The sequence below is a fragment of the Salinicoccus roseus genome (assembly GCF_003814515.1).
Taxonomy (GTDB): domain Bacteria; phylum Bacillota; class Bacilli; order Staphylococcales; family Salinicoccaceae; genus Salinicoccus; species Salinicoccus roseus.
Map to the genome: position 1 here is coordinate 346,030 of NZ_RKQJ01000001.1, position 113,273 is coordinate 459,302.

Annotated in this window: 129 protein-coding genes and 2 riboswitches (2 of these 131 only partly in view); of the genes, 30 read left to right on the forward strand and 99 right to left on the reverse strand. The window is 49.7% G+C overall.

Features of this window, described 5'->3' with window-relative positions:
* On the reverse strand, positions 1-505 hold the 5' portion of the coding sequence (locus EDC33_RS01875; RefSeq protein ID WP_229716658.1) for an NUDIX hydrolase. The gene continues 47 nt to the left of window position 1, outside the view; only the first 505 of its 552 coding nucleotides appear in the window; it begins with the start codon at positions 503-505; the stop codon falls past the left edge of the window.
* A 161-nt stretch (positions 506-666) separates the two neighbouring features.
* Between EDC33_RS01875 and EDC33_RS01880 the strand changes: the two genes are divergently transcribed.
* Together EDC33_RS01880 and EDC33_RS01885 are read left to right on the forward strand one after the other, a co-directional pair.
* Positions 667-1,581, forward strand: a complete 915-nt coding sequence (locus EDC33_RS01880) for an aldo/keto reductase (protein WP_124010005.1) — start codon at positions 667-669, stop codon at positions 1,579-1,581.
* Complete coding sequence (locus tag EDC33_RS01885; RefSeq protein WP_124010006.1) at positions 1,578-2,498, forward strand: alpha/beta hydrolase; 921 nt, start codon at positions 1,578-1,580, stop codon at positions 2,496-2,498. The genes EDC33_RS01880 and EDC33_RS01885 overlap by 4 nt, the downstream gene beginning before the upstream one ends.
* Here the strand turns inward: EDC33_RS01885 and EDC33_RS01890 are convergent.
* A complete protein-coding gene (locus EDC33_RS01890; RefSeq protein ID WP_124010007.1) occupies positions 2,473-3,399 on the reverse strand; it encodes an MBL fold metallo-hydrolase in 927 nt (308 codons plus the stop codon). The genes EDC33_RS01885 and EDC33_RS01890 overlap by 26 nt on opposite strands.
* A 114-nt stretch (positions 3,400-3,513) precedes the next feature.
* Between EDC33_RS01890 and zwf the strand changes: the two genes are divergently transcribed.
* Positions 3,514-4,998, forward strand: coding sequence for a glucose-6-phosphate dehydrogenase (zwf, locus tag EDC33_RS01895; RefSeq protein WP_124010008.1), 1,485 nt, complete (start codon positions 3,514-3,516; stop codon positions 4,996-4,998).
* A 19-nt stretch (positions 4,999-5,017) separates the two neighbouring features.
* Positions 5,018-5,869, forward strand: coding sequence for a helix-turn-helix domain-containing protein (locus tag EDC33_RS01900; protein WP_094905571.1), 852 nt, complete (start codon positions 5,018-5,020; stop codon positions 5,867-5,869).
* A gap of 45 nt (positions 5,870-5,914) precedes the next feature.
* On the opposite strand, the gene gnd is transcribed toward EDC33_RS01900, so the two are convergent.
* The gene (gnd, locus tag EDC33_RS01905) at positions 5,915-7,318 is read right to left on the reverse strand and encodes a decarboxylating NADP(+)-dependent phosphogluconate dehydrogenase (protein WP_124010009.1); all 1,404 of its coding nucleotides are present in this window, start codon (positions 7,316-7,318) and stop codon (positions 5,915-5,917) included.
* Between the two features lie 5 nt (positions 7,319-7,323).
* A complete protein-coding gene (locus tag EDC33_RS01910; protein WP_094905573.1) occupies positions 7,324-8,445 on the reverse strand; it encodes a M20/M25/M40 family metallo-hydrolase in 1,122 nt (373 codons plus the stop codon).
* Positions 8,446-8,527: 82 nt separating this feature from the next.
* Here EDC33_RS01910 and prli42 point away from each other — a divergent pair, with 82 nt between their 5' ends.
* On the forward strand, positions 8,528-8,629 hold the full coding sequence (gene prli42, locus EDC33_RS12600; protein ID WP_156964933.1) for a stressosome-associated protein Prli42: 102 nt from the start codon (positions 8,528-8,530) through the stop codon (positions 8,627-8,629).
* Between the two features lie 40 nt (positions 8,630-8,669).
* Here prli42 and EDC33_RS01915 read toward each other — a convergent pair whose 3' ends face one another.
* The 8 genes from EDC33_RS01915 to EDC33_RS01950 all read right to left on the reverse strand — a co-directional run bounded on the left by EDC33_RS01915 (position 8,670) and on the right by EDC33_RS01950 (position 17,002).
* On the reverse strand, positions 8,670-9,107 hold the full coding sequence (locus EDC33_RS01915; RefSeq protein WP_124010010.1) for a BrxA/BrxB family bacilliredoxin: 438 nt from the start codon (positions 9,105-9,107) through the stop codon (positions 8,670-8,672).
* Positions 9,108-9,199: 92 nt separating this feature from the next.
* Positions 9,200-10,486, reverse strand: coding sequence for a dihydrolipoamide acetyltransferase family protein (locus EDC33_RS01920; protein WP_124010011.1), 1,287 nt, complete (start codon positions 10,484-10,486; stop codon positions 9,200-9,202).
* Between the two features lie 14 nt (positions 10,487-10,500).
* Positions 10,501-11,484 carry an alpha-ketoacid dehydrogenase subunit beta gene (locus EDC33_RS01925; protein WP_040104687.1) on the reverse strand — a complete coding sequence of 328 codons (984 nt, stop codon included), beginning with the start codon at positions 11,482-11,484 and terminating at the stop codon, positions 10,501-10,503.
* Positions 11,477-12,472 carry a thiamine pyrophosphate-dependent dehydrogenase E1 component subunit alpha gene (locus EDC33_RS01930; RefSeq protein WP_124010629.1) on the reverse strand — a complete coding sequence of 332 codons (996 nt, stop codon included), beginning with the start codon at positions 12,470-12,472 and terminating at the stop codon, positions 11,477-11,479. The genes EDC33_RS01925 and EDC33_RS01930 overlap by 8 nt, the downstream gene beginning before the upstream one ends.
* A 13-nt stretch (positions 12,473-12,485) precedes the next feature.
* Positions 12,486-13,904, reverse strand: coding sequence for a dihydrolipoyl dehydrogenase (lpdA, locus tag EDC33_RS01935; protein WP_124010012.1), 1,419 nt, complete (start codon positions 13,902-13,904; stop codon positions 12,486-12,488).
* Between the two features lie 11 nt (positions 13,905-13,915).
* Complete coding sequence (gene buk / locus EDC33_RS01940; RefSeq protein WP_124010013.1) at positions 13,916-14,980, reverse strand: butyrate kinase; 1,065 nt, start codon at positions 14,978-14,980, stop codon at positions 13,916-13,918.
* An 8-nt stretch (positions 14,981-14,988) separates the two neighbouring features.
* On the reverse strand, positions 14,989-16,083 hold the full coding sequence (locus EDC33_RS01945; protein WP_094905578.1) for a Leu/Phe/Val dehydrogenase: 1,095 nt from the start codon (positions 16,081-16,083) through the stop codon (positions 14,989-14,991).
* A 19-nt stretch (positions 16,084-16,102) separates the two neighbouring features.
* The gene (locus tag EDC33_RS01950) at positions 16,103-17,002 is read right to left on the reverse strand and encodes a phosphate acyltransferase (protein WP_124010014.1); all 900 of its coding nucleotides are present in this window, start codon (positions 17,000-17,002) and stop codon (positions 16,103-16,105) included.
* A 161-nt stretch (positions 17,003-17,163) separates the two neighbouring features.
* On the opposite strand from EDC33_RS01950, the gene EDC33_RS01955 reads away from it, so the two are divergent.
* Positions 17,164-17,445, forward strand: coding sequence for a DUF2627 domain-containing protein (locus tag EDC33_RS01955; RefSeq protein ID WP_094905580.1), 282 nt, complete (start codon positions 17,164-17,166; stop codon positions 17,443-17,445).
* A gap of 1 nt (position 17,446) precedes the next feature.
* Here the strand turns inward: EDC33_RS01955 and recN are convergent, their stop codons facing one another.
* From recN to EDC33_RS02020, 13 genes are all read right to left on the reverse strand, one after another.
* The gene (gene recN, locus EDC33_RS01960; protein ID WP_094905581.1) at positions 17,447-19,120 is read right to left on the reverse strand and encodes a DNA repair protein RecN; all 1,674 of its coding nucleotides are present in this window, start codon (positions 19,118-19,120) and stop codon (positions 17,447-17,449) included.
* Positions 19,121-19,135: 15 nt separating this feature from the next.
* Positions 19,136-19,588: a transcriptional regulator AhrC/ArgR gene (gene ahrC, locus EDC33_RS01965; RefSeq protein WP_040104681.1), complete on the reverse strand. Its 453-nt coding sequence runs from the start codon at positions 19,586-19,588 to the stop codon at positions 19,136-19,138.
* A gap of 81 nt (positions 19,589-19,669) precedes the next feature.
* Positions 19,670-20,461 (reverse strand): TlyA family RNA methyltransferase, encoded by a 792-nt coding sequence (locus tag EDC33_RS01970; RefSeq protein ID WP_094905582.1) that lies wholly within the window; start codon positions 20,459-20,461, stop codon positions 19,670-19,672.
* Entirely contained in the window at positions 20,439-22,331 is a 1,893-nt protein-coding gene (gene dxs / locus EDC33_RS01975) for a 1-deoxy-D-xylulose-5-phosphate synthase (protein WP_124010015.1), read from the reverse strand. Before dxs ends, EDC33_RS01970 begins: the two co-directional genes overlap by 23 nt.
* 91 nt (positions 22,332-22,422) lie before the next feature.
* Positions 22,423-23,301 (reverse strand): polyprenyl synthetase family protein, encoded by an 879-nt coding sequence (locus EDC33_RS01980; protein ID WP_124010016.1) that lies wholly within the window; start codon positions 23,299-23,301, stop codon positions 22,423-22,425.
* Entirely contained in the window at positions 23,294-23,503 is a 210-nt protein-coding gene (gene xseB, locus EDC33_RS01985; RefSeq protein ID WP_040104677.1) for an exodeoxyribonuclease VII small subunit, read from the reverse strand. The genes EDC33_RS01980 and xseB overlap by 8 nt, the downstream gene beginning before the upstream one ends.
* Positions 23,484-24,836 (reverse strand): exodeoxyribonuclease VII large subunit, encoded by a 1,353-nt coding sequence (xseA, locus tag EDC33_RS01990; RefSeq protein WP_124010017.1) that lies wholly within the window; start codon positions 24,834-24,836, stop codon positions 23,484-23,486. Before xseA ends, xseB begins: the two co-directional genes overlap by 20 nt.
* Positions 24,823-25,224, reverse strand: coding sequence for a transcription antitermination factor NusB (nusB, locus tag EDC33_RS01995; protein ID WP_124010018.1), 402 nt, complete (start codon positions 25,222-25,224; stop codon positions 24,823-24,825). Before nusB ends, xseA begins: the two co-directional genes overlap by 14 nt.
* 24 nt (positions 25,225-25,248) lie before the next feature.
* Entirely contained in the window at positions 25,249-25,596 is a 348-nt protein-coding gene (locus EDC33_RS02000; protein ID WP_052443599.1) for an Asp23/Gls24 family envelope stress response protein, read from the reverse strand.
* A 13-nt stretch (positions 25,597-25,609) separates the two neighbouring features.
* Positions 25,610-26,956 (reverse strand): acetyl-CoA carboxylase biotin carboxylase subunit, encoded by a 1,347-nt coding sequence (accC, locus tag EDC33_RS02005; RefSeq protein WP_124010630.1) that lies wholly within the window; start codon positions 26,954-26,956, stop codon positions 25,610-25,612.
* Positions 26,956-27,390 (reverse strand): acetyl-CoA carboxylase biotin carboxyl carrier protein, encoded by a 435-nt coding sequence (gene accB, locus EDC33_RS02010; RefSeq protein ID WP_124010019.1) that lies wholly within the window; start codon positions 27,388-27,390, stop codon positions 26,956-26,958. The genes accC and accB overlap by 1 nt, the downstream gene beginning before the upstream one ends.
* Positions 27,391-27,493: 103 nt before the next feature.
* On the reverse strand, positions 27,494-28,051 hold the full coding sequence (efp, locus tag EDC33_RS02015) for an elongation factor P (RefSeq protein WP_040104673.1): 558 nt from the start codon (positions 28,049-28,051) through the stop codon (positions 27,494-27,496).
* Between the two features lie 28 nt (positions 28,052-28,079).
* Complete coding sequence (locus tag EDC33_RS02020; RefSeq protein ID WP_124010020.1) at positions 28,080-29,135, reverse strand: M24 family metallopeptidase; 1,056 nt, start codon at positions 29,133-29,135, stop codon at positions 28,080-28,082.
* Between the two features lie 184 nt (positions 29,136-29,319).
* Here EDC33_RS02020 and EDC33_RS02025 point away from each other — a divergent pair, with 184 nt between their 5' ends.
* The 3 genes from EDC33_RS02025 to EDC33_RS02035 are packed head-to-tail and all read left to right on the forward strand — an operon-like array spanning position 29,320 to position 31,034.
* On the forward strand, positions 29,320-29,883 hold the full coding sequence (locus EDC33_RS02025; RefSeq protein ID WP_094905590.1) for a hypothetical protein: 564 nt from the start codon (positions 29,320-29,322) through the stop codon (positions 29,881-29,883).
* A gap of 21 nt (positions 29,884-29,904) precedes the next feature.
* Positions 29,905-30,807 carry a DUF1385 domain-containing protein gene (locus EDC33_RS02030; RefSeq protein ID WP_124010021.1) on the forward strand — a complete coding sequence of 301 codons (903 nt, stop codon included), beginning with the start codon at positions 29,905-29,907 and terminating at the stop codon, positions 30,805-30,807.
* Between the two features lie 2 nt (positions 30,808-30,809).
* A complete protein-coding gene (locus tag EDC33_RS02035; RefSeq protein WP_094906037.1) occupies positions 30,810-31,034 on the forward strand; it encodes an SA1362 family protein in 225 nt (74 codons plus the stop codon).
* A gap of 31 nt (positions 31,035-31,065) precedes the next feature.
* Here EDC33_RS02035 and EDC33_RS02040 read toward each other — a convergent pair whose 3' ends face one another.
* Complete coding sequence (locus EDC33_RS02040; protein WP_094906038.1) at positions 31,066-31,899, reverse strand: lipoate--protein ligase family protein; 834 nt, start codon at positions 31,897-31,899, stop codon at positions 31,066-31,068.
* An 87-nt stretch (positions 31,900-31,986) separates the two neighbouring features.
* On the opposite strand from EDC33_RS02040, the gene EDC33_RS02045 reads away from it, so the two are divergent.
* A complete protein-coding gene (locus tag EDC33_RS02045; RefSeq protein WP_124010022.1) occupies positions 31,987-32,373 on the forward strand; it encodes a rhodanese-like domain-containing protein in 387 nt (128 codons plus the stop codon).
* 54 nt (positions 32,374-32,427) lie between these two features.
* Here EDC33_RS02045 and gcvPB read toward each other — a convergent pair whose 3' ends face one another.
* The 11 genes from gcvPB to EDC33_RS02095 form a co-directional block, all read right to left on the reverse strand.
* A complete protein-coding gene (gene gcvPB, locus EDC33_RS02050) occupies positions 32,428-33,909 on the reverse strand; it encodes an aminomethyl-transferring glycine dehydrogenase subunit GcvPB (protein WP_040104668.1) in 1,482 nt (493 codons plus the stop codon).
* Positions 33,902-35,245, reverse strand: coding sequence for an aminomethyl-transferring glycine dehydrogenase subunit GcvPA (gene gcvPA / locus EDC33_RS02055; protein WP_040104822.1), 1,344 nt, complete (start codon positions 35,243-35,245; stop codon positions 33,902-33,904). Before gcvPA ends, gcvPB begins: the two co-directional genes overlap by 8 nt.
* A gap of 21 nt (positions 35,246-35,266) precedes the next feature.
* A complete protein-coding gene (gene gcvT / locus EDC33_RS02060) occupies positions 35,267-36,352 on the reverse strand; it encodes a glycine cleavage system aminomethyltransferase GcvT (protein WP_124010023.1) in 1,086 nt (361 codons plus the stop codon).
* Between the two features lie 66 nt (positions 36,353-36,418).
* A riboswitch (glycine riboswitch) is annotated at positions 36,419-36,507 on the reverse strand.
* An 86-nt stretch (positions 36,508-36,593) separates the two neighbouring features.
* Complete coding sequence (locus EDC33_RS02065) at positions 36,594-37,079, reverse strand: shikimate kinase (protein WP_124010024.1); 486 nt, start codon at positions 37,077-37,079, stop codon at positions 36,594-36,596.
* A gap of 10 nt (positions 37,080-37,089) precedes the next feature.
* Positions 37,090-37,263 (reverse strand): hypothetical protein, encoded by a 174-nt coding sequence (locus tag EDC33_RS12605; RefSeq protein ID WP_170156336.1) that lies wholly within the window; start codon positions 37,261-37,263, stop codon positions 37,090-37,092.
* On the reverse strand, positions 37,238-37,657 hold the full coding sequence (locus EDC33_RS02070; RefSeq protein ID WP_170156337.1) for a competence type IV pilus minor pilin ComGF: 420 nt from the start codon (positions 37,655-37,657) through the stop codon (positions 37,238-37,240). Before EDC33_RS02070 ends, EDC33_RS12605 begins: the two co-directional genes overlap by 26 nt.
* Positions 37,641-37,910 carry a type II secretion system protein gene (locus EDC33_RS02075; RefSeq protein WP_040104665.1) on the reverse strand — a complete coding sequence of 90 codons (270 nt, stop codon included), beginning with the start codon at positions 37,908-37,910 and terminating at the stop codon, positions 37,641-37,643. Before EDC33_RS02075 ends, EDC33_RS02070 begins: the two co-directional genes overlap by 17 nt.
* Positions 37,900-38,334, reverse strand: coding sequence for a type II secretion system protein (locus tag EDC33_RS02080; RefSeq protein WP_170156338.1), 435 nt, complete (start codon positions 38,332-38,334; stop codon positions 37,900-37,902). The genes EDC33_RS02075 and EDC33_RS02080 overlap by 11 nt, the downstream gene beginning before the upstream one ends.
* Positions 38,309-38,638: a competence type IV pilus major pilin ComGC gene (gene comGC, locus EDC33_RS02085; RefSeq protein WP_040104663.1), complete on the reverse strand. Its 330-nt coding sequence runs from the start codon at positions 38,636-38,638 to the stop codon at positions 38,309-38,311. Before comGC ends, EDC33_RS02080 begins: the two co-directional genes overlap by 26 nt.
* A gap of 10 nt (positions 38,639-38,648) precedes the next feature.
* Entirely contained in the window at positions 38,649-39,686 is a 1,038-nt protein-coding gene (gene comGB, locus EDC33_RS02090) for a competence type IV pilus assembly protein ComGB (RefSeq protein ID WP_249036067.1), read from the reverse strand.
* Entirely contained in the window at positions 39,667-40,659 is a 993-nt protein-coding gene (locus EDC33_RS02095) for an ATPase, T2SS/T4P/T4SS family (RefSeq protein ID WP_124010028.1), read from the reverse strand. Before EDC33_RS02095 ends, comGB begins: the two co-directional genes overlap by 20 nt.
* Before the next feature lie 215 nt (positions 40,660-40,874).
* On the opposite strand from EDC33_RS02095, the gene EDC33_RS02100 reads away from it, so the two are divergent.
* Positions 40,875-41,123 (forward strand): DUF2626 family protein, encoded by a 249-nt coding sequence (locus tag EDC33_RS02100; RefSeq protein ID WP_031545000.1) that lies wholly within the window; start codon positions 40,875-40,877, stop codon positions 41,121-41,123.
* Between the two features lie 43 nt (positions 41,124-41,166).
* Here the strand turns inward: EDC33_RS02100 and EDC33_RS02105 are convergent, their stop codons facing one another.
* The gene (locus EDC33_RS02105; RefSeq protein WP_124010029.1) at positions 41,167-41,790 is read right to left on the reverse strand and encodes an MBL fold metallo-hydrolase; all 624 of its coding nucleotides are present in this window, start codon (positions 41,788-41,790) and stop codon (positions 41,167-41,169) included.
* A 90-nt stretch (positions 41,791-41,880) separates the two neighbouring features.
* Here EDC33_RS02105 and EDC33_RS02110 point away from each other — a divergent pair, with 90 nt between their 5' ends.
* Complete coding sequence (locus tag EDC33_RS02110; protein WP_094905600.1) at positions 41,881-42,120, forward strand: DUF2759 domain-containing protein; 240 nt, start codon at positions 41,881-41,883, stop codon at positions 42,118-42,120.
* Between the two features lie 57 nt (positions 42,121-42,177).
* Here EDC33_RS02110 and argH read toward each other — a convergent pair whose 3' ends face one another.
* Together argH and EDC33_RS02120 are read right to left on the reverse strand one after the other, a co-directional pair.
* Positions 42,178-43,557 carry an argininosuccinate lyase gene (argH, locus tag EDC33_RS02115; protein WP_124010030.1) on the reverse strand — a complete coding sequence of 460 codons (1,380 nt, stop codon included), beginning with the start codon at positions 43,555-43,557 and terminating at the stop codon, positions 42,178-42,180.
* The gene (locus EDC33_RS02120; protein WP_094905602.1) at positions 43,550-44,755 is read right to left on the reverse strand and encodes an argininosuccinate synthase; all 1,206 of its coding nucleotides are present in this window, start codon (positions 44,753-44,755) and stop codon (positions 43,550-43,552) included. The genes argH and EDC33_RS02120 overlap by 8 nt, the downstream gene beginning before the upstream one ends.
* Before the next feature lie 167 nt (positions 44,756-44,922).
* Here EDC33_RS02120 and EDC33_RS02125 point away from each other — a divergent pair, with 167 nt between their 5' ends.
* Entirely contained in the window at positions 44,923-45,651 is a 729-nt protein-coding gene (locus EDC33_RS02125; RefSeq protein ID WP_124010031.1) for an SDR family NAD(P)-dependent oxidoreductase, read from the forward strand.
* A gap of 33 nt (positions 45,652-45,684) precedes the next feature.
* Here the strand turns inward: EDC33_RS02125 and EDC33_RS02130 are convergent, their stop codons facing one another.
* The 11 genes from EDC33_RS02130 to EDC33_RS02180 form a co-directional block, all read right to left on the reverse strand.
* Complete coding sequence (locus EDC33_RS02130; RefSeq protein WP_124010032.1) at positions 45,685-46,632, reverse strand: ROK family glucokinase; 948 nt, start codon at positions 46,630-46,632, stop codon at positions 45,685-45,687.
* A gap of 2 nt (positions 46,633-46,634) precedes the next feature.
* The gene (locus tag EDC33_RS02135; protein ID WP_094905605.1) at positions 46,635-46,823 is read right to left on the reverse strand and encodes a YqgQ family protein; all 189 of its coding nucleotides are present in this window, start codon (positions 46,821-46,823) and stop codon (positions 46,635-46,637) included.
* Positions 46,816-48,228 carry a rhomboid family intramembrane serine protease gene (locus tag EDC33_RS02140; RefSeq protein ID WP_124010033.1) on the reverse strand — a complete coding sequence of 471 codons (1,413 nt, stop codon included), beginning with the start codon at positions 48,226-48,228 and terminating at the stop codon, positions 46,816-46,818. The genes EDC33_RS02135 and EDC33_RS02140 overlap by 8 nt, the downstream gene beginning before the upstream one ends.
* Entirely contained in the window at positions 48,221-48,793 is a 573-nt protein-coding gene (locus EDC33_RS02145) for a 5-formyltetrahydrofolate cyclo-ligase (protein ID WP_124010034.1), read from the reverse strand. Before EDC33_RS02145 ends, EDC33_RS02140 begins: the two co-directional genes overlap by 8 nt.
* Positions 48,794-48,917: 124 nt before the next feature.
* Entirely contained in the window at positions 48,918-49,571 is a 654-nt protein-coding gene (phoU, locus tag EDC33_RS02150) for a phosphate signaling complex protein PhoU (RefSeq protein WP_124010035.1), read from the reverse strand.
* Positions 49,572-49,573: 2 nt separating this feature from the next.
* The gene (gene pstB, locus EDC33_RS02155; RefSeq protein WP_229716655.1) at positions 49,574-50,392 is read right to left on the reverse strand and encodes a phosphate ABC transporter ATP-binding protein PstB; all 819 of its coding nucleotides are present in this window, start codon (positions 50,390-50,392) and stop codon (positions 49,574-49,576) included.
* Positions 50,393-50,440: 48 nt separating this feature from the next.
* Entirely contained in the window at positions 50,441-51,319 is an 879-nt protein-coding gene (pstA, locus tag EDC33_RS02160; protein WP_040104649.1) for a phosphate ABC transporter permease PstA, read from the reverse strand.
* Between the two features lies 1 nt (position 51,320).
* Positions 51,321-52,247: a phosphate ABC transporter permease subunit PstC gene (gene pstC, locus EDC33_RS02165; protein WP_255620617.1), complete on the reverse strand. Its 927-nt coding sequence runs from the start codon at positions 52,245-52,247 to the stop codon at positions 51,321-51,323.
* Between the two features lie 72 nt (positions 52,248-52,319).
* Positions 52,320-53,312 (reverse strand): phosphate ABC transporter substrate-binding protein PstS family protein, encoded by a 993-nt coding sequence (locus EDC33_RS02170; RefSeq protein WP_040104647.1) that lies wholly within the window; start codon positions 53,310-53,312, stop codon positions 52,320-52,322.
* Between the two features lie 151 nt (positions 53,313-53,463).
* Positions 53,464-55,602 carry a peptidoglycan D,D-transpeptidase FtsI family protein gene (locus tag EDC33_RS02175; protein ID WP_170156339.1) on the reverse strand — a complete coding sequence of 713 codons (2,139 nt, stop codon included), beginning with the start codon at positions 55,600-55,602 and terminating at the stop codon, positions 53,464-53,466.
* A gap of 166 nt (positions 55,603-55,768) precedes the next feature.
* The gene (locus EDC33_RS02180) at positions 55,769-56,371 is read right to left on the reverse strand and encodes a superoxide dismutase (RefSeq protein ID WP_040104645.1); all 603 of its coding nucleotides are present in this window, start codon (positions 56,369-56,371) and stop codon (positions 55,769-55,771) included.
* A gap of 157 nt (positions 56,372-56,528) precedes the next feature.
* On the opposite strand from EDC33_RS02180, the gene EDC33_RS02185 reads away from it, so the two are divergent.
* Both EDC33_RS02185 and ispG read left to right on the forward strand, forming a co-directional pair.
* The gene (locus EDC33_RS02185; protein WP_124010038.1) at positions 56,529-57,263 is read left to right on the forward strand and encodes a DUF1189 family protein; all 735 of its coding nucleotides are present in this window, start codon (positions 56,529-56,531) and stop codon (positions 57,261-57,263) included.
* Positions 57,264-57,350: 87 nt separating this feature from the next.
* Positions 57,351-58,466 (forward strand): flavodoxin-dependent (E)-4-hydroxy-3-methylbut-2-enyl-diphosphate synthase, encoded by a 1,116-nt coding sequence (gene ispG / locus EDC33_RS02190; RefSeq protein WP_040104643.1) that lies wholly within the window; start codon positions 57,351-57,353, stop codon positions 58,464-58,466.
* 56 nt (positions 58,467-58,522) lie between these two features.
* On the opposite strand, the gene EDC33_RS02195 is transcribed toward ispG, so the two are convergent.
* The 10 genes from EDC33_RS02195 to EDC33_RS02240 form a co-directional block, all read right to left on the reverse strand.
* A complete protein-coding gene (locus tag EDC33_RS02195) occupies positions 58,523-59,389 on the reverse strand; it encodes a LysR family transcriptional regulator (RefSeq protein WP_094905612.1) in 867 nt (288 codons plus the stop codon).
* A 117-nt stretch (positions 59,390-59,506) separates the two neighbouring features.
* Positions 59,507-60,670: an N-methyl-L-tryptophan oxidase gene (gene solA / locus EDC33_RS02200; RefSeq protein WP_094905613.1), complete on the reverse strand. Its 1,164-nt coding sequence runs from the start codon at positions 60,668-60,670 to the stop codon at positions 59,507-59,509.
* A gap of 167 nt (positions 60,671-60,837) precedes the next feature.
* Positions 60,838-61,491 carry a hypothetical protein gene (locus tag EDC33_RS02205; RefSeq protein ID WP_124010039.1) on the reverse strand — a complete coding sequence of 218 codons (654 nt, stop codon included), beginning with the start codon at positions 61,489-61,491 and terminating at the stop codon, positions 60,838-60,840.
* On the reverse strand, positions 61,484-62,353 hold the full coding sequence (locus EDC33_RS02210; RefSeq protein ID WP_170156340.1) for an ABC transporter ATP-binding protein: 870 nt from the start codon (positions 62,351-62,353) through the stop codon (positions 61,484-61,486). Before EDC33_RS02210 ends, EDC33_RS02205 begins: the two co-directional genes overlap by 8 nt.
* A complete protein-coding gene (locus tag EDC33_RS02215; protein WP_094905616.1) occupies positions 62,353-62,727 on the reverse strand; it encodes a GntR family transcriptional regulator in 375 nt (124 codons plus the stop codon). Before EDC33_RS02215 ends, EDC33_RS02210 begins: the two co-directional genes overlap by 1 nt.
* A 78-nt stretch (positions 62,728-62,805) precedes the next feature.
* Complete coding sequence (locus EDC33_RS02220) at positions 62,806-63,222, reverse strand: Fur family transcriptional regulator (RefSeq protein ID WP_040104637.1); 417 nt, start codon at positions 63,220-63,222, stop codon at positions 62,806-62,808.
* Positions 63,209-64,060: a metal ABC transporter permease gene (locus EDC33_RS02225; RefSeq protein ID WP_040104636.1), complete on the reverse strand. Its 852-nt coding sequence runs from the start codon at positions 64,058-64,060 to the stop codon at positions 63,209-63,211. The genes EDC33_RS02220 and EDC33_RS02225 overlap by 14 nt, the downstream gene beginning before the upstream one ends.
* On the reverse strand, positions 64,057-64,839 hold the full coding sequence (locus EDC33_RS02230; protein ID WP_040104635.1) for a metal ABC transporter ATP-binding protein: 783 nt from the start codon (positions 64,837-64,839) through the stop codon (positions 64,057-64,059). Before EDC33_RS02230 ends, EDC33_RS02225 begins: the two co-directional genes overlap by 4 nt.
* A gap of 118 nt (positions 64,840-64,957) precedes the next feature.
* Positions 64,958-65,866 carry a deoxyribonuclease IV gene (locus EDC33_RS02235; RefSeq protein ID WP_040104634.1) on the reverse strand — a complete coding sequence of 303 codons (909 nt, stop codon included), beginning with the start codon at positions 65,864-65,866 and terminating at the stop codon, positions 64,958-64,960.
* A gap of 21 nt (positions 65,867-65,887) precedes the next feature.
* Positions 65,888-67,201: a DEAD/DEAH box helicase gene (locus EDC33_RS02240; RefSeq protein WP_124010042.1), complete on the reverse strand. Its 1,314-nt coding sequence runs from the start codon at positions 67,199-67,201 to the stop codon at positions 65,888-65,890.
* Between the two features lie 142 nt (positions 67,202-67,343).
* Here EDC33_RS02240 and EDC33_RS02245 point away from each other — a divergent pair, with 142 nt between their 5' ends.
* Positions 67,344-68,306, forward strand: a complete 963-nt coding sequence (locus EDC33_RS02245; RefSeq protein WP_124010043.1) for a 4-hydroxy-3-methylbut-2-enyl diphosphate reductase — start codon at positions 67,344-67,346, stop codon at positions 68,304-68,306.
* Between the two features lie 36 nt (positions 68,307-68,342).
* On the opposite strand, the gene EDC33_RS02250 is transcribed toward EDC33_RS02245, so the two are convergent.
* From EDC33_RS02250 to ccpN, 7 genes are all read right to left on the reverse strand, one after another.
* Positions 68,343-69,416, reverse strand: coding sequence for a Nif3-like dinuclear metal center hexameric protein (locus tag EDC33_RS02250; protein ID WP_124010044.1), 1,074 nt, complete (start codon positions 69,414-69,416; stop codon positions 68,343-68,345).
* Positions 69,413-70,087, reverse strand: coding sequence for a tRNA (adenine(22)-N(1))-methyltransferase (locus tag EDC33_RS02255; RefSeq protein ID WP_124010045.1), 675 nt, complete (start codon positions 70,085-70,087; stop codon positions 69,413-69,415). The genes EDC33_RS02250 and EDC33_RS02255 overlap by 4 nt, the downstream gene beginning before the upstream one ends.
* Positions 70,088-70,152: 65 nt before the next feature.
* On the reverse strand, positions 70,153-70,533 hold the full coding sequence (locus tag EDC33_RS02260) for a c-type cytochrome (RefSeq protein WP_124010046.1): 381 nt from the start codon (positions 70,531-70,533) through the stop codon (positions 70,153-70,155).
* Positions 70,534-70,649: 116 nt separating this feature from the next.
* Positions 70,650-71,759, reverse strand: a complete 1,110-nt coding sequence (gene rpoD, locus EDC33_RS02265; RefSeq protein WP_031545069.1) for an RNA polymerase sigma factor RpoD — start codon at positions 71,757-71,759, stop codon at positions 70,650-70,652.
* Positions 71,760-71,787: 28 nt separating this feature from the next.
* Positions 71,788-73,533, reverse strand: a complete 1,746-nt coding sequence (gene dnaG, locus EDC33_RS02270; RefSeq protein ID WP_094905622.1) for a DNA primase — start codon at positions 73,531-73,533, stop codon at positions 71,788-71,790.
* A gap of 5 nt (positions 73,534-73,538) precedes the next feature.
* Positions 73,539-74,363, reverse strand: a complete 825-nt coding sequence (locus EDC33_RS02275) for a pyruvate, water dikinase regulatory protein (protein WP_124010047.1) — start codon at positions 74,361-74,363, stop codon at positions 73,539-73,541.
* Positions 74,364-74,375: 12 nt separating this feature from the next.
* On the reverse strand, positions 74,376-74,993 hold the full coding sequence (gene ccpN / locus EDC33_RS02280; RefSeq protein ID WP_124010048.1) for a transcriptional regulator CcpN: 618 nt from the start codon (positions 74,991-74,993) through the stop codon (positions 74,376-74,378).
* 306 nt (positions 74,994-75,299) lie between these two features.
* Between ccpN and EDC33_RS02285 the strand changes: the two genes are divergently transcribed.
* Positions 75,300-76,676 (forward strand): glycine--tRNA ligase, encoded by a 1,377-nt coding sequence (locus tag EDC33_RS02285; RefSeq protein WP_094905625.1) that lies wholly within the window; start codon positions 75,300-75,302, stop codon positions 76,674-76,676.
* A 36-nt stretch (positions 76,677-76,712) separates the two neighbouring features.
* On the opposite strand, the gene recO is transcribed toward EDC33_RS02285, so the two are convergent.
* The 7 genes from recO to EDC33_RS02320 form a co-directional block, all read right to left on the reverse strand.
* Entirely contained in the window at positions 76,713-77,456 is a 744-nt protein-coding gene (recO, locus tag EDC33_RS02290) for a DNA repair protein RecO (protein WP_094905626.1), read from the reverse strand.
* An 8-nt stretch (positions 77,457-77,464) separates the two neighbouring features.
* The gene (era, locus tag EDC33_RS02295) at positions 77,465-78,370 is read right to left on the reverse strand and encodes a GTPase Era (protein WP_040104623.1); all 906 of its coding nucleotides are present in this window, start codon (positions 78,368-78,370) and stop codon (positions 77,465-77,467) included.
* Positions 78,367-78,777: a cytidine deaminase gene (gene cdd, locus EDC33_RS02300; protein ID WP_040104622.1), complete on the reverse strand. Its 411-nt coding sequence runs from the start codon at positions 78,775-78,777 to the stop codon at positions 78,367-78,369. The genes era and cdd overlap by 4 nt, the downstream gene beginning before the upstream one ends.
* A 15-nt stretch (positions 78,778-78,792) precedes the next feature.
* Positions 78,793-79,137, reverse strand: coding sequence for a diacylglycerol kinase (locus EDC33_RS02305; protein ID WP_040104621.1), 345 nt, complete (start codon positions 79,135-79,137; stop codon positions 78,793-78,795).
* A gap of 1 nt (position 79,138) precedes the next feature.
* On the reverse strand, positions 79,139-79,603 hold the full coding sequence (gene ybeY / locus EDC33_RS02310; RefSeq protein ID WP_371868305.1) for an rRNA maturation RNase YbeY: 465 nt from the start codon (positions 79,601-79,603) through the stop codon (positions 79,139-79,141).
* Between the two features lie 5 nt (positions 79,604-79,608).
* Positions 79,609-80,553: a PhoH family protein gene (locus EDC33_RS02315; RefSeq protein WP_094905629.1), complete on the reverse strand. Its 945-nt coding sequence runs from the start codon at positions 80,551-80,553 to the stop codon at positions 79,609-79,611.
* Between the two features lie 109 nt (positions 80,554-80,662).
* A complete protein-coding gene (locus EDC33_RS02320) occupies positions 80,663-81,007 on the reverse strand; it encodes a hypothetical protein (protein WP_094905630.1) in 345 nt (114 codons plus the stop codon).
* A gap of 153 nt (positions 81,008-81,160) precedes the next feature.
* On the opposite strand from EDC33_RS02320, the gene EDC33_RS02325 reads away from it, so the two are divergent.
* Both EDC33_RS02325 and EDC33_RS02330 read left to right on the forward strand, forming a co-directional pair.
* Complete coding sequence (locus tag EDC33_RS02325) at positions 81,161-82,303, forward strand: TIGR04053 family radical SAM/SPASM domain-containing protein (protein WP_371868304.1); 1,143 nt, start codon at positions 81,161-81,163, stop codon at positions 82,301-82,303.
* 116 nt (positions 82,304-82,419) lie between these two features.
* Positions 82,420-83,328 (forward strand): VOC family protein, encoded by a 909-nt coding sequence (locus EDC33_RS02330; protein WP_124010050.1) that lies wholly within the window; start codon positions 82,420-82,422, stop codon positions 83,326-83,328.
* Between the two features lie 59 nt (positions 83,329-83,387).
* On the opposite strand, the gene EDC33_RS02335 is transcribed toward EDC33_RS02330, so the two are convergent.
* The 6 genes from EDC33_RS02335 to EDC33_RS02360 all read right to left on the reverse strand — a co-directional run bounded on the left by EDC33_RS02335 (position 83,388) and on the right by EDC33_RS02360 (position 88,174).
* Positions 83,388-83,732: a carboxymuconolactone decarboxylase family protein gene (locus EDC33_RS02335; protein WP_094905632.1), complete on the reverse strand. Its 345-nt coding sequence runs from the start codon at positions 83,730-83,732 to the stop codon at positions 83,388-83,390.
* Positions 83,733-83,798: 66 nt separating this feature from the next.
* Positions 83,799-84,191 carry a cytidine deaminase family protein gene (locus EDC33_RS02340; protein ID WP_229716652.1) on the reverse strand — a complete coding sequence of 131 codons (393 nt, stop codon included), beginning with the start codon at positions 84,189-84,191 and terminating at the stop codon, positions 83,799-83,801.
* Positions 84,192-84,273: 82 nt separating this feature from the next.
* Positions 84,274-85,002 carry a YwiC-like family protein gene (locus EDC33_RS02345; protein WP_170156341.1) on the reverse strand — a complete coding sequence of 243 codons (729 nt, stop codon included), beginning with the start codon at positions 85,000-85,002 and terminating at the stop codon, positions 84,274-84,276.
* Positions 85,003-85,141: 139 nt separating this feature from the next.
* Positions 85,142-85,456: a TIGR04104 family putative zinc finger protein gene (locus EDC33_RS02350; RefSeq protein ID WP_124010052.1), complete on the reverse strand. Its 315-nt coding sequence runs from the start codon at positions 85,454-85,456 to the stop codon at positions 85,142-85,144.
* Between the two features lie 175 nt (positions 85,457-85,631).
* On the reverse strand, positions 85,632-87,815 hold the full coding sequence (locus EDC33_RS02355) for a DNA topoisomerase III (protein ID WP_124010053.1): 2,184 nt from the start codon (positions 87,813-87,815) through the stop codon (positions 85,632-85,634).
* Between the two features lie 83 nt (positions 87,816-87,898).
* Positions 87,899-88,174 (reverse strand): N-acetyltransferase, encoded by a 276-nt coding sequence (locus EDC33_RS02360; RefSeq protein ID WP_052443595.1) that lies wholly within the window; start codon positions 88,172-88,174, stop codon positions 87,899-87,901.
* 152 nt (positions 88,175-88,326) lie between these two features.
* Between EDC33_RS02360 and EDC33_RS02365 the strand changes: the two genes are divergently transcribed.
* On the forward strand, positions 88,327-88,818 hold the full coding sequence (locus EDC33_RS02365) for a small multi-drug export protein (RefSeq protein ID WP_124010054.1): 492 nt from the start codon (positions 88,327-88,329) through the stop codon (positions 88,816-88,818).
* A 91-nt stretch (positions 88,819-88,909) separates the two neighbouring features.
* Here the strand turns inward: EDC33_RS02365 and fdhA are convergent, their stop codons facing one another.
* Entirely contained in the window at positions 88,910-90,124 is a 1,215-nt protein-coding gene (gene fdhA / locus EDC33_RS02370; RefSeq protein WP_124010055.1) for a formaldehyde dehydrogenase, glutathione-independent, read from the reverse strand.
* A gap of 221 nt (positions 90,125-90,345) precedes the next feature.
* A complete protein-coding gene (locus tag EDC33_RS02375; RefSeq protein WP_124010056.1) occupies positions 90,346-91,077 on the reverse strand; it encodes a DUF429 domain-containing protein in 732 nt (243 codons plus the stop codon).
* A 114-nt stretch (positions 91,078-91,191) separates the two neighbouring features.
* Here EDC33_RS02375 and EDC33_RS02380 point away from each other — a divergent pair, with 114 nt between their 5' ends.
* The 6 genes from EDC33_RS02380 to EDC33_RS02405 all read left to right on the forward strand — a co-directional run bounded on the left by EDC33_RS02380 (position 91,192) and on the right by EDC33_RS02405 (position 96,357).
* Entirely contained in the window at positions 91,192-92,445 is a 1,254-nt protein-coding gene (locus EDC33_RS02380; RefSeq protein ID WP_188358180.1) for an amidohydrolase family protein, read from the forward strand.
* Between the two features lie 280 nt (positions 92,446-92,725).
* Positions 92,726-93,730, forward strand: a complete 1,005-nt coding sequence (locus EDC33_RS02385) for a TRAP transporter substrate-binding protein (protein WP_124010058.1) — start codon at positions 92,726-92,728, stop codon at positions 93,728-93,730.
* 35 nt (positions 93,731-93,765) lie between these two features.
* The gene (locus tag EDC33_RS02390; protein WP_124010059.1) at positions 93,766-94,254 is read left to right on the forward strand and encodes a TRAP transporter small permease; all 489 of its coding nucleotides are present in this window, start codon (positions 93,766-93,768) and stop codon (positions 94,252-94,254) included.
* Complete coding sequence (locus tag EDC33_RS02395) at positions 94,251-95,537, forward strand: TRAP transporter large permease (RefSeq protein ID WP_040104602.1); 1,287 nt, start codon at positions 94,251-94,253, stop codon at positions 95,535-95,537. The genes EDC33_RS02390 and EDC33_RS02395 overlap by 4 nt, the downstream gene beginning before the upstream one ends.
* A 207-nt stretch (positions 95,538-95,744) precedes the next feature.
* A complete protein-coding gene (locus tag EDC33_RS02400) occupies positions 95,745-95,951 on the forward strand; it encodes a helix-turn-helix transcriptional regulator (protein WP_124010060.1) in 207 nt (68 codons plus the stop codon).
* 28 nt (positions 95,952-95,979) lie between these two features.
* A complete protein-coding gene (locus EDC33_RS02405) occupies positions 95,980-96,357 on the forward strand; it encodes a permease (protein ID WP_124010061.1) in 378 nt (125 codons plus the stop codon).
* 46 nt (positions 96,358-96,403) lie between these two features.
* Here the strand turns inward: EDC33_RS02405 and EDC33_RS02410 are convergent, their stop codons facing one another.
* The 11 genes from EDC33_RS02410 to EDC33_RS02455 all read right to left on the reverse strand — a co-directional run bounded on the left by EDC33_RS02410 (position 96,404) and on the right by EDC33_RS02455 (position 105,650).
* Positions 96,404-97,366, reverse strand: a complete 963-nt coding sequence (locus tag EDC33_RS02410; RefSeq protein ID WP_124010062.1) for an ABC transporter permease — start codon at positions 97,364-97,366, stop codon at positions 96,404-96,406.
* Positions 97,359-98,276, reverse strand: a complete 918-nt coding sequence (locus EDC33_RS02415; protein WP_124010063.1) for an ABC transporter ATP-binding protein — start codon at positions 98,274-98,276, stop codon at positions 97,359-97,361. The genes EDC33_RS02410 and EDC33_RS02415 overlap by 8 nt, the downstream gene beginning before the upstream one ends.
* Before the next feature lie 270 nt (positions 98,277-98,546).
* A complete protein-coding gene (locus EDC33_RS02420) occupies positions 98,547-99,227 on the reverse strand; it encodes an ABC transporter ATP-binding protein (RefSeq protein ID WP_124010064.1) in 681 nt (226 codons plus the stop codon).
* A gap of 1 nt (position 99,228) precedes the next feature.
* Positions 99,229-100,257 carry an ABC transporter permease gene (locus EDC33_RS02425; protein WP_124010065.1) on the reverse strand — a complete coding sequence of 343 codons (1,029 nt, stop codon included), beginning with the start codon at positions 100,255-100,257 and terminating at the stop codon, positions 99,229-99,231.
* A 154-nt stretch (positions 100,258-100,411) separates the two neighbouring features.
* Positions 100,412-101,791, reverse strand: a complete 1,380-nt coding sequence (locus tag EDC33_RS02430; protein ID WP_124010066.1) for a sensor histidine kinase — start codon at positions 101,789-101,791, stop codon at positions 100,412-100,414.
* Positions 101,791-102,468: a response regulator transcription factor gene (locus EDC33_RS02435; RefSeq protein ID WP_124010067.1), complete on the reverse strand. Its 678-nt coding sequence runs from the start codon at positions 102,466-102,468 to the stop codon at positions 101,791-101,793. Before EDC33_RS02435 ends, EDC33_RS02430 begins: the two co-directional genes overlap by 1 nt.
* A gap of 119 nt (positions 102,469-102,587) precedes the next feature.
* Positions 102,588-102,731: a hypothetical protein gene (locus tag EDC33_RS12610; RefSeq protein ID WP_170156342.1), complete on the reverse strand. Its 144-nt coding sequence runs from the start codon at positions 102,729-102,731 to the stop codon at positions 102,588-102,590.
* Positions 102,724-103,617: a DMT family transporter gene (locus EDC33_RS02440; RefSeq protein ID WP_124010068.1), complete on the reverse strand. Its 894-nt coding sequence runs from the start codon at positions 103,615-103,617 to the stop codon at positions 102,724-102,726. The genes EDC33_RS12610 and EDC33_RS02440 overlap by 8 nt, the downstream gene beginning before the upstream one ends.
* A 131-nt stretch (positions 103,618-103,748) precedes the next feature.
* Positions 103,749-104,030, reverse strand: a complete 282-nt coding sequence (locus EDC33_RS02445) for a hypothetical protein (RefSeq protein ID WP_124010069.1) — start codon at positions 104,028-104,030, stop codon at positions 103,749-103,751.
* Between the two features lie 64 nt (positions 104,031-104,094).
* Positions 104,095-104,538: a GNAT family N-acetyltransferase gene (locus tag EDC33_RS02450; protein WP_094905650.1), complete on the reverse strand. Its 444-nt coding sequence runs from the start codon at positions 104,536-104,538 to the stop codon at positions 104,095-104,097.
* 98 nt (positions 104,539-104,636) lie between these two features.
* A complete protein-coding gene (locus tag EDC33_RS02455; protein WP_124010070.1) occupies positions 104,637-105,650 on the reverse strand; it encodes a S66 family peptidase in 1,014 nt (337 codons plus the stop codon).
* Positions 105,651-105,778: 128 nt separating this feature from the next.
* On the opposite strand from EDC33_RS02455, the gene EDC33_RS02460 reads away from it, so the two are divergent.
* The 3 genes from EDC33_RS02460 (at position 105,779) to EDC33_RS02470 (ending at position 108,722) form a co-directional block, all read left to right on the forward strand.
* Positions 105,779-106,123: an ASCH domain-containing protein gene (locus EDC33_RS02460; RefSeq protein WP_124010071.1), complete on the forward strand. Its 345-nt coding sequence runs from the start codon at positions 105,779-105,781 to the stop codon at positions 106,121-106,123.
* A gap of 29 nt (positions 106,124-106,152) precedes the next feature.
* Positions 106,153-107,418: a S41 family peptidase gene (locus EDC33_RS02465; protein WP_170156343.1), complete on the forward strand. Its 1,266-nt coding sequence runs from the start codon at positions 106,153-106,155 to the stop codon at positions 107,416-107,418.
* A gap of 113 nt (positions 107,419-107,531) precedes the next feature.
* Positions 107,532-108,722, forward strand: coding sequence for a cation:proton antiporter (locus EDC33_RS02470; protein ID WP_124010073.1), 1,191 nt, complete (start codon positions 107,532-107,534; stop codon positions 108,720-108,722).
* A gap of 57 nt (positions 108,723-108,779) precedes the next feature.
* On the opposite strand, the gene EDC33_RS02475 is transcribed toward EDC33_RS02470, so the two are convergent.
* The 5 genes from EDC33_RS02475 to tenA form a co-directional block, all read right to left on the reverse strand.
* Positions 108,780-109,091 carry a CHY zinc finger protein gene (locus EDC33_RS02475; protein WP_124010074.1) on the reverse strand — a complete coding sequence of 104 codons (312 nt, stop codon included), beginning with the start codon at positions 109,089-109,091 and terminating at the stop codon, positions 108,780-108,782.
* A gap of 75 nt (positions 109,092-109,166) precedes the next feature.
* Positions 109,167-109,790: a thiamine phosphate synthase gene (gene thiE, locus EDC33_RS02480; protein ID WP_124010075.1), complete on the reverse strand. Its 624-nt coding sequence runs from the start codon at positions 109,788-109,790 to the stop codon at positions 109,167-109,169.
* Positions 109,790-110,575 (reverse strand): hydroxyethylthiazole kinase, encoded by a 786-nt coding sequence (thiM, locus tag EDC33_RS02485; RefSeq protein ID WP_040104588.1) that lies wholly within the window; start codon positions 110,573-110,575, stop codon positions 109,790-109,792. The genes thiE and thiM overlap by 1 nt, the downstream gene beginning before the upstream one ends.
* Positions 110,568-111,374: a bifunctional hydroxymethylpyrimidine kinase/phosphomethylpyrimidine kinase gene (gene thiD / locus EDC33_RS02490; RefSeq protein WP_124010076.1), complete on the reverse strand. Its 807-nt coding sequence runs from the start codon at positions 111,372-111,374 to the stop codon at positions 110,568-110,570. Before thiD ends, thiM begins: the two co-directional genes overlap by 8 nt.
* The gene (tenA, locus tag EDC33_RS02495) at positions 111,367-112,050 is read right to left on the reverse strand and encodes a thiaminase II (protein WP_124010077.1); all 684 of its coding nucleotides are present in this window, start codon (positions 112,048-112,050) and stop codon (positions 111,367-111,369) included. The genes thiD and tenA overlap by 8 nt, the downstream gene beginning before the upstream one ends.
* 71 nt (positions 112,051-112,121) lie before the next feature.
* Positions 112,122-112,221: riboswitch (TPP riboswitch) on the reverse strand.
* A 221-nt stretch (positions 112,222-112,442) separates the two neighbouring features.
* Here tenA and chrA point away from each other — a divergent pair.
* Positions 112,443-113,273, forward strand: partial view of a chromate efflux transporter gene (gene chrA, locus EDC33_RS02500; RefSeq protein WP_124010635.1) — the 5' portion only. It continues 324 nt past the right edge of the window; only the first 831 of its 1,155 coding nucleotides appear in the window; it begins with the start codon at positions 112,443-112,445; its stop codon lies beyond the right edge, outside the window.

Here is a 113,273-nt window from a genome sequence, read left to right on the forward strand (position 1 = left end):
TGGAATCCCTGAAGGCACCTTCCTGAAGCATTTTCTTCAGGTCCTCGAGCCTTACCTTTACGATATCGAGGAATTCATCGTCATCAAGCGCCTGGGTTTCCATCGTCATATCCTTGGCTTCATACAGGTAGACGTACTCATTGGAGAATCCGGGGGAAACATAGAATTCCTGGACCTCTTCGAGTGTCTTGGCGATTCCTCCTATCTCTTCACGCAGCTCCTTCACCGCCGTTTCATGCGGGGCTTCCCCCACTTCGATCTTGCCGGCGGGAATCTCGAGCAGAAAATCATCCGGAGCGACCCTGTACTGGCGGACGAAATACATCTCCCCCTCATGGACTGCGATGAGGGAGACGGCTCCTTTGTGATAGACGATCTCACGGTCTGCAGTCTGACCGTCAGGAAGCTTCACCCTGCTGTGGTCGACCTTGATGACATGCCCGTCAAAAATTCTGTTATTGGAAATGATCTCTTCTTTAAGATGGGAGTAATCATTATTCTCCATATTCATAAGCCTCTCCTTTTTATTGGTGCAGTTGCCTCTATAGTTAGTATATTACCATAGCGGGAAATAATCATATAGTATGGGCAAAAAGGTAAAATAATGCAAGAACCCGGCCAGAATTGGTATAATTCTAGATGACTAATTAATGGAGGCATGAACTTATGAGAAACATTCAGTTAAAAGATGGCATCAATATATCCGAACTTTCCCTTGGATGCATGAATCTGCCCTTGGATGACAGGACAGAGACCGAAAAGATCATCCGTTTCGCCCTGGAATCTGGAATCACCCACTTTGATACTGCAGATCTTTATCAGTTTGGGCAGAATGAAGAGGTCCTCGGCGAAGTGATGAAACAGTTCCGTTCCGACTACACATTCACAATCGGCACGAAAGGCGGCAATGAGTTCGATGCGGAAAAACAGGAGAAGATTGCATGGAACCCTTCCGCCAGCCATATCAAGAATGCGGTCAAGGATTCCCTCAGCCGCCTCGGTGTCGAGTCGATCGACCACTATCAGCTGCACGGCGGTACGATTGAAGATAATAAGGACGAGACCATATCCGCATTTGAGGACCTCAAGAAAGAGGGGCTGATCAAAAGCTACGGCATCTCCTCCATCCGCCTCAACGTCATCGACTATTATCTGAAGCACAGTAACATCTCAACGCTGATGATGCAGTTCAATCCGATAGACAACAGGCCGCTGGAAGTTGTCCGTAACCTCGATGAGGATGTGAAGCTGCTTGCACGGGGGCCGGTGATGAAGGGGCTGCTGAGCAGGAATTCACGCAAGGTGCTCGACGACAAGTTTGCAGAAGGTGTGCTGGACTATTCATATGAAGAACTGGAATCGGCCATCAGCAGACTCGGTCAGATCAATGGCGACCTCACCGCCCTTTCCTACGCTTTCCTCCGCCATAACAATGCAGCGATCGTAAATGGCGTGAGCAGTCTCGAGCAGCTTGAGGATAACGTGGAAAGCTATATGAATATGCCTGATTTCACGCAGGAGGAGTATGAAAGCATCCTCGATGCTGTCAAGCTGATCAGATATGAGGAGCACAGGGCATGAAATCGTTCATAAAGTGGCTGATTGCACTGGCCAGCTCCTTCATCATCCTTTTCACTTCGCTCGGCTACTACGCCTCGAGCCAGATTCTGTTCTTCAAGCTCAGGGATGTGGAGGTCATAAAAAGGCGCGAGACGCGGGCCAAGCGGTTGAACATGAAGGCCTTCCAGAATCTCCCCCAGGACGACATCCTCATCCCGTCCAAATTCGACTACAGCATCAATGCAGTCTTCGTCCATCCGAACGACACGAACAAATGGATGGTGCTGTGCCATGGTGTGACGGAGAACAAGATCAGTTCCATCAAATACCTCAATATGTTTACGGATATGGGGTACAACTGCGTCATCTATGACGCCAGACGCCATGGGAACACGGGCGGCGTCCATTCGACATATGGCTTCTACGAAAAATATGATCTTGAAACCGTTGTGGACTACGTCTTCGACCATTATGGGCCGGATGTCGAAGTGGGCATCCACGGGGAGTCCATGGGTGCAGCAACGATGCTCCTCTATGCGGGAGAATTGTCCAACCGGGCAAGGTTCTATATTTCCGACGCATCATTCTCCACTTTCGGGGATGAACTGACGAACATATTCAGCCAGTATACGAAGATCGGTTCTCCGCTCATCCTGATCTTCACGAATATATTCTTTCGACTCAGGAGCAGGTTCTCACTATTCAAGGTCTCCCCGATCAGGGTCGTGGAAAAAATTGACCAGCCGGTGCTGTTCGTCCACTCGAAGCCGGACAAGTTCATCCCCTACACACATACTGAAGAACTGTACAAAAAGAAAAAGCCGCCAAAGGCGGCCTGGTATCCGGAACGTGGCGGGCATGTCGAGAGCTACAACAAGAATCCCGAAAAGTACCGGAGGGTGGTTGAGAGCTTCATCGCGAATCACGTGGGATGGTGATTTCGAGGTAGTCATGGGCAATGACTGCAAGGTCCCCCATCCTTTCCTCTACACTTTCCAGCATCTCGGCGTCATAGCGGTTGCTGATATGGACAAGGAGGAGCCGTCCATATGAAATGCGTGACAGATTATTGAGCACATCATCTATTTCCGAGTGGAAATACTGGTGTGCTTTTTCCTTTTCCCCTTCAAGGTAGGTGGCCTCATGTACGATGAGGTCGGCACCATCAAGAAGCTCCAGGTAGTCCCCCCTGTTAATTATCCGGGTATCCCCGTGGACAGCGACCTTCCTCCCTTCGACCGGAGGGCTGAGGAAGTCTGCTGTAGCGTATGTCTTCCCTTCATGCTGAAAAGTCTGGGACTTCTTGATTTCCTTGTAGATCGGGCCCGGCATGATGCCGATGTCCTTCAGCTTGGCGCTGTCCAGTGCCCCGAGCTTCTCAGGTTCGATGAAGACGTACATGAAGCTGTCGACTGCATGGTCCAGCAGGTGGCTCTTCACAGTAAAGCCTTCCACTTCATATTCGCCGTCGTGCACGACTTCCACGAAATGGATGGGATAGTTGAGGTGGGAGCTGCTGATCCTGAATGTCACCTCGACCCATTCCTTGAGTCCTGGCGGTCCGTAGATGACTAGCGGGATGCCCTCCCCGCCCTGATGGGCACGAGACGAAAGAAAGCCTGGCAGCCCGAATATATGGTCTCCATGCAGGTGCGTGATGAACACATGCTTTATCTTTGATGGCCTGATCGTCGTATTCAGTATCCTGTGCTGCAGGGCTTCCGAGGCGTCGATGAGGAAATACTGGTTGATCTCCTCTACCACATCCAGTACGAAACTTTGGGTATTTCTCGTTCTGGATGGAATGCCTGCGCCAGAACCTAGTACTTTGAATTTCATTCTATCACCTGTTTTTGAAATGTTGGTTCATTATATCATATTAAAGAGTTGTGTTTTTAGGAATACAGTGGAATAATGATAAAAGAAAAATTTTGACTAAAGGACTTGTTGGATATGACGACTCAACCATTTAAAGTAGCAATCGCATTGTTTGGAGCGACGGGCGACCTTTCACGGAGGAAGCTGCTCCCTTCCATCTTCCACCTCTTCCAGGAAGGTTCTTTGAAGGACGATTTTGCCCTGATTGCCGTCGGCAGGCGGGATATGGAGGATGCGGATTTCAGGGAGGTTGCCAGAAACTCCATCAGCGATAATGACAAGCTTGAATCATTGGAGGGGCTCGAGGCATTTCTGCAACATATCCACTATGTTAAGGTCTCCGTCACGGATAGCGCCAGTTATGCTGCGTTGAAGGAAAAATTCGATTCAGTCGAAAAAATGTACGATACTGCAGGAAACAGGCTTTTCTACTTGGCGATGCCGCCCCAATTCTTCACTGCTATTACAGACAGCCTGAGGATTTCAGGTATGACGGAAACCGAAGGCTACAAGAAGCTGATCATCGAAAAGCCCTTCGGCAAGGATTACGAAAGTGCACACAGGCTGAATGAAGATATCTCCAAGTCGTTCAGGGAGCATGAAATCTTCCGTATCGACCACTATCTCGGCAAGGAGATGGTGCAGAATATAGAAGTCATCCGATTCAGCAACAGCCTGTTCGAACCGTTGTGGAACAACCATTATGTATCCAATGTCCAGATCACCTCTTCCGAATCGCTCGGCGTGCTGGACCGCGGTGAATATTATGAGCGGAGCGGTGCAGTGCGTGATATGTTCCAGAACCACATGCTCCAGATCGTCTCCCTGCTTGGCATGGAGCCGCCGATCAGCCTGAATAGTGATGATATACGCGAAGAGAAGATCAAGGTGTTGAAAAGCCTGCGCAAAGTCGAAAAGAAGGACATCAACAAGTATTTTGTGCGGGGTCAGTATGATGAGGGTACTGCAGAAGGTGAAGATGTCCCGGGATACCGGGAGGAAACTGATGTCAACAGGACCTCCAACACGCCGACCTTCATAGCTGCGAGGCTGTTCATCGATAATTTCAGATGGGCAGGCGTCCCATTCTATGTCCGTACCGGTAAAAGGATGAGGAATAAGGAAACGAAGATTGTTGTGGAATTCAAGGAAGTCCCCAAAAATCTCTATTATCAGGATAATGCAGATGATGTACTTGCCAAAAACCTTCTGGTCATCCGGATCCAGCCGAATGAAAGCATCACACTGCACCTGAACGTCAAGGACCATGCAGGAGAGCAGGATACAAAAGAAATCAAACTTTCCTACTCCGTCGATAATCAGGATCTTTCAAGGACAGTGGATGCCTATGAGAACCTGATCTACGATTGTCTGGACGGAGATGCGACCAATTTCACCCATTATGAAGAACTGATGAACGCCTGGTCCTTCGTCGATCCGATCAATGAAGTATGGGAAAAGGATATTGCACCTTTCCCGAACTACCGTTCAGGATCGGACGGCCCGGTCAAAAGCAACCTCCTTCTTTCCAAGGATGGATTCAAATGGTGGAACGTATAAGTGGAGAAGTGAGGATATAATGGAAACAGTTAATTTTGTCGAAAAGTTCATCATCTATATAGAAGATCATCTGCGTGAACGCATAGACTACGACCGGGTGCTTGAAGGCATGGGAGTGGAACCGAAATCGTTCATCACCATATTCACTTCACTCGCCGGTATGACGCCCTATGAATATCAGACACGCCGCAGGATGTCGGAGATCGCCCACGAGTTGCATGCAGGCCACCTCCGGCTCATAGATATCGTAAAATATTATGGATACCGGGATATCGATTCATTCAAACGTGCATATTTCAATGCCTTCGGCATTTCTCCATATGAGACGGAACGGCAATTCGATACACTCGATCTGCAGGAGCGCATATCCTTTGAGGTGGTGCCTGTCGATCGTCCGAAGTATCCATCGAGAAGCGCCTATATGGACAGCTTCCGACTGATTGGGTTCGTCAGGAGGTTTTCCGTGGATGATTACAGAAGCGGGATGAAATATGACTTTCTTGCCTATCTCGAGGAGAATGACATGCTGAATGAACTGCTGAAATACAATGACGGTGCGGTAAAAGGCATCATTCTACATGAACGTTATGTCGATGGGGGGATGGAACTGACCGTTGGCGTCTCCTCCACCCTGGCGGCCCCTTTTGAAGAGACCTATACCGAGAGCAGTGAGTTCGTCATCTTCGAGTCCATGGGGAGCCCCCCAGAAGTGTCGGAAGACATATACAGGTACATCTTCCGCAGATGGCGATTCAAAGAGGAGAAGGACCTCAACTGCAACTTCTCCATGGAAGTATTGAAAAGCAGGAATGACTTCGTTTCGGGTGATGCCAAAGTGCAGGTGTGGCAGGCCCTATATCAGGATCTATAATAAAACCGTCGGTCCCCAATCAATGGGGACCGACGGTTTTTTGTACTACTGCCACTCCGTATGGAAAACGCCCGGCTTGTCGAGCCGTTCATATGTGTGGGCGCCGAAATAGTCGCGCTGGGCCTGGATCATGTTGCTTGAGACCCGCGCCTGCTTCATGCTGTCGAAGTAGGACAGTGCGCTCAGGAAGGCAGGCATCGGTATTTCATTTTCTATCGCATGTATGCCGATGCGCCTCAGGCTAGGATGACTGGCGCTGACCACATCCCTGAAATAGTCATCCAGCAGCAGGTTGGTCAGTGCGGGGTCATTTTCGTATGCCCGGTTGATCTCCTCGAGGAACTGGGCACGTATGATGCACCCCTTTCGCCAGATCATGGATATTTCGCCAAGCTGTAGATTCCAACCATAGATTCCGCTCGCTTCACGAAGCAGCCTGAACCCCTGTGAATAGCTCATCAGTTTGCTGATGTACAGCGCCTGCTTCAGATCTTCCAGCACCGACTGCTTCTGGTCTTCGGACAGGCTTTTCATTTCACTCTGATAAGCTTCGCTGATGAGGGCACGTTCTTCTATGAGGCTCGAGAGGCATCTGACGAATACACTGTCGGTGATCAGCGAGAGCGGTATGCCGAGTTTCAGGCCTTCGATGCCCGTCCATTTTCCGGTCCCCTTCTGACCCGCCTTATCCAGAATCAGATCGATGATATAATTGCCGGATTCATCCTTGAACTCCAGTATGCGTGCAGTGATCTCGATCAGGTAGCTGTTGAGGTCTCCCCTGTTCCATTCGTCGAAGACTGCACTCATTTCATCATTCGACATATTGAGGCCGTGCTTCATGAAATAATAGCTTTCAGCAATCAGTTCCATATCTGCATACTCGATGCCGTTATGGATCATTTTGACGTAATGGCCGCTGCCATCCTCACCGATGTAGGTGACGCATGGTTTCCCGTCATCGGCTTTGGCAGCAATTTTCTCCAGTATGGCGCTGACATTGTCATACGCCTGACGCTGGCCGCCCGGCATCAGGGAGGGACCATTCAAGGCGCCCTCTTCGCCACCGCTTACTCCCATGCCGATGAAGTTGATGCCCTTTTCAGTGAGCTGCATATTACGCCGCCGGGTGTTCTCATACTGTTCATTTCCCCCGTCGATCAGCGTGTCCCCCTCCTCAAGGTACGGGGCGATCTGTTCGATGGTTTTATCCGTCACTTCCCCCGCCTTCACGAGAAGCAGGATGTTCCTTGGCTTCTTCAGGCTTTCAATGAATTTTTCCAATGAGGAGGCGATGTCCACATCCTCTTCCTTGAGTTCAATCATGCGGTTCTCCCTGACATCTTCGAAAAAGTCGAAAGTGACGACCTTGAAGCCGTTTCTCGACATGTTCTTTGCGATATTCGTCCCCATGACGCCAAGACCGACTACTCCAATATCATAGATCATGCGCTCTACTCCTTATCATTCTGGACTTTGATGATTTCAATGACCAGCTCAGTGATTTTATGCAGTTCTTCTATCGGCATTTTTTCTTCCGTCGTATGGATATTTTCGTATCCAAGGCCCAGTATCGCCGTATCCAGACCTGCTCCTGCAAATATATTGCCGTCGCTCCCGCCGCCGAGGCTGATGAGGTCCGGTCTGCGGCCGATGTTTTCTATAGCCTGAACTGCTGTCTTGACGACATCCGAGTCTTTGGAGGCCTTCAATGCAGCATACATCACTTCTGTCCTGACTTCTGCACGGCCGCCCATATCTTCGGCGACCTTCTCGAAAGTTTCTTTCATATGCGCTGTCTGTGCCTTCATCTTCTCATCATCGAGGCTTCTCGCTTCCCCAAGCAAGTAGACGTAGTCCGTGACTACATTCGTCGCGCCGCCGCCTTCAAAACGACCGATGTTCGCTGTTGTCTCTTCGTCGATGCGTCCGAGCTTCATCTGGCTGATGGCACGGGCTGCGATATTGATTGCACTTACGCCGGTTTCAGGTGCGACCCCAGCATGTGCTGTTTTCCCGTGTATATGCGCTTCAATCTTACTCTGGGTCGGTGCGGACGTAACCACAGTGCCGACTTTACCCGTGGAGTCGATCGCATAGCCGAATCTGCTTTTCAGCTGAGAAGCATCAAAGGCCTTCGCCCCCACGAGTCCGGACTCTTCTCCGACAGTGATGACGATTTCAATGTCCCCATGGCTCATGCCGGATTCTTTGATGGAATGGATGGCTTCGATGAGTGACGCAATCCCTGCCTTGTCATCGGATCCGAGGATTGTTGAACCATCGCTGACGATATAGTCCCCATCGATGGATGGTTTGACACCCACACCGGGTGCAACAGTATCCATATGGACTGTAAAGTAGATTGGTTCAGCCTTGGTGTTGTCCCCTTTGAGACTGACGAGTATATTTCCCGCACCATAGCCGGTTTTCTCCTGAGTATCATCTTCTTGGGCTTCGATACCCATATCTTTGAATTTTTTGAGAAGATAGTCGGCCATCTCCCTTTCGTGGCCGGTTTCGGAATCGATCTGTACCATTTCCATAAATTGATCGATGAGTCTGTCCTTGTTCATAAATGGCTTCCTCCAATAGTTGAGTTGATTGTATAGTAGACGTATATTATAATTAAAAGAGCAAATTTATAAGGATGGTTTTATGAACAACAAAAAAGTTCAAAAAGCAGTAATCTGGTTCATGATAATTCTCATTGTCATTTCAGGCGTGCTTTTCGGCGTCAGCATGCTGACAACAGTGTAACCAAATTAAAGAGGTCCCTCAGGACCTCTTTTTTTGTTCATCAGATTTCTTTGCCGTGCTCTTCGAACCAAGCCTGCAGGTTCGTGATGACACTCATCGTTTCATGGCCTTCAATTTCGTGCCTCTCGATCATGTCTACGACCTTACCGTCCTTGAAGAGGGCAAATGAAGGGGATGACGGAAGATATTCGGGTGCTTTTTCCCTGACATGTTCAGTCGCCTCCTTGTCCTGACCGGCAAATACGGTGAGCAGCTGGTCGGGCAGCTTATCATAATTAAGGGCGTGTTTGGCAGCCGGACGTGCGATGCCACCGGCACAGCCGCATACAGAGTTGACCATTACGAGTGCCGTGCCTTCTTTTGAAAGGTGCTGGTCCACCTCTTCAGGTGTAGTCAGTTCCGTATAGCCCGATTCCTTCATTTCGCTTCTTGCCTGGCTCACGACATCATTCATATACATATTGAAATCCATATTCATTATAAAAACTCCTTTTGAAACAGCCCCATGGAGAGGATGCGATTTCAGTTCCTTGTATTCAATTCTATAGCGGATTAAAGGTTTTGTAAAGTCTAGTAGATCGAAGTCGTTTCGACAGAATACGCTTCAATCCTCTCTTTGACGGCTTTCAGGAACTGGCCTGCCACCAGACCGTCCAGAACGCGGTGGTCGATGGACAGGCAGAGGTTGACCATATGCCTGACGGCAATCATATCATCAATGATCACCGGCTTCTTGACGATGGATTCAACCTGCAGTATGGCAGCCTGGGGATGGTTGATGATCCCCATGGACTGTACGGAACCGAAGGCGCCGGTATTGTTTACCGTGAAGGTCCCCCCTGCCATGTGCTCCTGTGTGAGCTTATGGCTGCGTCCGAGCGCTGCAAGTTCCCCCACCTGCTTGGCGATCCCCTTGATGGAGAGGTCGTCGGCATTCCGGATGACCGGCACATAGAGTTTATCATCGCCGGCTACGGCGATGGAGATGTTGATGTCCTTGTTGAGGACGATCTTATCCCCCTGCCATGAACTGTTCAGCATCGGATATTCCTTCAATGTCTCGGCGACTGCTTTGACGAAGAAGCTGAAGAATGTGAGATTGAATCCTTCACGCTCCTTGAAGGCGGATTTATGGCTGTTGCGGACATTCACCAGATTAGTGGCATCCACCTCCATCATCATCCATGCATGGGGAATCTCCTGGCTGGACTGGACCATTTTATTGGCGACTGCTTTTCTGACTCCGGTTACCGGTATTTCATCCCCCGCCACGATGTTCCCGGAAGCTGACGCAGGGTCTGCCTGCTGATCAGTGGAAGGCGCTGCCTCCGTCTGTGTTCCGGCGGTCACGGGGCCTGCTTCAATCGTCTTCAGAACATCCTTCTTCGTAATACGTCCTTCAAACCCTGTACCTTCAATCGTATTGAGATCGAGGTCATGCTCCTCGGCCAATCGCATCACTACAGGGGAAATTCTTGTTTTGCCCTTCTTCTGGGCACCCTGTTCCACTTTGCCTGTGGAGGATGGTGCGTCCTCCTGATTTTCATCGGCTGACGGGGCCGCCTCTTCAGACGCCTTGGCGCTTCCTTCATCCTCGTCAGCTTTTCCGGCCTCTCCAGCACCATCCGTATCCATCAGACATACCGGGGTACCGACTTCAACGGTATCCCCTTCCGCCACAAGGAGTTCCTTGATCGTGCCCTCGAATACGGAAGGCACTTCCGCGGTCACCTTGTCGGTGATGACTTCACACAGGGGATCATATTCCTCGACCGTATCCCCGGGCTGGACCAGCCATTTTTCAATGGTCCCTTCTGTAACACTTTCGCCGAGCTTCGGCATCAGCACTTCTTCCATAGGTTTCGTCCTCCTTAATGCTCCGCGAGCTCTTTCATTTTGGCTTCTATCTTGTCGGGGTTTATCATGAAGAAATCTTCCATCGGTGGCGCATACGGCATGGAGGGGACATCCGGCCCTGCGAGCCTCATGACGGGCGCATCGAGATCATACAGGCAGTTTTCTGCGATGATCGCAGAAACTTCGCTGATGACGCTGCCCTCGAGGTTATCCTCTGTGACAAGCAGTACTTTTCCTGTTTTAGAAGCTGCTTGGATGATGCTTTCCTTATCAAGCGGGTAGATGGTCCGGAGATCGAGGACTTCCGCTTCATACCCATCCTTCGACAGCCGTTCAGCTGCCTGCAGGGCATAATTGACGCATAGGCCATATGTAATGACCGTAATGTCATCTCCTTCACGTTTGACGTCCGCCTTGCCGATCGGTACGGTATGATCGCCTTCAGGCACCTCTTCCTTGAGAAGGCGGTAGGCCTTCTTGTGTTCGAAGAACAGCACCGGATCGTTGTCACGGATTGCCGAAATCAGGAGTCCCTTCGCATCGGATGGCGTGGATGGGATCACGACCTTCAGTCCAGGAGTTGAAGCAAAAATCGCCTCAACGGACTGGGAATGGTAGAGTGCACCGTGGATGCCGCCCCCAAAAGGCGCACGGATGACCATTGGACAGTTCCAGTCGTTATTGGAACGGTATCTGATCTTCGCCGCCTCACTCAGTATCTGATTCGTTGCGGGCAGTATATAGTCTGCAAACTGAATTTCCGCCACAGGTCTTTTCCCCATCATTGCAGCACCGATGCTGGTGCCGACGATATTCGATTCAGCGAGTGGTGTATCCAGGCAGCGCATTGCACCGTATTTTTCCTGGAGACCGGCAGTAACCTTGAAGACGCCGCCTTTCTTGCCGACGTCCTCACCGAGGACGAACACACTTTCATCCTGGCCCATTTCGTAGTCGAGCGCCTGGTGTATTGCCTGCAAATAAGAAATTTTAGCCATGGTGAACCTCCTCATATACATGCCTAAGGGCTTCTTCAGGTTTCGGATAAGGTGCTTTTTCAGCAGCTTTTGTCGCATCGGTGACGATTGCCTTCGCTTCTTTTTCCAGTGTTTCGAACCATGCCTCATCTGCAACGCCGTGTTCAAGTATATATGATTTGAATTTAACCAGGCAATCCGACTCCTTCATGGTCTCGCGCTCTTGCTTCTCCCGGTAGCTGTCGTCATCGTCTGAGGAATGGGCAGTCAATCGTGTGGACATCGCTTCGATGAGTGTGGCGCCTTCTCCATTGACAGCACGCTCCCTGGCTTCCTTGACAGCCTTGTATACAGCAATCGGATCGTTGCCGTCTATATGCTCTCCATGCATCCCGTAACCGAGTGCGCGATCCGACAGTTTTTCAGCACCATACTGGAGCTCACGGGGCACGCTGATTGCATAATCATTGTTTTCGATGATGCATATGAAGGGCAGGTCATGCACACCGGCAAAATTCAGCCCTTCATGGAAGTCCCCCTGGTTCGAAGAACCTTCCCCGAGTGTCGTCAGAGCCACCCGCTTCTCATTGTCCATCTTGAATTTGAAGCTTGCACCGACTGCATGGAGGAGTTGTGTTGTTACACTGGAACCCTGTGTCATGATGTTGCAGGATTTTTTGCTGAAGTGCGAAGGCATCTGCTTTCCACCGCTGGAAATATCGCCCTTCTTAGCGAAAGCGGAAAGCATCGTTTCCTCTGCAGTCATGCCAAAATGTGTAACGAGCGCAAGGTCCCTGTAGTATGGGCTGATGATATCCACTTCCCGGTCAAGTGCATATCCTGCACCCACCTGTGTCGCCTCCTGACCCTGGCATGAAATGACGAACGGAAGTTTACCGGCACGGTTGAGCAGCCACATCCTCTCGTCGATTTTTCTTGCAAGGTGCATCGTACGATACATTTCTTTCAGGTCCTCAGGTGTGAGGCCCGCTTCTTTATAATCCAACAATGTAGTGTCCTCCTTATACATGGATACCAATTCCTTCTGCATCAAGTCCGAGCTCCATCATCACTTCCCCTATGGAAGGATGGGCATGGATGGCACTCCCGATTTCAAGTGCCGATGCATCGAGAAATTTGGCCAGAGCCGCTTCGTTGATCAGTTCGGTGGCTCCGGGGCCTATAAGGGATAGGCCGAGCATATCCTTTGTTTCCGGTTCTACAAGCATTTTACCAAATCCTTTGCCGCCATGGGCGATTACCGCTTTCCCCACCGCTGCAAACGGCACCTTATGTACGGAGTATTCCATACCTGCCTCTTTGAGCTCCTTCTCTGTCCTTCCGATCGAAGCGACTTCAGGATGAGTGTAGATGCATCTTGGGACAGTAGTGTAGTCAAGCGTATATGGGCGTTTCTCGGCCATATGTTCGACTGCAATGACGGCCTCCTTGGTGGCCACATGGGCAAGCTGCAGATTGCCGATCACATCCCCTACGGCATAGATGTTCTCATCCTTCGTCTGATAGTATCTGTTGGTGGAGATATACCCGCCATCAAGCTGTATCTTCGTATTGCCGAGGCCGAGGTCTTCGGTGTTCGGTGCCCGGCCGATGGCGACCAGTGCCTTGTCGAAGGTCTCTTCCCCTTCATCGAACTGGAGTGTGATGGCATCTTCCCCTTTGCTGATGCGGTCCTCATCCAGTGCGGTGCCCACCCTGAAGGTGACACCTTCAGCTTCGAGCGCTTTTTTCAATGCGCCTGCAAGATCCTTATCCTCATGCGGAATGATCTGGTTCCCCGCTTCGACTACAGTGACATGCGTTCCGAGGTCCGTGAGTATGCTCGCAAATTCAAGACCGATGACACCACCGCCGATGATCACCATCCTGGAAGGGATATGATCGAGTGTCATCATGTCGTCGCTTGAAAGTACAAGGAAACCGTCGAATGGTAGGAACGGCAATGGCCGCGGGTGCGAACCCGTCGCAACCAGCACATGCTGGTTGATGAGTATTTCACTCTCCGCTTCCTCGTCTTCGGGGTGTTCGACCGCCACCGTACCTGCCATCGGGGAGAATATTGAGGGCCCGAGTATGCGTCCATGGCCATTGAAGACATCCACCTTATGCTTCTTCATGAGATGTCTGACGCCGCTGTACATCTGATCGACCACTTCCTGTTTCCGCTCCTGCACCTTTCCCATATCGATTTCAGGCTCGACAGAACCTATGCCGAAGATGCCGGCATGCTTCATAGTATTGGCAACCTCCGCAGATTTGAGCATGCTTTTTGTGGGTATGCATCCCTTATGGAGACATGTGCCCCCAAGCTTCTCCTTTTCGACGACTGCGGTCTTCATGCCGAGCTGGCTTGCCTTGATGGCTGCAACATAGCCGGCAGTACCGCCGCCCAGTATGACCAGGTCATATTCGTATGCCATTATATCCACTCCTACATATAGGTTTTCATTTCTTCCCTGCCTGTCAGAACACGGTATGCCCCTTCCGCCAGCGCCTGCATCTCCTCTTCCCCCGGATAGACTGAGACCGGTGCAATGAATGAAATATAGGGCCTGACGAGGTCGATGAGATACGTGCTGTGGGCCATGCCTCCTGTAAAGATGATCTGGTCTACCTGGCCCTTCAATATGGCAGAACGGGAGCCGATTTCCTTTGCAAGCTGTGCGGCAAGTGCCCTGAATATCTTTTCGGTGGCTGCGTCCCCGGAAACTGCACGCTTTTCAAGCTCAAGAGCGTCCTGGGTGCCTGCGAGGGAGATGAAGCCGCCCTCCTTCGTCAAGATCTCATAGATGCTGTCGTAATCGAGGCTGTTCTCAGTGATGTATCTGGCCAGACTGCCGTTCGGCAATGAGCCTGTACGGGTCGGGCTCATCGGCCCTTCGCCTGAAAGCCCGTCATTCACATCGATCACCCTGCCCTTTTCATGTGCCCCGACAGTGATGCCGCCCCCCATGTGGGAGACGATGACATTGACATCGGCATACTGCTTTCCGATGGATGCAGCATACTTGCGGGCGACCGCCTTCTGGTTGAGCGCATGGAAGACGGATTTCCTTTCAATGCCGCTGAGACCTGTAAGGCGCACCGCATCGGTCAGTTCATCCACGACCACCGGATCGGTGATGACTGCCCTGCAGCCATACTTTTCACGGAAACGGGCGGCGATGATGCCGCTCAGATTGGAGGCATGCCTGCCATACCTGTATGAGCCGAGATCATCGGTCATCTTGTCATTTATATCATATGTGCCGCCCTCTATCGGCTTCAGCAGTCCGCCGCGTGCGCTGACGATATCGATGGATTCCGGATTGATATCATTCCTCCCAAGGAAGCCTGTGATTGCATCGAGCCTGAAATCTATCTGATCATGGAGCGGCCTGATGATTTCGTCGGTCGGATGACTCATCGTTTCAGATATCAAGCTTTGGTCGTTCTCATATACCGCCACTTTGGTGGAGGTTCCTCCGAGGTTGACTACAAGGATGGTATATTGCATGCGGTCGCCTACCTCCTGTTCAGGGTCGTCACTTCATTGAGTGAGAAAGTGCTTCTGACGCGCATCATGCTGTCGATGCGTTCTTCTGCAAGACGGTCTGCCGCGACAGTCGGTGTTACACCGTCACGCTTGGCGATGGAGAATATCTTATCCATCTGGTTGTATATCTCCTTAACCTTGCTTTTCGCGCGCTCTGCATTATATCCCTGCAGTTCGTCTGCGACGTTGATGACCCCGCCACAGTTCACTACATAGTCGGGCGCGTAGACGATGCCGAGTTCCTCAAGCTGGCTGCCATGCTTGTCGCTGTCCAGAAGCTGGTTGTTGGCGCTGCCGCATACAGCCTTCACTTTAAGTTCTGGAATCGTGTCGTCGTTCAGGATGCCGCCGAGTGCGCATGGTGCAAAGATGTCCGCCTCGACAGAATAGATGTCTTCAATGCCTACCGCTTCAGCACCGAAGTCATTTACCGCCCGTTCCACGGAATCATCATTGATGTCCGTGACGATCAGTTTGGCCCCTTCTTCATGCAGATGTCTGCAGAGGTTGTAAGACACGTTGCCGACGCCTTGGACGGCAATCGTCCTGCCTTCGAGTGAATCATCACCAAACGCTTCCTTAGCCGTCCGCTTCATTGCCATGTATACACCATATGCGGTCATCGGACTTGGATTCCCGCCGGATCCGTATGACTCGCTGATGCCGCATACATATGGCGTTTCCTGATAGATCGTGTCCATGTCATTGACCGTAGTGCCCACATCTTCAGCGGTGATGTACCGGCCACCGAGACTGTTCACATATCTGCCCAGCGCCCTGAAGAAGGCCTCGGATTTGTCCTTCTCGGCATCTCCGATGACGACCGTCTTGCCGCCCCCAAGGTTGAGTCCGGCAGCCGCGTTCTTGTAGGTCATGCCCTTGGCAAGGCGAAGTACATCCTCTATCGCCTCTTCCTCCGTGTCATATTTCCACATTCTGCATCCGCCGAGTGCCGGACCGAGGGTAGTGTCATGTATGCATATGATCGCTTTCAGTCCACTTGTTTCATCGTGGCAGAAAATCAGCTGTTCGTAGTCGTATTGCTCCATCTTTTCAAATATCATTCATTATCACTCCAGTAATTTATTTGGAAATCATCATTGCCAGGTTTATGGAATTATATCTGTCTTCGGCACTGTCCGCCCTTGAAGTCAGCACGATGGGCATCTTGGCACCGGTGATGACGGAAGCGACTCTCGCCCCCGCAGAGTAGACCAGGGATTTATATAGGATATTGCCCGACTCTATATTCGGCGCAATCAGTATATCCACGTCCCCTGCCACCTCCGAGGCCGACCCTTTATGGCGGGCCGCATCTTCAGAAATCGCTACGTCAAATTGCAGTGGTCCCTCTATTGTACTATCAAACCCAAAGTTTTTGGCACCTGAATGTGCAAGCAATTCTGCATCGGTGGTCGATGGCATCTTATCGGTAACTTTGTCCACTGCCGACAGAAGGGCCACTTTGGGCCTTTTGACACCAAGCCGATGCGCGCATTCAAGTGCATTATCGATGATCTTTCCCTTCTGGTCGAGCGTCGGGGCAATGTTCATGCCTGCGTCACTCAGGAGGACGGCCTTGTGATAGTTGGGCATGTCGAACAGTGCGACGTGGCTAAGGAGACGTGTATGTATCAGTCCATATTCCTTTTTTAACACTTCCTTCATTAAAATGGAAGTTGGAACCAGGCCTTTCATGAGTATGTTGGCCTCCCCCGATACAACAAGCTCCAGGGCGCGCACTGCTGCTTCCTGGTCGCCCGCCGCATGATGTATTGTAATCGCATGGCCGAGCATATGGCCGGCACCCAATGAGTGAAGCATGGATTCAAGTGAACTCTGGTCATCCACCAGATGGCAGACCGCCCCTTTTTCTTCAATTATGCGTATAAGGGGCTTCAGCACTTCAGGGTCTGCCGCCCTGCATACTGAAAGCGCTGTCATTTTATTTTTATCCCCTATGAAAATTTCATCGAACTTCATGTTCCTACCTCCCCTGCAATTTTTATTATACATATCCGCATGTGAATTTGCAGGATTTTAGATAAACATGGAATGTTCTGAAGATTCATATAAAATCATTTGTTTTATTACTCATCTCCCATGGGTTATAATGATCCTATACAAATAATCAGGGTGATTCTATGCAGAAGGTGATTGCGCTCGTCATACTTGTCGTACCGGTATTTCTGGCAGGTCTGGGCATCAAATATATGAGGGACAGTGTTTTCGGCATCGTCAATGATCCATTCACGCTTACAGTCGTACAGTTCATCGTCGGACTTGTTCTGACGGTGGCCGGGGTATGGTTCATCGGCGGCTATATACTGCACCGCGAACAGCGTCAGAAAAGGGTTCAGGAACGTTTCCTGGAGAGGTCGAGACAATTGAAGGATGAAGAAAAAAGAGAAAGAGACGAATTGTAGATCAATTCGTCTCTTTCTCTTTGGCTGCTATCAACGTTTTTGCATTCTCCAGTGCTGCATCGGTGATGTCCGAGCCGCTCAGCATCCTGGCAATCTCGTAGACATGGTCGTCCGCATCAAGATATTTGGCGCTTGATGCCGTCCGCTGATCCATGGTCTCCTTTGATACATACAGGTGGTGGTCCGCGAGTGCGGCCGCCTGCGGCAGATGCGAGATTGAAATGACCTGGCGCGTCCTTGAGAGGATCTGCATCTTCTCGGCCATGCGGGTGGCGACGAATCCACTGACGCCGGTATCTATTTCATCAAGGATCAGCATGCTCTGTGCATCGAACTCTGTAAAGATTGTCCGAAGCGCAAGCATCACCCTTGCGATTTCACCGCCTGAGGCGATGCGGTTCATCGCTTTGAGCGGCTCTCCTGCATTGGTGGAGATGAGGAACTCGACACCAGAGAACCCGCGTGAATCGAAGGTCGCCTCCCTGACGCTGATTTCAAAGTCCGCTTCAGGCATATCCAGGTCCTGCAGCTCCTTCTTGATCCTGTTTTCAAGGAAGTGCTTCTGTTCGATCCTGTAGTCATGCAGTTCCTTGGCATGCTTTTCCATCTGCTTCAACATCTTATCCTTTTTCTTTTCAAGGGCATCGAATGACTGTGCGATGTTCTCAAGCTGTTCGATGTCGTCTGCCAGTGCGCGCCTGTAGTCGATCAGTTCGTCCAACGTCTTGTTGTACTTGCGCTTCAGCGAGTTGAGGCTGGAGAGGCGCGCCTGTTTCGCATTGAGGCTCTCCTCGTCGTAGTCCAGGGTGGAAAGGTCACTCCCCACCCTGCTGTCGAGTTCATTCAGCAGATGATAGGCTTCAAGCACCGTATCACTGAATTCCCTATAGCTTTCATCATAGTTGGCCAGTGTTTCAATATGGCCGTGGATGTCATACAGAAGGGCCTGTGGTGCATATTCGGAACTGAGCTGGGAATGTATGAGGGAAAGTGTATTATTGATCTTTTCGAAATTATCGAGGTAGCTTATCTCCTCTTCGAGCCGTTCCTCTTCCCCCTCTTCGAGCTCCATCGCGGTGAGTTCCTCGTACTGGTGCTGATACATCTGGAGCTGCTGTACCCTGTTCTTATCCTTATATTCAAGTTCACTGATCCTGGCTTCAAGGGCTTTGAAGCGCTCGAAGCTGTCCCTGTACCTGCCGAAGGCCTCCCTGTCGGCCACATCGATATAGCGGTCGAGATACCGTATGTGCATGCTGTGCTCGAGTGCTTCGGACTGGGAGGACTGGGAATGGATGCTGACGACTTCATTCATGATGTCCTTGAGGGCCCCGAGGGTGATCATGTGGGAATTTATCTTGATGATGCTTTTGCGGTTCTGCATGACTTCCCTTCTGACGATATAGAGTTCGTCCTCTTCTATGTCATTCTTCGCCAGCAGGTCCTGCATCTTCTCAGATTCAGGAAAATCGAAGACACCCTCAATGACTGCACCTTCGGTTTCGTGACGGATGTCCTCTACCGATGCACGTTTGCCATAGAGGTATCTGATCGCTTCGATGATCATCGATTTCCCGGCACCGGATTCCCCGGAGATGACGGTGAGCCCGCTGTCGAAATCAAGTTCAATATCCTTGAGCACTGCCAGGTTCTTAATCTTTAGACGTATGAGCAAATTAAACACTCCAATTTAGATCAAATTGAATATCCGATCCCTGATTTCCTTCTGTGCTTCCTCGTTCCTGCATATCATGAGACATGTGTCGTCACCACATATCGTGCCGACGACCTCCTCCCATTCGAGCTGATCGATGATGGCCCCGATCGACTGGGCATTTCCGGGCAGCGTCTTCAACACCAGCAGGTTTTCTGTATAATCCAGTTTTACGAAGCTGTCCATGAGATACCTGCCCAGCTTTTCGAGAGGATGGAACTTGCGGTCTTTAGGCATGCTGTAGATGTAGGCGCCGCTCGGAGTCGGCACCTTGATGAGCTGGAGTTCCTTGATATCCCGGGAGACTGTGGCCTGGGTGACATTGAAGTTGTATTCATTCAGCCGTTCCACCAGATCCTCCTGCGTCTCCACCTTGCTGTTGGTGATGATTTCCCTGATCTTTATCTGTCGAATTGATTTATTAGACATGGTTGTCCTCCTCGCGTACCCCTTTTGTATATTTATACATATAATATCACAAAATGGATTTGGATGACATAAAAAAGGACATCAGCCATAAACACTATGCTGAATGTCCTCTTCTTCTATGGTTGATGCTTCCCCCTCGCCATGCCTCAAGTAGAACAGATACTCGATGTTCCCTTTGGTTCCGGTGATCGGGGATCGGGCGAGCCCTTCCGCTGAAAGCCCGAGGGACCCGCATTCTGCGAGTACACGCCGTATTACATTCTCATGCGTTTCCTTTGATGTGATGATGCCGCTGTCCTCCCTTTCTTCAAGGTAGGATTCAAACTGGGGCTTGATGAGCGCAACGATCACATACTCATGTCTGAACAAATGAATGATATGGCGCAATATCGGAATGATGGATGTGAACGACACATCTATTGTGAATACATCCGGCTTCAGGTTGAATTGGGGAGCCTCAGTATCCTTGAAGTTCGTCTGTTCCATGACGGTTACACGATCGTCGGTACGAAGCCTGTAGTCGAGCTGGTTGGTGCCGACATCGACTGCATAAACATGTACAGCACCTTTTTGCAGGGCACAGTCCGTAAAACCGCCAGTGGAACTGCCGATATCGGTGACAACCTTCCCGGACAGCTCCATACCGAAGGATTTTACGGCATGGTCAAGCTTGATGCCGCCCCTCGACACGTATGGTTTGATGTTCTTGAATCGTATATCCGCCTTATTGACGTCGATGATTTCGGATGGCTTGTAGACTGGCTGATTGTTGTTGAGCACCTTTCCCGCCATGATGATCCGCCTGACTTCCTCCAGGGTGCCCAGATTGAAGTGCTCATGGAGATGGTCATCAATTCTTGATTTCTTTTTCATTTTCCAGCTCCAGGAGGGTTTTGGACTGAAGGATGATATTATCTGTAGTGATGCCGATATCCTCCAGAAGCTTATTGACATCCCCATGCTCTACATATTCATTATCGATGCCGATCCGCCTGATTCCATTCTTGAATCCATGGTCGGCCATGAAGGCAGCGATCATACTGCCGAGCCCCCCATTCAGCATGGTCTCCTCGACTGTGAGGACCGGTTTCCCTGCATACCCGATGGATTGGAGCATCTCCTCATCCATCGGCTTGATGAACCGGGCATTGATGACGCCGGCATTGATGCCCGCCTCCTTGAGTGCCACTGCTGCATCTATCGCAAGGTCCAATGTCGGACCGAAGGAGATGATGGAAAGGTCGTCCCCTTCCATGACCGTCTCCCAGCTGCCATATTCGAGAGGTTCACGTGGTGCAGGCGCTTCGATGCCTTTGATGTTGCCGCGGGGATACCTGAGTGCGACAGGTCCTTCGTGCTCGAAGGCGAGGTCGATCATCTGTTCCGCTTCAATCTCATCCTTCGGCATCATCAGTGTCATGTTCGGCAGTGGGGAGATGAAACTGATGTCGAAGACACCCTGGTGGGTCTCACCATCAGCGCCGACAAGTCCACTGCGGTCGATGCCGAGGAAGACGTTCAGGTTCTGACGGTCGACATCATGCAGCAGCTGGTCGTATCCGCGCTGCAGGAATGTGGAATAGATCGCAAGGTACGGGCGCATGCCGCTTGCAGCGAGGCCGCCCGACATGGTGACTGCATGCTGTTCGGCAATGCCGACATCAAAGAAGCGTTCAGGCAGTTCATTCTGGAACTTGATCAGCTTGCTGCCGACAGGCATCGCGGGTGTCAATGCAACGATCCGCTCATCCTTTTTGGCACGCTCAAGGACGGTGTTGGACATGAATTCACTCCATGAAGGTGTGGACTTGCTGCCCAGCACCTCACCCGTGTCTATCTTGTATGGCCCGAGGCCGTGCCACTTGCCGAGTTTGTCGTCTTCGGCAGGATGATATCCCTTGCCCTTCTTGGTGATGACATGGATGACCACGGGACCCTTATAGTCCTTGGAAATGTTTATCGCATTGGACAGCTCCGCAAAGTCATGGCCGTCCACCGGCCCGATATACTTGATGCCGAGCTCTTCGAAGAACACGCCGTCGACGACGAGGTACTTCATGCTGTCCTTTATCCTGTCCGCCATGTCCCTGAGCCTCGACCCCACCTGGGGCAGACGGTTCAGGAAATCTTCTATATCATGCTTGACCCTGTTGTACTGCGTGTTCGTGCGCATCCTGCCGAGCATGTTGTGCATCGCCCCGACGTTCGGCGCTATGCTCATCTCATTGTCATTCAGGATGATGGTCATGTTCGTCCTGTCAGATCCGATGTGGTTGAGTGCTTCAAGGGCCATGCCCCCTGTCAGTGCACCGTCACCGATTACGGGAATGACATGGTGGTCCTCCCCTTTTATATCACGCGCTTTTGCGATGCCCATGGCTGCCGATAGGCTGGTGGATGAATGACCCGCTTCCCAGACGTCATGGTCGGATTCGCGCATCTTCGGAAAGCCGCACAATCCCTTGTATTGTCTGAGCGTTTCAAACTCACTGATCCGGCCGGTGAGAATCTTATGAATATAAGCCTGATGACCCACATCGAAAATCAGCCGGTCATCTGGCGAATCGAAATGCTTATGCAGGGCAATCGTCAGTTCCACCACACCGAGGTTGGCCCCTATATGGCCGCCTGTCCTCGAGCATGACTGGATCAGAAATTCCCTTACATCCTGTGCCAGTATTTTTAGTTCCTCATCATTCTTCTGTTTCAGGAATGATGGGTCTTTTATACTATATAGATTCATATAGCAACCACCTTTAAATTTGCTAATGCCAATTATACCACTTTTATCAACAGGTAAAAAATAAAAATGATAATTCATGGAATATGAATTATCATTGGTCTCTCACTGCAAACATCTGCAGCACATTATGAAGTTCTTCTGTATTGATGTTTTCAGACAGGCGGTCGAGCAGTCCGGCGGCTTCATCCGTAAGGGCGGCAAGCTCCCTGTGGGCGCCTTCCAGCCCATAGGTGCTGACGTATGTCATCTTGTTTTTGCGTTCATCACTGCCTGCCTCCTTGCCCGTAACTGCCATGTCCCCCTCGACATCAAGTATGTCATCCCTGATCTGGAAGAGGATACCCAGTTTTTCGGCAAACGCGATGAGCCGCCCGCTGGTTTCCGGCGGCGCGTCTGCAATGATGCAGGCACACTCCACCGGAAGGACGATCAGCTGGCCGGTCTTGTACTGATGGATGTGTTCAAGCTCGGAGAAGCTGATTTCCTTCCCTTCAGCTTCCATATCGAGCATCTGTCCACCGATCATGCCATTGAAGCCGGCTTTTGATGCAATGCGGCTGATGATGGAAATGCGCTTGTCCGCTGAAAGCGATTCATCTGATGATACGATGCTGAAGCTCTCTGTCAGCAGGGTATCCCCCGCCAGGATGGCTGCCGCCTCACCGAACACCTTATGGTTCGTCGGCTTCCCCCGCCTATAGTCGTCATCGTCCATGGCAGGAAGATCATCATGGATGAGCGAATAGGTATGGATCATCTCGATGGCTGCCGCAGCATCGGCACCTTTCATCGGATCCTCCCCAAGCGCCTCAAGTGTGGCAAATAGGAGGTACGGACGGAATCTTTTCCCGCCAGCCTTTATCGAATAGCTGCTCGCGACACGGATCGTGTCCGATACATGATTCTCTCCGAGGTGTGCCAGAATGCGGGATTCGGTTGCTTCAAGGTATGCCTGCATATCTCTATTCATCCTCTGCTCCCTTACGGTTCAAGGTTTCGACTTTCAGCTCGGCATCTTTCAATATCTTCTCGCACTCCGCAGTCAGTTCGACGCCTTTCTGATAAAGCTTGAGGGATTCTTCGAGTGAAACCTCATCTTCATCGAGCTGCTTGACGATCTGCTCCAGGTGCTTCATCTTCTCTTCAAACGTTTCACTTTTGGTTTCTGTCATCTTCGTTCACCTCTGTCACTTTCGATACAATGCTTCCCCGTGCAAAAGTCGTCTGCACTTCGTCGCCCGGCTGCAGGTCTGCGGCATCCTTGATGATGCCGCCTCCGCCTGTAGTGTAGGAATAGCCCCGCAGAAGTACATTGGTGGGGCTCAGGGAGTTCAGGCTTTCGACCATGCGGGTGAGGTTGTGCTTCGATTCGTTCGTTCTGATTGTCATGGACCGGTCGAGCCGGGACTTCCTGTCATCCAATATTTCAAGGCTCCTCCGTATGGCAGGTTCAGGGGTGTTGTACTTCACACCTTCCTTCAGGGCTGAGAGGCGGTAGTGCCTTTCACGGATGGACTGCTGCATTTTGTCGTCCAGCCCATCCTTCAGGGTGACGAGCTTCTCGGCCTGCTGGTCATAGAGGAGGTCCGGGTTCTTCAGTTTATAGTAGCTGCTCAGGGCATCTAGCTGGTTCCTGCCCACATCCAGTTTCCTGAAGATGCGGTCGGAGATGAAATTCTGGGCCTGGATCAGCCGTTCCATGATGTCCCTCTGATCCGGTACCGCCATTTCAGCAGCAGCTGTAGGCGTCGGCGCCCTCATATCGGATATGTAGTCCACGAGTGTGGTATCCGTTTCATGTCCGATGCCGGTTATGACGGGTGTCTTCATATCGAAGACCTTGAGGGCCACTTCCTTTTCATTGAAAGTCCAGAGGTCTTCTATCGATCCGCCGCCGCGCGCCAGGATGACGACGTCATTCTCGAGCGCATCTGCATGCTCAAGGTTGTCGATCACCGCCTGTCTGCTCTTCGTACCCTGCATCAATGTATTGATGACGGTCACTTCGACAAGCGGGTAGCGCCTTGATAGTGTGGTGAGCATATCCTTTATGGCTGCGCCCGTCTCGGAACTGACGATGGTGACGGTTTTCGGATACTTCGGCAGGAGCTTTTTGTGCTCCTTTGAAAAGTAGCCCTGTTCGGCAAGCTGCTTCTTGTCCTTCTCCAGCTGTTCAAACAGGAGTCCGATGCCGTCCATCTCCATTTTTTCGGCATATATCTGATATTGGCCGCTGGATTCGAATATGCTGACCCTGCCTTCGATGAGGACACTCTGGCCTTCTTCAGGCTTGAACTTCATCCCATTGGCATATCGGGAGAACATGATGGCTCGGATGACCGAACTGCCATCCTTCAGTGCAAAGAATATATGGCCGCTCGTGTGGTGCTTCACATTTGAAAGTTCACCTTTGAGAAAGACCCGTGTCAGATACGGGTCCTGGTCGAATTTATATTTGAGATATTTGGTCAGTGCACCGACGGTGAGATACTTAGTGTTCTCCATTGGATTGTTCATCCGTTTCGGTGATGAAATTCTTCAGGACGCCGTTCACAAAACGGTATCCATCCTTCTCCCCATACAGTTTGGTGAGCAGGATCGCTTCATTGATGACGACCCTCTGCGGAGAATCACCATGGAGCAGTTCGGAGATTGCCGTCCTCAGGATATTGCGTTCGACCTTCGGGATCCTTTCAAGTGTGTAGCTGGTCAGATGATCACTTATGTCGCGATCGACAGCCTCACTGTTTTCGAGGAAATAGTCCACGATCTGCCTGATGTAATCGTAGTCCCTGTAGAGATGATGGAATGCGGTCTCCTCCACCCCAACCAGGCCGTGGTCGACCTGGAAGATGATCTGGAAGATTTTTTTACGTTGCTCGTGTCTGTTCATTATTAACACCTATCTAATGTTCATTTATTTAATATTTACGATGTGTACATTGACTTCTTTGACATCATGCTCCGTCATGTTCCGTATCGTCTGGCTGACATTCTTCTGTATGCGCTCAGCCGTTTCATGTACGTTGCGATCTGCGGAAAGAGAAACATAGATGGAGAGCCTGACTTCATTGTCCCTGGTTTCCACCTTTACGCCGCGGCCCCTGTACTTCTTGCCTATCTTTTCGAAGTTTCCACTGGCAAAGTTGTTCTGCAACGCATGCACACCATCAGTTTCGGTAACCGCAATGCTGGCAATCACTTCGAGCACCTCTGGTGATATCTCTATATTCCCAAGATTTGTCTTGTCTTCCTGAATTCTCATGTTAATCACCTCGTCAATTCATTATATCATGATTTGAGAGGAAATCAGTATTATAATCATTCGATCTGAATGATTGATGGAGCAGCAGGTTCGTATGGAACGGAATGGTCGTATCCACCCCGCCGATCTTGAACTCACCAAGTGCTCGAAGCGCGGTCTGAATGGCTTCTTCCCTTGAATCGGCATGTGTAATGAGCTTGGCGATCATCGAATCGTAGTACGGCGGGATGACGTATCCGGAGTAGCATGCTGAATCGAGCCGGACGCCGTAGCCGCCTGGTGTGATGAATTCACGGATCTTTCCTGCCGACGGCATGAAGTTCTTGTACGGGTTCTCGGCATTGATGCGCAGTTCGATGGCATGGCCCCTGAACTCGATCTCCTCCTGCTTGAAAGGTATCGGCTCCCTTCTGGCGACCTTTATCTGCATCTTGACCAGATCTATGCCCGTGATCATCTCTGTGACGGGATGTTCGACCTGGATGCGTGTATTCATCTCCATGAAGTAGAAACGGTCCTCATTCAGGTCATAGATGAACTCGATCGTGCCGGCACCGATATAGTCGATGCTTTTGGCGGCAGTCACTGCGGTTTCACCCATCTCCATACGCTTCTGTTCCGAAAGTACCGGACTCGGCGCCTCTTCGACAAGCTTCTGCATGCGACGCTGGATTGTACAATCGCGCTCGCCCAGGTGGACGACGTTCCCGTGATAATCCCCGAGCACCTGTATTTCGATGTGACGGAAGTTCTCGATGTACTTTTCGATATAGAGGCTCTTGTTGCCGAAGGCACTCTCCGCCTCCTGTTCGGTCATTTTGTAGTTCTGGATGAGGGAGGCTTCATCACGTGCAACACGGATTCCCTTGCCGCCGCCGCCATAGCTTGCCTTGATGATGACCGGATAACCGATCTCCTCGGCAATCTGCTTCGCTTCTTCAACGGAGGCGACCACACCTTCGCTGCCTGGAACAGTCGGTACGCCTGCCTTCTTCATCGTATCCTTGGCGACATCCTTGACACCCATGAGCGCGATGGTCTCATGCATGGGTCCGATGAATATGATGTTGGAGGCTTCGCACATTTCGGCAAAATCGCTGTTTTCGGCAAGGAAGCCGTATCCTGGATGGATGGCGTCACATCCGGTCTTTTTGGCGATGGTGATGATGCTGATCATGTCGAGGTAGCTGTCCTTGGAGAGCTTGGGTCCGACGCAGTAGGATTCAGTGGCGATCTTCCGGTGAAGGCTGTCCTTGTCTGCTTCAGAATATATACTGACCGAGTCGATGCCCAGTTCCGTACATGCCCTGATGATGCGGACGGCAATCTCCCCGCGGTTGGCTACTAGTATCTTATTGATCATTGTACTCTGAACAATGGCTGGTCGTATTCAACCATTTCTCCATCTTCCACGAGGATTTCGACGATTTCACCGGAAATTTCCGCCTGGATCTCATTGAACAGCTTCATTGCTTCGAGAATGCATACGACCGTTGAATTCTCGACCTTGTCGCCGACTTTCACATAGGCATCGGCCTCCGGGGAGGAAGCTTTGTAGAATGTACCGACCATCGGTGCCTTGATGACTTTGCCCTCCTCTTTTGGAGCAGGTTCCGTACTCTGCGCCGGCTTGGGCTGCTGCGGTGCAGCGGATACGGGTGCAGGTGTATTCTGCTGTTCATTCATGCTGTCACGCTTCAACTTGATGTCGACTTCTCCATCCTTGTACGAAAGCTCGGTCAGGGAGGCTTTTTCCATTTTACTAATCAGTTCATCAATATATTCGAGTTTCATGTCTACTGCTCCTTAACATTCAAAATTTCTGTCTTATATTTTACGCAAGTGGTCGTACCAATTCAAGGAAAAAATAAAAGCAGATCGAAATCTGCTTTTATTTTTATGCACGGGAAACGTAGCTGCCGTCATCCGTGCTGATGACCAGCATATCCCCTTCATTGACGAAAAGTGGAACCTGGAGCACAAGGCCGGTCTCGAGCGTTGCGGATTTTGTCGCACCGCTTGCCGTATCACCCTTGATGCCCGGCTCAGTTTCGGAGACCTGCAGTTCCACTGATTTTGGAAGTTCCACACCCAGTGTCTCCCCTTCGTACATGATCAGGGAGACGTTCATGTTCTCCTTGAGATACTTCAATTCTTCCTGGAGTGCTGAAGCCTGGAGTTCGACCTGGTCGTATGTGTTGTTGTCCATGAATACATGGGCATCCCCATCTGCGTAGAGATACTGCATCTTCCTGTTGTCGATCTGTGCGCGGCCGACCTTTTCACCTGCGCGGAATGTCTTCTCCTGAATTGCACCTGTTCTGAGGTTTCTGAGCTTGCTTCTTACGAATGCAGCCCCTTTACCCGGTTTGACATGCTGGAATTCGACTACCCTCCAGATGCCGCCGTCCACTTCCACTGTTAGTCCTGTTTTGAAATCATTGACTGAAATCATGATATTCCTCCTAGGTTTCTGTTTCGAATCATATGATGAACAGCTCTTTACTGCTGTGGGAAAGTTTTTCAAGTCCCCCGTCAGTAAGGATGCAGTCATCTTCTATGCGGACGCCGCCGACGCCATCGATGTAGATGCCCGGCTCCACTGTCACGCACATGTCCTTTTCAAGCACCATATCACTGGATTTGGCGAGTCCCGGCATTTCATGGACCTCGAGTCCGAAGCCATGGCCGAGCGAGTGACCGAAGTTTTCACCGTAGCCCTGCTCCGTGATGATATCACGGGCGATCGCATCAGCTTCCCTTCCCGTCATGCCGGTTCTGATTCCATCCAATGCGGCCAATTGTGATGTTAACACAATATCATGCACTTTTTCCATTTCTTCCGTCACAGATCCGACACCGAATGATCTTGTGATATCGGAAGCATAGCCTTCATAGTATGCACCGAAGTCGAGCGTCACCATCTCGCCGGCCTCGATCTTCTTATCGGAGGCGACCCCATGGGGCAGTGCGCCACGCTCGCCGCTGGCCACTATGATATCGAAGCTTGAACCTTCCGCACCAAGCTTGCGCATATGGTGCTCGAGTTCATTCCGCACCTCAAGTTCGCTCTGGCCGGGCTTGATGAACTTCAGGATGTGTTCATACGTCTCATCGGCAATTTCACATGCTTTCCTTATCAGTGAAACCTCGTCCGATGTCTTATACATCCGGATTCTTTCGATTTCATTGTTAAGCGGCACGAGTTCGAATTTCGCGTCCAGCTGTGCATAAGTATTATAGTTCACATGCTGGCCTTCAAAGCCGATCGTCCGAAGCCCTTTTGTCTCCAGGAATTCCATGATGAAATCAAGGAGCCCCTTATCCTGAAGGACGAATTCGAAGTGCTCGGCCTGATTGGCTGCCTGTGCCTTGTACCTGAAGTCCGATATGAGGAAACGGCCTTCCTTCGTAATGATTGCAGCGCCGCTGGAACCGGTGAATCCCGTGAGGTAGCGCCGGTTGTAGCCACTCATGACGAGTATGGCATCCAGGTTGTTCTTGTCGATCAGGGTTCTGACCTTATCAAATTTAATCATTTGCATCTACTCCACCTTTCAAACTATATTTTACATTAAATTCATGATGATTTCAGTAAACCATTGCCTCCAATTTGAATAAGGCCGTATATTTCCCAAAATGGAAAAGCGACCTTTGCATATGAATATCATCTTTCATAATAACATGATAATATAATACAATGAGATACAGGAGAATGAGTCTATGAAACGTTTAATATATATACCTCTGACGGCACTGCTTCTGGGTGCCTGCGGGAACCCGACAATCGAACAGGAGCTGGAGCAGGCCAACGAGCGCAACGAGGAGCTGAAGGGTATCCTCCAGACCGAGGAGGTCAACTTTCAGAAGAATACCCAGCGTCTCGAAGCGTTGAAGGAAGACATTTCCAAAATGAAGTCCGTCATCGGCAATCCTGACATCAACAGCTATGTCGATATCGTCACCGATTATGCCGGAGGGATGGAACGCAGCCTCACCGACATGGACGGACTGCTGTCGAATTATGATGGGGAAGAACTTTCCGGTTTGGAATCGGATTTCGAAGAAATTTCATCAGAGCTGTTTGAAACGATGGAGGCATATGATGAAAGTTCCGACGGCATCGAGCTTGATGAGTACCTCGAGAGGCAGCACAATGCCATCCAGCTGGCCAACGGTGATATCAGGGCGGCACTCGATACGATTGCAAACGGCATTGAGGCATCCGACTCCGCCCTCTATGAACAGGGCATCGAGCAGCTGCGCAGCGCACACGAATACTATTGATAGAAGGAAGCGTCGAGATAAATGGATAAACCGAAATTCGGCGGCCAGGCAGTGGTCGAAGGCGTCATGTTCCAGTCGCAGAACAGTATGGTGACGGCAATCCGCCGGAACAATGATGAAATAGAGTATTTTGAAATGGAACGCCCCGAGAAGGAATGGGTGAAGAAGCTCAAGAAGATTCCGATACTGAGGGGCAACGTGGCAATCATAGAGTCCAGCATCTATGGCATGAAGCATATGGAATTTGCGGCTGACCGCTTTGAGAGGGCACCGGAGGATGACGGGGAGATTGCACAGGAGAAGCAGGAGGCCAACACGGCCAAAATCGTCCTTTCCACAGTGATTGTAGGAATACTCTCATTCCTCGTAGGGAAGTTCCTCTTCACCCTGATCCCCGTCTTCATCGCCGAAGTGTTTTCCGGAATCGTCACATCACATGCCGGACAGGTATTTTTGGAGTCCTTCTTCAAACTGATCCTGCTGCTTGTCTATATCTATGTGATTTCGATGACGCCGATGATCAGGCGGCTCTTCCAGTACCATGGTGCAGAGCATAAGGTGATCAACACCTTTGAAGGTGAAAAGGAGCTGACGATCGATAATGTACAGGCACATTCCCGCCTGCATTACCGATGCGGGAGTTCTTTCATCCTCTTCACTGTACTCGTCGGCTTTGTAGTGTACATGTTCGTTCCGGTCGATCCCCTGTATGTCAGGGTCCTCAACCGGATTGCACTCATCCCGGTCGTGATCGGCCTGTCGTTCGAATTCCTCCAGTTCACGAACCGTGTCAGGCACATTCCCGTGCTCAAATGGCTTGGTATCCCGGGGCTGATGCTTCAGCTTCTGACCACAAAGCAGCCCGACGACCATCAGGTCGAAGTAGCGATCAAATCTTTCAACAAATTATTAAGGAGCGTATGATGATGAAAAAGTTCCTGCTGTATCTGGTGCTTGCGATAGCGGCACTGGGTCTTATAACCAACCTCGATTACTTCATGGGCATGATCGTCAACTCCCTGATATTCCTCCTTGTACTTGGTCTGATCATGTATGGCATCTATTATTTCTTCGTACTTACACCAAGCCAGAGGAAATACAGGAAAGCACTGAGGAAGTCCAAGAGGAAATACAGGAAAATGAACAGATAGAAAAGAGCCGCTCGACCGAGCGGCTCTTTTTTCATCTCCTATAGTTCCATTCATCTGAAGCATACTTCTCTTTGATTTCCTCCAGCCGCTTTTCATCCTCCACTGTAAGCGCGTAGGGTTCCGTAGAGATGCCGAGACCCTTTTCGAACCCATCCTTGAAGGCGGGATAGAGGTCCTCCACTGTGAAATGCCTGCTGCTTATTTCATTGATGGCGACGGCCTTTTCCTTGAACGCCTCCTTCATTTTGCTTTTGAACCGCTCATTCGTATATGTAAACATGTCGAAAAGGTGGTCGATGTCCACATCAAGCAATATCGAACCGTGCTGCATGATGATGCCATTCTGGCGGGTCTGGGCACTGCCGGCAATTTTACGTCCTTCAACGACGAGTTCATACCAGCTTGGCGTATCAAAGCATACACTGCTGCGGATGTTCGTCAGCTCCTTCTTTTCCTCATTCGTCCGTGGGATGCTGAAATTGGCATCAAGACCCAGGTTCCTGAAGCCTTCAAGAAGCCCATGGGACAGTATGCGGTAGCTTTCAGTGACTGATTCAGGCATGTCCGGATAGTCTTCAGGAAGCACTACGCTGTATGTCAGCTCCTTGTCATGGAGGACACCGCGTCCACCCGTGGCCCGGCGAACGAGCTCATAACCATACGCCTTTACACGGTCGATATCGATCTCCTTGCGCATCTTCTGGAAATAACCGATCGACAGCGTCGGCGTCTCCCATTCATACAGCCGGATGGCAGCAGGAATTTCCTTTGCACGGACCTTTTCCATGAGCAGTTCATCCAGAGCCATGTTATGTACGGCATCGTTCTTTCCACTTGCGATATAGTACCATATGTTGTTTGCCATATTGATCTCTCCCATCATTTTCTCTTTTAAATTATATCAAACATCTCTATAATAAACTTATGTGAAGTTTTTAAGGAGAGATGTAAATTGGATACTTGGTTGATCATCCTGTTGGCTGCAGTCGTCGTCCTACTGATTCTGGTGCTGAACGGCTACAGGAACATGAAGAGCGTCAAGGCGCTGCCTCAGGAAGAATTCAAGAAGGACTTGAGGCGCGTCCAGCTGATAGACTTGAGGGAAAAGGAAAAGTACGAATATGGTCATATCATGGGGGCCAGGAACATACCGATGATGAATTTTTCAATGAAGATGAATTCACTCCGCAAGGACAAGCCGATCTACCTCTATGACCAGAATGGCCGTCTGTCCATCAGAGCCGGCAGGATGCTGAGGAAGGCAGGCTATACGGAAGTCTATATGCTGAAGAACGGCATCAGCAAATGGACCGGAAAAATAAAATCGAAAAACAGATGATGCAACATGAAAGTCCCCATGCTCCTCAGGAGTATGGGGACTTTACTATTGGCTCTATTTTTCGTCTACAATGTCTTCACGCTGGAATCTCAATACAGGCTTTCTTGCTGCCTGTGTTTCGTCCAGACGGCCGATGACTGTCGTATGAGGTGCTTCCAGGACGATATCCGGATTCTCTTCCGCCTCTTTCGAGATGCCGATCAGTGTATCGACGAAGCCATCCAATGTTTCCTTGGATTCGGTCTCTGTCGGTTCGATCATCATGCACTCTTCGACGTTGAGCGGGAAGTAGATGGTTGGCGGGTGGTAGCCGAAGTCGAGCAGGCGTTTCGCCATATCGAGCGTACGCACACCCATCTTCTTCTGCCTTGATCCGCTGATGACGAACTCATGCTTACAGTGCTGCTTGTAAGGCAGGTCGAATGTACCTTCGAGCCTTCTCATCATGTAGTTGGCATTGAGTACCGCAATCTCTGAAACTTCCTTGAGGCCGTCTGGTCCCATCGTACGGATGTACGTATAGGCACGGAGATAGATGCCGAAGTTGCCGAAGAACGGCTTGACGCGTCCGATGCTCTTCGGTACATCATGCTCGACCTTGTAGGAGCCGTCATCATTTTTGACGATGACTGGTTTCGGAAGGTACTTGGCAAGTTCAGATTTGACGCCGATTGGTCCGGAACCTGGTCCACCGCCGCCGTGAGGGCCGGTGAATGTCTTGTGCAGGTTGAGGTGTACGGCATCGAAGCCCATGTCCCCAGGTCTTACTTTTGCCATGATCGCATTCAGGTTGGCGCCATCATAGTAGAGTTTGCCGCCTGCTTCGTGTACGATGTCGCGGATTTCAAGGATGTCCTCCTCGAAGAGTCCGAGTGTGTTCGGGTTGGTCAGCATGATGGCTGCCGTGTCATCCCCGACCAGGCTTCTGAGGTGGTCGATGTCCACAAGCCCCCTGTCATTGGATTTCACAGTAACAGCTTCGAATCCGGCAACCACTGCACTTGCAGGGTTTGTACCGTGTGCTGAATCCGGAACGATGACCTTCGTACGCTTGAAGTCGCCATTATCCTCGTGGAATGCCTTGATCATCATCAGTGCAGTCCATTCACCCTGTGCACCTGCAGCAGGCTGCAGAGTGATTTCGTCCATGCCAGTGATCTCTTTAAGGTGTTCCTGCATATCATAGGTGATTTCAAGTGACCCCTGGATCGTCTTGTCGCTCTGGAGTGGATGGCTGTATGCAAATCCTGGCATCCTGGCAACTTTTTCGTTGATTTTCGGATTGTATTTCATCGTACATGAACCGAGTGGGTAGAAACCGGAGTCCACACCATGGTTCTTGTTCGAGAGCTCAGTATAGTGGCGCATCAGGTCAAGTTCACTGATTTCAGGAAGTTCCGCTTTAGTCTGGCGGATGAACTTGCTGTCCACGATGTCGCTGAGATCCTTTTTCTCCACTTCCAGATCAGGAAGTGAATAGGCAAAACGGTCTTCTGTGCTTCTTTCAAAAATCAAAGGACTGGATCCTTTAAGCATTGTATTCACCCAACCTTTCGACAAATCCATCTATTTCTTCTTTCGTACGCAATTCTGTCACTGCAATCAGCATGTGGTTGGCAAGTCCGGAATCCACTTTGCCGAGGTTGTATCCACCAATATAGCCGTGCTCGAGCAGTTCGTCATTGATTTCGTCGATATCCTTGGACAGTTTGACTGCAAACTCATTGAAGGACTGGCCTTCCAATACAGTGAATCCTGCAGACTGAAGCTGATTCTTCATATAATATGTCTTCTGGATATTCTGCTCTGCCATCTCAACAGCACCATTCTTGCCGAGGGCACTCATCGCAACTGAAGATCCAAGGGCGTTCAACGCCTGGTTGGAACAGATGTTGCTTGTCGCCTTGTCCCTTCTGATGTGCTGTTCACGCGCCTGGAGGGTAAGGACGAAGCCGCGGTTTCCATCGTCGTCCTGAGTCTGGCCTACAAGTCTGCCCGGCATTTTCCTCATGAGCTTCTTGGTTGCTGCAAAGTAGCCACAGTGCGGACCGCCGAATTGTGTAGGGATACCGAAAACCTGTGTATCTCCAGTGACGATGTCCGCCCCGAATTCACCCGGAGGCGTCAAGAGGCTCAGTGCCAGCGGGTTGCTGTTTACGACGAAGAGACCTTTATGCTTGTGGGCGATCTTCTCCATCTCCTCGAGATCTTCGATGGATCCGAAGAAGTTCGGGTATTGGACCATCACTGCTGCAGTATCTTCGTCAGATGCAGCATCCAGCTTTTCAAGGTCCGTATAAGTGCCGTCAAGCTCAACTTCGACTACTTCGATGCCCTGCGCCTTGCAGTAGGATTTGAGCACTTCAATCGCCTGGTAATGTACACCTTTTGAAACGACGACCTTCTTCTTGCGGGTCTGGCCGGCTGCCATCGTTGCAGCTTCTGCGAAGGCTGTCGGACCATCATACATGGATGAGTTTGCAACATCCATGGCAGTCAGTTCGGAAATGAGCGTCTGGAATTCGAAGATTGCCTGCAGCTCCCCTTGGGAAATTTCCGGCTGATATGGTGTGTAGGCCGTATAGAATTCTGAACGGGAAATGACGTGGTCCACTACTGTAGGGATATAGTGGTCATAGACACCGGCACCCAGGAAGGAAACATGGGTTTCGGATGTGATGTTCTTGTTGGAAATGTTCGCGAGTTCGCGCAGCAGTGCTGTTTCACTCTTTCTTTCCTTAAGATTGAGTTCTCCTTTGAATCTTACGTTCTCAGGAATATCCTCGAACAGTTCGGAAATGCTGTCGATACCGATCGTATCGAGCATATCCTTCTTATCTTTTTCAGTTAATGGTAAATAACGATGACTCAATTCATACACTCCCTTATACTCTTAATTTTTGTGGAATGGTGTTTTGACGAACTTGGCTTCCACATCCCTGTTCCTGACTTTGATGTTGAACGTTTTGTCGATTTCGTGGAAGTCGCGGTCTACAAGGGCAAGACCGATTGAACGTTTGGTCAGTGGGGACTGTGTACCGCTGGTTACATAGCCGACCTTGTTGCCCTCGCTGTCAGTCACTTCATAATCCGTCCTTGCTATGCCTTTGCCCACCAGTTCGAAGCCGGCAAGCTTTCTTGGTGCACCGTTCTCCTTCTGTTCCTTCAGGACGTCCCTGCCGATGAAATCACCCTTGTCCACTTTTACGGCAAAGCCCATGTTCGCTTCAATAGGTGTGATTTCTTCTGTGAGGTCCTGGCCATGGAGAGGCAGACCTGCTTCAAGCCTCAATGTATCACGGGAACCAAGGCCGCATGGTGCAGCGCCTTCGTCGATGAACAGCTTCCAGAGCTTTTCAGTATCTTCGGCAGCACAGTAGATTTCAAATCCATCCTCACCAGTGTACCCACTCTGGGACAGGATGACGTTGCATCCGTTGATGTCTACGTCTTTCCTGAACTGGAACATCTTCATTTCGCTGATGTCTTCATCCACATGCTTTTGGACTGCTGCCCTGGCATCCGGCCCCTGTATTGCAATCTGGCCGTACTCCTTCGATACATTCGTCACTGTTGCGTCATAGCCGGAGATGGACTTGAGCCATTCGTAGTCCTTGTCCGTATTGCCGGCATTCACTACAAGGAGATATTTCTGCTCTTCGAGCTTGTAGATGACGAGGTCATCGATGACTCCGCCCTGCTCGTTGCAGAGCATCGTGTATTGTGCTTTTACATCCGTAAGCTTCTCAGCATTGTTGCTCAGCGCATAGTTTACAAACGCTTCAGCTTCATTGCCTTCCACGAGTATCTCACCCATATGGCTGACCTCGAACATTCCCATGGCTTCACGCACAGCAGTATGTTCTTCCTTGATGCTGCTGAATTGTACAGGCAGTGCCCAACCCGAAAAGTCGATGACCTTGACCCCGGATTCCTGGTAATAATCATACAATGGTGTTTTCTTAAGTTCAGACATGATTTTCCTCCTTTAATAAAAAACAGGACAGCTGAATATCAGCTGCCCTGTTGATTTCCTTCAGGAATGCGTCCCAGTGCTGTTCTTTTGCCTGAGAGATTCACCTGCTAGGTTTGCTCCTTCGGCGACGATCACTCGTTCTCTCGAGCACTGTTCAATCGCAAAATTTTCAATTATTAATCCGAGCTCATTATAACCCCTATATCGATAAAATAGCAAGGCTTTTAAAAACAAAATGTAAGCCCTAACACGACTTTATTTCGAGAATGTCCGAAACCACTTCATTCACCTGAAGTGAAGCATCCATCTCATGGTCTGCAACTGCCCGGTATTTTTCTATGCGTCCTTCATAGAGTGCCTTGACCTGATCCCTGCTTTTTACCAGCGGCCGGTTCTCATCCCCTTCGATCCGTCGGTAGAGCGTCTCGAAGTCCGCATGGAGATAGATCACCGGCTGTTCCGTATTCTTGAGGAAATCGTAGGACCGGCCATATGTAACGACACCTCCGCCTGTGGCGATGATGCCGCTGGTCCTGCTGGTCCGTGACAGTGCCTCAAATTCCTTCTGTCTGAACCCTGCTTCCCCCTCCTCTTCAAATATACGGGGAATCTCCCTGCCGGCGAGCTTTACCACTTCTTCATCCAGGTCGATGACCGGAAGGTCCATCCTTTCACCCAGAGCGTCAGCAATTGTCGTTTTTCCGCTTCCCATGAAGCCTATAAGTATCATATCTTTCCTCCTAGTCCATCAGTCCCTGAATCCGCATCTGATATATCTCTATGAAGCTCGATTGTATTTCCAGTATCATGAACATCCTATTATGGTAATGGTAATACAGCCCCACCAGATATAGCAATATGAAGTATACGGAAAAGCTGAAGAAAGCATCATTTCGTGAAAAGAAGTGCTTCACTGTTCTCCCCCTCCCCCGAAGCTACTGTAAGGACAACATGGGTATCGGTTTCCCGCAGGTTGAACTGCTCCACTTCGAACATGACGGTCACAAATCCGCTGCCTTCGACACTCTTGACTATGCGGCTGCCATATTTGCGGTAGCTGATGTCGCCCTTTGCAGTCTTGAAGGTGATCACTTCATTTTCGCCATCGGCAGCCACAGCTGTACTTCCTTCATGCACCTCTGTAATTTCAAAGATGAAGAAATCCATTTCAAAGCCTTTTTTCGGTGACTGTACCGCATCAAACTGCATGAGGATCGATGGCATGAGCGCCATGACAAAAGCGGCGATGGACAGGCTGACCAGTGCTTCAATGTAGGTGAATCCCCCCGGCTCATTCAAAATAGGCACACCGCTTTTCATTTTTTATGCTGCAGATCCGATTGTCATGGATCATATAGGAAGAAGTGCTCCTCCTGAAGGCTTCGAAATCTTCATGTGAAAGTATTTCGAGATACAGCCGCCTGTTGAATTCAAGTGCCTCTTCCGACTCCGTCATCGTCTGTTCGAGCATCATCACTGCAGGCATCAGTACGCTTATGATGATGCCGAAGATCAGCATCGCCAGCAGACTGTCGACGAGCATGAACCCTTTATCCTTCAATTCTGAACCGCCCCCTCTGTATCTGAAAAATGAAGCTTACGGACCGGTTAAGACAGTCGAATGATATGGTGCCGAATTTGTCCGTGTCCCCATTGGATTTGAATATGATCCGCTCCAGGCCCCCAGAATTCAATTTACAGATGTCGAGGGGATAGGTTCTGATGATCCGGCCATTTCTGCCGCGGATCAGGAGGCGCTGTTCCAGGCGGTCCATTTCAACGATCTGCTGAATGCCGCTGCCCATCGCCCCCGTCTGGGCACTCTGGAGAAAATAGCCGATGGTTTCAATCTCATAATCGATGTTCCTCCCTTTATCCGAGGGCATGTTCACCACGCTGAGCAGCATGAGGACGCTGATGATGCAGAGCGTCAGCATCATCTCAAGCATGGTGAACCCATCACTCGCTGCGTATCGCCTGCCCATTTGTAACCACAATCGCATCCCCATTTGCACATGTGACCTGATCAGTCGTCAAATATTCAGGGACCAGACTGTCTATGGTTGCCGGCGGTCCCCCTTCGTTCAGGGTGTAGGCTTCTACTTGGCTCTGGACCATGCGGACCTGCGCTTCACAACCGGTATCCTGTACATTCGCACTCTGGGCCGCTATGTTCGGTATGATCAGGATGATCAACACGGATATGACGAGAAGGACAAGCAGCATTTCAATCAGTGTAAAGCCGGCATCGTTATTCTTCTTTAATTTTTTTGCACATGATTTTTTCATTTGTTTCCTCCTAGTTGATGGATGACATCATTTGGAATATCGGTAATACGATGATCAGGTAGAGGCAGATGATCAGGACACCCAGGATGACGAAGATGACAGGCTGCACCTTCCTGGTCACATTCTCGATGCGCATGATCAGGCGCTCCAGGGTGTATTCGCTGAACATGATGAGTTCATTCCCTACGCTGCTGTTCTGCTCTCCGTGATTGACGAATATGGACAGTTTCGGGTCCAGCAGTTCGATGTGTGCAAGGGCCTGCGAAAGCGAGTCCCCGGCCAGAAGTTTTGTCTCGATGCGCCTGGAGATGTGGCGGAGATAAGGGTTGATCTCCTGGTGTATGAATAGGTCCAGGATCTCCTTCACTTCCAGGCCGTTATTCAGGAAATAGCCGAACTCGCGGGAAAACCGGTATGTCTGGTAGCCGATGAAGAAGAACCCGATGGAAGGGAGGCGTGCCAGAACCTTCGATTTCCGTTCGATGTCCTTCATATTCAGCAGATACAGTATGATGCTTCCGGCAAGCATGACTGCGAACACAAAGATGAGTATCGCAAGCGGGAGGGCCTCAAGAGCCATGATGAGCATCTTTACGATTCCTTCAGAACTTGTCCCCATCGCTGAATAGAGGCTTTTGAACTGGGGGATCACAGTGAAGTTGAGTGTAATGAGTATAGTGAGGAATATTGCGACGAGGAGCATCGGATACTGCAGTGACTTGACCAGCTTGGCAGTCGTCTGCCTGACATTCTTCAAGTAGGCGGATGAATCCCTCAAATTTGCAAGCACCTCTCCATGGATCTCGGCGAAGGAGACCTGGATGACGATGGCGTCCCTGTACCCCATCGCCTTCAATATGCTGCTCAGGCTGCTGCCTGAATTGACCATATCCAGATACTCGTCCTGCTGCTGCGGCTTCAGTACATCATACTGTTCAATCAGGAACACAAGGGCCTGTTTGAGTGTGAAGCCGACTTCGAGGAGGTCTGCAACTTTCATGAGAAAATGGGCATCATATTTTCCGAGTCTATTTGAATTTCTCCACATATGAAAGATGTTCATCTTCTGTGAGCCTCCCCGCAAGATGGAGGGCATCGATCTTGTCCACTATCGTCTGATGCCGTATGGTGCCGCCCTTCAACAAAGTTTCGATCTGGCTGTTGTCGAGTGATTCATAGATGATGAAGCTTCCACCCCCTGTATAGATGATGCGCTGATTAACGATCAGTGAGATGCTTTGCAGAATCTCTTCGTCATAGAGGCCATAATCCTTCAGGCGGCTCAATGTACTGACTGCCGACCTGCTGTGGAAGGTGCTGAGCACCAGGTGCCCTGAAAGACTTGCCTTAAGAAGCTGGGAGGCGATGGTGGCATCCCTGATTTCGCCGAACATGATGATATCCGGATCGCATCGGAGCACGCCTTTCAGGAGCGGTGCATAGTCGATGTTCGCTTTTTCGTTGATTTCCACCTGGATCAGACCATCAAGCTCATATTCGATCGGATCTTCGATGCTGATGATCTGCCGCCTGCCGGATGCGGCCACTTCCTGTATAAGCCTGTACATGAGTGTGGATTTCCCCGATCCTGTAGGTCCGGTAAAAAGGATCAGCCCCTGCTGACGCCCCAGATACGGCAGGAAGAAATCATAATCTCCGGGCGAGTCGAACAACGCGGATGAAGGACGGCCCTCCATCGCATTGAGCACACGGATGACGACGATTTCGTTCATCAGGGAGATCGGGAGTGTACTGACCCTGACATTCAGCACTGTGTCTTCAATATTGATTGCCGTCCGACCGCTCTGGGGAGCCTTGTGTTCATTGATGTCAAGCTCTGCTATGAACTTCAGATAATTCACGGATTTCCGATATGTCTCAACCGTCATTTCTTTTAGGGGGTGCATCTCCCCCGCCTTCCTTATCCTGACCAGACCCATTGCGCTCTCAAGCGTCAGGTGGATGTCCGTGGCATTCTGATGCATTGCATCTTTCAATATCTCTTCAACCAGCTGTTTCATCATTCACCTCCTACCCTATATATGGAGCAAAAGGGGCGTTTTGATTTTTTCTGAAATAAATGATGGATTTTTGCATTATGGTGTTTGATTTGCTGTATAATAGGGATTAATGGAAATGGGTTACATTACATTTATACCGATAAGTATTTACTTTGATATGCAATTTATTTATAATTGACTATGATATGTTAAGTAACGATGAAAGGACTGTTCCTATGGATAAGTTATTCAAGACATTGGGGTTCTGGACTGCAATGTTTGCAATCCTGTTCTATGTCGGTGACATGATGATGATGACGTTGTTCTTCATCGCTCAAACTGGATTCTTCATTCTACTCGGCTACATGAAGCTCACTGAAAGAATGTATATGTATGTATTTGCTGCATACCTGGTCTTTTTCTTTGTAGGCTTTACATACTTCACAACCTTCCTGCTCGAGCCGAGTTTCGGTAACCAGCACTAATAAAGAACCAGGCAGATATCATCTGCCTGGTTCTTTATTTTACCTATGCCCTGACAAAAGGGTTGCCGGTCTTCTCTTCACCGATCGTCGTTTCCGGACCATGTCCCGGATACACGGTCAGGTCATCATCAAGGGTGTAGAGCTTCTCCCTGATGCTGTTCAGCAGGGTGAGGTGATTCGCCTGATACAGGTCGGTCCGGCCGATGCCGCCATTGAACAGGACATCGCCGGAGACGATGAAATCTTCAAACAGGAAGCTCATGCTGCCGGGTGAATGCCCTGGTGTATGCAGCACCTGGAACTTGAAGCTGCCAATCCGGCGTTCCCCCTCTCCAATGATTTCTGGAGTTATGGAGGATTCGATGAGCTCGAGCCCCATATCCCTGTACTTTCCTGATCCATTCTTCGAGGCATCACCGAGCCAGTCCTGCTCTTCCCTGCCTATCCATACATCGACCCCGAAATGGGACGCGACCTCATCAAGTGCGCCGATATGATCGAAGTGTGCATGGGTCAGCAGTACTGCCTTCACCGTCTGCCCCTCTTCGACTGCACTGATGATTTCATCTGCGTCCCCTGACGGGTCGATGATCAGCACTTCATCTTCATGCTCTAGAATATAGCAGTTCGTCTCCAATGGTCCCAATGGTAATACTTTAATCTTCATGCTGGTCCCTCCTTAAAATCCACTCGACAAAGCTACGTTTTAATTATACAATATATATGAGAATAAAGAGAACATTGGAGGTTGAGCAAAATGCCATTCATCGATACTGGTGAACTGTTTGAAATTGGCGGTATTACCATCCATATAGGAGTCAACGCTTTTTCGGTACTCATGCTGATGATTGCGATCGTCGGCGTATGGGGACTTGTGGCTGCAGTCAAGAACAGGAACCTGCTGGCTGTTCTATTCAGCTTTGCTACAGTCATTACATTTGGATTTTTCGCAATTGCTACCATCTTTACATACGGTTATCCGGATCTGGCACACTAGATCCATCCGCATGTATCAAAAAAGGCAAACCCAGTGTGGGTTTGCCTTTTTATTTTACTATATGGACAGTGTGGCCTCGGCTGCAGAAAGCTGCTTTTCAACCGCTTCCGTACCAGTTCCGCCAAGGCTCTTCCTTCTGTCGACTACAACTTTTGGTGTCAGTACAGTATATATGTCCTCATCGATGGACGGATGGTGCGCCTGAAATTCTGCGAGGGATAGATCCTTCAGATATTTGCTGTCGTTGATGCATTTCAAGACCAGTTCGCCGACCACTTCATGGGCCTTCCTGAACGGCACGCCCTTCTCCACGAGATAGTCGGCCAGTTCCGTAGCATTGGAGAAGTCCTTTTCGACGGTCTGTTCGAGCACATCCTCGTTTATCGTCATCGTTTCGAGCATCCCCGTCATGATGCGTAGGGATCCCGTAACCGTCGTCACTGCATCAAATACCCCTTCCTTATCTTCCTGAAGGTCCTTGTTGTAGGTGAGCGGCAGGCCCTTGACGAGCATAAGCATGCTTGTAAGCGCCCCTGTCGTACGCGCACTTTTGCCGCGGATCAGTTCAGCCATATCAGGGTTCTTCTTCTGCGGCATCATGGAACTGCCCGTCGTGAACTGATCGGACAGCTGGACGAAGTTGGCCTCTTCACTCATCCAGAAGATGATCTCCTCCGATAATCTCGAAAGGTGGACCATGACGAGACTGATGTTGGACAGCGTTTCGATGATATAGTCCCGGTCACTTACAGCATCCATGCTGTTCTGATAGATGTCCGAGAAACCAAGGAGCTCCTGGGTCTGTTCGCGGTCTATATCGAACGTCGTCCCGCTGATCGCACCGGCGCCAAGCGGTGAAAGGTCGATGCGCGCCAGTGAATCGTTGAAACGGTCCTTGTCCCTTTTGAGCATCCAGAAGTAGGCCATTATGTGATGCGAGAACAACACGGGCTGCGCACGCTGCAGATGTGTATAGCCCGGCATGACGACATGGATATTCTCCTTGGCAAGGTTGAGTATCGTATATTGGAGCGTCTCGATGCCCTCGATGATTTCATATGCCTTCTCTTTGATGTAGAGGTGCATGTCTGTGGCGATCTGATCATTTCTGCTGCGTGCAGTATGCAGCTTGCCACCCACTTCGCCTATTTTGGAGATCAGGGCATGTTCGACATTCATATGGATGTCTTCATGCTGGACGGAAAATTCAAGACGTCCTGCATCATAATCATCCAGCACCGATTTCAGACCTTCTATGATCTTGTCCCTTTCCTCTGCTGTAATGATGCCCTGCGCTGCGAGCATCGTAGCATGTGCAATGCTTCCGGTGATATCCTTTTCAATCAGCACCTTATCAAAATGGATGGATGCATTGAATGCATCCACCCACTCCAGGGCCTCGCCTTGAAATCTGCCGCCCCAGGCCTTCTTAGTCATAAAGCTTCACTCCGCTTTCGAGCATGGATTTCACTTTTGTCGGAAGTCCGAAGATCTCTATGAATCCAACGGAAGCATCCTGGTTGAAGGCATCTTCATTCGTGTAGGTCGCCAGTTTTTCGTTGTAGAGGCTGTTGTCTGAACGTCTGCCGGTAACAGTGACGTTTCCTTTGTACAATTCGACGCGGACTTCGCCATTGACAGGCTGCTGCATATCCTTGAGCATCTTCCTCAATGAATCGGACAGCGGGGAGAACCATAGGCCGTTGTATACCTGTTCAGCAAACTTCTGTTCGATGACCGGTTTGAAGTGTGCGATATCCTTCGTGAGGGTGATCGTCTCGAGATCATGTTTCGCTGTGAGAATCACTTTGGCACCCGGTGTTTCATAGACTTCACGGGATTTGATGCCGACGAGCCTGTTCTCGACGTGGTCGATTCTTCCAACCCCATGTGCACCTGCAATTTCGTTGAGCTTGATGATGAGGTCATCCAGGTCATAGGAGGCACCATTGATTGCAGTCGGGAGCCCTTCTTTGAAAGTGAGTACGAGCTCTTCTGCTTCGTCCGGTGCGTCAGCGATGTTGCTTGTGAGGTCATAGGCATCTTCCGGCGGCTTGTTCCAAGGATCTTCCAGCACGCCGCATTCGTTGCTTCTGCCCCAGAGATTCTGGTCGATGGAATAAGGGGAATCCAGATTGATTGGAATTGGAATGTTCTTCTCTTTTGCATAATCGATTTCTTCTTCCCTGCTCCATGTCCATTCGCGTACAGGTGCAAGCACCTTGAGTGTCGGATCCAGTCCCTGTATCGCCACTTCGAAGCGCACCTGGTCGTTCCCTTTACCTGTACATCCGTGCGCCACGTAGTCTGCATTCGCTTCATGCGCTATCTCGACAAGCTTCTTCGAGATGAGCGGACGGCTCAGCGCAGAGACCAGCGGATATTTCCCTTCATACATCGAGTTGCCGTAGATTGCATATGCAACAAACTCATCAGCGAATTCCTTCGTCGTATCGATGACATGGGATTCGATTGCGCCCATATCCAAAGCCTTCTGATGAACGATATCAAGGTCTTTTCCTTCTCCAACGTCCAGGCAGACTGCCACGACATCGTATCCTTTATCAATGAACCATTGGATGGTTACACTTGTATCCAAACCACCTGAATATGCCAATACCACTTTTTCCTTCATTTCGGTCACCTCTATAATTTTTTAATATTGATTAATGTAATGATTAGAATGATAGCATTATAAAGATTCTAAATCAAGCATATTTATTCATTTTTATGCATGTTTTATATTTTACAAAGGTTTTTCCTTTATTTATACTTGATTCAACACAGAAGGAGAGATGATCAATGAGATATGTATTCATTACAGGCACAACCCGCGGGCTCGGGCACGCACTGCTCGATATATTCAGGGAGGACCGCATCATCAGCATTTCCCGTTCGAAAGTTGAAACGGATATTGAACTGTATAGGGAATTCCATGTGGACTTCCTGGATGAGCAGGCATTGGAAGAGAAGGTTCCTGAAATATTCAATTCGATCGAGCCGGAAAAAGGAGATGAAATCTACCTGATCAATAATGCCGGCACTGTAAACCCGGTCAAATCGATCGCCAACATGGACGCACAGGGCTTTATGGACAACTACAAGATAAATGTCCTCGCCCCCGCCCTTCTCATGAAGGGGTATGTAAATGCCTTCAGTGACCTGCAGGCGGCGAAGCGCATACTTACGGTTTCCAGCGGTGCCGCACTGAACCCGATGGAAGGATGGGCTGCCTACTGCAGTTCGAAGGCCGCTGTGAATATGGTGAGCGATGTGCTGCGCCAGGAGATGGACCGCCTCGACTATCCGATCTTTACAGCAACCTACCGTCCAGGGGTCATAGACACGGACATGCAGGGTGAGATCCGTTCTGCTGATCCGGATGATTTCCCCGACCTTGAAACATTCAAAAAATATAAGGAATCCAATCGTCTCTATCCGCCGAAAGTGGTGGCCTATGTTGCCCAGCGCATCATCACCTCCGACAACTTCGGCTTTTCCGAAAGCTACAGCATCAGCGATTTCCTATAAAAAGAAGGGAGCACAATTGTGCTCCCTTTTTAATTATGTCAGATATTGCTTCACCAGACGCGCCGCACCATAAATACCGGCATCGTTACCGAGTTCCGCCATGACAATTTCGGTGTTCTCATATGCAGGCGGGAATGTGATCGGCCTGTAGTGCGCTTCTATCCGTTCCGTCAATATCCGGCCGGCGCGGCTGACCCCTCCGCCGATGATGAAGTATTTGGGGTTTGTTACAGCAGAGATGTGGCTGAGGGCGATTGCGATATACTGCGCAACTTCATCAATCACCCGGAGACCGAGCGCGTCGCCCTCCTGTGCCGCCTCCACGATCATTTTGGCCGACACGGTGCCATTTTCGATCGCCATATCGAGACGGGTGCCCTTATGTTCATGATGATAGAACATCGCAAGATTCTTCATTCCAGTTGCGGAAGCCACCGTCTCCAGGCAGCCTTTTTTTCCGCAGTTGCACTGGAAACGCTGGTCGTAGTCGACCAGCAGGTGGCCGATCTCACCGGCAGCGCCTCCATGTCCATGGATGAGCAGGCTGTTCGAGACGACGCCTCCACCAACACCGGTACCGAGTGTCACCATGACGACATCCTTGTGCCCCATCCCGGCACCTTTGAACTGCTCTCCGAGGGCAGCCACATTTGCATCATTGTCGACGATCGTACTCATGCCGCTCAAAGCCTCGAACTCTGCGGCAATCGGCTTGCGATGCATCCAGTTCAGGTTTATGGCTCCGTTCAGTATCCCATTATTGAAGTCCACAGGTCCCGGAACACCAAGTCCAACCCCAATGGTATCTTCAGGGCTGTAGCCTTCCGATTGGAAGGATTGATGGATATTCCCGAGTATCCTGCCACCTTCATCCGAAGTATCCGTTTGAATCTCCCATTTATGCAACAGTTCCAGTTCAGGTGTGAATACACCCATCTTGCATGTCGTACCTCCAATATCAGTTGCCAATATATGCTTCATGTTCATCCCTCTTTCCGTCGTTTCAAAATCAGTACTGCTTCTATATATTCTTCCTTCGATATGAGTCCATGGCTATACAATTCCTTTATTTCCATCTCCATGAGAGTGAGCATGTTCCCCATATCCTTGTCGTATACATAAATGCCGTAACGGAGCAGCAGCTTGTTGATGTATGTCAGATCCTTAGCCATTGTCGAACTCCTCGGCAATCTGCTTCAACTGTGGATCGTCTATCGTTTCCGTATTGAAATTGCCCAAAATACGTGCCATCTCCTCATAATTCCTCTCTTTCCGAAGCTGCATGAGCCTGTGGCGGGCAACCTGCTCTGCATCTGGATCGAGCTCCCAGCTGATGTCATGGAAATGACGTGCCTGCTCCATATCTCCATGATACTCGGCAATCAGCCCGAGGGCATGATAGGTGGCCGCCGTCTCGTTGTTCGTCCGTATGGATTGATTGAGGATATCGAGTGCAGCGTCGTATTCCCCCTCATCGATGTACTCCATCGCCTGGGTTGTCAATGGATGAGAGGATTCCTTCTGATGCATGACCATGAAGGAAAGCACCGATAGGCCGGTGAGCAGCGCAAGTGCTATGATGCGCCATTTGCTGCTGAACCTTTTAGGATGATAGAGCACACCCAGCAATGCACCGAACAGCAGGCCGCCGACATGTGCATAATGATTCACGTTCGATATGAGCTGGGAAAACAGTGAGACCACGATGAAGACGGCGGCAATCTGAATCAGCAGCCTTGTGCTCAGACGCCCGTTCACAAGGAGATGGACGACGATTATCGCCAGCAGCCCATAGACTGCACCACTCGCACCGAGTGAAATGCCTTCCGTCACGAACATCAGCGAGAACAGGCTGGAGGTGACTCCGGTGATGACATATGCAATCAGCAGCCGCCATCCGCCAAAGATGCTTTCAACGAATTTGCCCAGTATATAGAGTGCGAATATATTGAAGAGGAAATGGTCGACAGTGATGTGCAGGAAACTGCTGCTCAGCAGCCGGTAGAAGTCCCCCGCAATCACATTGTAATGGCTCAGCGCCATCATATATGTCAGGTTATAGGAGTCCCAAAGATGGATTGCTGCCAGATTGAAGAGGAACACCAGCAGGTTGATGCATACAAGCAGGTAGGTCATGGGTGTAAACTTGATCATGAACTTCTCGAATGGATGCCGGCTCATCAGCCTGCGCTGGTAATATCCTGCATCTTTCGGCTTCTTATACTGGAGGTCCATCCTGAAGAAGGGATTGTTTACGATGGACTTTGCATCCGTAATCCCCTTCTGTATGATCTTCGTACCGCCCTGCCTGTACTTCTTCACATGCTTTTCTTCAGCCATGTGGTAGCTTTCAATCAATGAAATATCCATGTCCTTTGAGAAAAGATGGTTCATATTCTCGAGGTAGTACATTTCCTCATCCAGCTCCTCTTCAGCGATATAGACGCTGGAGAGGCACATGAGTGCCCTTTTCTTGGAATCCTTCAGCCATATGGCATCGCGGGAATTGTCATACCTGAAGAAAGAATAACCTGTATAGCGTGAAACTTCGTAGGCGATATGCCATATATTATGCATCATTCTCCCTCTTCGCTTCTGCGTCGATGATCCGCTCCGGTGTGATCAGGAGGTCCACAGGTATGTCGTGGTGCTCCACAACTACTTCACCGAGCTGCTCCTCGAACAGCAGGGAAACTTTCAGTCCATCATAGTGGCTCAGGAACCTGTCATAGAAGCCGCCGCCATATCCGATGCGGTAGCCCTCTTCAGAATAGATCAACCCTGGTACGACGATGAGATCGGGACTGTTGTTTACATCTTCCGTATTTTCGGGAACACGCAGGTTCTTCTCATCCTTCGTGACTTTATCGAATGAGGTGAACCTGCAGAAGTTCAACTGCTTGCTGCTGTATTCGCATACGGGCGTATATACCAGCTTCCCTTGTCTTACGAGGTGGCTGATGATGTCATCCGTATCCATTTCGTGCGGCATGGCCAGGACGATGCCGACCGACCCGATATCATGCTTCTCTATATAATCGAGCAGCCTTGATTTGAGTGTCTCTTCATTTTCCTTCTTATATTGCTCATCCATGGAAGAGAGCGTGGATATCATTTCCTTGCGCAGAGTTTTTTTGCTCATTTTAATGCCCCATTTCTTATGTAGTAGTTGACATATCATATCCATTATAATCTTCATCACAGCAAAGAAAAAGCCATAGCCTGAAATTAGCGTACAGAAAAAAGATCCTGGAGTATTCCAGGATCTAGTTCATCTGTTTTCTGCTTTCGTGTTTGTCCCCCGTAAGTACATAGAAGACATGTTCCGCCATATTCTTTATATGATCCCCGATCCGTTCAAGGTATTTCGCACACAATTGGCTCTGCCCTGTCAAAAAGGCATCGGTCTCTTCAAAAATATCCGATGTGGTGATCTGGACGAAGAGTGCATCGATGTCCTCATCCCGAGTGATGATTTCTGTACACAGGTCGACATCGCTGGTGTCATATGCAGTCTTTACATCGGCCAGCATCAGCAGTGCAAGGCGCTCCATCGTGGACAAGCGCAGCAAAAGCCTTTCATTGGTGATGCGCACCCGCTTCCGCACCTCTCCCAGATTGCTGATGTTATCGCTGATGCGTTCGAGGTCATCGGCCACTTTGATGCTCGAAATGATGAGTCTGAGGTCTGTGGCTACAGGCTGCTGGGTCGTTATCAGGTTGATTGCCTGTGTATTGATCTCTTCTTCCAGCCTGTTGATCCTGAGATCGTCAGCAACCAACCGCCGCGCATCATCAGTGTTATCGCCTGAAAGTATGGAGGTGCTCCCTTTCAGACGGTCATAGCACTCATATCCCAGCGAGTTGACATTGTCATACAGCCTCCGCATTTCATCGGAGAATTTTCCGCGGTATGTCATACTTACCCGAACCTGCCTGAAACATAGTCTTCCGTGCGCTGGTCCTTCGGTTTCTCGAAGATGACATTTGTTCTGTCGTATTCGATGACGTGGCCCTGATAGAAGAATGCAGTGCGATCTGAAATCCTCGCGGCCTGCTGCATATTGTGCGTGACGATGATGATGCTGTAGTCCTTCTTCAGCTCCTGCATCAGATCTTCGATTTTGGTTGTGGAAATCGGGTCGAGGGCGCTTGTCGGTTCATCCATCAGTATGACATCCGGTTCAATCGCCAGTGCGCGGGCAATGCAGATCCTCTGCTGCTGACCGCCGGAAAGTCCATAGGCGTTATCACCCAGCCTGTCCTTCACTTCATCCCAGATGGCTGCGCCCTTCAGGCTTTTCTCCACCACCTGATCCAGCACCTTTTTATTGCGTATGCCGTGCACCCGTGCACCGTAGGCGACATTGTCGTAGATGGATTTCGGGAATGGATTCGGCTTCTGGAAGACCATGCCCACTTTTGTGCGCAGTTCCTCCACAGTCAGCGACTTGTCGAAGATGCTCTGATCCCTGTAGAGGATGTCCCCTTCCGTCCGGACGATGGGTACGAGTTCCGCCATGCGGTTCAGGGCTTTTATGAAAGTGGATTTCCCACAGCCGGAAGGCCCGATGATTGCGGAGATTTCGTTCCTGTTGAAGTCAAGGTCGATATTCTGCAGGGCATGGTTGTCCCCATACCACAGGTTGAAGTCCTTCGCCTGGAATACAGGCTGGGACTGCTGCACCGTCTCGATGTCCGCCGGATGTTCCCGGGTTGCCGTGTCATTTATTATTTTCATGTCTTTTTCCTCTTTTACTTTTGTCAAAGTCATATTAAAGCCTCCAGATTAAAAACGCTTAGAGTATTTATTCCTTATATATATTGCTACGGAGTTCATCAGGAAAAGGATGAACAGAAGCACGAGTATCGCTGCCGCTGTAATGGACTGGAATTCCGGATTCGGCATTTTGACCCATGAGAATATCTGCATCGGCAGGGCTGAGAATGTATCGAATACGCCTGTCGGTGTGAACAGCAGGATCGTCGGTATGCCGATGACGACGAGCGGCGCCGTCTCTCCTATGGCACGGGAGAGTGCCAAAATGATTCCAGTGATGATCCCCGGCAATGAGGCGGGGAGGATGATCCGGGTGATCGTCTGCCATTTTGTTGCCCCCATGCCGATGGATGCTTCACGGATGGAGGAGGGTACCGACCGGATGGCCTCCTGGGAAGCCACAACGATTACAGGCAGGATCATGAGCGACATCGTCAGTGCCGCAGCAAGGACGGAATTTCCGAGTCCGGCCATTCTGACGAACAGCGTAAGGCCGAGCAGACCGAACACGACTGAAGGAACGCCCGCAAGATTGGAGATGTTTATCTTTATGAAGTCTGTAAGCTTATTTTTTGGAGCATATTCCTCCAGATATAGGGCTGTACCTACAGACAGGATGATTGCGATGGGTGCTGTAGTTGCCATCAGCCACAAAGTACCGATCAGGGCACCTCTGATGCCTGCGTTTTCAGGGCGGCTCGAGCTGAAATTCGTGAAGAAGTCGGTCGTCAAGTAGCTCCAGCCATCGATGATCGTGTCGATCAGCAGGGTTGCCAGGACGACCAGTCCAACGAGGGTGCACAGAAGAAAGATGTACTTCAGCACCTTGTTGAGCAGAAGCCGTCCATTCAGTTTCTTTCCTATCGTCTTTTTATCAATCAGTTCCATCTTAATATTCCTCCCTGAACTTCCGTGAGAACCATTGTGCAATCACGTTCATCAGCAGTGTGAAGACGAACAGCGTCATGCCGACGGCATAGAGGCTGAAGTAGACGTCACTGCCATAGGTCGCGTCGCCAGACGCCACTTGGACGATGAAGCCCGTCATCGTCTGGAGGGACTCCATGATGTTCAGGCTTGCATTTGGTGTACTCCCTGCAGCAATGGAAACGATCATCGTCTCGCCGATTGCCCGGGATACTGCAAGAACGATCGAGGCCATGATGCCAGAAACCGCAGCAGGCAGGACGACCTTGAATACCATCTCAAGCCTTGTCGAGCCGAGGCCAAGCGCCCCTTCACGCATGGTATTCGGAACGGAACTCATCGCATCCTCACTCAGGCTTGCGATCATCGGGATGATCATCACGCCGACGACAAGCCCTGGACTGATCGCGTTGAAAAGGTTGACTTCAGGCCAGATGCCCCTGATCAGAGGCGTGACGAAAGTCAATGCGAAGAACCCATAGACGACAGTCGGTATGCCGGCAAGGATTTCGAGTATCGGTTTGATTGTACGGCGCACCCGGTCGCTTGCATATTCACTCAGGTAGATTGCGGCTCCGAGTCCGATCGGCACTGCAAATGCGACTGCAATCACAGTGATCTTCATTGTTCCCATGATCAGGGCAAAAATACCCCACTCAGGGTCAGAGCTGAAAGCAGACCACTCGGTGGAAGTCAGGAATTCCACTGGGGAGACCCGGGTGAAGAACATTACCGTCTCGGACAGCAAGGTGACAAGGATGCCTATGGTCGTCAGTACGGACACCGATGTAATGAGGAGCAGGATGACCGGCACTGCCTTCTCTATGAAGACCGTACTCCGTCTGCCCTTTTTGTTGTCTATCATTTCACGAATATTATAATCACTCATAATGAACCTCGTTTCAAAATACTTTAAACTGGACGGGAAGGCCCCGTCCAGTTCCTTTTATTGGTCAAGTGCCTACTTGAACGCTTCGAGCTTGTCCTTCTGTTCCTGCATCTCGTCTTCAGTCAGCGGAACATATCCAGCCTCTTCTGCTGCAGATGAAGCATTGTTGAGGGTGAATTCCATGAACTGCATGAATGACTCGTTATTTTCAAGGGATTCATTCTTGGCGTATACGAACAGTGGACGTGCTAACGGATACTCATAGCTCATGACAGTCTCTTCAGTGACTTCAACAGGCTCTTCACTTTCAGGACCTTGAAGTGGAACACCTTTCAGATTTTCCTGGTTCACCATGTAGTAGTTATATCCGAAGAATCCAATCGCACCTTCGCTGCTTGCCACGGATTGGGAGATGACGTTCGTGTCCTGGTTCAATTCAGCTGTGATATCGCCATCTTCCATGACCGCTTCCTTGAAGAAGTCGTGTGTGCCGTGTGACTGATCCGGCGCGTAAGCTGTGATTTCCTCATCAGGGAATTCATCACGGACATCGCTCCAAGTTTCAGCTTCGCCGCTGTAGATCGTCTTCAGCTCTTCGAAAGTCAGGTAGTCGACGAAATCATTCTCCGTATTGACTGCAACCGTCAGGCCGTCGTTCGCAACTTTGAATTCAGTGAAGTCGATGCCTGCTTCTTCCAGTGCAGAAACTTCTTCTTCCTTGATTTCACGGGAGGCGTTCTGGAAATCCGTCTCGCCAGCTACGAATTTCTCGAAGCCTCCGCCTGTACCGGATACGCCGATGGAAACCTGAACTTCCGGATACTCGGCATTGAAATCTTCATTTATCAGTTCGAGGATTGGTGCAACTGTGGATGATCCGTCACCAGTAACGCTGCCTGACAGGGAGCCACCCTCTTCCGCATTCGCTTCAGATCCTTCCGTCGCTTCTCCGTTGCTGCCCTCTGTACTTTCTTCAGATGGATCACTTGCATTGCCGCCTCCGCATGCTGCCAGAATGAATACCAGGCTCATCAGCAATGCAGCCATAAAGATACTCTTTTTCATTACCCGAACTCCTCCAATAAATTAAGTGTTGTATTTCCTACAAGCACTACTCTACCGAATGAATGTAAATTTGGAATGAATGGTTTGTAAAGATTGTGTAAATATAAAAAAACACCACCGGTGACGGGGTTCCGTCACCGGTGGTGTCATTCTAATAGCTGCCGTATACAAGTTTAGAATAGAAGTCGTTCGTATTATATTCGTAAGGGGCGACTGCCGCTTCTTCATGGTACAATTCGTAGTATTTGTTGATGACGTCCCTGCCCAGATACTGAGCCGGGAAGAACGGCACTGTGTATGGCATGTTTGGGAAGATGACCGAGAATGCCATGTCCGGGTCATCGTGAGGCGCATATCCTGTGTATGTCTGGTTCAATATGGGATCCCCATTGAAATGTGCTTCTGCAGTCCCCGTCTTGCCGGCTGCCTTGGGCTCTAGTTCATGGTAGGCATCCCACCCGGTACCGTAGCGGTCGGTAGCAGTGTCATGGGTGTTGAATACGTCAAAGAAGCCATCTTGGATCTGGGCGAGTTCTGCAGGTGAAAACTCAACCGTGTTCAGCACTTTTCCATTGAAGGACTGGAGGATGGCGCCCTCCTCGTTCGTATCCCCTTCACGAACTTCCTTGGCCATATGAAGCCCCACCCTGTTGCCTCCATTGGCAATCGTCGAAACGTACTGTGACAGCTGGAGTGCTGAATACGTATCATACTGTCCGATGGACAGGTCGAGATAGCTGCTGGGATTGTTGTTGAATTCAGGTGTCAGACTCCTGGCTTCATTCGGGAGGTCGATGCCGGTTGAAACGCCAAGGCCGAATTGGCTGAGGCCATTCCGCAATGTCTGGCCAGCCTCTGTGACATCATTCGGGAGGGACATGCCCGGCTGATACTCCATGCCGGCAATCCCCATCGCTATCTTCATCATGTAGACGTTGGAGGAGACCATCAATGCTTCCTGATCGTCGATGGCAACCTTGCCGTCCCTGTTGAAGAAGGAACTTTTTGTGGTCCCGTCAGCAAATTCAAGCGGCTCATCGACAAGCGTCTCGCCGGCTTCGATGACGTCGTTCTGATAGCCAGTCGCCACTGTGGCACCCTTTACGGAGGATCCCACGGCATAAGTCGAAGTCAGTGCACCGTAATGATAGTCGACGACTTCCCCTTTGTCATCAAGGCGTTTTCCGACCATGGCCAGCACATCCCCATTATTCGGATCCTGTACCACCAGGACGACCGTGTTGAGGTATTCCGGGATGATCGTATAGTCGATTTCCCCGCTCCGGCTGTTCCGTTGCTGGATCTCTTCAGCCATACTTCTCAATGATGTAAGATGATGCTCTGCAAGTTCCTCAAGTTCAAGCTGCAGATCGATATCCACCGTAAGGTAGAGGTCATCGCCCGGCTCGCCTTCCTTGACCACTTCCTGGCTGATGATCTCCCCGGACTTGTCGGTCGAGTATTTGACCTGCTCCTTCTCGCCCCTGAGCACATTCTCGTACTGGTATTCGAGATAGGTCTTCCCTACCCTGTCGTTCCGGGAATATCCACGGGCCATATAATGGTCGAGCAGCTCTTTTGGAAGGCCTTCCTCTGAGGAAGACACTTCTCCAAGGACGGCCCGCAGGGTTTCCCCGTATGGGTAGTCCCTTTCCCAATCCATTCCTGTAGATATACCGTCGAGCAGTTCGAGCGATTCATTTATTTCGGCAAATTCCTCTTCGGTCACCCCTTCGCTCTTGATGACCGTGGGATTGAGCTCCCGTGCATTGACCATTTCGACATATATTGCGATTGTATTCAAATCCTCCTCCGTAAGGACTGAGGAAACCTGTTCTTCGTCAATGCGCTGGTAGAGTTCCTGATTGAACTGCTCCTGTGAGATATTACCGTTATCAAGAAGCGTCTTCTCTTCGGCCATCAGGTTCTCCACCTCATCCGGATAGCGGTTGATGAGGTAGTCCTGCTTGTCGCGCAGGGAAAGGTTCTCCGTCTCCATATCGAGATAACCGCTGAGTTCAACTGCCACATCCATGATTTCTCCGGATGACATGTTCCTGTGCCGTGTAAAGTAAACGGCTTTCTTTGAGGCGTTGCCTACCAACAGATTGCCGTTCCTGTCATATATCTCGCCCCGCGGAACACTCTGGTTGATCTCGACGAACTGGGCATTTTCAACTTCTTCCTGGTATGTATCCCCTTGAACGATCTGAAGATAGCCCAATCGGAATATGAGCAGCAGGCAAAGGAGAAATACAAGCAGCATGATGATATTGATCCTTGATTTCATAATTTGCCTGTTTATAGTTTCAAGGCTTTTAGTTTTCGCTCGTTTCAATCCAACTCATTCCTTATCCAATTAAAAATATGTACAGTCATTCTACCACATAATGGAGGGGGAACATTTAAAAATCAAATAAAAAAAGAGTGGGAGTCCCCACTCTTAGATCGACAGCTTATTTTGCTTTGCTGTAGAGTTCGTTTACTTTATCCCAATTGACTACGTTCCAAAATGCTTTCAGGTATTCCGGACGTTTGTTCTGATACTTCAGATAGTACGCATGCTCCCATACGTCCACACCAAGGATTGGTGTCTTGCCATCTGTGACAGGGTTGTCCTGGTTTGGAGTGGACACGATTTCGAGTTCACCATTGTTTACAACCAGCCAAGCCCAGCCTGAACCGAATCGGCCTGCGCCTGCTGCTTCAAATTCTTCCTTGAACTTGTCGACAGATCCGAATTTGGATTCGATTGCATCTTTAACTTCACCGGAAACCTCTTTGGATTCAGGAGAGAGAAGTTCCCAGAATAGTGAGTGGTTCAAATGACCGCCGCCATTGTTTCTCACTGCTGTCTTCTTGTCTTCTGGTACAGAATCGAGATTCTTGATTACGTCCTCGATGGATTTGTTCTCGAATTCCGTTCCTTTGACAGCATCATTGAGTTTGGTCACATAAGTGTTATGATGCTTTGTGTGGTGAATTTCCATAGTTTCTTTGTCGATGTGTGGTTCCAATGCATCATAAGCATAAGGTAGTTCTGGTAGTTCAAAAGCCATAGTTAATTCCCCTCCATAGTTAATTGTTTACATACCAAATATATCAATTCGGTGTTAAAATAACAAATGTATTGCCTGATATAGAGTGATTTTTCAGACCTTTGGCTGAAAATCCGACTTGAATACATGCATTTCATCAAAAAGGAAGCGTTACACAATGAAGTATTTCACTTTTTTCAAACGGCTGCTGACCTTCAAGAAGTATCCCCTGTTCAGGACAGCCAACTTCAAGCACATGCTCATCAATATAATGATCATATCCATATTGATCGCCCTGCCGAACATCATCTCACTTTTCCAGAGTGTCAATGCGACATCGGGCCTAGGAAACCTGGAGTCCGAAATACCCGATTTCCGCATCGTGGATGGTGAATATGTCGGAGAGACGGAGACAGTTTCAATCCGGGGGAACGATATCCTCTTCAGTGAAGATATGACCACGGATGAGATGAAGGACGAAAGTTCCAGCATCCTCATCGGATTCCTGAAAGATGGCATCTACATCAGGGATGTCCAGAATTCGGGCTTCGACTATTCATATATCAGCCAGGTCGAAACGGATGAGGACCTCGAAACCTTCATAGAGCAGCAGACATCCAGCCTGTACTTCTATGTCCTCGTCTACATCGTCTTCTTTGTGGCCGTCATCATGTTCTTTGCAGTCATCTTCCTTTCTGCCGGCATCTACGTGCTGCACCTGATATCACAGCTCATGAAGAAGAAGTCGCGGTTCATGAACTGGTTCAAATTCTCTACTTTCGCCACTGTCGCCGTCCTGGTTCCGATGATCGCCATCCAGCTTACAGCCGGACCGCTGCTCTGGTGGCTCTACTTGCTCACCCTGCCCTTCTATTACCACTACTACGCCAAACTTCCCAAAGTGAAAGCGTAATCACAAGGCGCAACGTTTACATTTTCGTCTGAAATCTAGTATAATGACAGTTGATTTAGAGAATCATATAATATGAGGAGCTTGGTTATGTCTCAAATTACACACCGTACCAAAACAAGACCGGTAAAGGTCGGCGATGTGACGATCGGCGGCGCTGATCAGATCATCATCCAGAGCATGACAACGACAAAAACTCATGATGTCGAAGCGACAGTAAAGGAAATTCACCGCCTGGAAGAAGCTGGATGCCAGGTCGTTCGTGTCGCATGTCCAAAAGAAGAAGATGCACTGGCCATCCCAGAAATAAAGAAACAGATCAATATCCCACTCGTCGTGGACATTCATTTTGACTATAAACTTGCCCTGCTCGCCGTAGAAGGCGGCGCAGACAAAATCCGCATCAACCCCGGCAACATCGGCAAACGTGAGAAGGTCGAAGCGGTGGTTGAAGCTTGCAAGGCAAAAGGCATTCCGATCCGCATCGGTGTCAATGCAGGCAGCCTGGAGAGACATATCATCAAGAAGTACGGCTATCCTACTGCCGACGGCATGGTGGAGAGCGCATTGCACCACATCAAGATCCTTGAGGACCTTGACTTCCATGACATCATCGTGTCCATGAAGGCTTCCGACGTCAACCTTGCCATCGAAGCCTATGAGAAGGCTGCAAAAGCATTCGATTATCCGCTGCACCTTGGAATCACCGAAAGCGGCACGCTCTTCGCCGGCACCGTCAAGAGTGCTGCAGGCCTCGGCGCAATCATTTCAAAAGGCATCGGCAATACGCTGAGAATCTCACTCTCTGCCGATCCGGTCGAAGAAGTGAAGGTCGCAAAGGAACTGCTGAAAAGTTACGGGCTCGCAAGCAATGCGGCGACACTCATCGCATGTCCGACTTGTGGACGTATTGAAATCGACCTGATTGCGATAGCGAATGAAGTCGAGGAATATATTTCCACAATCAAGGCACCGCTAAAAGTTGCAGTGCTCGGCTGTGCCGTGAATGGTCCGGGTGAAGCACGCGAAGCGGATATCGGCATCGCCGGTGCCCGTGGAGAAGGCCTCCTGTTCATGCATGGCAAGACGGTACGTAAAGTGCCTGAAGAAACGATGGTCGATGAACTGAAGAAGGAAATCGACATACTCGCTGAAGAGCACTACGAGAAGGAACGCAGGGAAAAAGAAGAAGCAGCCAACAAATAATATGGAGAAGCCCCCCGCAGCCGATTTGGCTGCGGGGGGCTTCATTTCTGCCGTCTTCAGTTTGTCTGCTGAATTTTAAAGGCCTGCACGGTCTGGATGAACTTGTCCATGGTCCGTGTCAGATAGGCATCCTTGTTCCATATGAAGTCCGTTGAGATATCACTGTACGCTTCTGGTATATCATGCGCATGGACCTCCCCCGATTGGATGAGCGGCTGTACGGTGGATTTTGGAACAAGGCTGATGCCAAACCCGGAACGTATACTCCCGATGATCGTCTCAAGGGTGCCGAATTCCATGATTTTAGCGTGCATCACCCCTTCATCCATGAGCCACCTCTCCAGATTCTCCCGATAGCTGCACCCCTTTTTGAAGACGAGCATCGGCTGATTCTTCAGTTCGTCCAGACTGATTTCCGGCGAACTCGATACCAGGGTGAGTGTCTCACGGAAGATTTCTATCCTGTTCACTTTTGGATTCGGCTCAAAATTCGCGACGAATGCACCATCCAGGTGTCTGTCCAGTATTTGGGCAGTTATATTGGCCGTCACATCAGAAGTGAGGGCTAATGTTGTCCCGGGATAGGTACGCTGGAACATGGAAAGGATGTCCGGCAGTTTGACGATGGTTTCCACCGTACCGATGTTCAGGCTGCCGGTGGGGCTGTCGATATCCTTGAAATCCTTTTCCATGTCGTCGATGAGGCCCAGTATCTGCCGCGCATAGCCCTCCAGTTTCCTCCCTTCCGACGTGAGTGTCGCCCCCCTGCTGTGGCGCAGGAAAAGCTGTGTGTCCAGTTCCGTCTCCAAAGCCTTGATCCGTGCCGTTACATGGGACTGGACGAAATTCAATCCCTTTGCCCCTTTGCTGATGCTGCCTGCTTCCGCCACGCTCTGGAAAATGCGCAGATCTTTGATTTCCATTCTGGCCCTCCCCCATCATGAATGATTCGATCAATTTCCAATCATTATACATGAGGTTTCAGGCAGTATACAACGAATTTGAAAAGTCCCGATATAAAATGCTTGAACCTGTCTATTTCAGAGTTTTTCCATGCTCTGCTGCTGGATGGCGGGACGTGTCGCAGAAAATAGTGAAATGTCGAGTTTGGTACTTCCTTCAGTGACAAGGTCGCCTAGAATCTCACCGACGACGCTCGAAAATTTATAGCCATGCCCGGAGAAACCGGCTGCGATGGCCACATGTGGATGTTCAGGATGCTTGTCGATGATGAAGTGCTCATCCGGTGTATTTGTGAATATGCATACCTTTCCGACATTTAGCCTGCCGTTCGCCTGCTCCATCTGGGCACCCAGGAAGCGTCTCAGATCCCCTTCGTCCTTATCGTAGACACCGAATTCCCTGTTCATATATTCGGGTGCCATATCCTCTCCATTGTCATACCGTCCAACCTTCAGCCCAGCCCCATCAATGCATGGGAACCCATAATATACACTGTCCGTCAGGTCGGCGAAGAAGCCTGGAAAGTTATCCGATCTGTAAAGGTCATCATCCGAATTGAACCAGGCGATCACCCGGCGGCTTGGTGTAAGCTTGAGATTCAGACCGAGGTCATCCAGTATCCGCTTGTTCCATGCACCCCCGCTGATGATGAGTTTGTCTGAAGTGTAGGATGCATCATGCGTCGAAACTCTGGCGGAGTCTTCATGCACTTCTATTTCCTGTACCGGTGCATTCACCTTGAGCTCGGCACCATTCTCCAGAGCAATCCTGCGGAAAGTCCGGATGCTGTTTTCGCTGAACAGTACCCCCGCATCCGGCTCATAGCATCCAACATGATCATCATCGATCGAGATGCCGGCCCAACGCTGATTGATCTCATCGGCGGACAGGGTTTCGATATTCAAATCGTATGCCCGTCCCCCTTCAATCGCCCTGCCTACAAAATCCGACTGCGGCGGTCCATATGTCAGTACTCCCGTCTTTCTGAAAATCGTTTCCGATGTTTTTGTCTGAAGATCATCCCATAGCTCCTGTGCACGCATCGCGAGCGGCACATAATCAAGACCCTCACCGCAGGCATGCCGGATGAGCCGGGTATCCCCACTATGGCTCCCGTTTGAATGCGGCGGATCGAAGGCATCGATCATGAGTGTCCGGACCCCCTTTTTAGCCAAGTAGTACCCTGCGGCCATCCCCATGGACCCTGCACCAACGATGATCACTTCATAATGGTTCTCCATACTATCTCTCCCCTTCAGGTAAAGCAGCCCATCCCCGGGTTGCTCCCATCTATTTGTATTCATCATACTGCCGGAACCGGCAAGTGTAAAATGACTGGTTGAGATATGTTCCATCACGATTCAAGATGACGGCAAAAACCGGAACCTTCGATGAGGTTCCGGTGCAACTAGACCATATCGTGCTTTGTTATATTCCTCTGATTCATTGCGTAACTGATGATGAAGAGTACCATACCTGCGACAAGCGTATAGAAGGGAAGATGATAAAGATAAAAATCCATTCCGGGCAGTTCCCGGTCAAGCTGGTTGACATTGACCAGCGGCATGAAATGGAACAGATAGGCCATCAGCATCGGCACACCATAGATGACGTATCCAGTGGTAAGAAAACGCAGCCAGTGTTTGCCGAACCCGAGATAGTAGAGGCTCATTACTATCAAGCTCATACCAATCAGCATCACAAAGCCATATAGATAGTATGTTTCCTGGATAATCGTCATGTAGCTGCCGAATATGGCGGCAGTCAAAGCCAGCATCACCATATAGTAGATATAATCTCCCTTTATGATGTTCCTCTTGGTGTTGGGCAGCGTGAAAAAGAAGTAGTGGTTGGCATCCGACTTCAGCATATAGTGTATGTTCAGGTACGTTGAAGTCGTATAGACCACGGCGATACCATTTATTATATTTATGAAGGGCATCAGGCTTCCTCTGTAATCAGAAAACGATAATGCTGTGAGGAGGTTCATGAGAATCGTAAAGATTCCCAGGTACCATATCCATTTTGATTGGAATAGATTCAGGTAGAGCTGTTTACCCATTGATCGTCTCTCCCTTCTCCCTTTTTATGAAGTACATCATTTCGTCCATCGTCAGATCTTCAATCAATACCTTCTCCCCATATAATTCCTTAAGTGCCTGAGGTTCTTTCGTCATCGCTTCAAATCCGAGTGCATTTGTGGCTGTACCGATCAGCAGTCCACCTGCATCAGCCGCAATCTGTCTATCTCCTTTTACTTTCCTGTAGGACTCGAAGAGCACATCCTTGTCCATGTCGAAAAGCACTTCCCCGTCATCGATCATTACGACGTAGTCGGCAATCTTCTCGAGATCCGTCGTGATATGTGTACTGAAGAGTATCGTGATATCTTCGTCCATCATGAGTGTCTGCAGTATATCCAGCAGTTCCATCCTGAAAGTCGGGTCAAGGTTCGACGTTGGCTCGTCCAGAATCAGCAGTTCGGCTTCATGGCTTAAGGCAATCGCAATTGACAATTTCACCTTTTCTCCTGTAGACAGGAATTTGACTTTGCTTGTGGCATCCACATTGAACCTTTCCAGATATGCAAAGAATGTATCAGCATGCCAATTGATATAGTAGATATTCAAAAGCCGATTCAGTTTTTTTGGACTGAGGTTCTGCGGAAAGCGGTCTTCGGCAAATACCAGACCGATACGGTTCAGCAGCTCTTCCCTTTCCAATTCAGGATCCTTATCCAGTATGCTGATCCGCCCCTCGTCCTGCTTCTTCAACGTCAGCATATGATGAATCAGTGTGGATTTTCCCGATCCATTCTCTCCGATCAGACCAGTGATATACCCTTTCCTTAGGCTGAGGTTGATATCCTTCAATCTGAATCTGCCCATATACTTATCCAATTCTTTGACTGTAACAGCATCCATCATTGATCCTCCTCCATCACCTTCATCATTTCCACCAGTTCGTCGATGGACAAATCTATTTTCTTCGCTGTTGAAAGCAACTCCTCCAATTTCTTTTCGACTTCAATCAAGAGCTGTTCCCTTTTGTTTTCGTTATTCTGTTCACTGACGTATGTGCCCTTTCCGACGACCGAATATACATATCCGGCAGCTTCGAGGTCCTGGTATGCCCGCTTCGTCGTGATGATGCTGATGCTCAGTTCCTTGGCCAGCCTACGCATCGACAATAAAGGATCACCCGGCCTCAATGCGCCCGTCATGATGAGGCGTATGATTTCATTCTTCAGCTGCTCATATATCGGGACATCGCTCCGGTTGGATAATTTTATATCCAATCACTTCACCTCCATATATACTGTGTATATATAATATATACACTATAAACGGTGGTGTCAATATGAAAAAACCAGAATCTATGAGATTCTGGTTCTTCTGCATACTCCACAGAGGCCGTAGAGTTCAACTTTATGGTTTTTTATTTCCACATCATCCAGCTCATTCTGCCATGTTTCGACCGGGCAGTAGCGGATGACTTTCGTGTCGCCGCATTCATCACATATGAAGTGATGGTGGTGGTGCGTGGTGCAGGCGATCTTGTAGTGCATCTCACCGGACAATGTCGTCTGTTCGAGCACTTCTATATCCTTCAGCGTATACAGGTTGCGGTAGATCGTATCGTAGCTGATCCCTGGGTAGTCTTTGTTCATCAGCTCCTGTATATCCTTGGCGCTCAGATACCTGTCCTCTTGAAGAAACAGTTCAATCATGCGCATCCGTTTTTGGGTAATTTTAAGTCTGTTTTCCTTCAGCCTTTCTTTATACTGAATCAATCGGTTCTCCACGTTTTTTCACTCCTATACGGTCGAGAATTATGGTCGCCGCCAGAATGGCCAGCGAAACGAGTACAATCGTGCCCCCTGGGGATATATCGAGATGGAAGCTCATGAACAATCCGACGATGACCGCAACTTCGCCGAAAATGACACTCGTGAACATCAGCTGGCGGAAGCTTGAAGTGACGCGCATCGCTGAAGCGACAGGCAGTGTCATCAGGGCGCTGACAAGCAGGATGCCGACGATCCGCATTGAAGCACTGATGACGAGTGCCACGACGATGATGAACATGAAGTGGATCCACTTGTTGATATTCATGACATTCGCATACTCTTCATCGAATGAAACAAGGAACATCTCCTTGTACATCAGATAGATGAAGATGAGGACAATCACTCCGATGACGGAGATCAGAATCAGGTCGACGCTGCTCACTGCACTGATGCTTCCGAAGAGATATCCGAACAGATCCTGGTTGAATCCATCGGCGAGTGAAAGGAACAGTACGCTCAGTGCCACCCCGAAGCTCATGATGATCGGTATGGCAAGCTCCTGGTAGTGCCTGTAGACTGTACGCAGCCGCTCGATGCCGAGGGCACCCATGACGGAGAAGATGATTCCTGTAATGAGCGGGTTGATGGTCATACCGATCAGCGACGACAGATAAACGCCGAATGTAATGCCGCCCAAGGTGACATGGCTGAGTGCGTCTGCGATCAAAGACAGCCTTCTGATGACGATGAAGGTACCGATGAGGGGCGCAATCAGCCCGGCAATCAGGCCGCTGACGAAAGAATACCGGATGAACTCATATTCGAGCAGAGCCTCGATCATTCGCAGCACGCCCTTTCGTGGTCATGTGAGACGAGCTGTAATGGGAAGCCATAGATCTTGGACAGTTCCGCTTCACCCAGGTTCTTGAATTCGTGGTTGGTGCCATGGAAATGAAGATGCTCGTTCAGACAGGCGACTTCGTCCGCATGATCGACGACCACCCCTATGTCATGGGTGACGAGAAGAATCGTCACAGATTGTTCCTTGAGCCTGAACAGGACATCATAGAACTCCTTGACGTGTTTCGCATCGATGCCGACAGTCGGTTCGTCGAGGACGAGGATGCTCGGGTTGTTGATCAATGCCCGCGCGATGAACACACGCTGCGTCTGTCCGCCTGACAGGAGTGAAATGTTCTTATCCTTCAAGTGGCTGATGTTGAGGAGGTCCAGCACTTCTTCAAGTTTCCGGTAATCTTCCTTCCTGAAACGCTTGAACAATCCCTTGGCCTTCGTCAGGCCGCTGAGTACGACTTCGCTGACTGTTGCCGGGAAGCCTTTCGAGAAGCTGTTTGATTTCTGGGAGACATACCCGACTTCCTGCCATGCTTGAAAATTGCGCAGGCTGTTGCCATTGATGTATATTTCACCACTCTGAAGTTTAAGGACCCCGAGTATCAGTTTGATCAGCGTCGTCTTGCCGGAGCCGTTCGGCCCCACCAGGGCGACGAAATCCCCTTTATGGATGCTGAGGTTGATGTCTTTCAAAGCGGGTGTTGTTTCCATCTTGTCCCTATAGGTATAGGAGATGTTTTTCAGTTCGAATATCGGATGATCCATCTCGCCGACTCCTTTATCATTAATCATTACAATATTATAAAGGAATGATTACGATTTGTAAATAGGAATGATTACGAAATAAAACCAGGATGGCAACAGCCATCCTGGTTTATCCGTACTACTCCTCTATTCCTTCCATCATCGGATTGATCTCCTCTTTAAGGGAAGGATTGAACTTGCCGTTCCTGATCATTTCAATCTCGTGGGCATAGGGTGCTATCCTGTTCTTCTTATCCGGTCCGACGAATGGTGTTTCGAGTATTTTCGGTATGTCCCCGAAATCGGAATGGTTGATGATGTATGAAAGGGCATCGAAACCGATATGGCCGAAACCGATGTTTTCGTGGCGGTCCTTGTGGGCGCCCCGTTCATTTTTGGAATCGTTGATGTGGAGGACTTTTATGCGGTCCTTGCCTATGATGCGGTCGAATTCATCCAGCACCCCGTCGAAGTCATTGACGATGTCGTATCCTGCATCGTGCACGTGGCATGTGTCGAAGCATACGCTCAGCCTTTCATTATTCGTCACACCATCGATGATCTGTGCAATCTCTTCAAATGTGCGGCCGACTTCGGAACCTTTGCCCGCCATCGTTTCGAGTGCAATCTGGACATCGTTGTCGTTCGTCAGCACTTCATTTAGCCCTTCGACGATCGATCTGATGCCACGCTCTGCTCCAGTACCGACGTGACTGCCGGGGTGAAGGACGATCTGATTGCTGCCGAGGTGCTCGGTCCGCACGATCTCCTCCTGCAGGAATTCCACACCGTGTTCGAATACACCTTCACGTTCGGAATTGGCGATATTTATGATGTAGGGTGCATGGACGACGATTTTGGACATCCCATGATCCGCCATGTGGCGCTTGCCGGCTTCTATGTTCAGGTCTTCTATCTTCTTCCTTCTCGTGTTCTGCGGTGCACCGGTGTAGATCATGAATGTATTGGCACCATAATTATGGGCACTGATGCTTGCCGCCTCCAGCATTTTCTTGCCGCTCATTGAAACGTGTGATCCTATAAGCATTTCATTCACCTTTCTGATTTACTATCTTTTTTTCTTCCTGCTCTTTGAGTGCTTCATGCGCTCCTGCTGCTTCAGGGTATTGAGTTCGTGCTTCATCTTCTTCCTGTAGCCCGGCTTCACCTTCTTCGGCTTCTTCACCTTGTGGGAAAGCTGGTTCTCGAGATGGGAATCCTTGCGTTTCCGCTTTGCGCGTTCGGTCCTTGATTTTATTTCGACGAGTTCGCCTTTCCTGAGGTCCTCATGGATGAATTTGTATCCTTTGGATTCAAGCGCATTGACGAGGTATTCCTCATCCGGTGTATAGAGTGTGACGGCCGTACCCGTATAGGCACCCCTGCCCACACGTCCAACGCGGTGTGTAAAGAATTCGATGTCCTTCGGGATGTCATAGTTGATGACATGGGAGGCACCGTCGATGTCGAGACCCCTTGAAGCCAGATCGCTCGCCACCACCCATACATATTCAAGTTCACGGATTTTCTTGATCTCTTTGGTCCGCTCCCTCGGCTTCAGGCCGCCGTGGAAGAGGCCGACATTGACGCCGTTGCTGTTGAGGTATTCGAACAGTTCATCGGCACGTTCCTTGGAGTTGGCGAATATCAGGCCGATGTATGGCGTGATATCCTGTGTCAGCGCAAGCACTTTGGCTGCTTTGTCGTCGCCTTTCACAGGCACCAGGCTGTAGTGGATGGATGCCTTGTTCCTAGGCTGGTCGATGATGATGATCTCGGTTTCTCCGATATACTTCCTGAGGAAGATCCGGAGCGCTTCCGGTATGGTCGCAGAGAAGACGAGGAACTGAGCCGAGTCGCTGACTGTGGAAGAGATGCTGTCGATCTGTTCCAGGAAGCCGAGGTCGATCATCAGATCGGCTTCATCGATGACCAACCTTTCGACGGAATGGAGGTTGAGGCCGCCCTTATCCCTCAAATCTTTGATTCTTGTCGGCGTACCGATTACAATGTGGGGAGACTTGGATGCCTTCTGCACATCCCTTTCGATATCCGTGCCGCCGATGAAGGCAGCAGCCCTGATTTCAGGGAAGGACTTCAATATTTCAAGCGTCATCTGGTACAGCTGCTTTGCCAGTTCGCGCGTCGGTGCCGTGATGACAGCCTGTGTATGTGCATCCTCCGTGTTGATTTCATGTATGATGGGGAGGAGGAAGGCGTGTGATTTCCCACTGCCCGTCTCTGATTGTGCCACGACGTTCTCCTTCTTCAGGATCTTCGGGATGACACGCTCCTGTACGAGGGTCGGATGGGAAAAATTTATACTTTCGATTGCATTCAGCATCTGTTCGCTGAACCTGAATCTTTTGAATGCATTACTCATTGTTTCACCTGTTTTCTTTATTGGAACTCAGGTTACATTATAACCGAAATGAAGGTGTTAGGCCACACATCATTCATACTACATGATGATTTAAAAACGTGCGGCTTTTGGTTATAATGACATTAAGGGAGGAATATACTTCATGGATATTATTAAGATAAGCCCACGCGGGTATTGTTACGGTGTCGTAGATGCGATGGTGATCGCGCGGAATGCATCTATGGACAAGACACTGCCCCGCCCAATATACATTCTCGGCATGATCGTCCACAACAAGCATGTGACGGATGCGTTTGAAGAGGACGGCATCGTCACGCTCGATGGTGCCAACAGGCTTGAAATACTGGAAGGAATCAATGAGGGCACGGTGATCTTCACTGCCCACGGCGTTTCTCCACAGGTCAAACAGCGGGCCAAGGAAAAGGGGCTGACATGCATCGATGCTACATGCCCGGACGTCGAGGTGACCCACCAGCTCATACGTGAGCGGACTCGGGAAGGATACGATGTCGTCTATATCGGCAAGAAGGGCCACCCGGAACCGGAAGGCGCCGTCGGTGTGTCACCGGATCACGTCCATCTCGTCGAAACGCTCGACGAGGTCAAGGCGCTGCCTGAGGAACTGGCCCATAAGAAGCTCATCGTCACCAACCAGACGACGATGAGCCAATGGGATGTCGGCCATCTCATGGATCAGCTGAAGGAACAGTACCCGCACATCGAGGTCCATAAGGAAATATGCCTGGCAACGCAAGTGCGCCAGGAGGCGGTCGCCGAACAGGCACAGGAAGCAGATCTTCTGATTGTTGTAGGAGACCCGAAAAGCAACAACTCCAACCGTCTGGCACAGGTCTCGAAAGAGATCGCGCATACAAATGCCTACCGTATCAGTTCCCTGAGCGAATTGAAGACGGAATGGCTCGAGGATATAGATAGTGTGGCTGTAACAGCCGGTGCTTCCACACCAACCCCGATCGTCAAGGAAGTCATCGACTACATCAAGGAGTATGACAGGGAAAACCGTTCTGAACCGCGCTCTACAGTACCAAAGAACAAAATACTGCCAAAGATCAAGAAGGCGAAGCCTGTAAAGATCATGGATTAGAAAAAAACCATCGAAGCACAATGCTTCGATGGTTTTTTATTCGAAAGGATTGGTGGTGAAGCTGGTCGCATGTACAGGCAGTTCGATGCGATCCTCCACCAGAAGTTTCAGACCTTCCGCCATGAACACTTCCATATAGTGGCCGACATCGATGATGTTCCGGCCGGCAAGTTTAGCATCATAGGCTTCATGGTATTTTACATCTCCCGTGACGAGCACATCGACACCTTGCGAGAAGGCTTCATTGATGTAGCTCATGCCGGAGCCGCCGATGATGCCGACTTTATTCATCCTGCCTGTGTTGGCGTTGACGACATTGACGATGTCGTGTCCTGTTTTTTCCCTGATGAGGTCGACGAGCGCTTCGAGCGTATCATCATAATCGAACCTGACGCCGAGCCCCTTGTCGCTCGGCTTCTTCAGGGTGAGCACATCGTAGGCGGGCTCCTCATATGGATGGGCTTCGATGAGCGCGTCGATCACCTGCTGTTCGTGCGCAGCTTCGAATATCGCTTCCACGATATACTCATCCACATGCTCCAGTTCCCCCTGCGTACCGATATGAGGATCCGCTTCGTCATTCGGTCTGAACTGTCCTTTCACCGGATATTCGAAGAAGCATTCGGAATAGTCGCCCTGGTTGCCTACCCCTGCAGCCGAAAGATCCTGCTTCAGCTGTTCCACATCTTCCTTTGGTATATTGATTCTGAGCTTCTTATAGAAGTATTCATGCTTGATGAGAATTTCCGTCTGATCATATCCAAGCACTTCTGCAATCATATGGCTGACGCCATGCGGCTGGTGATCCAAGTTCGTATGCATGGCGATAAGGTTGATGTCGTTCCTGATCAGTTTACGTACGATGCTGCCCACACCGGACTCCGTAATGCTTGAAACCTTCGGGAAAATCAGCGGGTGGTGGGCAATGATGACATTTGCACCCTTCTCAACCGCTTCCTCCACTGTACCGTGCGCGCAGTCAAGGGTCGTCAGAATGCCTGTGGCCTCATCATCCAAATCCCCGACCAGCAGCCCGGTATTGTCCCATTCTTCACTATCCTTGAAGGGGGCGATGTCATCAAGGATTCCCATCAGTTCTCTAATCTTCACTGTTCGAGCACCTCTTTCAATGCATTTATCGTATCAGCAACTTCATCAATTTTTTCAGTGTTTGATGAGTTCTGCTTCAAATTTCCATAAATGTTCCGTTGGTGCTCCAGTTCCCTTTCGAGCTTTTCGATAAACGCCTGTTCCCTCTTTTCAAGGAGGATCGGACCAAAGATCAGCTGCTTTTCATCATAGTTAGATGAACCTGGTTCAGCGACGATGATTTCATAGAAATGCCGTCCAATCCTGATCACCGTTTCATCGATAATGCGGTAGCTGGATGATGCAAGCACTTTCCGTATCGGGTAGGTGTACGTATTGGCCTGAAGCACCAGCCGGGGCTGGCCGCCGAGGTTATGGAGGCCGCCTTCAAGTATTTCGGCGATGAGCGGGCCGCCCATGCCGCAGATGGTGACCGTGTCCACTTCATCATCAGGTGAGGCGACTTCCAGTCCTGAGCCGAAACGCGCCTCGATGAGATCCTCCATGCCTTCCCTCCTGATATTGTTCACAGTCGAATCGAATGGCCCATTCACCACCTCACCGCATATCGCCTGGCTGACGGCCCCATTCCTGATCGCCTCTATCGGAAGATACGCATGATCGGAACCGATGTCGAGAAGTTTTTCGCCGACGATGAATTCTGAGACTTTCTGTAATCTTGCATCTAGCATTTCATTTCCTCCATCTGATATAAATAAAGACTTCCACACATCGTGTGGAAGTCCATAATCAAAAGTTATTGTTCTGAGAAGAACTGATACAGTGTAGACAGGTCTTCATCTGCGATCTGATCCTGACTGAATGCAGGCATGGATCCGCGACCTTCCCTTACTGTAGTAGTGAAGTCTTCTTCAGCAAGGCTGGTGCCCGCCAGTGCAGGTCCCATACCGCCTGAGAAGTCCTGTCCATGACAGGATGCACAGTTGTCACGTGCAAAACCTTCAGCGTCAAAGTCTCCTGATGAAGCCTCTTCGCCTCCGCCTTCTCCACCTTCTTCGCTGGCAGTCTCTTCTCCGCCGCCTTCTTCTTCATTGGCGCCTTGAGAAGAAAGCAGGAATACAAGCCCGATGCCTAGGAAGATGATAAGTATAAAAGGCACAATCGGATTACGATTCATAAAACAACCTCCCTAATCTCTTTGCAGAAACATATTCACATTTATAATTGTATATTAAATATGAATAAAGTCAAAAGATTTTTCAGATAAAAATTTACACTGGGCAGGCTGCCTCATCAATCCATGAAGTCTTTGAGGCGCTTGCTTCTGCTTGGATGCCTCAGCTTCCTGAGGGCTTTGGCTTCAATCTGCCTGATGCGCTCACGGGTCACACCAAAAACTTTGCCCACTTCCTCCAGCGTCCTTGTCCTGCCGTCATCCAGGCCGAAACGGAGTCTGAGTACATTTTCTTCCCTGTCTGTGAGGGTATCGAGTACATCCTCGAGCTGTTCCTTCAGAAGTTCATAGGCAGCATGATCGGATGGGCTCTGCGCTTCCTGGTCTTCGATGAAGTCCCCAAGGTGGCTGTCGTCCTCTTCCCCGATCGGTGTTTCAAGGGAGACGGGCTCCTGTGCAATCTTGAGGATTTCCCTGACCTTCTCAGCAGGCAGATCCATTTCCTCCCCGATTTCTTCCGGTGTCGGTTCGCGACCCAGATCCTGGAGCAGCTGACGCTGGACACGGATCAGCTTGTTGATCGTTTCCACCATGTGGACTGGGATACGGATGGTCCGCGCCTGGTCGGCGATGGCACGTGTGATGGCCTGTCTGATCCACCATGTAGCATAGGTGGAGAACTTGAAGCCTTTGGAGAAGTCGAACTTTTCGACGGCTTTGATCAGGCCCATGTTCCCTTCCTGGATCAGGTCGAGGAAGAGCATGCCGCGTCCGACATACCTTTTGGCGATGCTGACGACGAGGCGGAGGTTGGCCTCAGCCAGGCGGCTTTTTGCGACCTCATCACCCTGCTCGATCTTCTTGGCGAGCTCTATCTCTTCCTGGGCACTGAGCAGGTCCACCCGGCCGATTTCCTTGAGGTACATCCTTACCGGGTCGTTTATCTTCACTCCAGGTGGTGCGCTCATATCATGAAGATTGAGTTTTTCATCGGAGTCTGTGGTATCCTTTTCATTTATGAGCTGGATGTCATTCTCATTTATTTCATCGAAAAATTCATCCATGGCATCTGCGTCGAGTTCGAAGCTGGACAGTTTATCAGCAATCTCTTCATGAGACAGATGACCCTGTGTCTTCCCCTTCTCCACCAGATGATTTTTGACTTGCTCTACAGATGTGAACAGTTCGACATCTTTCAGTTCGGTCGTCTTTACGTTTTTGTCTGCCATTTAAAGCCCTCCTATTCAGACTTCACACTCACCTTTTATAGCGACTGTTAATCTCATTCAACTGCTGTGCCAATTTGATCTGGAGTTCGATGTCATTGCTGTTTTCTGCTTCCTGCAGCTGCTGGTACAGCGACTGTTTTTCTTTCTCACTATTCCTAATACCACTTAAGTCTTCTATATAATCATTTACTTCTTCGGTCGTGATATCTTCATTTATGAGCAGTTCTTCCACTTCTACAGCAGTGCTGAAGTATTCTCCTTCAATGTATTGGCTGAATGATGATAATTCAAATTCATCATGTTTGTCAAAATATGCGCACAACCCTTTAAATATAACATAATAACGGGGTGCGGTTAATACTTCTTCACTTATCCTGTCCTGGAAATTTAAAAACAGGTCCCGATCCTTCATCAGGGCGCGCAGGAGATAGCGCTCCTTCCGCTCCCTGAGGGGCAGCTGCCTCGGCCTGGCCACTGTGCCTGAAGAAGGAGCTGCGGCCTGATTGGGAACATTCTGTTCTATCGATTTGCGGTCCACCTTGTAGAGTCCGCTGATATGCTGGATCAGCCGCTCCCTGATGACCTGGTCCTTGACATGCCTGAGGTGGTCGGTAAGCATCTTCAGGTTGTTGGAAAAGGCCATGTCATTGTTCATGCTCTCTTCAAGCAGGTGTTCGGCCTTGAAGTGGATATAATGGCGCTTTTCGTTCTTGACCAGGTCCCGGAAGGTTTCCGCTCCGTATTTTTCTATATATTCATCGGGGTCCATGCCTTTTGGCATGGAGATGATGAAGACATTGAGTCCCCCTTCAAGGAGGTCCGCACCAAGCGAGAGCTGGGCAGCCTGTCCAGCCTGGTCCCCATCGAACATGAGGGTGACATTGGAGGCCAGGCGGTTCAGCATCTGGATATGCTGTTCGCTCAGGGCTGTTCCCATCAACCCTATCACATTGTTCACCTCGGTCATCTTCACTTTGATGATGTCGAGGTGGCCTTCCATCAGGATGACTTCATCCTGCTTGCGGATATCCTTGCGGGCATCACTCAGATTATAGAGGAGGCGCCGTTTCTGGAATATGGAAGTCTCCGGTGTATTCAGGTACTTCGGCTCCCGTCCGTCCATGCTTCTGGCAGTATAGCCGACGATATAGCCCTGGTGGTTCCGGATCGGAATCATGATCCGTCCGCTGAACCGGTCATAATAGGAGAAATTCTCTTCATTACGGGAGATGACCCCCGCCTGGAATGCAAGCTCGAGGCTGAACCCCTTATCGGAGAGTGCATTTTTGGTGAAGTCGCGCATATCCGGTGCGATGCCGATCTTCTCCCTGCGTATGATATCCCCGGAAAACCCCCTGTCCTCGAGATACTTGAGGGCACCCTCGCCCTCTTTCGTATGCATAAGGATATGATGGTAGAGATCGGTCATATACTCATGGATCCTGATGAGCTGCATTTCACTGTCGTTGGCGACCTGCTCGGAGGCCGCGATCTCGATACCGAGCGGTTTCCCGAGTTTGCGGACAGCCTCTGTAAAAGATACGTTCTCAACTTCCATGTAGAACTGCAGGACATTGCCGCCCTTCTTGCACCCGAAACAGTGGCATATCTGCTTATCCGGACTGACGGTGAAAGAAGGCGTCTTTTCATTGTGGAATGGACAGAGACCGACATAGTTCCGTCCCCTCTTTTCCAATTTTATATAACTGGAAACAAGGTCAGTGATGTCGGTCCCCTGTTTAACTGCTTCTACTGTTTCATCTGGTATTCTCACTCACATCATCCTTTGATGTCGGGTCTGCCTTCGACATAATCCAAAATTTCGTTTGCGGTTTCCTCGATTGCCTTCTCAGAGACATCGATGACCGGACAGCCGATCTTACCGATCACTTCGTTGAAGTAGTCCAGCTCCTCCTGTATCCTCTGGTCGTTGGCATAGCTCGCCGTATCCTTGAGGCCGAGCTGTGCGAGCCGTTCCTTCCTTATCTTGTTCAATGAGGTCGGGTTGATCTTCAGGCCGACGCATTTATGCGGATCCACATTATAGAGTTCCTTCGGCGGTGTGACCTCGGGTACCATCGGTACGTTCATCACTTTGTATTTCTTATGGGCAAGGTACTGCGACAGCGGGGTCTTGGACGTCCTTGACACGCCGATCAGCACGATATCCGCCTTGTCGAGGCCGCTTGCATCCTTGCCATCATCATACTTCACTGCAAACTCGATGGCCTCGATCTTCTTGAAATAATCCTCATCGAGACGGTGGACACGGCCCGGCTCATAGTACGGGGCCTCTTCGGCCTTGCCTTCCAATATGCTCATCAGCGGTCCCATGATATCCACCGATGCGATATTCTCGGTCTGCAGTTCCTGCTTTATATACTTCCTGAGCTCGGGGGTGATGATCGTGAATACGACGATGGCATTCTTGCTTTTGGCAAGGTCGATGACATCATCCACGTTCTCCTCCGATTCAATATATGGATAGCGGATCAGTACTTCATCGGATTCATCAACATTGAACTGGGACAGGCATGCCTTGGCCACCAGTTCACCCGTCTCTCCGACGGAATCCGAAGCAACGATCACTTTAATCTTAGACATTCAAACACTTCCTTATTCCATGAGATTAACAAATACTCTTGTAATGGTGGTCTTGGTGATCCTTCCGATCACCTGGTCGATGCCATCCCGCTCCTCGACGACAGGCAGGGAATCGATCTGCTTTTCGATCAGCTGGTTTGCCGCATAGATCAGAAGGTCATTCGGATAGCATATGGTGATGTTCGGCTTCCTGGTCATGATGACGCTCACCGGTGTCTTCTCAATATCATTGCCGCCCATTGTCCCCCTGAGCAGGTCCTTCCTGGAAATGACACCTGCCAATGCCTTGTCGTTGTCGATGGCATACAGGGTGCCGACATCCTCAAGGAACATTTTGACGACCGCCTCGTAGATTGAGGTGTCCTCCTTGATCAGAATGGGTACGCTCTGGACTTCGCTGACAAGTATGTTCCTGATTTTGGAAGTCATCACTTCCTCGGACTCCTTGCCGGTATAGAAGTAGCCGACCCGGGGCCTTGCATCCAGATATCCCGACATGGTCAGTATTGCCAGGTCGGGTCTGAGCGTCGCCCGGGTCAGCGACAGCTGTTCTGCAATCTTGCTGCCGGTGATCGGCCCGTGCTGCTTTACTATTTTAAGTATCTTTTCCTGTCTCTGATTCAGTTCCATGCCCTCACTCCCAACATACCCAATTATAATACATTCGGTGGAATAAAGAAATATACACAAAAGATTGCACAATAATCGAACTGTGGCTATAATGGAATTGAAGCGAGTTAAGGATGGTGTGAGCTTAACAATGAATTGGCATATCATAATGAAGATAAAAGTGGATATAAAAGCGGAGTGTCTACACTAATTGGGGTGGAACCGCGGGCTATGCTCGTCCCCGGATAACATTGATGTTATCCGGGGGCGTTTATTATTATCCGCCATCTTTAACTCTGATTATTCAAATGTAAGGAGTCGAATCAAATGGAAATGGAAACGATTGTGAATCTGGCAAAAACGAGAGGTTTTGTATTCCCAGGCAGTGAGATATACGGCGGCCTGGCGAACACATGGGACTACGGCCCCCTCGGCGTCGAGCTCAAAAACAACATCAAGCAGGCATGGTGGAAGAAATTCATCCAGGAGTCCCCATACAATGTCGGGCTGGATGCAGCAATACTGATGAACCCGAAGACATGGGAAGCATCCGGCCACCTCGGCAACTTCAACGATCCGATGATCGACTGCAAGGAATGCAAGTCCCGCCACCGTGCGGACAAGCTGATTGAAGATGTCATCCAGAAGGAGGACGATTCCTTTGTTGCAGACGGACTGAGCTTCGATGAGATGAAGCACATCATCGAGGAGCGCGATATCCGTTGCCCGAACTGTGGTGCACACAACTACACGGAAATCAGACAGTTCAACCTGATGTTCAAGACATTCCAGGGTGTCACTGAATCCTCAACCAATGAAATCTTCCTGAGGCCGGAAACGGCACAGGGCATATTCGTCAACTACAAGAATGCACAGCGCACGATGCGCAAGAAGCTGCCTTTTGGCATCGGCCAGGTGGGCAAGTCTTTCCGTAATGAAATCACACCAGGGAACTTCACATTCAGAACACGTGAATTCGACCAGATGGAACTCGAATTCTTCTGCAAACCGGGCACAGAAATCGAATGGCAGAACTACTGGAAGGATTTCGCCGTCAAATGGCTCAAGGACCTGAACATGAGCGAGGCAAAAACGAGACTCAGGGATCATGACGACGACGAGCTGAGCCACTACTCCAATGCGACAACGGACATCGAATACAAATTCCCGTTCGGCTGGGGCGAACTGTGGGGCATCGCGAGCCGTACCGACTTCGACCTGCGCCAGCATATGGAGCATTCGAATGAGGACTTCACATACCATGACCAGGAGACAGGCGAAAAGTTCATTCCCTACTGTATCGAACCTTCCCTCGGCCTTGACCGCGTCACGCTTGCCTTCCTGTGTGATGCCTATGAAGAAGAGGAACTCGATAATGGCGAAAAGCGTACAGTACTCAGATTCCACCCGCAGCTTGCACCATTCAAGGCAGCAGTGCTGCCGCTGTCCAAGAAGCTGAGCGGTGATGCAATCAAGGTATTCGAGAAGATTGCTGGAGACTTCAATGTCGAGTTCGACGAGTCCCAATCCATCGGCAAACGCTACAGACGACAGGATGAAATCGGCACACCATACTGCATCACCTTCGACTTCGATTCACTTGAAGACAACAAGGTGACTGTCAGGGACCGCGACACGATGGAACAGACACGTGTGGCAATCGATGAGCTGAATGATTTCCTCAAGGAAAAATTCAAATATTAGACAGCAAAAACGGCAAAGTCGAGGCTTTGCCGTTTTTTATAATGTCTTCAGCAGGCGCCTCGACTTGAAATAGACGCCAGTATATTCATCATATATCATCTCGACGAATGCGAGCAGTAGACCTGCGTTCTCTTTCGAAATGCGGATCGAGTCCACCTGATCGATTGGTGTATGCTTCATATATCCGGCCAGGTAGAGCACCCTGTTGCTGACGGGGACGGCACGATGGGCCGTCTCCTCATCGATGCAGCGTGCACAGAGCACACTGTGATGGCTGAAGGAGTAATGGGAGAACAGCGACCTGTCGGTAGTGCCGCATACTGCACATGCATCGACATTCATCTGCCCGCCGTAGTACGGCAGCATCTTGATCGCTGTGAAGGACACGACTGCAGCCGGTGCACTCTCTGCTTCGAGCAGCGAAAGGGACTTGATCATGAGGCGGTAGAAGGTCTCCTGCGCCATGTCCTCTTCCAACGCCCGCGTGATGAGTTCCATGACATAGGAGGCATAGGTGTAGACGATGAAATCACCATTGACCCGCTTGAATGGCTGGATGACATCGACTTCATTCAGTGTGCCCATCCCCTTGAAACGGTTGTAGGTGAAAAGCGCCTCCTTGAGTCCCTGCTTCAGGACGATGAAGGGGCTTTTCGTCTTGTTGAACCCTCTTGCCATCAACGGCACCTGCGTCCCATCCTCCGTCAATATGGTAATGATCCGGCTGGACTCACTGTAGTTGGTCTGCCGGATCATTACACCTTTATGCTGATATATCATCCGTGACCCTAATACTCCTCGTCCCGGTAACCGAGTGAACGGATGAATTGCGACTTGTTGCGCCAGTCCTTCTGGACCTTCACCCAAAGTTCGAGGTAGACCCGGCTGCCGAGAAGGTTTTCTATATCAATGCGGGCCATCTTGCCGATTTCCTTGAGCATCTTGCCGTTCTTACCGATGACCATCCCTTTTTGGGAATCACGTTCGACATAGATGACTGCCGAAACATTGACCGTCCCCCGGTCATCGGCCTTCATGCGTTCGACTTCCACCCCGATCGCATGCGGAATCTCCTGGCTGGTCAGATGAAGCGCCTTCTCACGGATGAGCTCACCTACAATGAAGTGTTCCGGGTGGTCTGTGATCCGATCCTCCGGATAATACATCGGGCCTTCCGGAAGATAGCCTTCGATGACCTCGAGCAGACGGTCCACATTATTGCCCTGGAGCGCTGATATCGGCACTACATCGGCAAAAGGAAGTTTGTCCTTGTACACCTCTATCTGTTCGATGAGTTTGTCCGGATGGACAAGATCGATCTTGTTCAGCACAAGGATGATCGGGGTCTCCGTATGCTTGAGCATATCGATGATGTATTCATCCCCCCGGCCGAGCTCTTCCGCCACATTCACGAGGAAGAGTATGGCTTCCGTTTCTCTCAGCGTGTTCCGTGCCACTTTCATCATATGTTCCCCAAGCTGATGCTTCGGCTTGTGGATGCCGGGCGTATCTATGAAGATCATCTGACTCGTCTCAGTCGTATGGACACCCTGTATCTTGTTCCTTGTCGTCTGGGGCTTGTCGGACATGATGGCCACCTTCTGCCCGAGGACTTTATTCATGAAAGTGGATTTGCCGACGTTCGGCCGTCCGATGATGCTTATGAATCCCGATTTGAATTCGTTTTCTGTCATAGTTCCATATCCTTCCCAGAAAAGCCGAGCGGCAGCAGATCATCCACGGAGCGTTTGATGACTTTACCGGCCGCATTCGCCAAGTATACAGGCATATCATCGTCACAGAGTTCCTTCATGACCTGGCGGCAAGTACCGCAGGGGCTTGAAGGCTCTTCAGAATCCGTAATGACCACAATCGCCTTGAATTTCTTGATATCATTGGAATAGGCGCTTACCAGTGCACTGCGCTCTGCGCATATCGTTGCCGGATAGGCGGCGTTTTCTATATTCGCCCCATAGATGTACTGGTCATCTTCAGTGATGAGCAGTGCACCCACATTAAATTTTGAATATGGTGTATAGGCGCGGCTCTGCGCCACCTTCGCCTCTTCCAGCCATTCTTCCTTGAATATTCCATCATTCATAAAAACATCTCCTCATTAAATCAGGTAGGGTATAAATACAATCAGACCGATGACGACGGCATATACTGCAGACAGCAGCACCCCGGCCGCCCCTGCATCCTTGGCGGCCTTGGCCATCGGATGGATGGTGTCGGTGGACAGATCTACTGCAGCTTCGACTGCTGTGTTGAATGCCTCAGCAATAAGCACAAGGAACACCGCACTGACGATGAACAGCCAGCCGGTGCGGTCAAGTCCCACAATCATCCCGAGGATGACCGCCAGACCTCCAAACACGAGGTGTACGATGAAATGCGTATCCTTCTGCATCAGCCACCGGAGACCCATGAAAGCATATTTGAACCTGTTGTAGAGCCTCATATCAATCTTCCCGGGTTACACCGAAGGCATCGAGTATTTCGTCCTGGAGCCGGTTCATCTCCTTCTCCTCATCCGCTTCCATGTGATCGTAGCCGAGCAGGTGGAGGAAGCCATGGAGCGTAAGGAACATCAATTCCCTCTTATAGCTGTGGCCATATTCCTCAGCCTGGGACTTCGCACGATCCGTGCAGATGATGATGTCACCGAGCATCCGCGGGGCATCTTCATGGATGACATTGTCATCCTCATCCTCCATTGCGAAGCTGATCACATCCGTGACGGCGTCCTTTTCCCGATAGTTCCGGTTGATCTCCTGTATTTCCTCTTCATCGACAAAGGAGACGCTGATCTCCGCGTCATCCGTTTCATTCAGATGCCCATAGGCGAAACTGATCAGCGACTCGATTTCCCCCCTCTGGCTTTCATCCGTAAAACTGCCGTCATCCATGAAATCTATAGCTATCAAGCGGATCACTCCTTCTCATATGCTTTGATGATTTTTGATACAAGTGGATGGCGTACGACATCCGATTCATCCATCTTATTCACTGCGATTCCCCTGACATCGGAAAGCAGCCTGACGGATTCGACAAGACCGCTCTTCGTGGATCCCGGGAGATCGATCTGCGTCTCGTCGCCGGTGACGACCATCTTCGATCCGAATCCGAGCCGTGTGAGGAACATCTTCATCTGCATTTCTGTAGTATTCTGTGCTTCATCCAGAATTACAAATGCCTCATTCAAAGTCCGGCCACGCATGTAGGCAAGCGGCGCCACCTCTATGACACCGCGTTCTATGAGGCGGTCCGTCTGCTCTGCGCCGAGTACCGTGTGGAGGCCATCATAGAGCGGCCGAAGATAGGGATCCACCTTTTCCTTGAGGTCGCCCGGCAGGAAGCCCAGGTTCTCCCCTGCTTCCACCGCTGGACGTGTCAGAACGATCCGTTTCACACTATTTTCACGGAGCATCTGGCAAGCCAGTACGACAGCGAGGAATGTCTTGCCTGTACCTGCAGGGCCGATGCCGAATGTCAGGTCATGGCGTTTGATGTTTTCTATATACAGGCGCTGCCCGGTCGTCTTCGCACGGATGCTCTTCCCTTTTACATCACGGGCGATCTCTTCATTATAGAGATCCGCAAGGTATTCGATCGTACCCTTGCGTGCCATCATCGCTGCAGACTGGACGTCCCTGAGATTGATGGACATCCCCCGCTGGATGATTTTAAGCAGGTTGATCAGTACATCTTCCGTCAATTCGACGTTTTGATCATCAGCACCATCAACGGTGATTTCATTGCCGAGGGTGTGGATCGTCACATCGAACTCCTCTTCCAGAAAAGTAATATGCTGATCATTTGCACCTATAAGTGCCTGAGCCTCGTCCAGGCTGTCTATATTTATAATATTAGGCATGCGTAAACCCCTTTTTCAGAAAGTCTCTTTCCCCTTAAATTTACCACTAAGCCACCGCTACTGCAATGAATTAGTGCAGGTAGGGATGGTTCCAGAAAGTCCCGGAAGATCATTTCATCACCAGTACGTCCAGTTCAGAAATGATATTATTCGCAGCACTTCTGAAAGACAGGAAGGCTCCTGCTTCCACCTGTTTCCGATCAGCAAAGTCTATGGTCAGGTGCATCCCCGCCTCCTTCCCATGCGTAATCACCCGATGGACTTTGACTTCCTTTACACCTTCCGGAAGCGATGGTAGGCGGACCTTGTCCGTATCCAACCGTTCCTCGAGTTCAGCATGGTCCCCTTCAATAAAGGCAGCCAGTGCATCAATCAACAGGCGTTTTTTCGGTGCATTGCCGCAGTCCTTTGGAAAAAGTATGTGTACACCCTTCCCTGTAATGATGGTTTCCATTGAGATCCCCTCCTTCCAATACCTTTTACCCGCCCCGCAAGTTATTACAATATGATGAACAAGGATTTACATTGTTAATTTTGTCACAAAATATCAATTGTTTTCTGATCACTTTGATTTATATTGGAAGTAACAGGTAAAGGAGCGATGGTAATGAAACCAGAAATCAGAATTCCGGACTTCAACGAAGTCCCTTTCATAGTCATTTGGGAATTGACGCGCGCATGTGAACTGCATTGCCTGCACTGCAGGGCTGAAGCACAGGTTGAACGCAATCCCTACGAACTGTCCACTGAAGAAGGCAAGCGGCTTATAGACGATATCGCCGCAATGGAGTACCCGATGCTCGTATTCACCGGCGGAGATCCGCTGATGCGGACGGATGTATTCGAACTTGCAGAATATGCCGTGGAAAAAGGTGTCAGGGTTTCGATGACGCCGAGCGCCACACCGAATGTCACGAAGGAAGCGATGCAGAAGGCGAAGGATGTCGGACTGAGCCGATGGGCATTCAGCCTGGACGGCCATAACAAGCAGGTCCATGACCATTTCAGAGGGACTGAAGGAAGCTTCGACTTGACGATGAAAGCCATCAGCTATCTGAACGAACTTGGTATGCCGCTTCAGATCAATACGGTGATTTCAAACTATAACATCGAATACCTTGAAGAAATGAGGGAGATGGTCGAATCCCTCAACTGCGTGCTGTGGAGCGTGTTCTTCCTCGTACCGACAGGACGTGGGAAGAACGAGGATATGATCACCCCCGCCCAGCATGAGCAGGTATTCAGATGGCTGAATAAGATCAAGGACGAAGTCCCTTTCGACATCAAGACGACAGCCGCCCAGCACTACCGCCGGGTGGTCATACAGGATCAGATGCGTAAGAATAAGGATCCCGATGCGCAGATCCGCTACATGGATGCCCTCAGCGAAGGCAAAACAGGTACGATCGATGGCCTTGGACGCGCACCGAAAGGCGTCAACGACGGCAATGGATTCGTCTTCATTTCGCACATCGGCCATGTCTATCCAAGTGGATTGCTGCCGGTCAACTGCGGCAACGTGCGCGTCGACAAGCTGTCCGACATATACAGGAACTCGCCGATACTCAAAAGCCTCAGGAACCCTGACCTTTATAAGGGCAAATGCGGCGTCTGCGAATTCAGGCATGTCTGCGGCGGCTCCCGCTCAAGGGCCTATGCCGCCACTGGAGATTACCTTGAGAGCGAGCCTTACTGTGTATATATACCGAAAGCCTACCGAAAAAAGAAAAAGAAGGTCACGGAGAACTGACCGGGTGACATCAACGACTTGAAAGGGAACGCTATAGCGTGCCCTTTCTGTGTGTATCAGTGTATTTTTACTCTTTAATACTGTTATAATGGCTATAAGAAATAGGAGGGATATCCATGGAAAACCAACTTATCGTCCCCCACCTATGGTTTGACACGGAAGCAGAAGACGCAGTCGAATTCTACATGTCCATATTCCCGGAATCAAAGCTTACCGACCGTACGACATTGCACGATACGCCGTCCGGTGATGCACAGCAGCTTTCTTTTGAACTCTATGGCTATAAATTCATGGTCATCAACGCGGGCCCCTACTTCACGTTCAACCCATCCATCTCTTTCTTCATCAATTTCGACCCCTTAAAAGATGAGGAGGCAGAGCGGAATCTGGAGAAGACCTGGAACGCTTTGATTGACGGTGGCACTGCACTGATGCCGCTCGATGAATACCCCTTCAGCAAGAAATACGGCTGGGTCGAGGACAAGTTTGGAGTCTCATGGCAGCTCATACTTGGAGGTCCCGAGACGGGCGATTGGCCGAATATCGTCCCTTCCCTGATGTTCATCGATCAGAATCTCAGGAAATGCGAAGACGCCTTGGAATTCTATCTTTCAGTCTTCGAAAACTCCCGCATGGGGGAAATCGCCAGATTTCCGGAGGATACGCCTCCTCACCTGCCCGGCTCCGTAATGTACTCCGATTTCATGATCGAAGGCCAGTGGTTCTCCGCAATGGACAGTGCCGGCCCGCATGAATTCAACTTCAATGAAGCGATCTCCCTTATGGTGCTATGTGAGGACCAGAAGGCGGTCGACTACTACTGGAACGCGTTATCCGCAGAGCCGGAAGCGGAACAGTGCGGCTGGCTCAAGGACAAATTCGGTGTATCATGGCAGATCATCCCGAAGGAAATGAATAAGATGATTTCGAATGGCTCACCGGAACAGTTACGGAAAGTCACTCAGGCTTTCCTCGAGATGAAGAAGATCGACCTTGAAGCACTGAAACAGGCGTATGAAAGTTGACACAGGAAAGGGACCAGATGGATAGCAATCCATCTGGTCCCTTTTTTCTGCCTGGCTGCTCAATCCTCTTCTGTAGCATCGTCATATGCCTGGAGGGCCTTGCCGCCATATACACTGCCGGGACCGCCGCCCATGACGATGGCCACCCCTGCAATTTCAGCAACCTCTTCACGCGTTGCACCGAGCTTGATCAGCTTGTTCACATGATTGCCGATGCATCCTTCACACTTGTCTGCGATTGCGTAGGCCAGTGCGGCAAACTCCTTCGTCTTCTTATCCAGTGCACCGGATTTATAGGCCGCATCCTGAAGATCTTTAAAACTCTTCATCGTATCCGGGATGGTTTTCTGGAGCCGTTTCGTGTTGCCCTGGGCAACGGTGTTGATTTCATTGAAATGTGTCATATCCTATCACCTTTCCAACATTAAGTATGCTTCATATATTACTACAGCCTGCTGCGGAATGTCTGCCTAAACATCCGGATGAAGATATTTTTCATCCCATCTCTCAGGCAGCAGTTCCTCCAGACGGACAGTCCTGCCTGAGAGTCCGATTTCACACCCGTAGTTGTCCTCACCGACCTGGTTGATCAGCTCCCGGCACCTGCCACAGGGAGGAAGGATGCTGCCATCCTCATGTACAGCTATGATTCTCGCGACATCATATTCACCGGCAGTCACCATTGCAGCAATCGCAGAATGCTCTGCACAGAAGCCGATGGAAGATGGCAGATCGAGCGCGACACCTGTATATATATTGCCTTCTGCAGTCATAAGCGCTGCTGCAACGTGTCCCATTTTCCCTTCCCTGCTCGTCGTTCTGGTGTTCAGCCTCTCTCTGGCAATCCCATAAAGGTCATCCACATTAATAGCCCCCTCTTCACAATCCCTCTGACCCCATTATATCAAAGAAGCATGGGGACCTTCCGGTCCCCATGCTTATGCATCACATGAAATTGGTGATGTGTACGGATACGAGTGTGGTCATCCATACTGCATGCACAATCTCCAGAATGCCGATCTGCTTCATCTTCCAGCCCCGGCCGTATAGTGCCACGGCCCGTACCAGGCTGAGCAGGAAGGCGAGTGCCAATATCCAGTGTGCGCTGAGCATGATGATGAACACAATTCCATGATAGGCATACGACGCAATCCTGTACTTCGGATTCTTCTTCTCCCGGATCATCGTCTTGACAAAAAGGGCTGTGCTCGTAAAGAACAGTATGCTGATGATGCTGACGAATATCACCGGCCACGACAGCACATGCAGATTGAGGAACGCGATGCCGCCTCCTGCGAGCGCAAAGATTGTGATGGCGGATATGTCATTGAAGATGTTGCGTTCATTCCTGATCGACGCAAAGTATACGTTCACTGCACCGAAAGGCAGCATCATGAGGAAAAAGAAGAATATGCGGTAGTCGACCATCAATGGATAGATGAACAGGGCTGCTGAAAGGACAAAGAATAAAGCCGCCGCCTTCAGGTAGCCATACTCCCCCTTTCGCCTTTTCTTTATGAAGAACAGTACATGGTCCGCCATGAAGAAGATCATTAGCCAGCCTGCCATGTAGAAAAGCTGTGCCGGATGGAACCCTCCGGCCACCATACCGATAACCAATGGCATGAACACCATCGCCCATGCCCCATGCTGATTCTGTTTTTTGAATTTCATCGTCTCACCTCTTGCCCCCATTATATTACGGGGCAATATCGCGGAGAGGATCAGAAAATAACATTTTTGTGAATAAATAAACAAGGGCTGCCTGAATCAGGCAGCCCTTCATTGAAAATCGTTTTCTCTAACTTATATATTACTCATACAGTCTCTGCCGCCATGTTTCCTGCTCATCCGCCAGCTCGATGGTGGCCAGATGGATGACGGCGATTGCGGTAAAAGCTGCAACGAACACTATTGCCATTGCGACGACGGGAATGTTGAAGAAAGCCGGAATCAGCATCAGCAAAGGGATGAGCAGCGTCACGAGCATACTGCGTTCCCTATATTCCCTGGACAGGTACTGTACTTCCCCGCACGATGGACATGGCATTCCCGGGGTGGATGTTGTATATCGCTTGAGTGTTGCCCTTACGTTCCAATTATCTCCACAATTTCTACAACGTGTCAAAATACCTCTCCTTTTTATTCAGATGCATGGATTCCAATCCTTTGGACAAGTTTCCATATAATGCTCTGTCATGAGGTGTTTCATCAGTTTTTGTCGTTCATTCAAACTATGAAAGGTATTATGCCACATGATACTTCAAAATACAAATCCGCTTTCAATACCTGCAGTTGCTGCCCTACTTGTCGAGGTTCAGTGACTTGAGCTGTTCGGCGAGCGCATTGTTGATCGGCGCCTCGTCCTCCTGCTCCTTCATATACTTGCGGACGGTACGCTTGTCGACCTTTCCGCGCCCTTCCTTCTTGCGTCTTGCCTCGAAGGCGGACAGCTTCTCCCTGTAGCCGCATTTGCATGTGAAGATCTGGCCGTCACCTTCGCCGCTCAGCGTCATCTTCTTCTTGCATTTCGGGCAGCGTGCATTGGTGACGCGGGCAACATTCTTGCGGTGGCCGCATTCCCTGTCCTGGCAGACGAGCATCTTGCCCTTCTTGCCGTTGACTTCAAGCAATGGCTTGCCGCAGTCGGGGCAGGATTTGCCGGATATGTTGTCGTGCTTGAACTTCTTGTCGCTTTCCTTAATCTCCTGGGTTATGGCCTTCGTATGGGATTTCATTTCCTTGATGAAATCCTCCTTCTTCAACTGGCCCTTGGCGATGCCTTCGAGCTTCTGTTCCCAGACCGCTGTTGTCGCAGGTGACCTGAGTGCATCAGGAACGAGGTCCAGCAGCTGCCTGCCTTTTGAAGTGATCCTGATGGCCTGACCGTTCTTTTCTATCAGGAATGAATTAAACAGCTTGTCGATGATGTCCGCCCGTGTCGCGACGGTACCGAGTCCACCGGTCGAGTCGAGTATCGATTTCAACTTCTTGTCCTGGACTTCCATGTACTTTGCCGGATTCTCCATCGCAGACAGCAGCGTCGCTTCCGTAAAGCGTGCGGGCGCCTTCGTCTGACCGGAAGTCTGGCTTACACGATGCACCTGGAGAGTCTCACCCTTTTCGAGTTTCGGAAGCTGCTGGTCCTTGACATTATCCGTCTCCTCTTCATCAAAATGATTGGAGTAGGCGGCTTTCCAGCCTTCCTTGAGGACGGTCCTGCCCTTGGCAATGAATGTCTCGCCCGCGGCTGTGGTCTTCACAGTGACCTGCTCGTACTCATGCGGTGGCAGAAGGACGGCGAGGAACCTTTTGATGATCATGTCGTAGAGCCTGCGCTCCCGTTCGTTGAAATCCGAGATGTGGACATGGTTCTCCGTCGGGATGATCGCATGGTGGTCGCTGACCTTGCTGTCGTCGACGAAGGACTTGTTCGCCTGTATCTTCCCTCTCAGGATGCGTGTCGCTGTGGCACGGTACTCCCCGATGCCGCATGCCTTCAGCCGCTCCGGCAATGTCGGTACGATGTCTTTGGACAAATATCTTGAATCCGTCCTCGGGTAGGTGACGACCTTATGACGCTCGTAGAGTCCCTGCAGGACATTCAATGTCTCTTTTGCAGAGAAGCCGAACTGTTTGTTGGCATCCCTCTGAAGCTCCGTCAAGTCATAAAGCCCTGGAGCGAACGTCTTCTTCGGCTTGCTTTCCACCGAATCGACCGTCAGCGGACTGCCGTCCACCTTGTTGACCAGACCATCCAGCTTTTCCTTGTCGAAGCTCCGGCTATTCCCTTTCTGATCCTGCCACGTCAATTTCAACTTGTCCGTCAGCGCTTCAATCCCGTAGTACGTCTTCGGCTTGAAGTTCCGGATCTCCTCTTCCCTGCTCTCGATCATCGCAAGTGTCGGTGTCTGCACACGTCCGCAATTGAGCTGGGCATTGAACTTCGTCGTCAATGCACGGGAGGCATTCAGGCCGATGTACCAGTCCGCTTCCGAACGGGCCACTGCGGCCTCATAGAGGTTTTCATAGTTCTTCCCGGGCTTGAGGTTGCGGAAGCCCTCACTGATCGCCTTATCCGTTACAGATGAGATCCACAGGCGTTCAATGGGCTTGTTGACCTTCGCCTTCTTGATGATCCAGCGAGCAACAAGTTCCCCTTCCCTCCCGGCATCCGTCGCGATGATGATCCTGTCTGCATCCTTGCGGAGCAGTTGGGACTTCACCGCATTGAACTGTCCGCGCGCCTTGTTGATCACAGTCAGCCTGAGCGGTTCAGGCAGCATCGGCAGATCATCCAGGTTCCATGTCTTATATTTATTGTCATAGCTTTCAGGGTCCGCAAGCGTCACGAGATGGCCGAGCGCCCATGTCACTATGTATTTATCCCCTTCAATGAATCCATTGCCTTTCTTATGGCAGTTCAATACTTTCGCAATATCCCTGGCCACAGAAGGTTTTTCGGCGAGTACTACACTTTTAGCCAATTTACTTCATCCTTTCAAAATCACAGCACTATATTTCCCCATTATACAGAAAAAGCCGGGGAATATTCATCCCCGGCAGCAAATTAGTTTTTGATCAGCTTTCTCATTTCATCATCTTTTTCCATGACGTTCCTTGTGAATGGGCATTGCGGGTCGATCTTCCTGTCTTCCTGCGCAGCAAACTCTGCCATCGTTTCAACCAGTCTTGTCCCGACCCCATCATTGGTGAGGTGGTCGTCCACCCTTGTACCTTCCACTACATAGTCGCCATCATCATCCACACTATATATGATTTCAGCTTCAGGATTGACATCATCCTCACCTACGAAGAACATGTTCTCGCCTTTTTTGATATCCATCAGTCTTCCTCCAATCAGATCTTGCTCTCCCTACTTAAATAGACGTTTTCCAATCTTTTGAAACATCTCTTCATGGATATGTTGATGAGAGCTTCAACGGATGCAATGTGGTAGACTGATTTCAGACAGAAATCATATTCCGGAGGAATGTAATGAACCTATCACTGATCATTGCCTACATCATAGTATTCCTATTATCTGCCGTACCCCTGTTCGAAGCCTTCGTCGTGGTGCCGGTCGGAATCCTGGGCGGCATGAATTTCACCATGACCTTCATAATAGGCGTGCTCGGCAATCTAGCGACCCTGCTCCTGCTCATCATCCTCATGGATCGCATCAAGAGGTGGTATCTCACACGACAGGAAAGAAATGGTAAAAAGAAGGACCGTAAATCGGAGCGTGCCGAAGCCATATGGAAGAAGTACGGTTTGCCGGGACTGGCCTTCATCGGCCCCTTCTTCGTCGGCAGCCACTTTACAGCATTAATGGCGGTCGTACTCGGCGGCAGTCAGAAGGCGACATTCTGGTGGGTGACTTTGAGCGTCATCGCCTGGACACTCGGCATCTCCATACTCGTGGCACTCGGCGTGGACTTCATGAATCTTGAAGACATCCAGTTCCTTAACCGCTTCTTAGATGGTTAGAGGGCATTACTTACATCAAAGACTTCATAGGCATGTAAATGAAAGAGAAGACCCAGGGTATGGATGCCCTGGGTCTTCCTGTATAATAGGATTATTTCAACGAACCATGCGGGTCGATGACGAATTTCTTCGCTGCACCCTTATCGAAGTCCTGGTAACCATTCGGCGCCTCGTCCAGACTGATGACCGTTGCATTAACCGCTTTCGCAATATCTGCACGGCCGGAAAGGATGGCCTTCATCAGGTCACGGTTGTATTTCATTGCAGGTGTCTGGCCTGTAACGAATGTATGTGCCTTCGCCCAACCGAGGCCGAGACGTACTTTCAAGGTACCCTGCTGTGCTTCCTTGTCGGATGCTCCTGGATCCTCAGTAACATAAAGGCCTGGGATACCGAGCTTACCACCGGCTGTCGTAACGTCCATGATGCTGTTGAGCACAGCGGCAGGCTGTTCCCCGCCATCGGCGCCATGGCCTGATGCCTCAAAACCGACTGCATCGACGGCGCAATCCACTTCGTCCACTCCAAGTATATTTTCGATCTGCTCACTCAACCGGTCATGCTTGGAGACGTTGACCGTCTCACATCCGAAGCTTTCCGCCTGCTTGAGACGTTCATCCTGCAGGTCACCGACGATGACGCGGGATGCGCCGAGAAGCTGCGCCGAGTGTGCAGCAGCGAGGCCAACCGGGCCGGCACCGGCGATATATACCGTCGAACCTGTCTTGACGCCTGCAGTGTAGGCCCCATGATAGCCCGTCGGGAAGATGTCGGAAAGCATCGTCAAATCGAGTACTTTCTCCATAGCCACTTCCCTATCCGGGAATACGAGCAGCTGGAAGTCTGCGTACGGCACCATGACATATTCGGACTGGCCGCCGACCCAGCCTCCCATATCTACATAGCCATAAGCTGCACCGGCACGTTCCGGGTTCGTGTTCAGGCAAATATGTGTTTTCTGTTCACGACACATGACACAACGGCCACATGCGATGTTGAAAGGTACGGAGGCGATGTCGCCTTTTTTGACGAATTCGACGTCCCTGCCCACTTCAATGACTTCCCCTAAAATTTCATGACCGAGGACAAGCCCTTCAGGCGCCGTCGTTCTACCTCTTACCATATGCTGGTCACTACCACAGATGTTCGTCGTAATGACTTTCAGGATGACGCCATGTTCACATTTCCGTCCAACGTTCTCCTTCGGTACTCCCGGACCTTCCCTGAGTACGAGATCCGGATAATCAATATCCCTTACTTCAACGCTGCCTGCTCCAGTATAGACTACACCACGATTTCCTGCCATCTTAACCCTCCTGTTAGTGTTTGACACTGTTTAGTCTGATTATTCAGCTCAAAGACATCTGCGACAGTACTTACGCTCCTTTCTTCTTTAGTCTATATCAAAAGCCCGATGGGCTTTGATCCCCTTTTCATGGTCAAGCATTTTGTGTAAGGATATGTAAAATACTTTGATACCATCATATACCCTTCTGAATTTTCAGTCAATAATTACAAGTTATGGCACTATGTCCTTACAGGCAGGCTTATGAAACCTTCCTCAATGCTGCCGAACAGAGTTTCTTCCGCCTCCCCTGTATATAAGGCGTACATGGCATAGGCACAAAGGAAAGCATCAACCTTGTCTTCGAGGTGCTTGTGCGATTTTCGAGTCGCGTCCCCCACATCCCATCCGAGTCTTCCGTCAAGGCCGTCTATAATTCCTTCCGCTTCCAACTGCCTGAACAGGGTTATAATCCGGTCCATCTCCCCGCATGTCTCCTTGAAGGTCATCTTACGCTTCTTTTTGTACCTGATCGGATGCTTATCTGGGAAAAGGCCGCAGCAGATGCCTGTCGGGAAGGTTTCGACAATATTGGACGCTCTGTTGTCGAAACCGATTCTGATGCCGGGTACCGACTGGATGATGTGGTTCATCAAAGTCTCTCCGCGTATATCGCCGAATGCACGGGTGAGGAAGGCGCGGTTCGAGTTGAAGGCGAACAGCCTGTGGCCATGGATCCTTGCACGCATCAGCTCCCCTTCTGCACCCCTTGACCCTTTTTCATTATTGACGATGAGCGGGGCGTCGATCGCAATCGTCACAGGACCATCGGTGTGGTCCATGATGATGTCCAGTATATCCTCGTTGCTGTAGACCACAGCATCCAGGAATTCCACCCGGCCGTCCGCGTCCATGACACATACACCCGTCTCATTCCGGTATGTCCATGCCAGATCTATTCCGATGAATTTCATTCATATTCCTCCATTCATATTCTTTTAGTGGTGTCTGCTCCTGCTACTTTGTTGATTTGCCCCCCCTTCTCTCTTAAAATTGATATGTATTGAAAAATAGAGAGGAGCACAATTATGAAAAAGTTCATCAATGCCAATATATACGGACAGGATGAAGCAAGTGAAATCCTGGTTGAGGATGGTGTCTTCAAATCCATCGGCCAGGATCTTGATGATGCTGAAGAGGTGATCGATCTGGAGCACCGCCTGGTCCTCCCGCCTTACGTCGATCCACACCTTCATCTTGATTATATCTTTTCAGGCCTGGGCCCGGGCAACGCCAACATTTCAGGCACGCTGTTTGAAGGCATACAGCGCTGGAGCGACAACAAGAAGTCGTTGACTGAAGAAATGGTGCGTGCACGTGCCCTCCAGGGCATAAGGAAGGAGCTGAACCATGGTGTCCAGTATATCAGGACGCATGTGGATGTGACGGATCCGAACCTCACCGGCATGAAGGCCCTGCTCAAGTTGAAGGAGGAACTGAAGGATGTAGTGACGCTTCAGCTTGTCGCATTTCCACAGGAAGGGTTCTTCCGCTATGACGGAGCGGAACAACTCGTCGAGAAAGCCCTTGAGATGGGGGCGGATGTCGTCGGCGGCATCCCCCATTTTGAAATCTCGTATGAGCATGGCGTGGAATCGCTGAAGCGCATCGTCGACCTCGCCCTCAAATATGATGTCATGATCGACATCCACTGCGATGAGAATGATGATCCCAACAGCCGCTTCCTGGAAGTGCTCAATGCACTTGTCATGGAGAAGGGCTACGGTGAAAAGACGACAGCGAGCCATACGTGCAGCTTCGGATCGGCAGATGACAGCTACGCGGCGAAGATGATGGGCCTCTTCCACGAATCGAAGATCAATTTCATCTCCTGTCCGACCGAGAATGCCCATCTGCAGGGTCGCAGCGACACCTATCCGAAACGTCGGGGATTGACGCGTGTGAAGGAACTGCTTTCAAACGGCAATGCAGTTGCATTTGCGCAGGACTCCATCGCCGACTACTGGTATCCGCTCGGCAATGGAAACATGATGAACATTCTCGACAACGGCATCCACCTCGCCCACTACACGCATATAGATGAAATAAACAAGGCCTTCAACCTCATCACATATAATGGCGCAAAGGTCATGCAGCTGAACGATGAGTATGGCATCGAACAGGGCAAGCCGGCAAACTTCATCGTACTTGATGCATATGATACGTATGAAGCAGTACGTGAACGGGCAGATGTGCTTGCCTCGATCCGGAGCGGTGAATACCTCTTCAGACGGGCCCCGAGAAAGAATGAAGTTTCACATGCACTGCTGGAAGATATATAGCACGGTCCTACGGGCACATCCTGGAATCAGGGTGTGCCCTTTATTCTGTCATGAGTTAAAATCCACCTGGATAAATTTAATTACCCATGTGTAGATGACATATTTGATGATATATTTTTAATCTTTACAGTTTTGTGAAAATACTATAGCATACAATGTGCGCAAATTAGACTACATACATATGGTATGGCGTGGTATTTGTTCCAACATCATCCATACCCGTTTCACCTCCACCACGAATATGCACAACCACCATTCAAATAAAGGGACGTGTCCATTAATGAAAAAAACGATTTTTATTGCCCTCATGCTGACGCTTGTCCTGTCCGCATGCGGCCGTCCGAACCAGAACGAGTCATCCGAAACAACAACAATCCGGCTGGCCTATCTGGTTTCGGAAAGTCATTCCTCACATATCATCGGGGAGAAGTTCAAGGAGCAGATCGAAGAGGAATCCGGCGGCAGACTTGAAGTCGAACTTTATCCAAGCGGCTCCCTCTTCCCTTCCGACCGGGAAGCTGTCGAGTCGGTACAGCTCGGCAATGTCGAGATGACGATTCCGGCACTCGCAGTCGTCTCATCCTTCAACCAGAATTTCATGGTGCTTGACCTCCCCTTCCTTTTCGAAAACTACGAAGAAGCCTATAAGGTACTTGATGGGGAGTATGGCCAGAGCCTGCTCGATGAGCTGGAGGACTACAATCTGAAGGGGCTCGTATACGCCGAAAACGGCTTCCGTCATATCACCAATAATGAACGTCCCATCTATGAACCGGAAGACCTTGAGGGCCTGAAGTTCAGAACATTGGAGAGTCCCGTCCAGACTGATATCTTCAAGTCATTCGGAGCCAATGCGTCACCGTTCGCCTTCGGTGAGATGTATACCGCATTGCAGCAGGGTACATACGACGCTATGGAAGGCCCGATTTCGCTCTACTACACCAGCAACCTGTATGAAGTACAGGAATACATGAGCCTCGTCGGCCAATATTATATGCCGACTGTCCTCCTTATGAACAATGACTTCTATGAAGGGCTACCTGAAGACCTGCAGGAAGTGGTCATGGATGCGGCCATCATGTTCCGGGAGGAGCAGCGGGAACTCGCCCACCAGCAGGATGAGGAATATCTCGAAGTAATGAAGGAGGATGGCCTCAAGGTAAACGATATAACCGAAGAACAGCGTGAAGCGTTCATCGAGGCGGCAGAGCCTGTATATGAAAAATACGACGAAAAGCTCGGCAATAATCTAATAGACGACCTTTTCGAGGCAAAAGATGAATAGCTGCACGCCCTACTACCTACAGAAGGAGCGGAACAATGATCAAAAAATTCAATAGAATTGAAGAAGGTTTTCTCATCGCGACTCTTGTCCTCATGGTAGCGCTCATTTTCGGACAGGTCATCGGACGATATATATTCCAGAACGCCCCAAGCTGGACGGAGGAAGCCGCGCGCTATATACACATATTCCAAGTCTGGATCGGTGCAGGCTATGCAGTGAAACTGAGGGAGCATATCAAAGTCTCGGCATTCATCGACCTCTTCCATGGGATGACCCGGAAGGTGCTTGATATGGTCGCCCTCATCGTCTGGTTCCTGATGGTCCTGCTCGTTGCAATTTTTGGAACCGAGCTTGTCATGACGACACTGCAGTATGGCCAGGTCGCCCCAGCAACACAGATTCCATTCTGGCTGCCATATCTCGCCGTCCCACTCGGCGCCTTGAGCATGATGATACGCCTCATCCTGCAGATGATTGAAATCATCAAAAAAGACTATGACAAACCCGGGGAGGCGGCATCATGACAGTAGCTATATTATTCGGTGTCTTCATACTCTGTTTCCTGATCGGTGTACCCATAGCGATCTCGCTCGGGGTCTCAGCACTCGCGGCCATATGGTTCGGTACCGACCTGCCGATCAGCCTGATTGCCCAGAAGGCATTCACATCACTCGACTCCTTCCCGCTTCTCGCCATCCCGTTCTTCATTTTGGCAGGAGTACTTATGGGTAAGGGCGGCATTTCGAAAAGACTGCTTGACCTGGCGACCGCCCTGGTCGGCTGGATGACCGGCGGGCTGTCACTCGTTACCATTGTTGCATGCATGTTCTTTGCTGCCATCGCCGGTTCAGGACCGGCAACGGTTGCGGCAATAGGCGGATTCATGATTCCGGCGATGATCGCAAGAAACTACGACCAGGGATTCGCCTCTGCCGTACCTGCAACGGCAGGTTCCATGGGCGTCATCATCCCCCCAAGCATTCCGCTCGTCCTCTATGGCGCGATCGGCAATGTCTCCGTCGGTGCACTGTTCATGGCAGGCATCCTGCCTGGAATGCTCGTCGGCATCGCCATTATGCTGACGGCCTACTTCATCTCTAAGGCGAAAGGATACAAGCCTTCGGAAGATAAACGGACATTCGACTTCAAGGATGTGCTGAAGGCACTGAACGAGGCTAAATGGGCGCTGCTCATCCCCGTTATCATACTCGGCGGAATCTACGGCGGTATATTCACACCGACGGAAGCAGCTGTCACAGCCGTCGTCTACGCCCTGATCGTCGGCATATTCATCTATAAGGAACTCGATTTCAAGGCGATCTACGATGGCTTTATGGAGACCATCATGATCAATGCGACCACGATGATCATCATCAGCTTTTCCGTATCATTCGCATTCTTCATGACGCTAGAACAGATACCTAACAGCATCGCAACCTATCTGACAAATCTGTCATCCAACCCGGTTGCCATACTGTTCATCGTCATCCTGTTCCTGCTCGTCGTCGGCATGTTCATCGATACGATTTCAGCATTGGTCGTACTCACACCAATCCTGCTGCCGGTTGTCACAGCCGTCGGCGTCGATCCGATCCACTTCGGCATCATACTTGTCGTCGCACTCGCCATCGGCTTCGTGACTCCCCCACTCGGCGTCAACCTATTCGTCGCCTCGAGTGTCGGGAAAGTGTCGATCGAAAAGACCACAGTCGCAGTCATACCATTCATCATCGTCATGGTGCTGTGCCTGATCCTGATCGCGTTCATACCACAGCTTTCCATGTGGATGGCCGGATTTACGCAATGATTCTGAAACATTATAGTTTAATGTATTCTAACTTAAAAGACGGGTTCCTAAAAACAGGAGCCCGTCTTTTAAATATACTGGTGAATTTTATTCGATCTGTATGAAACTTGAACTTCTACTTTTATATTTGGGGCTCCTATTATTGTAAAGTATACTTGACGTAAAACTCACTTTACAATAAAATGAAAACAAAGAGGTGGTATGCCATTGAAAAACAATGTAGCAGAACATAGAAAGAAAATGGGATACTCACAGGATAGACTCGCTGAAAAACTGGGAGTATCAAGGCAGACCATCATTTCCATAGAGAAAGGCAGATACAATCCTTCTCTGCCGCTGGCGATGATATTGGCGGAATTATTCAAAGTGAGGGTCGAACAGATTTTCTTTCTGGAGGATAAGGATTATAAGTGATTCAAATGATTAGGAGGCATATTTAAATATGAATAGTCTGAGAGCGTCGTTTCTTATACTCGGTGTTTTCTTTATTGTATTGGCCGGGCTTACGGGATTTGCAGCAATCATGGCAGAGTCACCACCGGCAGGCATATTCTATGTGACTATTGCTATGGCAGTCGTGAGTTTCAGCATGGCATATCTATATCCACAGTTTATTCAGAAGGATGAAAGGATGAAGCTGATCAGACAGAAGGGAACCATGGCCTCTTTCGTCGCCATGGTAATCTACTTCATATTCTTTACGACAGCTCTCCAGTTCAACTGGATTGATGCACCAGCATATTACCTATTCCAGATATTTGGCGCTCTTATGATATCTACCGTGTTCATATCATTAGTCATCTATGCAAAAGTGTATTAAAAAATCAGGATGAAGCCTCTGCTTCATCCTGATTTTATTTGCGTTCTTAAGCCACATCCCTTTTGGTGAACACAGCCCACGCAGCAATGATGAATATGACCATGTATACTGCGATGACGCCTACCGAGAATCCGACGGTCATCTCCTCACGTATCGGTCCATATGGTGTGAAGTACACGGACAGATCAGTGTTGGCGAAGAGGATATATTTGGACCAGGCATATTGGGCCATTGCCTGAGCCGCAGTGGTTCCGACGAACATGAGGAACATGGAGAGTCCGATTGCGAGTGCGCTGCTCCTGAAGATGCTCGAAATCATGAAGCCGAATGTCGCAAGTACGATGATGTTAAGGACTTTGAATCCATACTGCATGACAATCTCAGACAACATTCCATTGCTCGACATGCCGTCGGGACGGGTGACGATGATTTCCGGATTGAGTGCAGGTAGGCCGTACGCAATCAGTCCCACGATGATGCTCGCCGCCAACAGGAATAGTAAGGTGAACAGTGTAAACAGCAGGACAGCGATGTATTTGGACAGCAATATGGTGCTCCTTGAAATCGGTCGGATCAGCAGCTGCTTGATCGTCCCCCATCTGAATTCATTGGCGACGATGCCTCCGGCAATGATGATGACGAACAGACTGACGAGTGATGTCGTGAAGAGATTGTCGAGAACGAAATTGCCGGCGTGATAGCTGTATGGCCGGATGTCATTTTCAAGATGGTACGTATTCTGTTCTATCAGGGACATGTTGGTGGATTCGATGAAAGGATCGTCTTCCCCTTCAGTCTCTATCTCTTCCATCAGCGTCTGATTCTCTTCCTGCAGTTCGGTCTTCCAGTCATCGGAGTAGGTCGTCTCAGAATCGACAGAGTCGGTGACGGTATTCATGATCAGGCTGAAGATGACGAGTGCGACCAGGAAGAGATACATGACCCAGGTCGATTTCAGTACATAGATTTTAGCGAGTTCATTTCTGACGAGGTCGAATAGCTTAGTCAATTACATTCTCTCCAATCATCTCGAGGAATCTATCTTCCAGGGTAGTCTGCATGACATTGACGCCGTATACTTCGATATCCCGATGGACCAGCGTGGTCACCAGTTGCGGTATATCGTCCCTTTTCAACCGGATCTGGAGGCGGTCGGCCGTCTCCAGCACTTCAATGTCCGGCATCGTCCTTAGCACCTCAATGGCTTCCTCTTTCGGATTCACATCCAGATTGACGATGGAAGTATCAGTATCCGATTCTTCATTCAAGTCGTTGGTTGCGATGAGCTTGCCGTTTTTGATGATTCCGATCCGGTCGCACATCAGCTCGATTTCACTGAGCAGGTGGCTGGATACGATGACGGAGACATTCTCTTCCACTGCCAATCTGCGTATATAGCGTCTGATTTCCCGGATGCCGGCAGGATCCAGTCCGTTCGTCGGCTCATCCAGTATGAGCACCGACGGGCTGTGGAGCAGCGCCTGTGCGATACCGAGACGCTGGCGCATCCCGAGTGAATACTTCCCGACCTTGGTTCCGATCGCATTATCCAGACCGACCAGCTGGATGACTTCCCTGATCCGCTCATCTGTAATGCCATTCGACATGCGTGCGAAATGCTTCAGGTTCTGCCAGCCTGTCATGAACGGATACATTTCAGGGTTCTCGACGATCGCCCCCACCTCGCTGATTGCTTTCCTATATTCCTTTTTGATGCTGTGGCCCTTGATGACGACATCGCCTTTTGTGATGCCGATCAGACCGACCATCATGCGGATTGTAGTCGTCTTTCCGGCACCATTCGGACCGATGAATCCGAAAACCTCTCCTGGACGTATTTCAAAGTTCAGGTTCCGGATGATCTGCTTGCGACCGATGTCCTTATGTAGATCTATGATTTTCATAGTAGATTCAGACATATCAAATCGCTCCTTTCGATGAATTTATTTGATTGTGTATCTCAGTATCCCATTTCATAGCCTACCACATTGAAAGGAGTATATCTCCCTTCAGCTAAAAAATTCCATTTTTCTATACGAACACATGATATCTTGCACAGAAATGATGAAGTTCAAGTAGGTTAAGTTCGACAGATGGCTCAACCTAAGCTTCTACCAACTGGATCTGTACGAAAAAGAAGCATCGCACAGATAAGTTTTTCTCTGCGATACTTCTTCTTTCTATCATACTCATCCTTTCCCGATGACCCCATCCTTCATCTGTACGATAGTATCAGCGTACTCAAGGGTTTCTTCCTCATGTGTTACCATCAGTACTGTGATGTTCCGCTCCCTGGATAAGGTCCTCAGCAGTTTCATCACTTCCATCGAGCGTTTCGAATCAAGGCTCGCCGTCGGTTCATCGGCAAACAGCATCTCAGGCTTATGGACAACTGCCCGGGCAATCGCCACCCTCTGCTTCTCTCCACCGGAAAGCGTACCAGGATAACTGTCCCTATGTCCCCACATGTCGACCAGGTCAAGTATGCTTCTGATTTCCTCTTTTCTTCTGTCTTTGCTCCATTTCAATTCTGCTGTATCCATCATCAGCTCCAACTGCTCCTTCACCGTCAAAAATGGTACGAGATGCGCATGCTGGAATACAAAGCCGAACTTTTTGGCCCGTATGGCCCGTACCTGGCGGGTGTTCATATCTGTCAGTGCTTCGTTTTGAAATATGATTGTGCCGGCCGTAGATTTCTGCAGACCTGCTGCTATTGTGAGCAAAGTGCTTTTTCCGGACCCGGAAGCACCGGTGAGTACAGTGATTTCACCTTTGGTGATTTCCAGGTTGATTCCCTTCAAAACTTTTTCTTCCCTATTGGCACTGCTGAATGTCTTTTCAAGTCCATCGACTGATAGAATCGGCATCCTACACACCTCCTTGGTTTATTGCCTGCATCGGTTCCACTCTGCTGATCTGGATTCCCGACACGCTTGAACCGGCGAATCCAATGATGATGAAGACAAGCGACATCATGGAAGCAGAACCGGCCGTCAACATGAATGGCATGTCTGCCGGCATGATCAGGGCAAGCAGCTGGCTGAGCCCTACTGATAAAATGAGGGCGATGGTTGTGATGATGGCCATCTGTGCCCACATCATCCTGAAGAGGGTTGCTGTTTTGACGCCGACGGCCTTCAGGATGCCATACATTGCAATTTTCTGAACGTTGATCATATAGAAGAAGATGCCGAAAAGCATGCCACTGATGATGAACAGGAATACGACGATCATGTTCAATGACAGCTGTTCTGCACTGTAACTTGGAATGGTATTCATGAATTCATCGTTTGTATATCTCTCAAGCCCCGCCACTGCAGGCGCATCTTCACCTTCTACAAAAGCGATCTGATATGCATCCGTACGATACATCTCCTCGAAATCTGCGCGATCTACAAACGCGACCGGAGAATGACTGAACTTCTGCTGTTCGATGAATGACTCCACTTGCAATTTGCCATCCATCAGTCTGTTGGTCAGCCCCTCATCTTCCTTGATGGCCGATCCCATTAGTGAAGCATCCAAAATGGTCTCCCCTTCCTCCACTTGAGGAAAGAGACTTCCGTCTGAATTGACGAATGCAACGCCATGCCGCTTCCCATCGTCACTTTCGAGCTCTCCCATCTGTATGGAGAAAAATGCGGCTTCCGGTACCGCTTCTTTGATTTCTGCCCTTTTCTTTTCATCCAAACCGGAAAAATTATACTGTGATTCCGCTTCCGCCTCCATATAGAAGGTGCCTTCGGGTATATCCTTGATGAGTGAGGCATTATCATATGACAGCCCATTCGCCAGGCCGGCTATGATCATCGTCAGCAGGCTGATCAGGAAAATTATCGACCACAGAATCACATATCTTGTCTTGAACTTCATCATCTCTTTCCATGCCATCTTCATTTCGATATCTCCTCTCCTGTACCGGCCACTCCGGATGATCGTGCTTCAGAAAGTTCTTTTCTCATTTTTTTCATAAAAACATCCTCCCCAGTTCATCTGTATTTCATACTCTATACTTCGAATATGAACGCAATATGTACTGAGGAGGATTATTTTATTTTTTTGGGAGCACAACCCGGAATACGGTGCCATGACCATTTGATTGGACACTGATCGTTCCATTATGCAGTTGGACAACTTTCTGCACAATCGAGAGGCCGAGGCCCGATCCTTGTACCTTCCCGGATCTTGAGGAATCTTCCCGGTAGAACCGTTCAAAGATGTGCTGCTTTGCTTCTTCTCCCATCCCGATGCCAGTATCCCTGAAGCTGACCTCTATATCATCCTCATGCTCAATCAGCTCTATCCCGACTTCACCAAACTCGCTGTTATATTTGATTGCGTTGGAAAGCAGGTTGTCCCATACCGCCTCGAGCAATGTTTCATCCCCTGCAATGACGACGTCCTGGATATCATGGGAAAGCATCAGATTGCCTTCATCAATCCTCCATTCATAGCGATGGATCAACCGGCGCAGCTGACTGCCGACATCGTATATCTTCTTTTTCAAAAGATGATCTTCATGATCCAGAGATGACAGCAGCAGCAGCTGGTTCGTCATTGCACTGATGCGGTTGGATTCGCCATTGATGATCGAGAGATATTCCTGTGCTTTTCCATCGCTGTCCAGTTCATTCCGAAGCAGTGCACTGTACCCTTTTATATTGGATAGCGGGGAATTTATATCATGGGTTATGTTGGAAATGAAATCTTTGCGCATATTTTCAGTCTGCCTGATTCTTTCTGCCATCTGCGCAAAGCTCTTCGTCAGTTCCCCCAGCTCATCCTTCCGCTTCGTTCCAAGTCCGCCGATATCGTAGCTGCCCTTGGACAGTGCCTTTGTAGCCGCGCTCAGGCGAGTTACGGGGCGCACCATATATTTGGTCCCAATAAGCACGAAAATGATGCTCAAAACGATTGTGAGAAGGAAAAGCCAGCCGAACAGGAGGTGCATTTCATTGAAGAGCTTCTCTATATCCGGCCGCATGAACAGTGCGTATTTTTTCCCTTCATATTCCAAAGGTATACCGATGGTATTTCTGAGTTCGTTGGCAAAGAAACCGGTGACGAACGTTTCCCTCGGGAATTCCTGCATGCCATGATGGATATTTCCATCCAGCACGTTTTCAACGACATGATTCGGAAGCGCATCTTCTCTGAATTCCGAGCCGTAGAATGTCCCATCACCCGAATCATCAGCCAAGTACAGCTGGTAACCGACAGCCGCCATATTCTCAAGGTATTCATTGATGGACACTTCAGGATTACCCTCGATGAAGGTCGCCATCTCCTTGGCAATCTGCGTATTCTTCTCATCATTTTCCGGCTTCAAGTACTGCTGGTAATACGTGTTCGAAATGAAGAATGCAGTCAGAAAGCTGAGCATCATGATGCCTATTGTCGTTGCAGCAAAAGTGGAATATAAGGAGCGCATCACTCATCCACCTCCAGGGAATATCCGACTCCCCTGACCGTATGGATGCTGACTGGCACCGATAGTTGTCTGAAACGTTCCCTCAATCTTTTGATATGCACATCCACTGTCCGATTATCCCCTTCAAAATCCAGACCCCAGATGTCTTCGATCAACTGTTCGCGTGTAAAGACACGTCCGGGGTTCTTACCAAGCAAATACAGGAGCTCAAATTCCTTAAGGGGCAGCTTCACTGTCTTGGAACCGATCTTGACTGAATAGTTTTGCTGATAAAGCAGGACATTGCCGAGCCTGACCGGGGCCTCTTCCTTCACTGCACCATACCGGCGGAGCAGGGCCTTTATCCTGAAGATCAGTTCCTTTGCTTCAAAAGGCTTGACCAGGTAATCATCCGTACCAGCCGTGTAGGCCAATTCCTTATCTTCAATCTGACCTTTTGCTGTAAGGATGATGATGGGGATATTGTATATGTCGCGAATCTCCTTCGTCAGGGATATGCCATCCATATAGGGCATCATTACATCCACAACCGCTATGTCACATGGGTGCTCCTTTATCTTTTTCAATGCATCTCTGCCGTCTGTCGATTCGACTGTCGTATATCCCTCTTCTTCAAGCACCAGCCGAATAAACTCCCGTATGTTCTTATCATCATCCACAATCAAAACGCGTGCCATACTTTCAATCCTTTCACAAAGCATTCTAGTCCAAGTCCTTAAAATCATTTTCATCCACTCTATCATCATTGTATGAACCGGATATGAACAGGTGAATGATGCTTTATGATACGTTAAGATTATAGGAAAGCCATACTTAATGCCATAACATCGAATTCAGGAGGTTCATGATGGAAAACAAGCGCCTGCTTTTTATATTCATATTGGGATTGATTATCGGCATCATCCTGTTCACTTTTTTCGGTAATCCTTTCTTTAATCATATCCTAGCCCATCATCTATAGATCTGCGTTTCCGTTGGCTCATCAGGAAGAAATAGACGCCGAAGAGGACGATTATGCCGCCGGTAATCTGGTAGATGCCAAGATATTCCGACAACAGGAAAAATGCCAGGATGGATGCCCCGACGGGCTCGAGCAGCATGGCCATCGAAACTGTGGTCGGACTCACCTCATTCAACAGGTAGTTGAATATGACATGCGCGATGGTGGGGAAAATCGCAAGCAGTACGAACAGAAGCCATTCTCTTGGTGGATACCCGGTCAAGTCGATTTGGGTGACGATGTTGTATATCAATAGAAATCCCCCGGCAATGCTGAACACGATGAAGCTGTAGACCCAGTGTGTAAGGTTCCGGACTGAATTTTGCCCAATCATAAAATAGCATACAACCGCTACAGCGCCCAGGAATGAAAGGATATTCCCCGTGATTGCACTTAAGTCCGTAAAACTGAAATCCCCCCAGCTGATGAGGACGACACCGAAAAATGAAATGAACACTGAAAAAGCAACCCTGCCACTCACTTTTTCCCTATATACAAGATAAGCCCCCACCATTGCAATAATTGGCTGCAAGGCAAGAATGACCGTTGAACTCGCCACGGATGTAAGCTTGAGTGACTCAAACCAGAATCCGAAATGCATTGCGAGGAACAGCCCTGCAATAACCAGGGCGACCCACTCCCTGCGTGTGGGTTTCATCAATTCCCGCCTGTACTTATAGACGATTGGAGCCAGCAGAATGCTTGCAAACACCATCCTGTACATGCTGATGATGCTTGCCGGTGCTTCAGACAGCTTTACAAAAATCGCAGCAAATGCGATGCAGATGACAGAAATGGAGAGTAGAATGACCACTGTTTTCCTCATTACCAAGCTTCTTTCCATGATATATATTTTCTTTCGATGATGATTTCTTTTTAATGGACCCTTTGCATATTGCCTCATGTCCAGTTTAATTCCTGATATTTTGCTGCCAAAAACAATAAAAGAGTCCTTCGCTAACCAATCAATCTGTCGAAAGCTGAACCAACACCTGTCTGCCAGAAGTATAGAAACACCAACATGACTAAAAACCAGGATATTCTCCAAGTTTTATTGGAGCGTGCAAATTGAATGAGGTAAAAAACACTCCAGATTACAAACGAAAGCGCTATTGGCACCAACTGTGAAACCCCCATTCCACCCTCCCCGATACCATAGGCAAGTAGGACCAGAAGGTTGAATGATAACAATAGAAGCAAAATAATAATGTTGTATACATGAAATGCTTTCTTGCTCAATTGTATCCCTCCCAACAAATGACATGCCCACTACATTCCATAGTCACTCCAGGAATAGAAGTGTTTACAGTTTATAATGCAAAACATATTCGTTGTTCTCCTCATCAAATGAATGGGAATAGAAACCGATGGATTTGAGTAATTTGCCCATCACTTCATTTCCTTTAACATAATCTGCCACCAGTATGTCATACTCGCCCGACTTTCCAGCCATATCAATCGCTTTTTGAATCGACCGCTTCCCATACCCCCGTTTCTGATACCTTTTGTCTATCATCATCCGCCAGATCATAAACTCCCGTTTCTCAGCATCGATATCAATCAAGATAAATCCGACCACTTCATCCTGGTCTTGTATAGCGTATGGGATCACATCGTCATCATTTCTGTACAAGTAGGATTCCGCTAGAGATTTTACATTCGGGGCGACAAAACCGGCCTGATCCTCACTAACTTCCATATTAATGACCTTCCAGAAATTATCCTCGTTTATCTCCATAAATTCCATAAACCCTTCCTCCTTCTCCTCTAGGCTGGAACTGCTTGAACCTTATATGAATCATATGTCTGTTTTGGAAGACGACAATATTGTACCGGGGTTCTACTCTACCTGAAAGTCTGTGAGACCACGCCGTTGCCTGCCTTCACTTCCACTTCTGCATATGCGCCATTTATAAAGGTGATCTGTGGGGGCATATGCCCGCAATCTATATCGTAGACAATGGGGACGCCCAATTCTTCAGAAAGTTCCTGGTATACATCCTGGACTGTATAATCTTCAACGGGAATGTCTGATGAGCTTCTCCCGAACATAATCGCTGATGCGTCCTTGAACCACCCTGCAAGTTTCATATGGACCAGTGTCCTTCTGAGTTCGACAACGGACATCTCGCAGTTTTCCAGATACCAGAGGATCGGTTCATCCGGGATATATTCTTTCCTGAAGCTATGGATATCTCCAAATGAAGTGCCGATCAGATGACGAATGGCGTCCATACATCCCCCCAACAGCCGGCCTTCGAGCTTTTCTTCATGACCTGAAACGGTCTTCCAATACGTCTCTTCAGTCAGATTGAATATGTGGGGTGTAGGATTATCAAAGTCCCAGTCCTCCTGGTATCTTTCTGATGAATATTGAATGACGGTGTCTCCTTCTTTATTGGATAAAACAGATTTCCACATTCGTGTCGTTTCATCCGACTCCTCTCCTCTCAGATCGATGAGGTTGGTTCCATGGGCCGTAGCAATTCCCTTATTCAAAGTGATGGCCAGCAGCAGGAGGCTGATATCTGAATAGCCCAGCACCCACTTCTCGCGGATATTTTCAAAGTCTATATATTCCAGCGTTTCAATCAACAGTTCCCCACCCCATGGCGGGAAGATAAGCCCAATCGATTCATCGCGCATCATTTCATTGATCTCCTCTGCCCGTTTTTTGGCAGAAGCGGATTTCGCCTTTTCCTGTGTCCATGCAGTATCACCGGAAACAACCGAATACTCTTCATCCTTTAACTTCTGTATGGCCGACTCCAACAGGTCATGCATCTCTTCTGGTATGCCGGATGATGGTGCTGTTATTCCTACTCCGGCTTTTCCTTCTAAAACTGGATACCTTATCATAATTAGCAGGCTCCTTTCTACAACTTATTTTTTCTAAATTTTTACTTATTGATATGTTACCATATATAGTAATCGAGTCATGGACTTTACAACTTCCAATTAAAATGGTTTCGAATGGAGGACTGATAATGGAGCACAGTATGGGATTGTACGAAGCACCCTTCAATTCAATGAAAGCTGGACGAAAAACAGTAGAAGTCAGGCTGAATGATCCAAAAAGAAGGAAAATTGATATTGGGGAGACCATCAATTTCACGAAGCTCCCCGAAGATGGTGAAACTTTGACCGTAGAAGTGACAGCCCTGCATACCTACCCTACTTTCAAAGATATGTACAGGGATATTCCCGCAAAGGATATGGATGCTGATAACCGGACAATAGAAGAAATGGTTGAGAATACCTATAAAATATACACGCGGCAACAGGAGGCTGAATGGGGCACACTTGCCATCAGCATCAGACTGCTGAAGTGACAATTCAAAAAATCCAAACAGGAGGCACCATGTATACAGAAATCTTTGATGACATCATCTCAATCACACATAATGATTATTCCGGCCATTTGGACAAGAAAGGTTGGGATGAGCCTGAAAAGTATAGGACTTGGATAAAAAGAATGGAAGCTGAAGATGCGCTCGATGCTGTGACATTCCAAGAAATTGTGGAGGATTATCTGCTCGATTTCAAGGACCGCCACATGTACTTCAGAGTGAAGGATAACGGAAAACTAAATACATATCATAATGGCTTCAACACAAGACGCTTTAATGATAAGCTTCATGTCATTGAAGTGACGGATGAGGACCGCCTGGAGACCGGTGATGCCCTTCTATCTTTGGATGGTACACCGATCAGTGTACTTATCGAAAAACATGAAAGGGAACTGTTCGAAACCGTCGCAGAGAGGGAAAACTGGAGGCCGATCATCCAAAGGTATACCAGCTGTGAAGTTGAGTCCAGGGATGGGCCAGTGAAGACGATGGAGTTGAAGCAGTATGCAAATCTGAATCGGAAGCCTGAATTCAAAGTGGATAGACTTAACGATGGTGTACTTTTCATGTCCCTCCCCTCATTCGCTGATGTGAAAACTGTAGAGGCGCTGCTTGAGGAATATCAAGAGCACTTGGAGACTGCGGAAAAACTCATCATCGATGTCAGGGAAAATGGCGGTGGCAGCGATCTGGCATTCAGGAACCTGCTGCCCTACCTCTTTCCTGAAGGAGAGACCTCGATTCCGCTTGAGGATTCAATCCAGGCGTTCAACTGTACCCGGCGAAATGTCGAATTGACTGCAAAGGTGTTTGGTCAGTTCCTTGAAAACATCGATGATGAAACGGTCAAAACGAACTTGAATAAATATGTGGAGGAAATGACGAAGAATGTTGGCCAAGGCTTCAAAATACTCGAGGATGAATCACCTGCCATCAATATTCAGGGAAAAGCTCTCCCTGAAAAGGTCGTCGCCTTGTCTGATGTGAAGTGTGCCAGCGCGTCTGAAGCTTTGATTGAACTCTGCAAGGAATCACCCAAAGCTGCAGTCATCGGCCGGCCGACTGCCGGGGTCAACGACTACTCCAATCTTGTCATCGAAGAGTGGGAAAATCTGTTTGAGTTGTGGTACCCGACTTCAAGGATGGCAGGCATGAATGAAAAGGCTGATGGAGAAGCTGCTTCCATCATCCATCCGGACATTCATATACCATGGACTCCCACGCACATTACCCGAGATGTAGATTTGGAAAAGGCATTAGAGTTTCTGCAGACTTAGGAATCAAGCTTATTTATAAGAGCCGTCGAAGTTGATGTTGGAGACGCCCACAGCGTTTATGTGCGGGGTTAAAGGGAATTGGAAAGTATATCATCTATTCAGGAGGTATTAACTTGACAACTTCACAAGCCATCCTGCTTCTCCTGATCGGCTACATAGTGTTTACAATCGACAAGAAGCAGGATAACTTTCCAGTGCCGGTAATCCTTGTCCTCCTTGGAATCGGTCTGTATTTCATCCCCTACTTCTCATCCGTCGAAGTGACCGAGAAGACCATCTATCATGTTTTCCTGCCGGCCCTACTGTTCACTTCCGCATATCAGTTTCCGGCAGATGGCTTCAAGAAGAATGGCGGCATCATCGCTTTTCTTGCCACTGTCGGCATCATGCTGACGGTGGCTCTGCTGGGCGGCGTGATTTATGCATTGAGCGGCCCGTTCGTCTCCATATCATTCCTTGGTGCCCTGCTGATCGCCTCGATCCTTACACCAACGGACCCTGTATCCGTAGTATCGATCATAAAGTCTGCTGCAGGGGATGAACGTGTGGCAGATGTGGTGGAAGGGGAATCGATGATCAACGATGGTACAAGCATCGTCATATTCAGCGCCCTTGCCGGCATGTTCACCGGCAGCAAGTCTGTCGGTGTACTGTCTTTCCTTGGGGAGTTCCTCCTCGTTTCACTGGGAGGGGTTCTGATTGGCATCCTATTCGGCTGGTTGATGGCCAAGGCCGTCCACTTCACCCACCACAGGCACTACCAGGTCATGCTGAGCATCGTTTTGGCCTACGGGACTTTCAATCTTGCTGAAGCCATCGGTGTATCAGGTGTTCTCGCCACTGTGTTTGCCGGCATCATGCTGTCTTTCGAGTATGGCACTGCAGAAAGGGAAGAGCACTTCCGGGAGTCTTTGGATGGATTTTGGGAAATTGCAGAAATGTCGCTGTTGGCACTCCTTTTCCTGCTGATCGGCATCCAGGCAGCGAAATTCCTCATCTTTGATGGTTGGTTATTTGCTGTAATCATATTCGCACTGTCCCTTTTCATACGCTTCATCGTCATATTGGCCAGCACCCAGATGTTTTCGGAATGGCGCCACCATATCAGCTGGCGGGAATCGACACTCATCTCATGGTCGGGCCTGAAGGGATCCATGTCTGTGTATCTCATATTGAGCATCTATTCCCAAAGCAGTTCGGGAGATGCAGACCTCATCATTTCACTGTCATTTGCAGCAGTCCTCATCTCCCTCATTGTACAGAGCCTTGGTGTCGCCCCATTGTCGAAAAAATTGATAAAATGACAGGATTCATAAAAAGAGCCGCTATCCTTTTTAAGGAAGCGGCTCTTTTTTCTGTGGTCAACCAAAGTAGATATGGTGATGATGTTTGCAGCCTTCATTGAATTTGGAATTGCACTTGAGGCACCTGTCCGTATCCATGTATTCGCTGATGGTGTGTGCCCTGCGGCACACGCCACACAGGATGGCATACGCATCATATTCGTCTGTTCTCCAAGGGATGATGGAATGGTCCTCTTGATCCTCGTGGCATCTGTAGCATGGATAATATTTTCCGCAGCATCTGAACTTGATGGCAATGATGTCTTCATCCGAGTGGTAATGGACGCAGCGTGTCTGTTCATCGATTATAATTCCATATACTTCTGTCATACTGTTCCTCCCGCCAATCCTGATTGCTTTACTCATTTCCCATTATGTCACATAGAGGATAGGAGCTCATCTTCCTCATTCTTCGAGGAATCTGGAAGCGGCAGCTCCGACATCTTCTGCCCATGCGATTGCGGAAATCAGGGATATGCCATCGGCTCCGCTGTCCAGACAGGACTTGTAGTTTGTGTCGTCGATGCCACCGATTGCAACCATCGGCATATCACCGATCAGCCGCCGCATTTCAACCAGACCCTCTACCCCGATTGCTGTGCCTGCATCTGCCTTTGAAGATGTGGTGAAGACAGGGCCTGTACCGATATAGTCGACCTTTTCCAGATTGCTCACTTCAAGTTCGTTCCGATTCCTTACAGATAACCCGATGATCTTGTCATCGAAATAACCAGGGAGGTCGGATACCGCCATGTCATCCTGACCGAGGTGGATACCGTCGGCCTTCACCATTTCTGCCAGTTTCCAGTCGTCATTGACGATGAATGGCACATCGTACTCTTTGCACACCCTTTTAATGTCTGAAGCAAAACGGACCAGTGCATCCCCCTCGAGTGGATGCTGCCCCTTCTCCCTGAGCTGGAACATCGTGGCACCGCCTTCCAGCGCTTCACGTACGGTTTGAACCGCATCACCCTCAGCATCTTCACTGCCGCAGATGAAATAGAGCCTGAGAAGTTCGCGATCCATCATAAACCTCCCACAATGCTGTCTTCAAGCAGAGTATCGTCATTCAGATATAATTCATCGATGAGACCCGCAATGAAGCTTCCCGGTGCCGGTATGGCGCACTTGCCGGCTGCAGCTTCGGCACAAAGATTGTAGTAGCTTACAGCATCCACAACCGCGTTCCTTTCGAAGGTGTCAGAAGTCCCGATGAATGCAGCCGTTATGGCACCGAGCAGACATCCTGATCCTGTAATCTTTCCCTGAAGGCCATGACCGTTCACCATCGTCGTCACACCATGCTCCGTCGCCAGTGCATCCTTCTCTCCAGTGACCAATGCCGGCACGCCATACTTCCGGTAGACAGCTTCGGCTATTTCTGCCGTGTTCGTCTTTTCAACGGAATCCACACCTTTCATGCGGCTTTCCGAACCGGATAGGGCCAGCATCTCACCAGCGTTCCCCTTGATGAGTGCCACTTTATGCCGGGCCAGCAGATCTTCGGTGACATCCACCCTGAAACGCGATGCACCGAAGCCGACCGGATCGAAAACGATGGGCACACCATTGTCATCCGCCGCCTCCATCATCTCATCCATCAGATGGACCTTTGCCCGGTCAGCTGTACCAATGTTGATCAGCAGTGCCGATGCTGCCTTCATCAGGTCCTCCGACTCTGTGATTTCGCCGCTCATGATGGGAGAGGCCCCGATCGCAAGCATCCCATTTGCAGTAAAATTCTTTACCACGTCATTTGTGATGCAGATGACGAGGGGATTCTCTTCTCTCATTCTTTCCAATCTATTCATGCAGTTCTTCCTCCCTGAAACTGAAGTGATTGACCGGCCCATTGCCCTTGCCAATGCCCGGACTGTTTCTGATGGCGGATGTAATATACTTTTTGGCCAGCCGGAAGCTCTCTTCAAGCGTCTTTCCTTTCGCAATTTCTGCCGTCATCACAGCAGAGAATGTACATCCTGTGCCATGGGTGTGCTGCGTTTCTATACGCGGTTCGCTCAATATGACGGTATCATCCCGGGTGAAAAGATAATCCACTGCATCCCCCTGCAGATGTCCGCCCTTGATCGTCACGCTGTGTGCACCGAGTTCCTCAAGGAAGATGCGTCCGACCTTTCTGATATCCGCCTCACCCCTGATTCTATGGCCTGTAATCTTTTCGGCCTCATGGATGTTGGGCGTTACGGTCATGGACTTCGGAACCAGTGTGCTCCTCAGGAATTCGATGGTTTCCTCCTCCATCAGCGCATCACCGCTCGTGGCGATCATGACCGGGTCGATGACGAAGGGAATTTTGAAGTCCGCCACCATATTCGCAAGCACGACCATCATATCCACTGTTGCGACCATCCCACTTTTCATCGCGTGGGGCACCTCGTCACTCATTATGCTTTCAAGCTGTTTTTCCAGAAAGTCTGCAGGCACATTGAATACATCCTGTACGCCGGTGGTGTTCTGGGCGGTCAGGGAGGTCACCGCCGCCATACCGTATACTCCCCTCGAATGAAAGGTCTTGCTGTCGGCCAGCACCCCCGCACCGCCGGTGGGATCGGTTCCCGCGACAGTTAGGGCAATGGGGATTCTAGACATGGATACCCACCTCCATCCAGCGTTCCTTCGTGGCTGCCATATTGAAGAAGCGTCTTTCATGTTCTGTGCTTTCCATGAAATTCCTTTTGATCTGCCTCAGATCATCTTCCGACATCTTTTCGGCTTCGTTATCGATGATCGTCTGCATCACATCCAGCGTGTCATCCATATCCCTGGCATAAAATTCAAACCAGCCACGGTAGGGATGATCGGCTTCAAATGTATGACGTGCCATCACCTTCTCTGCAAGCCTTCTGTATACATATGGACATGGGACCATCGCGCTTAAGGTGAACGCGATATTCTCCCTTGTAAGTGCATTGAAGTACATATGTTTGATGTAGTGGTCGGCAGACGGATACCATACACCTTCGTCTGTGATCTCTTCATATGTCATACCGACTGACTGTGACAATACGGCATGCGCTTCGCTTTCCCCTTCAAGCAGGAATTCCATCTGTCCCAGAAGGTATTCTCCAGTCTCCCTGGAATTCGTTTTGGCAATCAGCATGGCATAAAGTTTCGCGAACTCCTTCAAGTAGAGTGAATCCGCCTTCAAATAATGGATGATTGCATCCGCCTCAATGTTTTCATGTATCAGTCCCTGGATGAAAGTGTCATTATAGATCGCCTCGATGATGGGTTCCGCTTCATTCCTCAATTCTTCAGTCAGCATATGATCTCTCCTCTTATAGTATAAAAACCCGTTTCCAGCGTGGGAAACGGGTTCAGTATGTAGACAGTGTATGCCGTACCAAACCACTTCCCTACGCTGGTATTAGCCAGATCAGGTCCAAGGGATCGGCCGGGTGGCCGTCTCAGCAAAAAAGCACCCCTAGTGGTGTTTCTATTCAGTTGACTCCAATGGTAGAGAATACTTTATAAATTGTCAAATAAATCACTGCCAACTGAATAAGTGTCATTTCTGTAAATGTTATTGAACCCTGGTGTAATCCGCGCTAGCTTATTGATGGCGGCATTGCGCAAAGCAATGCGTTGTTACACCATAAAAACGATCAGGATGGTGCATGGTTGCAGGAAGATACAGGCAGCAGAATAAAAACGCTGATGGAAATATTGGTTGTTTCCACAAGACTCGGCCTGACCTCTTTCGGGGGGCCGATTGCGCATTTGGGCTATTTCCATGAAGAATACGTACGGAGGAGGAAATGGATGGATGAGGCGGCCTATGCCGACCTGGTGGCCCTCTGCCAGTTCCTCCCTGGGCCTGCAAGCAGTCAGGTCGGCATCGGAATCGGTGTCGTCCGCGGTGGACTGATCGGGGGGCTGGTCTCCTTCCTCGGCTTCACCCTCCCCTCTGTAATCGCACTCATACTGTTTGCACTTATGCTCAATACTTATGGCTTCGAAGATGCAGGATGGATCGATGGAATGAAGGTTGTTGCAGTGGTCGTCGTGGCCCATGCGATCATCGGCATGGCACAGAAACTGACGCCTGATCTCGAGCGCAGGACCATCGCCCTGGGTGCGCTCGTCATCACTTTATTATGGCAGACCGTCTTTACGCAGGTAGGCGTCATTCTGCTTGCGGGGATAATCGGATTCATCCTTTACCGCAATCACTCGACAGATGACGGTGATACCGTTCACTTTCCTATTTCAAAGCGTGTGGGGTACGTATGCCTCTCCCTCTTTTTTGTACTGCTCGTTCTGCTTCCGGTCCTTCGTGAAGCGACCTCGAATCAGTGGATGGCAATGCTCGACAGCTTCTATCGTTCAGGTGCGCTCGTTTTCGGAGGCGGCCATGTCGTGCTGCCGCTTCTGGAACGGGAGTTCGTGCCCACAGGCTGGATGACGGCACAGGAATTCCTTGCAGGCTATGGTCCAGCGCAGGCCGTACCCGGTCCGCTGTTCACCTTCGCCGCCTACCTCGGCACC

Bases quoted from the DNA above. Each gene is read 5' to 3' on its own strand.
- EDC33_RS01880 (WP_124010005.1), top strand. From the start codon at position 667: ATGAGAAACATTCAGTTAAAAGATGGCATCAATATATCCGAACTTTCC.
- EDC33_RS01885 (WP_124010006.1), top strand. From the start codon at position 1,578: ATGAAATCGTTCATAAAGTGGCTGATTGCACTGGCCAGCTCCTTCATC.
- EDC33_RS01890 (WP_124010007.1), bottom strand. From the start codon at position 3,399: ATGAAATTCAAAGTACTAGGTTCTGGCGCAGGCATTCCATCCAGAACG.
- zwf (WP_124010008.1), top strand. From the start codon at position 3,514: ATGACGACTCAACCATTTAAAGTAGCAATCGCATTGTTTGGAGCGACG.
- EDC33_RS01900 (WP_094905571.1), top strand. From the start codon at position 5,018: ATGGAAACAGTTAATTTTGTCGAAAAGTTCATCATCTATATAGAAGAT.
- gnd (WP_124010009.1), bottom strand. From the start codon at position 7,318: ATGATCTATGATATTGGAGTAGTCGGTCTTGGCGTCATGGGGACGAAT.
- EDC33_RS01910 (WP_094905573.1), bottom strand. From the start codon at position 8,445: ATGAACAAGGACAGACTCATCGATCAATTTATGGAAATGGTACAGATC.
- prli42 (WP_156964933.1), top strand. From the start codon at position 8,528: ATGAACAACAAAAAAGTTCAAAAAGCAGTAATCTGGTTCATGATAATT.
- EDC33_RS01915 (WP_124010010.1), bottom strand. From the start codon at position 9,107: ATGAATATGGATTTCAATATGTATATGAATGATGTCGTGAGCCAGGCA.
- EDC33_RS01920 (WP_124010011.1), bottom strand. From the start codon at position 10,486: ATGGAAGAAGTGCTGATGCCGAAGCTCGGCGAAAGTGTTACAGAAGGG.
- EDC33_RS01925 (WP_040104687.1), bottom strand. From the start codon at position 11,484: ATGGCTAAAATTTCTTATTTGCAGGCAATACACCAGGCGCTCGACTAC.
- lpdA (WP_124010012.1), bottom strand. From the start codon at position 13,904: ATGGCATACGAATATGACCTGGTCATACTGGGCGGCGGTACTGCCGGC.
- buk (WP_124010013.1), bottom strand. From the start codon at position 14,980: ATGCAATATACCATCCTTGTAGTCAACCTCGGAGGAACCTCCACCAAA.
- EDC33_RS01945 (WP_094905578.1), bottom strand. From the start codon at position 16,083: ATGATATTTGAAAAGATGGAGCAATACGACTACGAACAGCTGATTTTC.
- EDC33_RS01950 (WP_124010014.1), bottom strand. From the start codon at position 17,002: ATGAAGTTCGATGAAATTTTCATAGGGGATAAAAATAAAATGACAGCG.
- EDC33_RS01955 (WP_094905580.1), top strand. From the start codon at position 17,164: ATGCAGAAGGTGATTGCGCTCGTCATACTTGTCGTACCGGTATTTCTG.
- ahrC (WP_040104681.1), bottom strand. From the start codon at position 19,588: ATGTCTAATAAATCAATTCGACAGATAAAGATCAGGGAAATCATCACC.
- EDC33_RS01970 (WP_094905582.1), bottom strand. From the start codon at position 20,461: ATGAAAAAGAAATCAAGAATTGATGACCATCTCCATGAGCACTTCAAT.
- dxs (WP_124010015.1), bottom strand. From the start codon at position 22,331: ATGAATCTATATAGTATAAAAGACCCATCATTCCTGAAACAGAAGAAT.
- EDC33_RS01980 (WP_124010016.1), bottom strand. From the start codon at position 23,301: ATGAATAGAGATATGCAGGCATACCTTGAAGCAACCGAATCCCGCATT.
- xseB (WP_040104677.1), bottom strand. From the start codon at position 23,503: ATGACAGAAACCAAAAGTGAAACGTTTGAAGAGAAGATGAAGCACCTG.
- xseA (WP_124010017.1), bottom strand. From the start codon at position 24,836: ATGGAGAACACTAAGTATCTCACCGTCGGTGCACTGACCAAATATCTC.
- nusB (WP_124010018.1), bottom strand. From the start codon at position 25,224: ATGAACAGACACGAGCAACGTAAAAAAATCTTCCAGATCATCTTCCAG.
- EDC33_RS02000 (WP_052443599.1), bottom strand. From the start codon at position 25,596: ATGAGAATTCAGGAAGACAAGACAAATCTTGGGAATATAGAGATATCA.
- accB (WP_124010019.1), bottom strand. From the start codon at position 27,390: ATGAAACTCGAATATATTGATGAACTGATTAGTAAAATGGAAAAAGCC.
- efp (WP_040104673.1), bottom strand. From the start codon at position 28,051: ATGATTTCAGTCAATGATTTCAAAACAGGACTAACAGTGGAAGTGGAC.
- EDC33_RS02020 (WP_124010020.1), bottom strand. From the start codon at position 29,135: ATGATTAAATTTGATAAGGTCAGAACCCTGATCGACAAGAACAACCTG.
- EDC33_RS02025 (WP_094905590.1), top strand. From the start codon at position 29,320: ATGAAACGTTTAATATATATACCTCTGACGGCACTGCTTCTGGGTGCC.
- EDC33_RS02030 (WP_124010021.1), top strand. From the start codon at position 29,905: ATGGATAAACCGAAATTCGGCGGCCAGGCAGTGGTCGAAGGCGTCATG.
- EDC33_RS02035 (WP_094906037.1), top strand. From the start codon at position 30,810: ATGAAAAAGTTCCTGCTGTATCTGGTGCTTGCGATAGCGGCACTGGGT.
- EDC33_RS02040 (WP_094906038.1), bottom strand. From the start codon at position 31,899: ATGGCAAACAACATATGGTACTATATCGCAAGTGGAAAGAACGATGCC.
- gcvPB (WP_040104668.1), bottom strand. From the start codon at position 33,909: ATGCTTAAAGGATCCAGTCCTTTGATTTTTGAAAGAAGCACAGAAGAC.
- EDC33_RS02065 (WP_124010024.1), bottom strand. From the start codon at position 37,079: ATGATACTTATAGGCTTCATGGGAAGCGGAAAAACGACAATTGCTGAC.
- EDC33_RS02080 (WP_170156338.1), bottom strand. From the start codon at position 38,334: ATGGGCAGGCGATACGCAGCGAGTGATGGGTTCACCATGCTTGAGATG.
- comGC (WP_040104663.1), bottom strand. From the start codon at position 38,638: ATGAAAAAATCATGTGCAAAAAAATTAAAGAAGAATAACGATGCCGGC.
- comGB (WP_249036067.1), bottom strand. From the start codon at position 39,686: ATGTGGAGAAATTCAAATAGACTCGGAAAATATGATGCCCATTTTCTC.
- EDC33_RS02095 (WP_124010028.1), bottom strand. From the start codon at position 40,659: ATGAAACAGCTGGTTGAAGAGATATTGAAAGATGCAATGCATCAGAAT.
- EDC33_RS02100 (WP_031545000.1), top strand. From the start codon at position 40,875: ATGGATAAGTTATTCAAGACATTGGGGTTCTGGACTGCAATGTTTGCA.
- EDC33_RS02105 (WP_124010029.1), bottom strand. From the start codon at position 41,790: ATGAAGATTAAAGTATTACCATTGGGACCATTGGAGACGAACTGCTAT.
- EDC33_RS02110 (WP_094905600.1), top strand. From the start codon at position 41,881: ATGCCATTCATCGATACTGGTGAACTGTTTGAAATTGGCGGTATTACC.
- argH (WP_124010030.1), bottom strand. From the start codon at position 43,557: ATGACTAAGAAGGCCTGGGGCGGCAGATTTCAAGGCGAGGCCCTGGAG.
- EDC33_RS02120 (WP_094905602.1), bottom strand. From the start codon at position 44,755: ATGAAGGAAAAAGTGGTATTGGCATATTCAGGTGGTTTGGATACAAGT.
- EDC33_RS02125 (WP_124010031.1), top strand. From the start codon at position 44,923: ATGAGATATGTATTCATTACAGGCACAACCCGCGGGCTCGGGCACGCA.
- EDC33_RS02130 (WP_124010032.1), bottom strand. From the start codon at position 46,632: ATGAAGCATATATTGGCAACTGATATTGGAGGTACGACATGCAAGATG.
- EDC33_RS02135 (WP_094905605.1), bottom strand. From the start codon at position 46,823: ATGGCTAAGGATCTGACATACATCAACAAGCTGCTGCTCCGTTACGGC.
- EDC33_RS02140 (WP_124010033.1), bottom strand. From the start codon at position 48,228: ATGCATAATATATGGCATATCGCCTACGAAGTTTCACGCTATACAGGT.
- EDC33_RS02145 (WP_124010034.1), bottom strand. From the start codon at position 48,793: ATGAGCAAAAAAACTCTGCGCAAGGAAATGATATCCACGCTCTCTTCC.
- phoU (WP_124010035.1), bottom strand. From the start codon at position 49,571: ATGACATACCGCGGAAAATTCTCCGATGAAATGCGGAGGCTGTATGAC.
- pstB (WP_229716655.1), bottom strand. From the start codon at position 50,392: ATGAAAATAATAAATGACACGGCAACCCGGGAACATCCGGCGGACATC.
- pstA (WP_040104649.1), bottom strand. From the start codon at position 51,319: ATGGAACTGATTGATAAAAAGACGATAGGAAAGAAACTGAATGGACGG.
- pstC (WP_255620617.1), bottom strand. From the start codon at position 52,247: ATGAGTGATTATAATATTCGTGAAATGATAGACAACAAAAAGGGCAGA.
- EDC33_RS02170 (WP_040104647.1), bottom strand. From the start codon at position 53,312: ATGAAAAAGAGTATCTTTATGGCTGCATTGCTGATGAGCCTGGTATTC.
- EDC33_RS02175 (WP_170156339.1), bottom strand. From the start codon at position 55,602: ATGAAATCAAGGATCAATATCATCATGCTGCTTGTATTTCTCCTTTGC.
- EDC33_RS02180 (WP_040104645.1), bottom strand. From the start codon at position 56,371: ATGGCTTTTGAACTACCAGAACTACCTTATGCTTATGATGCATTGGAA.
- EDC33_RS02185 (WP_124010038.1), top strand. From the start codon at position 56,529: ATGAAGTATTTCACTTTTTTCAAACGGCTGCTGACCTTCAAGAAGTAT.
- ispG (WP_040104643.1), top strand. From the start codon at position 57,351: ATGTCTCAAATTACACACCGTACCAAAACAAGACCGGTAAAGGTCGGC.
- EDC33_RS02195 (WP_094905612.1), bottom strand. From the start codon at position 59,389: ATGGAAATCAAAGATCTGCGCATTTTCCAGAGCGTGGCGGAAGCAGGC.
- solA (WP_094905613.1), bottom strand. From the start codon at position 60,670: ATGGAGAACCATTATGAAGTGATCATCGTTGGTGCAGGGTCCATGGGG.
- EDC33_RS02205 (WP_124010039.1), bottom strand. From the start codon at position 61,491: ATGGGTAAACAGCTCTACCTGAATCTATTCCAATCAAAATGGATATGG.
- EDC33_RS02210 (WP_170156340.1), bottom strand. From the start codon at position 62,353: ATGGATGCTGTTACAGTCAAAGAATTGGATAAGTATATGGGCAGATTC.
- EDC33_RS02225 (WP_040104636.1), bottom strand. From the start codon at position 64,060: ATGATCGAGGCTCTGCTCGAATATGAGTTCATCCGGTATTCTTTCGTC.
- EDC33_RS02230 (WP_040104635.1), bottom strand. From the start codon at position 64,839: ATGGATCATCCGATATTCGAACTGAAAAACATCTCCTATACCTATAGG.
- EDC33_RS02235 (WP_040104634.1), bottom strand. From the start codon at position 65,866: ATGCTTATAGGATCACACGTTTCAATGAGCGGCAAGAAAATGCTGGAG.
- EDC33_RS02240 (WP_124010042.1), bottom strand. From the start codon at position 67,201: ATGAGTAATGCATTCAAAAGATTCAGGTTCAGCGAACAGATGCTGAAT.
- EDC33_RS02245 (WP_124010043.1), top strand. From the start codon at position 67,344: ATGGATATTATTAAGATAAGCCCACGCGGGTATTGTTACGGTGTCGTA.
- EDC33_RS02255 (WP_124010045.1), bottom strand. From the start codon at position 70,087: ATGCTAGATGCAAGATTACAGAAAGTCTCAGAATTCATCGTCGGCGAA.
- EDC33_RS02260 (WP_124010046.1), bottom strand. From the start codon at position 70,533: ATGAATCGTAATCCGATTGTGCCTTTTATACTTATCATCTTCCTAGGC.
- rpoD (WP_031545069.1), bottom strand. From the start codon at position 71,759: ATGGCAGACAAAAACGTAAAGACGACCGAACTGAAAGATGTCGAACTG.
- EDC33_RS02275 (WP_124010047.1), bottom strand. From the start codon at position 74,363: ATGTCTAAGATTAAAGTGATCGTTGCTTCGGATTCCGTCGGAGAGACG.
- ccpN (WP_124010048.1), bottom strand. From the start codon at position 74,993: ATGGAACTGAATCAGAGACAGGAAAAGATACTTAAAATAGTAAAGCAG.
- EDC33_RS02285 (WP_094905625.1), top strand. From the start codon at position 75,300: ATGGAAATGGAAACGATTGTGAATCTGGCAAAAACGAGAGGTTTTGTA.
- recO (WP_094905626.1), bottom strand. From the start codon at position 77,456: ATGATATATCAGCATAAAGGTGTAATGATCCGGCAGACCAACTACAGT.
- era (WP_040104623.1), bottom strand. From the start codon at position 78,370: ATGACAGAAAACGAATTCAAATCGGGATTCATAAGCATCATCGGACGG.
- cdd (WP_040104622.1), bottom strand. From the start codon at position 78,777: ATGAATGATGGAATATTCAAGGAAGAATGGCTGGAAGAGGCGAAGGTG.
- EDC33_RS02305 (WP_040104621.1), bottom strand. From the start codon at position 79,137: ATGAGGCTCTACAACAGGTTCAAATATGCTTTCATGGGTCTCCGGTGG.
- EDC33_RS02315 (WP_094905629.1), bottom strand. From the start codon at position 80,553: ATGCCTAATATTATAAATATAGACAGCCTGGACGAGGCTCAGGCACTT.
- EDC33_RS02320 (WP_094905630.1), bottom strand. From the start codon at position 81,007: ATGGAAACCATCATTACAGGGAAGGGTGTACACATACTTTTTCCAAAG.
- EDC33_RS02325 (WP_371868304.1), top strand. From the start codon at position 81,161: ATGAAACCAGAAATCAGAATTCCGGACTTCAACGAAGTCCCTTTCATA.
- EDC33_RS02330 (WP_124010050.1), top strand. From the start codon at position 82,420: ATGGAAAACCAACTTATCGTCCCCCACCTATGGTTTGACACGGAAGCA.
- EDC33_RS02335 (WP_094905632.1), bottom strand. From the start codon at position 83,732: ATGACACATTTCAATGAAATCAACACCGTTGCCCAGGGCAACACGAAA.
- EDC33_RS02345 (WP_170156341.1), bottom strand. From the start codon at position 85,002: ATGAAATTCAAAAAACAGAATCAGCATGGGGCATGGGCGATGGTGTTC.
- EDC33_RS02360 (WP_052443595.1), bottom strand. From the start codon at position 88,174: ATGGATATCAAAAAAGGCGAGAACATGTTCTTCGTAGGTGAGGATGAT.
- EDC33_RS02365 (WP_124010054.1), top strand. From the start codon at position 88,327: ATGAACCTATCACTGATCATTGCCTACATCATAGTATTCCTATTATCT.
- fdhA (WP_124010055.1), bottom strand. From the start codon at position 90,124: ATGGCAGGAAATCGTGGTGTAGTCTATACTGGAGCAGGCAGCGTTGAA.
- EDC33_RS02375 (WP_124010056.1), bottom strand. From the start codon at position 91,077: ATGAAATTCATCGGAATAGATCTGGCATGGACATACCGGAATGAGACG.
- EDC33_RS02380 (WP_188358180.1), top strand. From the start codon at position 91,192: ATGAAAAAGTTCATCAATGCCAATATATACGGACAGGATGAAGCAAGT.
- EDC33_RS02385 (WP_124010058.1), top strand. From the start codon at position 92,726: ATGAAAAAAACGATTTTTATTGCCCTCATGCTGACGCTTGTCCTGTCC.
- EDC33_RS02390 (WP_124010059.1), top strand. From the start codon at position 93,766: ATGATCAAAAAATTCAATAGAATTGAAGAAGGTTTTCTCATCGCGACT.
- EDC33_RS02395 (WP_040104602.1), top strand. From the start codon at position 94,251: ATGACAGTAGCTATATTATTCGGTGTCTTCATACTCTGTTTCCTGATC.
- EDC33_RS02405 (WP_124010061.1), top strand. From the start codon at position 95,980: ATGAATAGTCTGAGAGCGTCGTTTCTTATACTCGGTGTTTTCTTTATT.
- EDC33_RS02415 (WP_124010063.1), bottom strand. From the start codon at position 98,276: ATGTCTGAATCTACTATGAAAATCATAGATCTACATAAGGACATCGGT.
- EDC33_RS02420 (WP_124010064.1), bottom strand. From the start codon at position 99,227: ATGCCGATTCTATCAGTCGATGGACTTGAAAAGACATTCAGCAGTGCC.
- EDC33_RS02425 (WP_124010065.1), bottom strand. From the start codon at position 100,257: ATGAAGATGGCATGGAAAGAGATGATGAAGTTCAAGACAAGATATGTG.
- EDC33_RS02430 (WP_124010066.1), bottom strand. From the start codon at position 101,791: ATGCGCTCCTTATATTCCACTTTTGCTGCAACGACAATAGGCATCATG.
- EDC33_RS02435 (WP_124010067.1), bottom strand. From the start codon at position 102,468: ATGGCACGCGTTTTGATTGTGGATGATGATAAGAACATACGGGAGTTT.
- EDC33_RS12610 (WP_170156342.1), bottom strand. From the start codon at position 102,731: ATGATTAAAGAAAGGATTACCGAAAAAAGTGAACAGGATGATGCCGAT.
- EDC33_RS02440 (WP_124010068.1), bottom strand. From the start codon at position 103,617: ATGAGGAAAACAGTGGTCATTCTACTCTCCATTTCTGTCATCTGCATC.
- EDC33_RS02450 (WP_094905650.1), bottom strand. From the start codon at position 104,538: ATGGAATTTATGGAGATAAACGAGGATAATTTCTGGAAGGTCATTAAT.
- EDC33_RS02455 (WP_124010070.1), bottom strand. From the start codon at position 105,650: ATGATAAGGTATCCAGTTTTAGAAGGAAAAGCCGGAGTAGGAATAACA.
- EDC33_RS02460 (WP_124010071.1), top strand. From the start codon at position 105,779: ATGGAGCACAGTATGGGATTGTACGAAGCACCCTTCAATTCAATGAAA.
- EDC33_RS02465 (WP_170156343.1), top strand. From the start codon at position 106,153: ATGTATACAGAAATCTTTGATGACATCATCTCAATCACACATAATGAT.
- EDC33_RS02475 (WP_124010074.1), bottom strand. From the start codon at position 109,091: ATGACAGAAGTATATGGAATTATAATCGATGAACAGACACGCTGCGTC.
- thiE (WP_124010075.1), bottom strand. From the start codon at position 109,790: ATGGATCGCGAACTTCTCAGGCTCTATTTCATCTGCGGCAGTGAAGAT.
- thiM (WP_040104588.1), bottom strand. From the start codon at position 110,575: ATGAATAGATTGGAAAGAATGAGAGAAGAGAATCCCCTCGTCATCTGC.
- thiD (WP_124010076.1), bottom strand. From the start codon at position 111,374: ATGTCTAGAATCCCCATTGCCCTAACTGTCGCGGGAACCGATCCCACC.
- tenA (WP_124010077.1), bottom strand. From the start codon at position 112,050: ATGCTGACTGAAGAATTGAGGAATGAAGCGGAACCCATCATCGAGGCG.